Below are 115343 nucleotides of genomic sequence, written 5' to 3'. Positions count from 1 at the left end.
TCAGAAATTGACGGCGAAGACATTCTTGAAAGACTCGGCGGACTGCCCGAGGATAAAACTCATTGCGCCCATCTGGCCTCTTCTGCAATGCAGGAAGCACTGGGAAACTGGCTGCAAAAAAAATAGCCCGCACAAACTACAGACTGTGCCTGAGAATTCCCTTTATCAGGGATATCTTTTTGATGGGCTTGGACAAAAATCCGCTGCATCCTGCCTTGAGACAATTTTTTCGGTCTTCATCTCGAGCATTGGCTGTTAAAGCCAATATCGGGGTAGCCGGATATCCGTTTTCCCATTCGTAGGCTCTGATTTCGCGGGTGGCATCAAGCCCGTCCTTCCCGGGCATCTGTATGTCCATCAAAACCAGATCAAAATTATTTAACCGGTACATGTTCACAGCCTCATCACCGTTGGTGGCAAAGCGTAGTCTGAACGGAGTATCTTTAAGGAAAAAATCCAGCAACATGCGGTTATTTTCCGAATCTTCAACCACAAGAATACGCAAAGGCTTAAGTTCGACTGTCTCTTCCCGATTTTCCTCACCAACGGAAGATTCGCCATAAATATTAAGCATCGCCTTGCGCAGCCCTCCACGTGTAACAGGCCAGTGCACACTGCCCTTAACACCGAAAAGATTATTTATTTCAGGACTGTTACTACTAACTCCGGGAGAAGAAGAAAGAGTACATAATACAGGATTCTCACTGTTCAGCCGGGCTTTGATGGATTCTATTTCGCTCAATCCACCTTCCTCGCCAAGCAGATCGGAAACAATTACCAGTTCGGCATTACTGCGGCAGGACTCACTCTGCACACAGGCAAAATTTAAATCTCCGGCGGCCATGCAAGAGGCTCCCCACTCACTCAGGCACTTGCAGATATAATCCCGAACCTGTCCCCGCTCATCAATAACCAGAACCTGACGGCCCTTTATTGCGTCCCTGATTTTCCGGGTATTTCCGTCAATTTCATCAATACTCCCAACCTCAATATCGGTGCGGAACTCCGCTCCCCCTGACAAAATATTCCGAACATCAATATGCCCGTTCATCAACTCTACAAGGTTGCGGGTAATGGACAAGCCGAGTCCTGTCCCACCGTATTTACGGGTTGTGGACGAATCGGCCTGCACAAAATTTTCAAAGATATCTTTGAATTTCTCTTCAGAAATTCCTATGCCGCTGTCACGCACAACCATATGCAGTACAGTCTTTCCCTGAATGCCGGGGGAGGAAAAAATCTCCAGCACAACTGAACCGGCATCGGTAAACTTTATGGCATTACTGAGCAGGTTAACCAGAATCTGTTTAATTCTTGTCGGATCACCATCAAAATAAGCCGGACAACTGGGGTCAACATGGCAGGCAAAAACCAGATTTTTTTTCCAGGCACTCACAGACATGATGCCGGAGACTTCATCCACAAGATCATCAATATTGAATTTCGTATGCTCAAGGGTAAGTTTACCGGATTCGATCTTGGACAGATCAAGGATATCATCAATTAAATTGAGCAATGCCTTACCGGAATCCCTGAAAATGGACACATAACTTCTTTGTTCGGTGGTCAGACGGGTATCAGAAAGCATGTCGGCCATGCCCAGAATTGAATTCATGGGTGTCCGTATTTCATGGCTCATCTGGGCTAAGAACTCACTTTTAGTGCGGTTGGCAACCTCTGCTCTGGTCATTGCCTCTTCAAGCTTCTTGAGAGTATCCGCCATGTGGGCTGAGTTGCGTTCTTCTATTTCTTTGGCTTTCAGCAATTCAGCGGCATAATGCTGCAGTTCTTCTTCATCACGTTTACGGTCCGTCACATCACGAACAACACTCAAAAGAACATCCTGTCCATGATAGGTAATCCGCCGGGAACGCACATCGGTGTATACAATCTCACCGGACTTGGCCACAGCCGGACACTCGAACTGCAAGGAATCGTTATCCATGAAAAGACTGTTCATGAGACCACGCAGACTTTCCCGCTCATACGGAGGCACAAGCTCAAATACGGTCTTCCTTAAAAATTCATCACGCCCATATCCGAGAAAATCTGCTCCGCCGCTGTTCACCCTTAGAAAAACACCGTCCATATCGGTTATGCAGACCAGATCATCGACATTATCAAAAAAGAACTGATACTGTTCCAAACTACGGGTTCTGCGCAGGTTTTCAAGCATGGAGGAAAGAGCGTTCCCCAGTGCATTAATTTCTGAGATACGACTGTCACGATCAGGGATATCACCCTCTTCGCCTTTGGAAATACCCTCAGCGGAAGCAGTAATTATGCGCAACGGGCGGGTAAGCTTGCTGCTCAAAATGAGAGAAACTATTATGCAAAGCCCTATGACAACACCGAACAGAGGCAATAAAAGCCAGAAAGTATGACTCAAGGCGCTATTAAACTTGGCGTCTGAAACAAAATAAGCCAAACCCGGAACAAGTTCGCTGCGGTATAAAATCCCCCGCTGTTCTTTTCCGATACGGACCTGCATAAGATCTTTGCTTTCCGAGGATTCCCCCATAGACAAAGACAAAACTTCACCGGAAATCAGATCATAAGCTTTACCCTGATCAAACAGTACCATCCTGCTTTCGTGGGAATTCTGGAATGTTGTCACCAGCTCTGACCTTGAAAAATCAACCAAACAAGCGGCACTCCCTACAATCTCAGACCTGCTGCGGATAGGCAGCGAAAATACGGTCATAAAACCTCCCCCCGCAGATCTGCAAAAAGAACAGCGATGAGGAGAACTTTCCAGTGCACTTTGAATATAAGGTTCATCAAACGGTCTGGGCGAGGATATAAAAATTCTGCCGTCATCCTTACGAAGCACAAAGAAGTCTATTCCTAAGGGTGCTTGATCATACTCTGACAGCTTTTCGGAGAGCGGGTAGTCCACCCCCATCATTATGGCAACCCGGATAGAGTTATCCTTACTCAACTCTCCAAGGCGTGCCATTGCACGATGCAGGAAGCTGTACAATTCAAGGCTTACTTCCTGCCCCTCAGCACGCACACGGTCATGATATTCATTTTTCAGTGTACTGAAATAACTGTAAGAAAAGACTCCACCCATAGCGAGGGCGGTAACAATAGCCATCCCGCAAATTGCGGCAGCCACTAGGGTTGAAAGCCTGTAGGAAGATATTTTTCTCATTTCAGCAACGCGAATTTCAACTATTTGTAAACAACATCAGCAGCCATTAAAATATCGGCGGGAATTTCCATCCCCAACTCTTTAGCCCGCTTGAGATTAAAAACAAGGGCATAACGCTCCGCTTCTTCAACCGGAATATCTCCGGGAGATCTCCCGTTCAAAACAGCGGCAACCATTACGCCGGCCTGTCTGCCCATAGCAATAAAATCAACTCCGGCCCCCCCGAGCATTCCCAAACGTGCAAAAGAATAATTGATTGATATTCCAGGAATACGGCAATTAGCTACCGTCCATTTGATAATATCCGCAGTTGCCCGACTCTTGCCGTTTTTATCCTTCAACAAGGTCGCTGCCGGATAGACGGTGCCAATAGTCGAGTCGGAACAGGCCTGCCCCATAATCTCCATGTATTCTTCCCAAGAAGTTGCAATACGGAAATCAAATTCAATACCCAGATCACTTTCACCTTCCGCTATTTCCAGCCCCAACTGTTTGAGTACAGCCTTGCCGGTGGGAGATTCATCTGAAACCACCAACATTTTCTTGAGCCCCGGAAGAATTTTTTTCTGAACCTTGCATGCATCGATGAAATGGAGCTTCTCGTATACCCCAGTTATATTGTGTCCCGGAGCAGAACGTGAATTCATCCACTTTACTTTTCTATCATAATCTTCGGGTTGCCCATTCAAACCGGAAAAAACAATATTAATATCAGTATCCACAAGCTTGAGGCCGACAGTTCTGAAAGCATTATCATCAAGCAGAACAAGGACATCGGGCCGAATTGAACCGACTTTTTCCAGAACTATTTCTACCTGTTTCGCCATAAGTTCTGGGGTATTATTCACCTTTTTAGTTCCCATGGCGTACTGGTGGACATCTAAATTATCTCCAGCAACAAATCCCGCTTTTGCAAGGCTTTCCACAACTCCCTGATGCTGTGGTTCACCACAAATATTATCCAGATCGTAACTATGAACAATCATGATATTCTTTGTCTTTGCTTCTCCGGCTAAAGCCGAACTGCAAAAAAGACAAAATATGACAAACACTAAAAGTATTTTCTTCATCACATCTCCACAGTACAAAATAACTCTTGGACATCACAGTAAATTGATTGCGGAAATACTATATCACTTTTTCAACGATCCAAACAGCTAAACATCTCCCATTTTAAGTTATTCAAACAATCAAAAAGACTGTCTTACAAACAGAAAAGAACCAAAAACAGGATAATGATCAGATGCTGCAATGGCATCGACCACCTGTGCGGACTCTAATAATAAACCCTTGGAGTAAAAAAGAAAGTCGTAACGATGCTTGCGTTCTTCAAAAGTAAAATTTTTATGCAATATATCAGCAGATTGCCCCGGACTACTCAGTATTTCACTGACCCCATCTAATTTTTCACGAAATTTATTGATAAATGGAGGTTTGCTGAGGTCCTCTTCGGGAATAGGGGTTCCTCTGATATAGGCCTGAAAATTAAAATCGCCCCCGATAATATAATCAACATCCCGGCTTTCTCTTTTGATCCATTCGGCAAGGTATTCTGCCTGTGCCACCCGTGCGTCCCTGTTCCATACGCAAAGATGAACATTGTATATATCAACACGCTTTCCGCCGACTTCAACCGCCACGCGCTGCATAGTCGATTTCCAGAGCAGAGGGTAATAAAAAAGGTTCAATATCCGGTTTTCAAAATCAGGTTTACAGGAAGTCTGAGTATAATCATTGGAAACAATGGGAAATTTTGAAATAACAACTGTGGCTTTGGTTATCTTGCGTTCTTTGCGCAGGGGAAAATACATATCCCAATCCACCACCGGAGCGGCATATCCCCACCCCAAACGGTCCATGATATAATTCAATTGATTCATGTACCACGAACGCTTGGAATCAAGATCTACTTCCTGTAAAAGCACGATATTAGCATCTTCTGTTCTGACCAGATTAATAAATTCATCCAGATTAGCAGTGAAAAAATCTTCAGGATGATCATCTGCAAGAGTGTGTTGCATTGGCCCGGCGGCAAATCCCAAATTATAACTCAACACTTTCAATTTGCCGCTATATATTTCTCCGGCTTGAGTCTCACCGCTAAACTTAAGGACTTCCCCATTCTCCAAAGCACCTATCCGGTACACTGGATCAACAAACCACCTGATCAGAAAATAACCCGCGGCAAGGATGGATACAAAGAAGAGTATAGAGAAAAAAAGCTTAAACAGTGCATACATATTATTTACCCATCATCCTGAAATAGAATAAGTTGATCCACACAATGGTTGTTTTTGGTTTCGTCTCTGTTTCGAACACAGCATGACTAAATACTATATATGGAAACGAATGCACAACGGCAAATTTACCCTTTTAAAGTAAGAAAACTCCCCTGCTGAATTTCAGCAGGGGAGTTTTCTTACTGTCCCTCAGGATAATAAAGAGGGCAATTTTTTCCTTCAACACGAACCAGCCTTACCGGTACCGGCTCCGCAATTTTTTTTGGTACAAAACACCGATAGACATCATATCCTGAATTCAAAAGCAGCATGCCGCTGAGCAGGATCAAGCCCAGCGCAAGGGTATTCCTCATACGCAATCCTCCAGCAGGAATAAATTTCACCTTTGCTCTTGCAAGCAAAAATCGATCCTACCGGAGGAAGAGTCCTTAATTTAAGGACAGCTCAGGAGCATAGCCTCAGTCTGAGATTTTTTTGCCCTTTTAAGCTTCTGACCACAGGTATATTCAACGTACAGATACTTACCCTTACCGGGATAAGGGTCACCGCAAATAGTATTCCCCACAATGATCCTGCACTTATTTTTACCGTCACACATCTTTACCAATGCTTCTTTTGCGTCGCAGAAATACTGTTTGTATCCCAGCTCGCCCTCAAGCTCAAAACTGATATTGCCGTATTTTGCACTCTGTACCCTGATAACCTTATCAGGCATGGCACCATCTTGCAGATCTTGAGGATCAACGTACTCAATGGACTTTACATCAACCTCAGAAACCGGAACCTCAATAACCTTTCCATCAGTAAGAGTGATCTTCATTTCAGCCTGAAGATGGGGTACACAAACAAATAAACCTGCACAAAACAACATGACAACAAAAACAATGCGAACCATATACTAATCCTCCACTCACGATTTTATCAACTGCTAGCATAACGCAAAACAACAGTCAGTAAAACCATGGAGTTTCATTATGAAAACATTCATTGCTGTTATAAGCATACTCTTTTTAATGACATCTTTTGCAACTGCTCAGGATATCGATCATCTCAAAGATTTGAAACGTCCGCGTTACGAAGCAATATTTCCTGAAAGAGCTAAAACAGAAGAAGCAACTCAACAGCCAGCCCCGCAAGATAAGGCAGAAATAAATGAGGAGAACAACGCCCGCTTCACCGGAACTTTTAAAGGAAAGGTTACTGTCCACTACAAAGGAAAACTGGTTGCAGCTGAAGCCAAACTCCACATTGAAACAGGAGAAACAGAGCGAATAAGCCATTACGACAGCTATATTATTCCTAAGACAGGTGACTATCTTGAATCAACGTGGATGCTGGATAAAAATGAAGTACGCAGGTCAGTGACTATATCCGGAAACACTGTCTACATTACAGATATTATAGAATACGGAAGAGGCGGAAATTCTCAAATCAGGACACTTGTTTTTTCACCAGATTATTCGGCACTGACTTTCTTGAAAACTGAATTTGATGACTCCCCTTCAAATCCGGCAACAGGTCAGATCATCGGCAGATTCATAAGAATTGAAGACTGAATGCCCCCGGCCTGGGTGTCAGGGATGACCGGGGGCATTGCTGGGAAGAGGCTGGTACATTTTCTTGAAAGATGCATGAAGTGTTGTTGAACTGACAATAGCACAACCAACGCACAAAACATGACATAAAGGTTACAATTAACCGCAATTTAAGTGTTACGATCGGCTTTCAAGCTTTCTTAAATTTAGAATTAGGATGCTCGGTGGATCTTGAAAAACAAATGTTTTTACTCCATAATCAAACTTAATAAACGGAAACTGAAATACGGAGTTTAGAATGTATATTTTGAAAAAAGGTCAAGAGAACAAATTTCAGGATCTTATCCCACTTGGTGAAACAGACTGGCCGGAAGAAGTAAAAAAAGAAATCTGCGATTTTTTCAAAACTGCCGGGGTGGACGACCCCATGACCCAGAAACTGGTAGAACCGGGCCTGCAAGGCTTCCGACATAAAGACCACAACGAAGAAATAGACTGGGATGATGTTGTTGCTTATTTCAAATATGAAGCCCTGAGCGTGCTGATCATGCATGACGATAAATTCAAGGAAAAAGCGGAAGAACTCTACACGGACTTTTTTGCCAACCACAAATTCAAAGTCTGGAACAGAGACTAATCCAACCTGCTATAAAATCCAAAACCCCCGGTAATCCTTTAAAGATTACCGGGGGTTTTCCTAATCCATATACAGACATCTATTCAGGAAGGGAAAAGTCTATTCCGAGTCCCTGATTAAGAACAGACAAGGCTTTCTCGGCTCCTTCCCAGCCTGCAGCACATTCCGGACTGAGACTTATGGTCAGGTTTTTAATGACACCGCCATCTAGAGCCTTACGTAATTCAGTTCCCCAGCCTTCAATATATTCATCGGTGAAAAGCCGATTCATTTTCCCGTCAGCCATGCGCCCGAAGAAATAATCCAGATCAAGGTTAAAAATCCAGTTGCCCTCCAATTCGCCAAGCGCTGCCGGAAACTCCCAAGGTTCGTAGGCAGCATAACGGATTGATTGCGGAGCCGAACCTTTACCATGAGTGGCAAAAGCCCAGTTTGAGATTCTTTCCCCATACTTTTCAATAAAAAGGCCAAGATAATTATCCCAGCGGAACAGTGGGGTCACGGCGAAAAAATCGTTGTCATATCCGCACTCGAGGTATTCATTGATCCCGAAATTCTCAAAATCTGCATGTGGGAAATTAGAATAATCCTGCGCTGAAAATAAAGCATCAAAATGGCGGTCCACATGGAACAGGTTCAGGTTCTCACCCTTCTTCAAACTCTCCATCCAGCACCAGAAGGCAGCACGATGGTTATCCATTATGAATATATTATCTTGCTTCCACAGGAAGTTCAGCTTGATAGCTGTTGAGTGGTTGCGTCCCTGAAAATTTACTAACCATTCACCCATTGTTTACCTCCGAAAATTCAAGCATAAAGCTGAGAAACACAAAGTGTGTACCAGCCTGCCGCCTTCCGGTCCAGCCTGCACTGGATGGCCTTGTGCAGACGTAGAACGACTGTTTTCAGATAAATTTTAAAATTGGGAAAATCGAAAAAAGGGTGCGGCAGATTGCCCCCGACGGACAATCTGCCATGATGAGAGATGGATTAAGTGTGTAGATGAGACGGTGCTGTCTTCCGGCAGGCAACAGGGGAGAAGCCTGCAGAAAAATAAAAATATATCTGTGCAGTCAAAAAGAACTGCAACTGTAGCCCTGACAAGAAAGCATAAAGCTGCCCCTGTCCGGCAATAATTACTTGAGACTATTTATATCGAGAGGAGAACCGCAGACCGGGCAGACACGAATGGTCTTGCCGAAAGTGTTCCCCATAACCCAGAAACGGATAAACCATGCTTCGTCCTTTTTGCTGTGGTACTGGACCATAACCCTGTTACCGCATTTGCAAAATCTTTCCTGCATGACCGACTCCTGTTTCGTGAATTCATCTGGATTGAAATCCGCCTTCCCGGCGTGCCCTTGCCATGTGACGACTTCAATTAATCACAACAAAACACCAGTGTCAACTTAAAATAAACAATACACAACAAAACCTTTACGCTAAGTTAACTTCAACTAAATCAAGGCACAAAAAAAGCCTCCCCAAGGGGAGGCCTGTAAAACAAGATTTGAATAAAACTAATGATATTCGCGGGAAACCCAGACAACCTGCCCAAGAACACGCACATTCTCAAGCTCATCACCACCGAGATAAATAGGAGAATAATCTTTATTGTCACTATGCAGGACAACTTGACCGGGGCGCTTTTCCACCCTTTTAACCATGACAGTATCTTCGACACCTACAGCGTAAATACCACCGGCAAGAATATCTTTACGGGATTGGTCCAACAGAACAATGTCACCTTCCTTTAATTCCGGCTCCATGCTGTTGCCATAAACTTCCATTAAAACCATATCGGAAGGGTTTCCTTTGCCGCCAATCCAATCCTTGCGGAAGGCGTAGAAGCCTTCAATTTCACCGCCTGTTTCAAATGATCCGCCCCCAGCGGAAAGGCGGGCTGCAACCTTTGGAATACGGGAAAATTCATCTGCAAATTCCATAGCATTAACTTCCGGACGCGGAGAACCTAAACCGGACTCAAGCCAAGTGGAATCGAGATTGTAGCGCACGGAAAGCTCAAGAATCCAACGCGGAGGGACTGCACCTTTCTTTTTAACAAGAGAGACTGCCGCCCTGCCGACTCCCAGTTCACGGGCCAGCTGGGCCTGAGTGGAAATATCTGTATGTTCCTTCAGTCTTTCAAAAAATGAATCGAAATCTTTAGCTTGCATCGGCACCTCAAATTAACAACTGTTTAACGCAAAAGTTCATCTATAGTTAACATTCACAATTCGATATTGCAACTATTTTTATAAACAGAGAAAGCTTTCAAAAAAAATTCGTTTGTAGTAACGTATGCAAATAGTTAGGGGATATAGTCCTTGGAGAGCTTGATGAGTAATGACTTGATTGTGAAAAATCTGGCTACTGAATACGTGGAGCACTTTGAATTCGACTTCGGTGATGCCGGGGTTGAATTGTCATTGCTCGATGATGCCCCTATGGAACTGAGAAAAATGATAACTGACCTTTGCGGACGCATCTCACCGGAAACACTGGTCAAGGTTTATGAATCCTTGAACGCGATTGCCGAGGCGGATGACATCTACGCCTGTGAAATTGACGAAAAAGTATGCGAGCTGACCCTGTTCTGCAAAATTGCACGCCGGATTGAACAGATCGCCACCCGTTAAATTTAAGATTACTGCACGACATTAAAAAAGCCCGCTCAATCAGCAATTGGGCGGGCTTTTATTTAGACAAACTTCTTGTAGTCTTCAGCGCCGGAGACCAATGAAAGGTTCGCTTCCAGCAATTCAAGGCTGACTGACTCCAGCCGCACGGTGATCTTCTGTCCCAATCGGAATGCATGTCCGGTGCGCTCACCGACGATCATCTGACGATCAGCCCAGAAGGTGTAGTAGTCATCACCAAGCGATGAAAGGCGGACCATACCTTCGGCCATGACCTCCTGAAATTCCACCCAGAATCCGAATTCAGCAATAGAAGAAATTACTCCGGTAAATTCTTCGCCGACCTTATCCTTAAGGAAAATAATGGTCAGCCGCTTGAGAATTTCGCGCTCTGCTTCCATGGCTGTGCGCTCTGTTCCGCTGATGGAATTACCAATACGTCCCAATTGTTTCTGTCCGGGAATCGCCTGATGCTCATCACCCAACGCAACTTTCAAAAGCCGATGCACCACGAGGTCGGCGTAACGCCTGATCGGTGAAGTAAAATGGCAGTAGCATTCAGATGCCAGTCCGAAGTGTCCTTCATTATCCGGCTCATACTTGGCCTGCTTCATGGAACGCAGCAGCAACCGGTTGACAATATACTCCTGATCCGTGCCTTCGGAATCTTTAATCACTGCCTGCAAGGTCTGCGGAGTTACCGGATCAGGAATCTGCTTGCTGATCCCGATCTTGCGCAGCACTTTGAACAGGTTGGTAAGTTTTTCTTCGTCCGGTCCGGGGTGTACGCGGTACAGACATCCGATTTCCTTTTCAGTCAAAAATTCCGCCACCGCCTCGTTGGCAGCAATCATAAATTCTTCAACTATCTGGTGCGCAAAGTTACGGCAACGCGGACGAATATCCACAGTCCGTCCCTGCAAGTTAAAAAGAATTTCCGGTTCAGGCAGGTCAAACTCAAGACTGCCCCGGGCATTGCGTCGCCTGTTAATTTTACGGGCCAGCTCTTCGCAAAGCTTCAGCATGGGCAGCAAATCGCCGAGGCTTTCCTGCTCTTCTTTTTCACCGAGAATAACGCCCTTGTAGACCTGTTCATAAGTCAAACGGCCCTGACTCCTGATCACCGCCGGGGCAAAAGAAGATTTTACAGGGGCACCATCCTTATCAAACTCAATAGTTGCGGTCATAGCCAGACGGTTTACGTCCGGGTTCAAACTGCACAGCCCGTTACTCAGAGCCTCTGGAAACATCGGCTCCACGGACTTGGGGAAATAATAGGAGTTACCGCGCTTCAAGGCCTCACGATCCAGCGGTGAGTCCATAGCCACATAGTGGCTGACATCCGCAATTGCCACCCGCAAAAAATAACCTCCAGCAGTCTTTTCCACGAAAACAGCATCGTCAAAGTCTTTTGCGGTCACACCGTCGATAGTCACAAAAGAAATATCACGCATATCTTCACGATCAGCAAAATCTTCTTCCACCGGTTCATCAGGCAGGGCATCAGCCAAAGCCAGAACCTTGGACGGAAAAGCAGTCGGAATACCATGGTTAGCCTTAACAATAGCTTCCTGAACAAGGGCATCATCTTCATCGCCCAGCATTTTCAGGATGCGCCCTTCCCAAAGCGAAGGATTTATCTGCTCTCCGGGAGCCACCAGCAGGATGTCGCCTCTTGATACTCGTGTGAAATCCACTTCCGTATCAACTGATTCAGCAGGATAAATCTCTCTTCCGTTATCATCCAGTACAGGCTCATTAACTACGGCTTCATCAGGTTCCACCACAATACCGAAATCCAATCTAGGATCTGTAGGATGGCAAAGAAGCGCAGTTCCGCCCATGGGCCGGATCACACGTACCGGGAAGACCTGCTTGCCACGCTCAAGCACCCGAACCACGCGCCCTTCTTCACGTTTACCGCCCCAGTGCGAGCCGGTAATTGCTACGGTGACCCTGTCGCCATGCCATGCATCGCGCAGGTTCTTGGTGTGGATATAAATATCCTGGCGTTTCTTATCGTCCGGAATCAAAAAGGCAGCACCGGAACGTTGAACCTGCAATTTACCGGTAACCAGATTCATTTTCTCAACAACGCCGTAAGCGCTGCCGATCTTGATGATTTTGCCTTCGCGGACAAGGTCTTTCAGTATATCTTTAACGAATTTACGGTGCCGCTTGGTCAGTCCGAGTCTTTTCTCCAACTCGCCCACAGCCAAAGGCTTGCGGCTTTGCTTGAAAACATTCATTGCCTCATAAGGCTTGATCATACCGGGATTTATCGATTTTCTTTTTTTTCCCATTTTTATATTCCTGAAATATTTGATGCGCTATCGCGCTTTTTTTAATTATTTCGCTTCGCCTCCGGCGGCCCCCGGGGTCCAAATAAACTTTTAATAGTTTTGGGCCGTTTTTAACTTGAATATCTATACGTTTTACACCTTAAACGCATCGGTTAATCTTTGTTTATTCCACCACTTATCGAAGGGAGCTTCTTTTGTATCGTCAAAAAATATGGCTTCTCTAAATTCCACTTCCAAATCAATTACGTAAAAGTCTTCACACCCGAGTTTAGTCAGTTTCACAGCGTCTTTGGGGGTGCAGATAATCCGCTTAACACCCGCTGCCGCCGCTTTCCTACGGATCATTTCCACATCCTGCACAGTGTAAGCATGGTGATCCTTGAAAATTATAAATTCTTCCGGCACGCAGCCCATGTATTTTTCTGCATCCGTGCGCAGGATCTCCGGCTTACCGATCCCCGCAAAGAGCAGATATTTATCGCTACCGAAATCAAACCGCTCCCCTTCGCCAAGGAGTTTGAGGCCTTTGGCTTTAAGCTCAAACTGAAATACGGGATTCCCGAACTTCGCCAGCTTTTCCTGTATCAACCAATGCATCCGCCGGAAAGCTTCCGGGCCGCTCTTCACAAAAAAAACATCCGCCCGTTGCAATGCCTGCTTACTTTCCCGCCATGTGCCCCGAGGAATGACCTTATCCCAGCCTGTTGTAAAATCATCCGGTGTAAGCAGCACGAAATCAAGATCTCGCTCAACAGCCATGTGCTGGAAACCGTCATCAAGCAGCATCAATTGCGGTTTAAATTCCTTCGTAGCCCAATCACCGGAACGTTTACGCACAGGATCAACCACAATCTTCGCCTGCGGATTGCCGTTTGCCAGCATGAACGGCTCATCCCCGGCCTCACCAACCGGACTAAGCCGATTCACCAGATACGGCAAATGCGCAGGCTTGGCCCCATAACCACGGGTCAGCAGCACTGTCAACAAACCTTCCCGCTCCGCCCACTTAAGCAACCAATCCGCCACAGGAGTTTTACCGCTTCCCCCGGACCCAATATTGCCTATGGAAATACACGGGCATTCAGGACGAAAACGCTCATATTCCCCCTGCGCATATTTTTCCGCACGGCGAGCCATAACCGCACCATATCCTTTCGAAAAAGGCGCGAGAACGGGGCTGAGAATTTTCTGAGCCTTAAAGAGCAGGGACACGGCAATCTCCTTGGATTAAACACAAAAAAGGCACGCTCAAACCCTACTGAGTTTGAGCGTGCCTGTAAATCTACAACTTATCTCAACTACTCGCGGTTACCCATAAGACGGAGCAGGAAGATGAACATGTTGATAAAGTCGAGATACAGGGTCAACGCACCGAGGATGGTGCCGCGTCTTACTGCGGTTGCATCGTCAGCAGGAATGTACTCGCCCATATCCTTGAGCTTCTGGGAGTCGTAAGCTGTCAGGCCTGCGAAGATGAATACACCCAGAACAGAAATGGCGAAAGTCAGTGCAGAACTATGCATGAAGAAGTTCACCACCATGGCGATGAGAATACCGAACACACCCATCATCATGAATGCACCCATTCCGGTCAGGTCCTTACGGGTAGTAAGACCGTACAGGGACATGGCTCCGAACATTCCTGCAGTAACGAGGAAGGTCTGGAAAATGGATGCCGCAGTGTAGGCAATCAGGATGGTGGAAAGGGTCAAACCGTTCAGTGCGCTGTAAGCCATAAACAGACCGGTAGCTGCACCGGCAGACAGTTTGGAAATACGCATGGACAAGTAGAACACCAGACCGATTTCACCGATGGCAGCAACCCAGAACAGCATGGTCGGGGCGATCATGCCGGTTTCGGGATTCTGGGCCAGCACGAGGTTCAGCACTGCCGGGGTGGAAAGAGTTACCCATGCCACGGCAGCGGTAGCCAACAGGCCCGCGCTCATCCAGCTGTAAATGCCGCGCATAAATGCATTAAGGACTTCCGGTCTCGCGCTAACGGAACCGGCTGCACCGAATCTACTCATAGTTAATCTCCTTGAATTCTTTTTAAGAGCGAACATTCACGTCCGCATTTTTTATATACTTTCAGAGTATAAATAAACAGCTTAAGGCCCACAGGCAAGGTTTTTCGGTCGATTTTCAATGGGGCAAATACTCCCGGCTAGTCCCGGATATACTTTTTCAGCACCGGAACAAATCCGGCCATAACCAAACCTATAGCTCCGGTGGACACTCCAATCTTCAGAAACAGATCATCATAGATATCAATAGACTGCAAAGCAGTTATACCATGTTCAGGGACACTGGCCATAGTTGCGATTTCTCCGCCTAGAACCATTGCCACAGATTGGAACATGAACCACGCGCCCATCATAAATCCCATGGACCTTTCCGGTGTCAAACGGGCAACCATTGCCAACCCGAGCCCGCTGACCAGCAGTTCTCCGAGGCTCTGGAATCCGTAACTTACAACCAGCCAGTTACCGGACACAAAACCGTTGGCATCAGCCTGATACTTGGCAACAAACCCCAAAGTCATGAACGCAGCGCAACACATGAGCATACCAAGCGCAAATTTTCCGGGCAGGGACAAATCCTTCCCGGCTTTATCCAATCGGGCGTACACAACCGCCAGCACCGGGCTGATAATCATAACCCAGAACGGATTCAAAGCCTGAAAAGAAGCAGCTTCAACCGGAATTCCAAAAATGTGCGGGTCCACATTGCGGGCCGCAAAAAGGTTCAACGAAGTCGGCATCTGCTGATAAAGGGCAAAGAACACAATAGCCTCAGCCATAAGGATCAAACAAACTACCAGATTGGCTTTTTCATGATGCTCAGCGCGCATGATCTCGCGCACATAAAGTACTGCCACCACCACAAGGGCGGCATAAAGCAATTCATGGGCAAGAGTCAGGTGAGTCAGCAATAAAGCCGAAGTTCCGGCAATGGCAACTGTTCCGATCAAGGTGAAGAACAATTTCTTTATGTCCAGCGGTTCAAAATCAGCCTCTGAGCCCACCGGATCAAGAATCGAACGAAAAGCAATGTAGTTCCCGATAGCTATGAGCATACCGATGAAACAGACAAAGAACCCCGCATTCCAGCCATAATGCTTTTGGATAATCGGGCAGAGCGACATGGCTGCAAAGGAACCGATATTGATGGCCATGTAGTAAAGGGTGAATGCCCCGTCCACACGCGAATCTCCCTTTTCATACAGCTTGGAAACCAGCGCCGAGGGGTTGGCCTTGAACAGCCCGTTCCCGGCAATGATTATGCCCAGTGCAGGATAAAGAAATTTCTCGCAGTCATACCCCAGCAGTCCGTAACCGGAAGCAAGAACAATGGCTCCAAGAAACATGGTTCTGCGGTTACCTAAAATCTTGTCCCCGATATATCCGCCCGCGCAGATAAAAGCATAAACAAGGGCCGCAAAAGCACTGAAGGTCTGGTCCGCCAGATTGTCGGAGAACCCCAGTTTCTTGACCATGAACAAAACCAGAAGGGCCTGCATTCCGTAGTAGCCGAACCGTTCCCACATCTCCACGGAGAAGAGCAGATAAAATGGCTTGGGATGGCTGAAAGCACCGCTTGAACTTTGCGACATCACGAACTCCTTATTCTGGACAGCTTGGTATTATCTTTCGCTTTATACGACAGATAAGAATGAAATGCGAGGAATTAGGATCTAAAGTGAAGTAATGAACTCTGCTCACTGCCAAACTGTCCTATTCAGTGAACCCTTTATTAATTGCGGCCATTTGATCAACAAAGAGAGCCATCCCGGTTTTCATCTTGCGGAATTCATGTTTTTGATAAAAGCCCTCTTTTCCCGGTGCAGCATAAAGAATCACATTGCAATCAGGAAGCTGCTTTAAAATTTCACGCATGATCAAGGAACCTATACCCTGCCCCTGACACGCTGATGAAACAGCACAATCATACACAGCGGCTTGGTATTCACCGTCAGAAATAGCTCTACCAAAGCCGACTAACTGCTTTTCTGAATATATAAATACAGTAGTATGACTAGCCTCAAAAGCACGCCTGTGTTTTTCGGGTGAATGAAAAGCCATTCCAACTGATTTCAGCATTTCTACCACATCATTCCAATCAACATTTTTGCAGTCATATACTATTTCCAGCTCCATCCGGCACTCCTATATTTCTCTCTGTTGATTAATCTCGACAGGTTTTACATTACACAAAAAAGCCTCCCGCACCAAACGATGCAGGAGGCTTATAAAATCAGTTTCGGCAGCCTAAAATCTAGCTGGTAAAGTCAAACCACCAGCGTCCGAGACTCAGGCAGACCAGAACGGCACCTTCCCAGCGGGAAACCTTCCACCCAGTGCGGATGAAGAAGAGCACCAGCGCAACCATCCCGACCAGAACAGTAAGTCCGGGCAATGCATCCGGGGAAACTTCCAGCGGACGCAGCAGGCAGGTAAGCCCCAGTACTCCGGCGAAGTTGAAGAAGTCACTACCGATAAGGTTACCAAGCAGCATTTCATTACGTCCCTTAAGGGAAGCGGCAAGACAAGTCACCAGTTCCGGCAGGGAGGTTCCGGCAGCAACGATGGTCATGCCGATTACCCAGTTGGATACACCGAAATGACGGGCAATCTCCGAAGCGGCATCAACCATAAAATCACCGCCAAGTGCGATGCCAATAAATCCGGCCAGCAACTTGACCCAGTCTTTTGTACTGATCTCGCTGCCGTTCTCTTCTTCCACATCCGGTACAATACCGGCCATGGCATTGGCAGCCCTCTTGCTGTGCACTAGCAGATAGGCGATGTAAGCACCAAGAATTGTCAGCAACATGAGACCTGCGGAACGGTCCAGCATATCAAAATAGGCAAGGCCCAGAATGAGTGCAGTGGTGAAAAGCAGCAGCGGAGTATCGCGCATTGCCAACGACCTGTTGGTCGGCAAAGGCTTGATCAAGGCCATCAGGCCCAGAATAAAACCCAAGTTAAAAATGTTTGACCCGACAACATTGGAAAGGGAAATATCAGAAAGTCCCTTGAATGCTGCGGTAGCTGTAACCAGAAATTCAGGAGCAGAAGTACCGAAAGCAACAATGGTCAGTCCGATCACCAGATCGGACACTTTGTATTTCTTCGCAATCTTCGAGGCTGACTCAACAATCCAGTCCGCACCGAACCAAAGCAGGAAGATACTCAGTACAAAGAAAAATATATTGGAAAGCATTTAGAACCCTTTAGTGTTGGTTATTAAATCCTGATCAGGATAGCAGGTCGCTATTAAATGCAAAAGGACTTCCGGCACTCTTAATTGCCTTTTTCTTCTCCGCGTTCTTTTTTCCATTCTTTCAGGCCGTCCAGAGTCGGGTGGATGAAAGATGTTTCGCGGTTGGGCATGACCGTTACAATCATCTCCCCTTCGGGACCGATCACGGCCACATGGATTTCCTCGCCGGATTTGACGGCCTTGGGAGAAAATGATGCGGTCATAGCTGCTGCGTCGAGCACTTCCTGCTGTGTCCATTCTTCATCACAGAAAGCACGGCCGATGCTCAAGGGACCGGGAAAACCGCGAACTTCGAAAAGGTAATCTTCACCTTCATAGAGGTCTTCAATGCGCTCATTGTCGTTGCGGTTACGCCCTACCACAAGCATCTTGTTGCCGGCCCAGAACTGACGTCCGGTAGTTGCCAGTTGGAAGGAATTCACATCCGCTTCATTCAAACGCTGCAAAAGCGGAAAATAGCGGGCTGCATTTTCCTGCTCGGTGAGCTTGCAGCCGCCTGCGGGAGTCGGGACTTCAGAGAATCCGTAATCCTTGGCCATCTGGAGCTGAATCTTGCGGCCTCGCCCGAAAATGTTGGGCAATTTCTCGCGATCAACCAGACCTGATTTTTCCACAGCTGTTTCGGGCTGAGACTGGGCACAGAGCGGACGAAGCAAGATGTCACCAGTATCCGAACTGTTGCGGATAGCGTTTAAGACAGGCGGACGCTGGGACATGGGACGCTGCCCGGTAACTTCACCGGAAATGATAAAATTCGCACCAAACTCTTCCATGAGAGTCTTGGCGTGGCTGATCATCATAATTTTGCAATCCACGCAGGGGTTGACCAGCTTACCCATCCCATGGTCAGGCACATCAAGCATCATCTGAATATATTTTTCGCTGATGTCCACGGGCATGATTTCCACCCCGTAAACTTCCTGCCAATGTTCTATCTTCTCGGGATTACCGAAAAAAGGCGTGACAAAGTGCAGACCGAGAACCTTGAGTCCCTGATCCTGAATGACCTTGCAGGCCAAAATACTGTCGAGGCCCCCGGAAAACAGGGCCAAAGCGTCATATTGTTTGTTCATGGGGCGGCTGTACCTTCATTTTATGGAAACCGCAACAAAATCCGACCAGCATTGTTCGTTGCTTTATCTGAACGGGTTTGATATGGGAATCACTTGCCCGTTGTGTCGAAAATTCGAAACAGTCAGGCAGGAGGACGAAAAAACGCATCCCGGATGCAGGTGTCACAGTATTATATTTAGCTGTCTACGACACCGGCCTTGCGCATGTGACAATAAACAAGAACAGGATACGTTGAACGTCCAACATTATATGGAGATAAAATGAGCAAGAAAAATGAAAATTCCGACGACCTCCGCAAGGCAGCCCTGAGTACAGCCCTGACCACCATCGAACGCAAGTTCGGTAAGGGCTCCATCATGCGCCTTGATTCTGAAGCCTCGCACAATATTCCGGTCATCCCCACCGGTTCCATCAGCCTCGATATGGCTCTGGGCATCGGCGGTATCCCCAAAGGCAGGATAACTGAGGTGTACGGTCCGGAATCTTCCGGTAAAACAACTCTGGCTCTGCATGTCATCGCGGAATGCCAAAAGCTGGGCGGAACTGCTGCATTTGTAGATGCGGAACATGCTCTTGATGTGAAGTACGCCAAAAGACTCGGCGTAAACACTGATGAACTGCTCATCTCCCAGCCTGACTACGGAGAGCAGGCCCTCGAAATCACTGACCTGCTGGTCCGCTCCGGCGCAGTTGATATCGTTATCATCGACTCCGTTGCAGCACTTATCCCACAGGCTGAACTGGAAGGAAACATGGGTGAAACCCAGGTCGGCGGACAGGCACGACTCATGTCACATGCCCTGAGAAAACTGACCGGTACCATCCACAAATCCAAGGCCGTCGTACTGTTCATCAACCAGATCCGTATGAAGATCGGCATGACCGGATACGGCAGTCCTGAAACAACTTCCGGTGGTAACGCGCTTAAATTTTACTCTTCCATTCGTCTGGACATCCGTAAAATCCAGACCCTGAAAGACAAGGAAGAAGTTTACGGTTCACGCACCAGAATCAAGATCATTAAGAACAAGGTTGCGCCGCCGTTCCGTGAAGCTCTGGTCGATATACTTTATGGAACAGGCATGTCCCGCGAAGGTGAGCTTCTCGACCTCGGTGTTGAGCACGGTATCGTGGACAAATCCGGTGCATGGTACGCTTTCGGCTCCGAACGTCTTGGACAGGGTAAAGAAAACGTACGCCAGTTCCTCACAGAAACACCGGAACTACGCCAGCAGATTGAAGACAAACTTCTCATTCACCTCGGCATGAAAGAGGACCCGGACGAGAAGGTTGACGAACAGGTCCCGACAGAGTAAAGCCTGTTGGCCCAGCATAGATTTAGTGAGCCCCGTTTCGGCGGGGTTCTGAAATAAAACCGAGAGGAAATACCTCTTTTCGGTGATATAGCTATTACGGAGACAGCCCATGAAGGCCAGTGAAATCAGAGAAAAATTCCTTAAGTATTTCGAAAAGAACGGTCATACAATCGTAGACAGCTCATCCCTCGTTCCCAAAGACGACCCGACTCTGCTTTTTACCAACGCGGGTATGGTTCAGTTCAAGAACACATTCCTCGGTCAGGAAAAAAGGGATTACGTAAGGGCTACCACTTCACAGAAGTGTCTGCGCGTAGGCGGCAAGCACAACGACCTTGAAAACGTAGGACGTACCGCACGCCACCACACCTTCTTTGAAATGCTGGGTAACTTCTCTTTCGGCGACTATTTTAAAGAAGACGCCATTAAATTTTGCTGGGGCTTCCTTACTGAAGAATTAGGGCTGCCCAAAGATAAACTTTACGTCACCATCTACACAGATGACGACGAAGCTGATGAACTGTGGCAGAAAGTCGTAAACTTCCCGGCTGAGCGCATCTACCGCCTCGGAGAGAAGGACAACTTCTGGTCCATGGGCGACACCGGCCCCTGCGGTCCCTGCTCCGAAGTCCATATTGATCAGGGCGAAGACATGAGCTGCGGCCCTGACTGCGGCATCGGGAAATGCGACTGCGACCGTTTTCTTGAGATCTGGAACCTCGTGTTCATGCAGTACGATCAGGACGAGGAAGGCAACCGAGTCCCCCTGCCCCGCCCCTCCATTGACACCGGAATGGGCCTTGAGCGCATCACCGCGGTTTGTCAGGGTGTACAGTCCAACTTTGAGACCGATATTTTCCAGCCCATGATTCAGGCTGTAGCCAAGAAAGCCGGCGTTAAATACAAGGAAGACGGCGAGATCGACACTGCATTGCAGGTTATTGCCGACCATTCCCGCTCCATTGCTTTCCTGATCACCGACCAGATCCTGCCTTCCAACGAAGGTCGCGGATACGTACTGCGTCGCCTGATCCGCCGTGCATTCCGTTTCGGTCGCCTGCTCGGCCTGACCGACCCCTTCCTGCATGAAACTACCGCTATGGTTGTTGAGCAGATGAGCAGTCAGTTCCCCGAACTGCTGAGCAACAAGGATTTCATGGCCCGCATGGTCAAGGAAGAGGAAGAGCGCTTCAGCCAGACTCTTGATAAGGGCCTGATCATCCTCGAAGAGGAAATGGAAGAGCTGAAAAAAAACGGTAAGGACCTCATCTCCGGTGAGACCGCCTTCAAACTTTACGATACCTACGGCTTCCCGCTGGACATCATCAACGATGTTGCTGAGAAGCAGGAATTCAAAGTTGACGAAGTCGGCTTCAACGCCGCCATGAAAGAGCAGAAGGATCGCGCCAAGGCAGCATGGAAAGGTTCCGGTGAAAAGAACTCCGGTGCCATCTTCCGTCAGGTTCTGGAAGCTGGACTCAAAAACAGCTTCACCGGATACTCTGAACTGACCACTGAATCCCGCATCGTCAACCTGCTTTCCGAAGAAGGCGAACATCTTGAGCGCATCACTCAGGGCAACGGCGGCTGGATCATTACTGCCGCAACTCCCTTCTACGGTGAATCAGGCGGTCAGATGGGCGATACCGGTGCTATAGGCACTCTTACCGGTAATGCAGAAGTGCTGGAAACCGTAAAGGCTTCCGCAGACCTTACCGCATCAAAGGTTTTCGTAAGCGAAGGCGAACTGCTGCTTGAGCAGGAAGCCAAGCTTGAGGTCAGCCCTGAGACCAGAACAGCTACAGAACGTAATCACACAGTTACACACCTGCTCCACGCTGCTCTTAAGAAAGTTCTGGGCGACCACGTTAAGCAGTCCGGGTCACTGGTGGGACCTGATCGGCTGCGTTTTGACTTCACCCACATTGCAGCCATGACTCCCGAAGAAATCGGGGAGGTTGAAAATGAGGTAAACCGTGCTATACTGGGCGACACTCCCGTAGTCGTTCAGGAGATGAGCAATGACGAAGCAGTAGCCAAAGGTGCAACTGCATTGTTCGGCGAAAAGTATGGTGATGTTGTCAGAGTTGTTGAAATTCCGGGCGAATCCATGGAGCTTTGCGGTGGTACCCACCTTAAGGCAACCGGTGAAGCCGGAACCTTCATGATCCAGTCCGAGTCCGGTGTAGCTGCGGGTATCCGCCGCATCGAAGCCGCAACCGGCTGGAATTCACTTAAATTTCTGCAGGAGCAGCGCGCCGAAGTCGTTACATCTTCAGCTATGCTCAAAGCAGCACCCGGACAGCTGGTCGACAAAATTGCGACTCTGCAGTCTCAGGTGAAGGAACTTACCAAAGCCAACGACAAGCTTCAGTCAAAACTGGCTTCCGGTGCAGGTGCGGACCTGATGAGTTCCATAGAAGAGATTGGCGGAGTAAAAGTACTCGCAGCCAAGCTCGAAGTTACAAATGTCAAAGCCCTGCGTGATCAGGCCGATGCACTGAGATCCAAAATGGATTCCGGCATCTTCTGTCTGGTGGCACAGGTTGATGACAACAAAGTTTCCCTGATTATCGCCGTGACCAAGGACTTGCACGATAGATTCCAGGCAGGCGCATTAATCAAACCCGTTGCGGCTGAGGTAGGCGGCGGTGGTGGCGGCAGGCCTGATATGGCGCAGGCCGGTGGTACCAACCCCGCTGGTATTGAAAAAGCATTCGCAACCCTTAAGAAACTGGTTGCAGATTCATAGTCTGAGAAAAAGGGATTTTTAAGCTTGACAGCCAACGGTCAAACTTTGTATACATCCCCTTCCCAGATTTTATGCAAGGAGCATTTCTAATGAAAACATATATTCCTAAAGATGAAGACATCAACCGCGAATGGTTCGTAGTTGATGCTAAAGATATGGTTCTCGGTCGCCTCGCAACCCAGATTGCCAACAAGCTCAGAGGAAAAGACAAAGCAATGTTCACTCCTCATGTTGACACTGGTGATTTCGTTGTCGTTCTGAACGCTGACAAAATCAAGGTTACTGGTAACAAAATGGATCAGAAGACCTACTACAAGCACACCAACCACCCCGGTGGTCTGAAAGAAAGAACTCTCAAGGTTATGCTTGAGAAGAAGCCTGAAGTAGTCATCCAAACTGCAGTTCGCGGCATGCTTCCTAAGAACCGCCTCGGCAAGCAGATGATCAAAAAGCTGAAAGTATACGCTGGCACTGACCATCCGCATACCGCACAGCAGCCCAAAGTACTGGAATTCTAATTAAGGGTGGAGCAATAAAATGAGTAAAGATTTCAATTACGCTACTGGCAGAAGGAAAAACGCTGTTGCCCGTACCCGCCTTTATGAGGGAACCGGTGCAATCACCGTTAACGGTAAACCTTACGAAGATTACTTTCCTCGTAAAACCCTGCAGATGATCGTTCAGCAGCCCCTGAAACTGACCAAGACCCTCGGCAAGTTCGACATCAAAGTCAACGCTGACGGCGGTGGTGTTGCAGGTCAGGCTCAGGCTGTAAGACACGGTATCTCCCGCGCACTTATCGAGATAGATCCTGAACTTCGTTCTATCCTCAAACGTGCCGGTCTCCTGACTCGTGACGCTCGTAAGAAAGAGCGTAAAAAATACGGTCAGCCCGGTGCTCGCGCAAAATTCCAGTACTCCAAACGTTAAGAAGTACTGCGAATACATTCGCAAGACCATTCAGGCGGAACTGCTTTTGCGGTTCCGCCTTTTTTTTATGTCTTTGAAACTAACTGTTCTTTGTTCTTGAACTAATCTATCTTGCTAAGTGCTAAACCGATAGCAAGAAACATTTATTAGACAAGATCAATAATTTAAAAGATTATTAAAAGTTATTTAAGTTTCAAGCAGAATATTTATGATATGATATATATTCTCAAGACACTGAAGCTCTGGATATTCCATAAAAAAGAATATACTCCTAAGCAAAACAGTTAGCAGGAAATACTTAAAATATGTCCCGGAAAAAACCGCTTTACGATAAAACTTTCTTTGCCCGGCAGCCTATCCTTATGCCGGACCAATCCCTATGGGGATATGAGTTGCTTTTCCGCAGCAGCAGCGAAGCCACCAGCGCGGATATTTCCGACAGTTACGAGGCAACACTGCGTGTTGCTGCGGATATTTGCGCGGCTCCCGGTGAAAACCTGCCGGATAACGTAAAACTGGTAGTTAATTTTTCGCACAAAGCCATTATGGACAAGGTGCCCTACTCCTTGCCGGCGACAAAAACAGTTGTTCAAATCCCCGAAACAACTCCTCCCACACCCAACTTAATCAAAGCCATAAAGGAACTCTCTGAAGATGGTTTCTATATCGCTATTGATGACTTTGAAGGACGTCCGCAGGGGGAATTCCTTATTGCTTATGCTGATGCCATCATTGTTGATTTCCTGTCTGCGGATAAAGAAAAGCTGGAGCGTATCTGCAAGCTTTGCAAAGAATACGACACCAAGCTCATAGCCAAACGAGTGGAAAACACAGACCAATTCAACATGGCGCAGAAACTTGGTTTTAATTTTTTCCAGGGATTCTATTTCAAACGTCCCGAAAATGTGAAAGGCCGCAAACTTCGTTCCGGTGAAATTGTAAAACTCAAGCTTCTCAAACTGATAGAAGATGCATCACCTGACTTTGAGGCCATGGCTGAAACTTTACAAAACGATGTTTCCATCAGCTTCAGACTGCTGACTCTGCTGAACTCCCCGACTTTCGGTTTTTCCCAGAAGATCACCTCCATCAAGCAGGCCCTTGTTCTGGCCGGATGGAAAATGGTCAAAAACTGGCTGCGGGTCATTCTGCTCACAGATCTGACTCCCAAAGAAAAAAGCCGGGAACTTCCTCAACTGGCTACCCAAAGGGCAAAATTTCTGCAATTGTTGGCCAAGAATTCAAACAAGGGATTACCTGCTGATTCCATGTTCCTGCTTGGACTTTTTTCCCTGCTGGGTGCTATGTTCGACCTGCCCATGAAGGAACTGACCAGCTATCTGCCGCTTGAAGATGAGATCAATCAGGCCCTGTGCGGTGAAGAAAATTCATATAGCAGATATCTGGACCTGACCACCTTCTTCGAATCCGGTGACTGGGATAACCTTGACTTTCTGCTGGGTGAATTGGAACTTGATCCGGTCATGGTCTCAAAAAGCTATTACGAGTCCACCCGCTGGGCAAACAGCTTTTTCCAGATCCCCGGTACTTCCTGATCAAAACGCTGCCTTAAACAGGAGCCAACATGTCGCACTCATGCCATACTTATGAAAATGCGAAGCTGAACATCCTGATTACCGGAAAAAGTCCGGTAATCCATACACTCATGCCCCTACTGTATGATCAGGGGCATGCGGTTTCCATAACCCGCTCCCCGCGGGAGACCCTTTTCACCTACGCCAGCCAGCAGCCTGATCTAGTCATCATGGCGGAGCAGGATAACACCTGCCAGACATTCTCCAGCATCCGTGAAGTGAATAAAGAAGCAGAGGCTCTTTTTATCATCGACACCTCAAAGCCGGAGTCTTTTGAACCGCTCTTTGATTTCAACAACATCTCTTTTCTGCCTTCCACAGTATCAAAAGAAAAGCTGCTTACTTTCGTAAAAAATTTTCAAGCCAAGCATCTACGTAAGAAAAAGCATGAAGAGGATGCCAAACTTTACGGCCTGATTATGCAGAGCCTGCCCTTTCCTGCCCTTCTGATCAGCACTAAAACCGAGCAAACGATACTTGCCAACAAGGCCGCCCATAATCAGCTTCCTGCCTTTGAATACGAGCAGTCTCCCCCGTTCATGTCCGCACTTTCCGACGAAGTGCGCCATAATATTTTTTCCGACCTGGAATCGTATCACCTACATTACCTGAAATCAGTTAATGCCTACGAGCGTTTTTGGGATCTCACCGTGGATCAGGTTGCCCCTTCAGTTTTCATGCTGCTGGCTGTAGATGTAACCGAACAGCGCCAGCAGATGCAGTTGCGTGAGGAGATGGAACGTATTGCAAGGCACGACCTGCGCTCTCCAACAGCCAATATCGTGGGCATGTCACGTATTCTTGAAACTGAGGCCGGACTTGATGAAGAATTCCAGCCGCTGGCTGAAATCGTACGCAAAACCAGCGAGCGCATGATCCGTCAGATCGACACATCACTGACCCTGATCAGGCTGGAAACAGGTTCACTTAAAGCCGACGCCCACCCCTTTAATCTCTACTCAGCCATCAGTGCAGCCATCGGTGACCTTAGCCAGTTGGTTGAGGAAAAAAATCTGGAGATAGTCAGCCTGCAGGACGGTAACCCCATCACCGAAGAGTGTTTCATCGTCTGCTACGGCGAGGCATCGCTGATAATTACCATGTTTTCCAACCTGCTCAAAAATGCTGCTGAAGCTGCACCGGAGCACTCAACTATCACCATAAATATCACGGAAGACAGCCGCTTCATCACTACAAAAATCCACAATATGGGCGCAATTCCTGTGAGTATCCGTGAAACATTCTTTGACCGCTATGCTACCTACGGTAAGAAAAAAGGAACCGGACTGGGAACTTACAGCGCACGGCTTATTGCCAGCGCCTCAGGTGGAGATATTTCATTCACAACTTCAGAAGAAAAGGGTACGACCCTGATCACAACAATTCCTAAACCACCAATTAAATAATACAGGATCAGATTAATGGCTGCCAAAAAGAAACCACGTCCGTTACTCGTCTTTGCCGACGAAAACGGCCAGATATATGATCATCCCGAACTTGAAATGATGTGTCGCCGTGGCGATGAGCTGTTCCAGCCCAAACCGGAAGAATACATCCCCCTGCCCCCGGACAGCGAATTTTTCCTGCTTCCGGGTAGATTTCCCATCGGCCTTGACCCGGAAACAGGTGAAGTAGTCGAAGTGGAAGGAACTGCGGTTACCGCATTCCCCTGCCCGGGGCACACCCTGACCGGACTTGCCGCATACGGTAATACCGAAGATGCACCGGTACTGCCCATGTTCTCTTACGGTGCAGTAGGCTATGCCAACGGCAAATTCTGGGTTACCGCTAAAAAAGTAGATGAGGACAAGCGTCAGGTTTTCACTAAAATTCCGAACCAGAAAATTGATGCCGGCGCCCACCGCATGTTGAAGGAAATGCCCGACAACAGACTGGTCCGCCATCTGGCAGGATGCGCACTGACATATTGCTGCCCTGCAGCCAAGAACCTTGCTCTGGGACGCTTTGAAGCACCTCTGCCGACTTCACGGACCTGCAATGCCCGCTGCATCGGCTGTATTTCCGAGCAACCCGAAGATTCCGGCTTTCCCTCTCCGCAGGAACGCATCAAATTCACTCCCACTGCCGAAGAAATCACCCAGATAATGCATTTTCACGCCAAGCGTGAACGCAAGCCCGTATTCTCTTTCGGTCAGGGCTGCGAGGGAGAACCGCTTACCGAACATGTATTGCTTACCGAAGCCATCAAGAAATACCGCGACGAAGGCGGTATCGGTACCGTAAACATAAACACCAACGGTTCCATCACTGAAGCAATGGAACCACTGGCCGCAGCAGGGCTCAACTCCATCAGGGTCAGCCTGAACAGCCTGCGCGAACCTGTTTACAATACTTACTACCGGCCCAAGGGCTACAAATTTGAAAACGTGGTAGCAACAATCGCCAAGGCCAAGGAACTCGGCTTACACGTATCCCTGAACTACCTTTATTTCCCCGGTATCAGTGATACTGAATTCGAAGTCGGTGCACTCGTTGAAATTGCCAAGCAGACAAAATTCGATTTCATCCAGCTGCGCAACCTGAACATCGACCCCGACCTGTACATGGAGCTCATGGAGCCCTACGAATTCGGTCCGGGTATGGGATTCATCAACTTCCGCAAACGGATCATGAACGAATGTCCGTGGATTAACTTCGGATACTTCAACCCTTACCTTGGTGACGGGAAGCAGAAATAACGAAGAACATTTATAGTTAACGATACCTATCGTAAATTCTCTTTATGGTGCCGTCATTCAGCAGCTTCTCAATAGCTTTGTTGAATCTCGGCACCATCTTTATTTTGTTCGGATGAAAACGGATCATCATATCACGAACACTGAACGGCTTACCTACTTTAAGTTGCGAACCGAGACGCTTCTTTTTTATCTGATAGTTGGCAAAATCAAGGTTGATCAGAGCCTGATCCAACCGTCCGGCAAGCAAGAGCTGAACTATCTTATTCTCATTTTCTAAGCGGTAATCGATTATACGCTTGGACTCAAAGTATGGATCAAACTTCGGATAACGGTAGCCCCTGACAACTCCAATAGTTTTACCCAATAAATCTTCCGGGGAATCAACAGAAATAAAGTGTCTTGAATTAAAAATGACAACTTCCTCAGACACAGTATACGGAATACTATAAACACCCGGAACCTTGGAATTTTGCCGCCAGACCGGATTAGTCATGGGCTCAATATCTATCTGGCCGGCTTCAAACTTATACAAAGCACGGTTGAATGGGACACGAATATACTCAATTGTGTCCCCGGTCTCATTAGAAAGAGCCGAAAATATATCTTTAATTATTCCGCTTCGACTGTCCCCTTCTTCAAAAAAATATGGGGGAAAAGATCCGGTATGCAGCATAACCCTTAACGTATCAGCCGAAACAGACTCAACCAGCGGGGAAACAATATTCAAAATTGCAAAAACTAAAAAGACAACAAACCTCATAAAATTACGCCCTCACACGCAGAACTATATTAATTTGCGGTAAGAATATTACACAATTTCCGTCCAATGAATAGATACGCTTTAGCTGACTCATTTTTTTCAACAAAAACCATCCCAATATTAAGAACCTTGATAGCAGCAACTTCCCAGCGACCTTTCTGATGTGTATAAAAAACAGATGAACAGACGATCCCTATTTTTCAGCGCATGCATGCTTTTGCTGCTGATCTTCACCACCCCGCAATCCTCTTTTTCAAAAGATGGTGGATTCGGCCTGAACTGGCAATTTTCTGTTGATTTGCCGCAAGCTGGAATAGCCGGGGTTCTGAAGGGATATGTCGAGCATCTGAAAGGTTCACAATTCAGGTTCAATGGGGAATACCTGAACAGAAAAGGACCTATCGAATCCGGCCCGATTAAACTCAGCACAAACTTTGATCTTGATTCCGGATTATTACGCCTGAACTCATTTCAGCTTACAATTAAAAATTTAAAGGCAGATCTGCCCCAGCTTGGATTAAGCAATCCCGACCTGAGCATCACCGGAAAAGGAATTATTGATCCGGTTTCAGGAGCAGCGGACTTCAAAGATTTACTGCTGAAAGCCGGAAATCTGCCGGAACTGACAACCAGATTGAGCTACACCCCGGTTAGAGATGGTAGTTGTCTGCTGGAAATCAGCAATCCCCTGCCACTGCTGGAACGAATCGTGGAAATCAATTTTCCTGACTTTGAGAAATGGGATAAGGAAGGAGAATTTTCACTCAAAATTGCTCTACGTAAAATCAGCAGTTCCCCTGAAGCAAGCCTGCGACTTGATTTCAATGGACTCTCCGCTGCATCAGCCGACGGACTGGCACTCATAGACAGCATGAAAGGAAGCATTGAAGCCGACAGTCTGCTTGATAATCCACAGCCGACCCTGAAAGCTCATTTTCAATCCGGTGAAGCCCTTTATGATACCTTTTATGTAAACATCACAAAACATCCGCTGCATGCTGAAATTGAGTCCACCATTCCTGATAAATCCGGCAGGATTAAGCTTAAAACTCACCTAAATTGGAAAGGAATGGGAGACTTCAAAGCAGACGCACAGCTCAAAAACATCTTTTATAGCCCAACATTCTCCGGCAATGCTGAATATAAAACAGCTGAACTGTCGGCACCATTCAAGACCTTCGCAATTGATCCCTTTTCCTTGGAAGGATTGGGCGGCAACGGTAAATTTGCACTGCGCTGCGCCTTCAACGGCACTAAAGCTAAAACTCATCTGCGTGGGGAGATGAGTTTTGAAAACTGCACAGTCCGCAAAGATGAAACCGTTTTCAGCGATATTAATGCAGACCTGCCATTTGTGCTTTCCCTTAACGAAAGATTCCTGCCGCAAGCGGATCAAACCCTGCCCTATTCCCCGGCTGGCATGATCAGCTTTGATGAAATCAAGTCCGGGCAGCTTGAGATTACAAATTTCGCTTTTCCCATCAGCGTATCCTCAAATTCCATTGAATTCGGAACAATCCCGACGATTTCTCTGGAAGGAGGCACATTTAATCTTTCCGACTTGAAGATGCGTCATCCCTTTAATGACGACTTTGCACTCAACGGCAAAATTGTCGCCAAGGGCATAAATTTGCTGCCCCTTTCTCCAAAATCGTTGCCCATCAATGGACAGATTAGTGGAGACTTAAAATTCTGGCTGCTTAAAGACCATCTTTCCACCAGCGGAAAACTTTACGGTAATGTCTACGGCGGGGAGATGACCATTGATGAAATTTTCGCTGAAAACCCCTTTGAGGATTCCCGGCAGTACGGTGCAGACTTCAACGTAACGCACCTTGATCTTGAACCGCTCAGTAAGGCACTGGATATCGGACGCATCACCGGACGCATGGACCTTGAACTGAACGAACTGGTCATCGCTTACGATCAGCCTGCATCATTCCACCTTGTGGCCCGCACAACTCCCGGTTCCGGCAAGTCCGGTGATATCAGCCTTAAAGCGGTGAACACCCTGTCGGTTATCGGAACCGGTTCCGGTCTTACCGGGGCAGGCGTGGGAGTCTTTTCGCAATTTTTCAAAGAATTCGGCTATGCCGGACTGGGCCTTGAATGCACTCTGAATGACGACATCTTCAAGATTCGAGGCTTGATCAGAGATGATGGAATCGAGTACATTATTAAAAGACCGCCTTTATTCGGCATCAACGTAATAAACAGCAATCCCGAAAACCTGATCAGTTTTTCAGACATGCTCAAAAGACTGAAACGGGTCATCGGCAACTAAAAGCACAGGAGTTTACCATGCTCAAAAAAACCGCACAGGTTTTAACCTTTATCAGCCTTCTATCCTTTGTCGCCTGTGTGACAGTGAACATATATTTCCCGGCCGCCAAGGTTGAACGGGCTGCGGAAGATATTGTGGAGGACGTTTACGGAACCAACCCCAAACAGGAAAATAAAGACGACCAGTCCGCACTTGAAAGCTTCCTTGCTCTGCTCACACCGCAAGCGGCCCACGCTCAGGTCAGCAAAGCTGAAATCGACAAGAAATCCAACGCCGCCATCCGCGGATTGAAACAGTCAATTGCCGCCGACCACAAAAAACTGGTACCTTATTACAACGCCGGAAATATCGGCATCACCAAGGACGGCTACCTGCAAATAATCAACAAGGACGGGCTGAACATCAAGCAGACAGCAGAACTGCGCCGCCTTGTTTCGCAGGATAACGATACCCGCGACCAGCTTTACTCCGAAGTAGCCGCATCCATGAACATCCCCGGCAGTGAACTTGAAAAAGTCAAAGCCATCTTCGCTCAGGAATGGCAGGAACGCGCGCCTTCCGGCTGGTTTATCCAGAACGCAAATGGTAAGTGGATGCGGAAATAATTTCTGTCATGCCCTTTGACAACAGCTACGCACGGCTGGAAAACAAATTCTACCAGCGCATAAATCCCACCCCAGTAAAGCAGCCCCGGATCATTCTCGTGAACCGGGAGCTTGCCGGGGAAATGGAATTCCCCTTGCCGGAAACAGATGCTGAACAGGCAGAATTGTTTTCCGGCAACAAACCGCCTCAGGATTCGGAACCGCTGGCCCAAGTATACGCCGGACACCAGTTCGGTAATTTCGTGCCCCAACTGGGTGACGGCAGGGCTGTCCTGCTCGGTGAATTCGTCAACAGCAGCGGAAAACGCTACGACATTCAGCTCAAAGGTGCCGGACAGACCATGTATTCCCGCAACGGAGACGGCCGTTCGCCTCTTGGTCCGGCCATCCGCGAATACATTGTAAGTGAAGCCATGTTCCGGCTGGGCATTCCCACCACCCGCGCCCTTGCCATGGTCTGCAGTGGAGAAAATGTTTTCCGGGAACAAGCCCTCCCCGGGGCAGTCTTCACCCGTGTTGCATCCAGCCATATTCGGATCGGTACCTTTGAGTATTTTGCATCCCGAAACGATTATGAGGGAGTAAAAACCCTAACGGATTATGCCATTGACCTTCACTATCCGCATCTTAAAGAAGCCGGAAATCCCTATGCGGCATTCCTCGGAAAAGTCTGCTCGGTTCAGGCGCGGCTGGTAGCCAAATGGATGCGGATCGGATTTATTCACGGGGTAATGAACACAGACAACACCACTATTTCCGGTGAGACCATTGATTACGGACCCTGCGCCTTCATGGATGGTTATGATCCGGCAACGGTCTTCAGTTCCATCGACCATTACGGCAGGTATGCATACGGACGCCAGCCTTCCATTGCCCAATGGAACCTTGCCGGACTTGCCGGATGCCTGCTGTCCCTCATCCATACGGATACTGAGCAGGCCAAATCCCGTGCGGAAGAAATTGTACAGGGATTCGGGCCTGAATTCAGGACACATTACTTTGCTGAAATGTGCAGCAAGATCGGTCTGAAGCCGGATGAACCTGCTCAAGAATTGCTGAATGATTTATTGCAGATCATGCATGAATCCAAGGCAGACTTTACCCTCAGCTTCAGGATGCTGAGCAAAACCGTTTTGGGCAATGGAGCCCCCCTACTGAGCCTTTTCAACGGCAAAAACAACATCTCGGAATGGCTTGAAAAATGGAAAGCCGAACGGGAACGGCAAAATATAACTAAAGAAGAAGCGGCCCAAACTATGGACCGCAACAACCCGGCCTTCATCCCCCGCAACCACCGCGTTGAGCAGGCCATCAGTGCTGCTGTTGAAAATGATGATTTCGAACCGACCAAGAAGCTGATCAAAATTCTGCATCATCCATATGATGAGCAACCGGAATACGATGAATACATGCAACCTCCGGAACCGACAGAACGAGTCTACCAGACATTCTGCGGAACTTAAGCAAAAACGACCCGGAGTATATATGAAACGTTTCATACATTTAATATCTTGCGCAGCCATATTACTTATGGGTCTCTCTGCTATTTTTCCAGCCCCCTCAAATGCTGACGACTTTGAAGACGGTTTCGCAGCCTACCAGTAGGGAAACTACGAACTTGCAGGCCGTAAATTTATCAATGCGGCAGAGCAGGGACACGCCAAGGCCATGTATAATCTGGGCATAATGTATGCCCAAGGCATGGGGACAGAGCAGGACTTAAATCAGGCTGCTATATGGTACCGCAAGGCTGCGGAACAAGACAACGCCATGGCTCAGAATAATCTAGGGTCCATGTATGACAACGGGAAGGGAGTTGAACAAAACTACTCCATTGCAGCCCAATGGTACCGACGGGCAGCAGAACTGAATTTTGCAGGGGCCCAGCTTAATCTTGGACGGCTTTACGAAAATGGTCTGGGTCTGCCGCAAGATTACTCTCAGGCTGCGCAATGGTACATGAAGGCGGCTGAACAAGGACTGCCGAAAGCCCAGCACGATCTGGCCCTTATGTACGCAGAAGGTTTGGGAATACCGCAGAATTACTCACATGCGGTTTTTTGGTACTTAACCGCCGCAGAGCAAGGTTATGCGCTGTCCCAGTATAACCTTGGACTTATGTTCGACAACGGACTGGGAGTAAAACAGGACCGCGCCAGAGCGGCACAATGGTATTTAAAGGCTGCGAGGCAGGGAGTCCCCGAAGCCCAGTATAATATTGCAGCAATGTATGAAAGCGGACAGGATATTCCGCAGGACTACGTTCTGGCATACATGAGGTTCAGCCTGTCAGCCGCGCAAGGAATCAGACAAGCCGCAAAGAGCCGAGACATGCTTGAACGCAGAATGACTCACTCAGAAATACAAAAAGCTTTAGAACTGACGAATAATTGGCAACCAGCCCACAGCCGATAAATATATCTTGAATAATGTTAAATAAAAAAGCCCTCAAACCATAAGGTTCGAGGGCTTTTGACTTACCAAAGACAAAAACTAGAAATTAACTTTAACCTGCTCGGAATCTCCGTCACGGGCGGTGATTTCACCGATCTTCCATGAATTGAGCTTCATTCCGGCCAGTCTGCTGAGCACATCTTCTTCACGGTCTTTGGATACAACGAGGATGTAACCGATACCGGTGTTGAAAATCTGCAGCATTTCAGGCCAGCTGAGATTGCCCTGTTCCTTGAGCCAGTTGAACACGGGAGAAACTTCCCATGAGTTAAAATTGATTTCTGCGGTAACCTGCTTGGGCAGGATGCGGGGTACGTTATCGTAGAAACCACCGCCGGTCACATGAACCATACCCTTGATTTCAATATCGCGGGAAAGGTTGTGAACCGCATCAACGTAAATTCTGGTGGGAGCCAGCAGGGCTTCACCGATTTTCTGATCAGTGCCGGGAAGCAGATCGTCAGCTTTCAGGCCGGACTCATCAAAAATCTTACGAACCAGAGAATAACCGTTGGAATGGATGCCGGAAGACTCCAGACCGATGATGGAATCCCCGATTGTAATGGAGGAACCGTCTACGATCTTGGCGTTATCCACCATACCTACACAGAAACCGGAAAGGTCATACTCACCGTCAGCATAAAAGCCGGGCATTTCAGCGGTCTCACCGCCGAGCAGCGCACAACCGGACTGCTTACAGCCTTCCACAACACCTGCGATAACTTCTTCAGCCACGCCGGACTCAAGTTTACCGGTTGCAAAATAGTCGAGGAAGAACAGGGGTTTTGCACCCTGCACGAGAATATCGTTTACGCTCATAGCAACAAGGTCGATACCGATAGTATCGTGCTTGTTTACTGCAAAAGCGAGTTTAAGCTTGGTTCCCACACCGTCGGCACCTGCCACCAGCACGGGCTCTTCCATCTGAGTAAGGTCAAGCTTGAACAGCCCGCCGAACCCGCCAATATCAGTGACCACACCTTTGGTGAAGGTGGAACCCACCATACCTTTAATGCGACCAATAAAATCATTAGCCGCATCGATATCAACACCGGCGGCTTTATATGCATCAGAACGACTTGCCATATTAATTTCTCCTAACAGTCTCTAAGAACGGACTGTATATGCTGAATCCCGCATAAGTTCAAGGAACAACATTACCCATTTCCCGCTACCGGGAAAAGAAAAAGGTCCATTGTTTGCACAGGACCAAATAAGAGTTTATACTATGCCACGGAGAAAAACCATGTACAAGAAAACTTTATTCATCACTTTTATTATTCTGGGACTGTTCCTGTGTGGAAACGCCATAGCAGGAACCAAGTTCATTAACAAGGACACCGCCAAGGACCGCAAACCTATCCGCATGGGAACCGGAGGCGGAAACAAAAGCAGAATTTCAATTCAATCAGATAATAATTCCAACACGATAACAATTTCACCTAAAGACAAGGATGAAGAAAAGGAAGACACTCAAATCGGCCCTATATTAGTTGTACCTGAAGTCAAACCGCAGCAAAATTAAAGAAGGAAAGTCATGCTTCATCCCGCCAGACTCTGGAAACCTCTTAAGGACGGCAAAGTCCAATGCAGGCTATGCAGCCACTTCTGCATAATTGACGAACAGGAACACGGTAAATGCGGGGTACGGCAAAATGTTGACGGCCAGCTCATGACCAAAACCTATGAGATGGTAGCTGCACTTAATGTTGACCCGGTAGAAAAAAAACCGCTCTACCACTTCCTGCCCGGAACCGAAACCTTTTCGCTAGGCACACAGGGCTGCAACTTCGGCTGCTCCTTCTGCCAGAATGCATCTCTTTCCCAGCACCCCAAAACAGGTCGGGAAATCACCGGGCAGAAAGTAACCCCGGAAATTCTGGTGGAAGCGACCATAGCCCACAAATGTGATTCCATATCCTACACCTATTCCGAACCGACCATTTTTTTCGAGCTGATGCAGGACACTGCCCGCCTTGCCCATATTAAAGGATTGAAAAACATCATGGTCTCCAACGGCTTCCAAAGCCCGGACTGTATTGAAGAACTGACCGGACTGATCGATGCCGCCAACATTGACCTCAAAGCCTTCAACGACGATTTTTACCAAAATACATGCGGTGGCCGCCTTAATCCGGTCCTCGACAACCTCAAGCATATGAAGAAAAACGGCTGGTGGATAGAGGTAACCACCCTGCTCATTCCCGGAAAAAACGACTCTCCTGACGAATTAAAGGAACTGGCCGCATTCATCGCCAACGAGCTGGGCAAGGAAGTGCCGTGGCATATTTCCCGCTTCCACCCGGATTACAAAATGCAGGACTGCCCAATCACTCCCATGGAAGCCCTGCAGAGAGCCAGAAAAGACGGAATCAATGCGGGACTGGAGTATGTATACATCGGTAATGTTCCGGGTAACGAAAGCTCATCCACTTTCTGCCCTGATTGCCACAAGGAATTGGTCAAAAGATTCGGATTTGAGATGAATAGTACGGGCCTTTCCGACGGCATGTGCAAGTACTGCGGGTGCAAAATTAACGGGGTATTTTAAGCAGTTAAGAGCATAACCAGTGCAGATAATGAATTAAAATTTAAAAAAATAAATTTAGTTCTTGCCAAGCAAATACAATTAACGTAGTTCCCTTTCTGCACGAAAGAAGTCGGAGCATGGCGCAGTCTGGTAGCGCGCTTGCTTTGGGAGCAAGATGCCGGGGGTTCAAATCCTCCTGCTCCGACCACTGAGAATTCAAAGGCTTAGCTGAAAATTTCAGCTAAGCCTTTTTTCTTTTGATATACATTTAATGAAATTTTTAGGCCTTACATTGGCATGAGGTAAGGCCTTTTTTAATGGTTTGTCCCGTCCTGAAATAGGTTTACACCCAAAGGACCTATTTTATGAAAAAGGAAGAAACTCAAAGAGTAAAGCGTACTCAGCGGGACTACACAATGGGCTTTAAATTGTCCGTTGTGGCATTAGTTGAAAAGGGTGAAATGACCTACAAGCAGGCCCAAAGGGCCTATGGAATCCAAGGTCGCAGCACTGTTTTAAAGTGGCTTCGTAAACATGGCAGCCTTGACTGGAGCAAGCCAATGGTACATCAGAAAAGAATGCCAAAATCCAAAGAGACTCCAGCACAAAAGATTAAGCGTCTTGAAAAAGAGCTTCAGGAAGAGAAGATCAAAACTATGCTTCTCAACGAAATGATTGATATTTCTGACAGAGAACTGGGTACTTCCATAAGAAAAAAACTTACCCCCGAGCTGCACGAGGTCTTCAGGAAACAAAGCAAATAAGTTTATCTGCTTGCTGTAGACAGCTCGGGGTGAGTCGGCAATCGATATATCAGGCTGAAAAACGCCATAAGGTACGGGAAAAACAGTTCCAAGAAGTAAAGAAACTTGTTTTGAGTCTGCGGGCCAGAATGCCTCGGCTGGGAACGCGTAAGCTTTATTTTTTATTGCGTGAGAAATTTGTAGCTCGTGGAATCAAGCTTGGGCGGGATGCTTTTTTCGCATTATTGCGCAGAGAGCATTTACTGATAAAAACAAGAAAAAATTACACAAAAACTACAAATTCAAAGCATTGGCTCAAAAAACATCCTAATTTATTGAAGGAGTTTAAGCCTCAGTATTCAGAAGAAGTCTTTGTTAGTGATATAACTTACGTAAAAACGTTAAATAAAACATACTATCTATCACTAATCACAGACTCTTTTAGCAGAAAAATTGTAGGTCACAATTTGAGTTCTGATCTTAGTGCCGAAGGGACCACTAAAGCTTTAGATATGGCTATCAAAAACCGAAAAACGCGAAACAAAACAATCCACCATTCAGATCGTGGATTGCAGTACGCATCGTCCATTTATCAAAACAAACTCAAGAAAGCCGAAATGGTCCCATCTATGACAGATGGGTATGATTGTTACCAAAATGCGTTAGCTGAACGTATAAATGGAATTTTAAAACAAGAATTTTTGGTGGTTAAATGCACTAGCTTTGATGAGTTAAATTCACTCGTAAAAGAGTCTATTGAAATATATAATTCTGAACGTCCTCATCTTAGTTTGAAAATGAAAACACCGAACCAAATACATAAACAGGGCTGTGGGGGTACCCCCACAGCCCTGTAGTAAACCAATTAACCGTCAATCTATTTTAGGACGGCTCAGTTAAACGTATTGATTACCATTTAAAAACGATAAGGCCATTTTCTTACAACTTCCGACTAATCCTCTTTCTCCTGTAAAACTTGATCCCAATAATATTGTGTCAACTCGGACATATATCGCATAAATTATACTTAGAACCGTTCTTCAACTTACAATTCCCGATAGCTACTAATTAGCGAAACAAGGCAAGGCTGTTGCCTGGCATACGGAGTTGAAGATGGATATGACAATTGGCGATTTAATTAAATTTAATGAATTTCTGGATTCGACAATAGATCCAAAGAATTTGGATGAGAAATTTATTACTTTAAGACAAGCCGAGCTGGAAGGCATATCAAAGAATTCCGATGTTAAACATTTTCCTTTTATTGCCTTAAGCTATGCGAAATTAATGGAACTGACCGTTCTATTATCTGGAAAGTATGCTGACAATTGCCAAATGGTAAATTTTGGGGACCTTGTGGCAAACCCTAGGCACATTGACGTTTGCATCTTAAATGCTGGATTAATAACGGAAAATTACGGAGTTACGGATAGCATTCCTCTTTGGTTCAAGAAACAAGTACGTGATAGTACTGGCAGCCAATACTCTGAAGATCTGGGGAGAATGGTTGTTGAATCATCATTGCTATTTCATTTTGTTAAAAAAGGCATACTGCTGAGAATAGTAAAAAAAGAAAGGCATAGAAGATTAAGCGATCAGTTCCGGTACTGCATTCCAGTTGATGCTCAGTCTGCTTTTTCAAATTATGTTGATAAGGTCAAACCCCTCGCGCATGCTCCGGTAAAAGCGATTGGCTGTGGAGGCGTAAGAGTCGAATGTACCGATGTTGCGTCATGGCTTGCCAGCAACACAGTATTGAATGTTGTTAAAGGCTGCTTAAAAAACGACCTTATGAATATGCTGAGTGGAGCCATGTCAGATGACTACCTGAAATCAATTAATAAACGACTTGAAAAGGCACATAATTCTTTAGCCTATATAAACATGGGAAGGAAAAATTTTGCTAATTTCCCATATGATGAAAAGGTGCCCATAGCAGAATGGGATGAGATCAATCACACCCTGTGCCATTTCTCGCTAGATAGGTATGGTCTGATTCAGTCAGAGTTAGATAAAAGCCTTTCCAATCCTTGTTACAAAAGCCCTTTTCTGAACAATTTGTTGTTCGACGCCTCCAAAACACAAGACACAAACAATCAGAAACATCACGTAATGTTTCAGCATCATCTGACCTGCCCAAACAATCATCGAGAACTAACCGCTTGAATTAATTCTCTTCAGTCAGCGTAGGCATACCTGTTTTTACCTGATTTTTTAACACTGTACATTGCGCTGTCCGCCTTTTTGATCAATTCATCAGCGCAGCTGCTTTTCTCTTGTGGGCACCACAGCGATATACCGATACTTGCCCCGACAAAGACTTCATTGCCCATGTAAGAGAATGGAGCACTGATAGATTTGATCATCTTATCCGCGATAACCCCCGCATCCGATTTGGACCGGAGTTCGTTCAAAACCACAAGAAACTCATCCCCGCCGATACGGGCAACTGTATCCATTTCACGAACACAGGAGTTCAGCCTGCGTGCGGTCTCTCGGAGCAACTCATCCCCGGCATCATGTCCCAGCGTGTCGTTGACATTTTTGAAGCCGTCCAAATCGATAAAAAGAATAGCAGCAAACATGCTTTTTCTCTTGGCAAGAAGTCCGGCTTGTGTGATGCGGTCCCTCGCCAAGCGCAGGGATGGCAACCCTGTTAGTGCATCGTGTGTAGCTAAGTAACGAATTTTTTCTTCAGCATTTTTGCGGGCAGTGATGTCCTGATTCACACCAATGACCTTCAGGGGGGTGCCGAATTCATCATTGACTACAGTAAAGCAGACAACAACGTGTCTTACCTTACCATTTCGGCATATGATACGATGTTCAATCTGTACAGGTGATTCATCATATTCCCGGTTAAGTATTTTTGTAGTTTCTTCACTCACGACAACTATATCGTCCGGGTGGACAAATGATCTGGTGTAGGTTTCAACAGCCATGGTCATACCGCCTTCCTGCTGGCTGGTTGTTCCATAGATCGAGTAGAACTGCTCATTAAAGGTGAATGTCATGGTCTTTATGTCCAACTCCCAATGCCCCATGGATGCCATCTCCAAGGCCATGGTCAGCTTTCCTTCACTTGCCTTGAGTTCACTCTCCATTTTACGCCGGTCCATGATGATAACCACGCTTTCAACAAAAGCACGGAGTTGAGACGCATCGTCTTCGGTATAATCCTTGTCCTTATTTGCTACCGCAGCCAAAGCAACAACCGTGTCCTGAGAGATAACCGGAACAAGGAGCACCTTGTTGATGGGAACGTGGCCTTCAGGAACACCCTTTTGTTTCAGGTGGGCATGGGGGGAGTTAACGATAAGCTCTCGACGGCCCTCAACCGCTTCGGACCAAAAACTGCCCTTGTGAATAGTAATCTGGACAGATTTATCTTTCACAGAGCAATCTGATTGTACCTCGGGGGACCATGACTGAAGAGAAAGTATATTGTCTTTGACGAGACCGAAAAAGGAATACTTGCTTGATGTCATTCTCTTAGCTTCGTTAAGTATCATGTCGCATAGGTCAGCATAATCAGCTTCAACCATTCGTGAAACATGCCAAAGCGCTTCCAGACGTGCTTTAAGGAGGGCCTGCTCTTCTCTGCTACGTTTGATTTCGGTGATATCCCGAAATTCCACCACTCGAACCTGTTTTCCATTGAAAGAAACATTTCGTGCTTCTACTTGGAGAGGGTATTCATTTCCGTTCTTACAAACCCCAACCACTTCGTAGGGCTTTTCATATCCAGTTGACATGTTGTGTAGAACGTCATTTCGAGACTGCTCGCCGATGAGCAGCAGTCCATTCATGCCGATCAATTCATCACGGGTATACCCCGTTATTTCCGACAGTCTAGGGTTACAATCCAGCATAATGCCATTGTCATGAATGCCTATGCCTCCGGATGAGGCCTCGCTGAAAGCCTTAAAGCGTTCTTCACTTTCCTTGAGTGCTTCTTCGGACAACGTTTTTTCCGTTACATCCAAGTGGGTACCGATCATGCGGAGAGCTCTGCCAGCATCATCTTTTTCCACCACCTGACCCTTGGATTTAATCCACAGATACTCCCCTGATTTAGAGCGCATACGAACAGTGATGTTAAAAGGTGCTGCCTTTTCAAGATGCAGGGCAAGTGACTTCTCAGCTTCAGCAAGGTCCTCGGGGTGAACCAGTTTTTGCCATGTTGAAAAATCCTGAGGTAGCTCATTATAGGCATAGCCGAGCATGGTGTACCAGACTGTGTTGAAGTAAACTTCTCCGGTATCAGTACGCCAGTCCCAGACCCCTTCATTTACAATACCCAAGGCCAAAGCCATCCGATCACATTGTTTGGCTAGATCCAATTCTTTCTGCTTATTTTCTGAAATGTCCCGAAAGGAACATAATACTGCTGGGTTACTGTCCCACTCTATGAGTGAGCCGGAGAATTTCACCCAAAGCGGGCTATCTGTTACGGTTTGTCCTTGGAATTCGCATCGGTCCAAGTCCTGTGCTCCAGACTGGCATGCTCTTAGATATTGAGCCACACTAGATCTATGCTCTTCCCGGACCAAACTTTCCAGACCGTCCGTGGTCAGTTCCGCCAATGTCCTTTTGAAGACACGGGATAAGGATATATTTCCTATGACAATAGCTTCATCTTGAATGATGGCTATGCCTTCCTGAGCATTTTCGAAGAACCTATGGAATTGGATTTCATCACTGGACGGGGGCTGCCTGTCCGCATCGTGTATTGACATAGATCTCCTTTTGCATGGAAGCACCCTGTCTTTTGTTATTAGGGTATAAATACTTTTTTAAAATAATTATTACAAAAAAAAAGGTTCATACACAAGAGTTCCCATTTCCCTTAAACCGCCGAACAAATTTCCTATCTATATAATCCTTAATCCGAAAAGCGAGCGGACCGCCGAAGCTCAATCCATTTTTGTGCAATATGCCTTTTCCGTCCCCGCTATTGAATATGAGCAGATAGGAACCACCCGGATCGAATGCTTTCAGACTGCTGCCTTCGAGCTGCGCGCGCACATTGTGTACTAGTACTGAATTCTGACGAACGGCATAGACCCCCACTTTATCCAGAGGTGACGGCTCGAACCAGATGCAATCACCTCCACCGAAAATTTCCGGATAAGCAACACTTTGCAGATAGCGATTAACCCTGAGCCCCCCATCATTTCCGGTAGCCATGCCCGACGCGGCAAAGACTTTTGAAGGCTCCACCCCCAAAGCCAGAAAAATGATATCTTGTCCATAGTGCTGCCCGTTCTGCAATAAGATGTCGCCTGTTGTCACACGTTCCACGTAACTGCCCTGAACAATTTCGATTCCGCGTTTGTTCAGACTTTTGATCGCAAAATTACGAACTCTTTCCGGATGATTGCGCAAAAATTCGCTGCCAGTAAAAATCTGGATTTTTGCACCGAAGCGCCCCTGTTCTTCGGCTGCTGCCCAAGCGTTACCGGCAATTTCAAACGCCGCGGGACCGCCCCCGCATATACCGATACGCACCGGATGTTCAAAGGCTGTTTCCTGAATCCGAATGCGAGCCTGCAAAAGGTTTTGTATGGGTTTTACGGTATAGATATCGGTGCTGCCCTCGTCCATGAGACTACTGGGGACAAAGCTCCCAAGATTGCAGGAAAGCACGTCGTATGGAACTTCCTGACCCGATTCAAGAATGACCATCCGTTTGTGCGGATCTATACGTGCAACCTTGCCGAGTACGAAATTTCCCCCTCGACTTTCCACCATGGACTTCACATGGAAACTTATTTCTTCGGGCAGGTAAGCACCACCGAGCAGCCCCGGCCCCATACCCGAATAGTAATGACGCTCATCCGGACCGATGACCGTGACGTGATGTCCATCCGCAATAATCTCCGGAATGGCTTCCATGAGCTGCATATGCGCGTGTCCGGCACCGGCAATGACAAGTTCACCCATTGTAACTCCAGTCAGCAACTGTTTTGAATACGATGATAAGGGTTTAAACTATCTACATGTAAAACATATAGCTGCAAGGTGTCCATATTCATCACTTGCCGCAAGACAAAAGAAAAGGGCCGCCCTCTTGCAAGACCGACCCGATAATCCAAGTTCAATATGCCTTTAAACAGTGATCAAATGTTCTCCACTTTTGATGATCTCAGTCAAAGGCACACCCCAGAATATAATCTCAATACCTAACTGTTCAAGTTGAGACTTAACGCCCAATTGATCGGCGCAGGCTGCACAGGCACTGAATTCCACACCTTGTTCTTGGGCCTCGGCAACCAGCTTCTGTATATGCACATCTTCGGCAACCAGCTTTGCCGTGGCACCCCATACAATTACACGAACCTCTTCCCACAAGCTTTTTTTCATTGCATTATACGCATACATCATCACCATTAATTCAGAGGCCACCGGATCGGCATTGGTCCACAACAGATTTAATTTTTTATCATTCATATTATCTCCTGACTGTTTAAAACAGCCTACCTCTTAACACACAGAGGAGCCTCAACAATAAGTACGGTTCTGAGAAGATATATGTAGAACGCAGCCGTTAAGATGACGGTAAAATCTTCAACTGATCCAAAAGAGGAGGATACTGATCAGGCAGAGACAGGTAGGCGATATTCTCCTCCTCACCCCAATAATCAGATTTAGTCAGCCTTAAGCTACCTCGCAGTTCTCCGATTATATTCATCAATTTCCAATTTCTATCGTATACTAAACGGCGGTTGGGATTTAACAAAATGTATTCAATGTCTCTCCTTACAGACTTGGAGAGAACATACGGCAACCTTTTTTTGATCTCACTTTCAGATGCCGAAACAGTCAATTTTAGCTCACCATATAAATCACGCATTTCCAGCCCTCAAATAATCATATGAAGCATTAATGCTGATGAACACCTTCTCCGCAGCTTTCACCGCTTCTTGTCCCAAGGCGTAAAACTTATCAGGATGATGTCTTTGGACCATTTTCAGATATGCATTACGGATGTCATCCTGAGTTGCACTTTCACCAAGTCCAAGAAGAGCTAACGCTTTCAAGCGTGCCTCATCCACTTTAGTGGCGGACGGTCTTCCTTTATAACGGTTTTCATTTTTCCGTTGGCCGTACTTGTTTATCCACCAGGAACGTAAACCGAAGTCAGGATATGGCGGCAGATCTTTATGAGTTATGCCACGGTAAATCTTATTCAGCATCCTGGTTCCGACGTGAAACAGATCTGCAATGAGAAATAAAGCCTGCAATTCTGAAAAGCGGAGGCGGCCATCAGCTATAACCATCAAGACAACCAACTCCAAAAGTTTGTAGTGATCGTTCCGGTTGACAAAAGTTTGCGAAAGGAACTCGCAGGCAAGTTGGACATCAATCAGACTGTTCGGCAACCCTTCAATAATTCTATTAACATCATCAAAATTAAGGTTTCGTGAAATTGATCCTAAAAGTTCAAATTCCTTGTCATCGATCTCCCCATCAACAACCATAACCCAGGCAAGAATTGTCGCAACACAATAACCGCCGGGGTTATTCGATTTCATCAAGATGGGCAGCAAGGCTGAATTTCTAAGATCAGGCATTTCTCACCTCATCGGGCATTCCTTTTGACCAACTAGAGATTAATCACCACCTAATATTAATATAAGTAAAATTTAGAGAAAGACAAAATTAAGAATTATTAATTAATATAAAGGCAAAGCGCCTTTAAATAACAAAATCAATTTTATAACCGGTTCCAAATCCAGATGTAGAGCGCTTAATTTTCCTATTTGGACATAGGTATTCCCTATAAGCCCACCCTAAAATCATCCATAAACACAATAACATTACTATTTATTGACTCATTAAAAGCGAGACAAGTAATAATAAATGCTTTGTACTTTTTTAGCACCCTGCGGACTATACTCCAGTCTGCACAACTGAATTTGTGGCCTTTCAAAAGCGTATGGTTCATCCGGGTAAGGGCTGTTTTTATTGTCGACGATAAAGCCAAACTCAGGATTATGTTCTACTACCCTCAAGAACTGGGCAGAAACATGGATGAGATATTGCGGGCCGTAAAAGGTATGCAAATTTCTGAAGCCAATGAAGTTGCTATACCTACAGGCTGGCCGAACAACGAACTTATCAAAGACTCAGTTATTGTTCTTCCGGCCGACAACGTAAAAACAGCTAAGGAACGCACCGGAGCCACAGACTGCTATGATTGGTGGTTCTTTTAATCGAAGATGCGCAAGAGGGCGGTCTGCCCTCTTGCGCATCTTCGATTCCATTAACCCAAAACGTAGTCCCTTATGTTTTTAAACTATCTCGAATTACGCGCACATGACTCAATAATTCCATTGGATATCATTACTTCTCAAGATTAAAATATTTTGCTGTGACCGCTTGGAGCTTACCATTCCGTGCAAGCTCTTTCAGAACACGCCCGACAGCCTTTACCGCCTCCGGATCAGCATGTTTGGAAAAAACCAGATAATGTGAATAGCTATGGAACGATAAAGGTAAAATCCTCACTTTTTCTTCCAAGCCATCCTCCCTGATTGTATGGACCAGACCAAGATTATGAAAAAAAACAAAGCGTCCTCTGCCCCGAGCAAGCTTCACTAAATTCTGAGAAATGGTCATAGCACCAGAATCTACCAAAAGACCGCCTTGTTTTTCCAGAAAAAGGGCTGACGATGTACCAAGATTACTCATGATCTTGCCCTTTTTGCCGAGCCTGCGGATGTCCTCAAAATTCCTAATAACAATGGGATCATCCCGACGAACAGCAATAACATGATCAATAGAGTAAAGAGGAGGATCTACATATATGAATTCTGTCTCCCGATGTGGGGTACGCGTCATACCCAAAAAAACATCAATACGCCCATGCTTCAAAGCATTCTTGATACGACTGAATTTGATTAACTCCGGTGGCGCGACAAACTTTATATTTTGCGAGTTCTTCTCAATAAGCTCCATAATTTCAACACATAATCCCCGGACCACAGTGCAATTTCCAACAGTTTCATTGTAATACTTGGGAAATCCATCCTGATAATATGTCTTTAATGTAAATGCTGACGCCAGCGATGGAACCAAAAGAACCACAATCAGCACAGTAGATAACAGCTTAATTATTCTAAACATCGACACCTCTGAAACAGACAACCTCATTTTCTAAAACTTATCATACTATACCCGCTAAATATACACAGCAAGATAAAACAAAAACAACATCAATACACCTTACGACGCGAAAAACTTGATCCAATCACAGAAAAGGTATTCTCTACTATGAACAAGACCCTATCATCGTGTCTGAAAGCTATCTCTTCCAACTTTTTCAACTGAATGTTGTTAACAACCGTCATCAAGATATTCTTATCTTCACGCAGATAAGCTCCCTGCCCTTTGATAAAGGTCGCACTCTGCTTCATCTCGTGCAGAATATCATGGCTTATCATTTCAATATTATCTGAAATAATGAAAACAACCTTGCGCTGGTTGAACATTGAGAGGGTCTGCTCCACCACAGTTGATGAAATGAACACCAAAATCAACGAAGCTATTATTATATCAAGAGGGAGCTCAAACAGACTCAGACTGAAAAGAGTTGCATTGAAAACAAGATAGACCTTGCCTATCCCGATATTAAAACGCTGGAACAGATACACGGCAAGCACATCAAGACCGCCGTTTGATCCAAGTGACCGTAAAACCGTTCCAGCCCCAAAGCCCATCATTGCTCCGCAGGCGACAGCTGCATAAGTAGTATTTTGAACGGCCATAGGGATTGAAATAAACTCGTATGCGAGAGTGGCCGCAATGGTTGCGTACAGGCTGTACCAAAAGAAACGTCGGCTTACCTTTATCCACGCAAATAAGAATACGGGTACGTTGAGAATGAAGAACAGCACCCCCGGAGAAAGTACCCCGGTTTTATAATAAATAAGCGAAGCAAGGCCGAAAACGCCCCCAGCAAGAAACTCGTTGGGAACGGCTAAACTTTTTATAGCGATCGAACATATTGCCGACCCCAATGTAATCAATAATAAATTCCACCAAACAGAATAGGTAAAGTCAAAATTAACGGAGCTACCTTTGCCGAGTACGGACTTAACTGGTTCTAACATTTTCCTTGTATCTTTATAGGTTAAACAATTAACCAAAAAGACTAACAGCTTTGAAGCTGCAATTCAAGGAGACTAAAAACAAAACCGATCAGGGACAAGTTATCTTGAAACAAAGACAATGAACTGATTTAACAGGAATTAATTCAACTAAAACCCTCATCATCAACATCATAAATACGAATCTTATTGCTGCGCGGAAATTCCTTTTTCAAAAGTTTCTTAAGCAGCCTTTTCACGCCCTTGAAATCTTCTGTAAACCTCTCGGTATCAAATCCATCCTCAATCACTAAGAATGAATCTTCTCCCTTGCGCAAGATAACCACAGAGCGATCCCGCTTGTAAGTACGTAAATCAAGTCCTTTCCCGACCTGAATCTTCTTGAGCTTGCGCATGACACTTTCTATTGCTGAATCCTTATCAATCATGCATGCGATGATATGTCTCCATATAAATTCATGTCAATCAGCTACCATCCATCCGAAATAAATAATACATTAGTATTTCCTTTTATACTCACTATATGCTACGTTTCCAGCATATTATATCTCCACTCTAAAAGAAACCACGAAGAATTGCCCAACATGAAGCATCATTTCAAAACGACATATAGTTGCTTTATCTTTATCTGCCTATTTTCTCTGCTTAATATATTAACCATTTCAACCGCATCCAGTGCCGCAAAAAAAAGAATAGACGGAATAAATCCGGAATCCATCAAGCAGAGAATCAAGCTCAGCGACGCAGAAGCAGCATGGCTGAAGCAGGATAAAACAGTAACTGTGCGAGTTGGAAACTGGCCGCCGTTCATGATTACGGAAAACGAAGTCTCCGGCATATCAATCGACTACCTTGATCTGATCGCATCAATTCATGGGATCAAATTTAAATACGTTACTCAGGACGAAATTTCCTGGCCTGAAGCATTAAAATCAATTCGCAAACATGACGGAATCGACATGGTTCCGGCTATTCAGCAATCCGATGACCGTAAGGATTTCATGTCCTTCAGCATTCCTTACCAAACCCTGCCTTGGGTTATTGTCACCCGCGATGATGCTGAATTCGTAGGAGGACTGAACGACCTTGAAAGCAAAACTGTTTCAGTTCAAGACCGGTTTATCCTGCAAAAGCAAATAGAAAAGCAATACCCAAACCTTAATCTTCGGATAATAAAAACCAGAACCCCTACACTCGATTCACTAAAAGATGTTGCTACGAAAGAGGTCTACGCCACTATCAATGCACTTCCTGTCGTCGTCTACTTTATCAAGCACTATGGACTTTCAAACCTCAAGGTAGCGGCCCCTGCCAAATTCGATGCCCTTGAACTTTCCATGGGCATCCGAAACGACTGGCCGGAACTTGTTTCCATCATCTCAAAAACAATCCAAGCCATGTCTCACAAGGATGTGGCTGCAATCCACAACACTTGGCTCTCTGTTAATTACGAACCGGGCATCAGCACAACTGAAGCAAAAAGATACGCATTTTTCGGTTTATTAACCCTGTTTATAGTAATTGGGCTGTTCGTAACCATAAACCGCACACTCAAAAAGAAAATTGCCCAGCGGACCAAAGCGCTGATAGCGGAATTGGATGAAAGAGAACGCATCCAGAGAAATTTGAAAATAAGTGAAGAACGCTATGACATGGCTTTACGTGCTGTAAGTGACGGACTTTGGGACTGGAACCTGCAGACCAATGAAGTATATTACAGCCCACGCTACTTCGAGATGCTGGGTTATGAGCCGGATGAATTTCCCCACGAATATAAGACATGGCTCCATTTGATGCATCCGGATGACAGGGAACGGGCCTCTGAGGTCGTAACCGCCTATTTGGACAAATTTCCCTCAGATGATCTAAAATCAATATTTTCACAAGAGTTCAGAATGCTTACCAAAGCAGGAGACTGGAAATGGATTTTATCACGCGGAAGAGTTCCTGAATTTGACAAGCAAGGAAAACCGGTCAGACTGATCGGCACACATATGGACATAACGGAGCGCAAGAATACAGAACAACTGATGGTCCAGACAGAAAAAATGATGTCCATCGGCGGGTTGGCTGCGGGTATGGCCCATGAAATTAACAACCCCCTTGCCGGAATTCTCGGTCACAGCCAAAATATTCGTAACAGGCTGTTCAGCAAGACAAAAGCCAACATTCGTACCGCCGAAAAGCACGGTATTGAACTGCAACAGATTCAAGACTACATGGATGACCGGGAAATCCCCAGAATGATTGATGGAATTCGAACTGCAGGCAACCGGGCAGCCAAAATTGTCTCCAACATGCTCAGCTTCAGCCGTCAAAGTGAAAAAGAGTATTCGCTCCATGAGATTACGAATCTTCTGGAAAAGGCCATTGACCTGTCTGCCAGTGACTACAATCTGGAAAAACTATATGACTTCAGACAGATAAACATAATTCGTGAGTATGAGCCCCAGATTCCGCCTATTTATTGCGAAGGCACTGAGATACAGCAGGTATTCATGAATCTCCTGAAAAACGGTGCTGAAGCTATGAGGGAGAAGGACTACGACCAAGATTCTCCCCAATTCATCTGCCGGATACGTAAAACTGCACGGGCTGTAATAGTTGAAATTGAAGACAACGGTCCCGGCATTGACTATGCGACCCGCTCCAGAATCTTTGAACCTTTCTATACAACCAAAGATGTGGGCAAAGGCACCGGACTGGGACTTTCGGTGTCCTATTTCATAATAACCAGTCACCACAACGGAAGCATGAGTGTTGATTCAAGCCCCGGTAACTGGACCCGTTTCACTATCAGAATTCCATTTGAATGCACTTCATAGTGATGAAAGAATAAAGCTCATACGCCAATAGCTGGTGCAACGAAAAAAAACACATATATTTTAATAAATTTAGTTCTACTTTATTAACTGACTGCTCCCCCTTTTTGCACGGGAAGGGTAATGGTAAACCGTGCTCCCTGACCGGGAACAGAACTGACCGTAAAAGTTCCACCATGATTCTGCGTGATTATGAAATATGAGACTGAAAGCCCCAAACCGGTTCCTACACCGGCCGGCTTGGTAGTAAAGAATGGCTCAAAAATTCTTTTCCGAATCTCTCCCTTTATTCCGGGACCATTATCTTCAATTTCAATAACAACAGAGTCTCCGCTGCTGCGCGTGCGCACATAAATCTCTGGTGTTGAACCGTAAAAACCATGTTCACGCATGGCCTGTGCAGAATTCTTAAAAAGATTGAATAAGACCTGCTCAATCTCGGTCTGTGAACAGACTATATTCGAAACATCTGGGGAAAAATCGCGCACTATATTTATATGTGTGAAGTCATATTTACGCTTTAAATCATAATCCTTGGCTGAAAGTTCCAAAGAATCTTCAATCAAATCGTGAACATTAACAGTTGTTATTATATTTTTTCCGGGCTTGCTGAATTTCAACATATTGGAAACAATTCTGGCTGCCCGCATCCCGGAATCCTTAATCCCTCTGATGACAGGGGTGACCTTACGGGATTCAAGATATTCCTGCATAGCCTCCAGCGAACATCCTGCTTCATTTGCGGCATCAACATTGGCTTTTATATCAGGAGAAAACTTACGCTCCAAATTCTGAGCCCCCTGCACTATACCGCCGAGAGGATTATTGATTTCATGGGCCATTCCTGCTGCAAGTCCACCCACAGACATCATTTTTTCAGTCTGAACCATAACTTCTTCCATGCGCACCCGGGCTGTGACATCATCAATCCTGACCACCACCCCTTTGACCTCAAAACCTCGCAATGGAAAAGCCGTAACATCAAATATCTCTGACGAATCTTCTCTGATTACAGACCGCTCAATGGTTTTTGGAAAATTGTATTTCTTTGCTTCGGCAATCGCATTCACAATATCTTCGCGGCCGGAAAAAAAACTTTCCACATTTTCCGGCTCAATCTCAGTTGAATCAAGATTGAACAACTCCAATGCACGGTTATTACACTGGCAGACATCCATATCCTCATTAACCCAGATCAAGGCTGAAGGCATGGAATCAATGACACTCTGGAAATATCTTTTGGAAACAATAAGGTCATGTTCGCGTTCACGAACCTGTTCGGCCATAGAATCAAAGACCCTGCCCAATTCATCCAGCTCGACAAAACCGCTCTCCTGTGAAGCAGATGTGGGATAGTTGCCGTCGGCAACAGCAGAAAGTTTCCTGACATAGCCCACCAACGGAGTCACTACGGCTTCGCGGAACTCTTTTTTCAATGCAAAAAGCAGTACCATGAAGAAAAATACAACCAAGAGACCTATCAACAAACCTAGAGCAATTACGGGTTGAAACAGATAGTAGGCAGTACACCCGACCAGAAGCTTCCAGCCGGTTCCGGTGATATTAACAACACGGCCAAAGAAAAGGCTGTTCTCAGACCGATAGAATTCCACATCACCGGGCTCCAGTCTTTTTTTAAAGATATCCAAGTTGCCGACATTGGCCTGTATTTTAACCAGTTCACGATCAGGATGAACAATCAGGTTACCATATGAGTCTGCGAGGATTATTATCCTGTTAGAAGACAAGAATCCGTAAATAAATTTCTGCAAGGCACCGAGATCCAGCTCAGCCACCAGCTTTCCGCCATCCTGCACCGGTATACTTATATAAACAACCAGCTTTCCGGAATGCGGAGAGAGGATGGGAGAGGTCAGTACCCGCTTGGCTTTATCCGAAGCGCTGAACCGGATTGGAAAATCAACCCCCTTAATTCCATGCGGAGCCACTGCTATGATATTTTCATTTTTATCCAGAAGAATGAGACGGTCAAACTGTCCGAAACGTTCATGAAGTCCACTAAAATAATTCCGGAGATTATCAACATCACCTTCTCCGCTCATGATAGCCACTGAACGCAGGACATCTTCTGCGCCATCAATATAAAATTCCACATTGCGGGACAGGGATCTGGAAAGATGCACGATCTCCCTCTCCAGGATACTGATCTGATTAAATCCCACAATCGAAACCAGAATGACTGTCATTATCAAGCCTGGCACAAGAATCCATTGAACCAGCTTGCTCTGAAAAATTTCAACAACCGAAGCCCTGCTCATTTCTCTCTCTTTGATACTGTGACGAAATTACCGTTTTTAACGGTCACAATATGTCCGGTGTGCTTTACATCACCGAAATCATCAATTTCAAACGATCCTATCAAACTATTCTCAAAGCCGATTCCGGGAATTACAGCAGCCAGACCTTTTGTACGTCCCCCGTTCCTTTTCACTGCCTCAGCAAATACCTGCACTGCCTGATAGCCGAAGACAGCTGCGAAATTCGGAGCCCAACCAAACCGCTTAATAAATCTATCCTTAAAATCTACGTAAAGTTCTTCCGGGTCGTCTTCTGCAAAATGGACTACAAAGATTATCCCTTCGACGCTTTTACCGCCGGTCTGAATCAATTCTTTGGTATAACCCCACATACTGCTCAGAATTGTCCAATTTGTTTTATTCAGGGTGCAGAACTGAGCAAAACCGGCTAAATCACGTGCCGATGTGACCATGACCACTACATCTGGATTAATGCTCTTCAATTCATCGACAATTTTCTGCCAGTCTATGGAACCTTTTTGTTCACCGAACGTTACCTCACCAACAAGTTTACCACCCTTCGCTGCAAATTTTTCAACAAATACATCTTTATAGGTAGCTGAGAATGCCTGATTTGAAATATCCCAGACTACTGCCAATCTTTTCTTACCAAGCCTATCCGCTGAGTACTCCGCCAGACCTTTAGATAAATCTGTAAGAGTCGGGATTACTCTGAAAAAGTTATCCTTAATCCCTTGCAACAAAGGGGTTGAGGTGGTTGGAGAGATATAAACAACCCCAATGTCTTCCATATCACGAACAGCCACCATAGATTGCGAACTGGTCATATGACCGATAATTGCGGAGACTCCTTCGGCAATAAGTTCTTCATCTGCCTTAACTGCCCCTTCAGGAGTATTGTGATCATCACGGACAAGGAACTCAATCCTGCGACCGTCAATACCTCCTGCTTCATTGATGTCCTCAACAGCCAGCAATGCCCCGTTACGGCCCTGAACGCCTAAATCAGAATATTTACCCTTGAGGGTTCCTGAAAAGCCTAGACGGATGGGATCATCCGAACATGCGCTCAATGACAGACAAAGGAACAACAGCCATACAAAGACGCCCTTTTCAGCCGACTGGAAATAATTTCTCAACATTCGCTCCTCCTGCATTAAGGCCACAAGAACTTACACACAGTATAACCTGAAAGGAGACTGAACGCCAAGAATGATAAATAAAAAAGCCTGCCCCAGCATAAGTAGAGGCAGGTTAACACTTACCCCGGTTGACCCATCCCCTGCTTAGACGTATTTTCATCTTATTTAAATCAACTAAAAGGCACATGCGGAGAACATATGGGAATCAAATTCATACGTAAAAACGCAACAAGACCACCGTTGCTATTTGTCAGCGATGTTCGCCGTGAATTTCTTATAGCCGACATTACCCGCAATTCCGTTCCGCGCGGCATGTATTATCTGCTCATGGGCGTAGCTGCCTTCATTGCATCCATAGGTCTTACAGCCGACAGCCCCGCTGTAGTCATCGGAGCTATGCTTGTTTCACCCTTGATGACACCTATTTTCGGGCTTTCACTTGGATTAGTGCGTGGAGAAATGAGCCTCATCCGCGCTTCTGTCTTTTCGGTAACAGCCGGAATTTTGATCGGAATTTTGGGCGGCATACTTATCGGAAGCCTCCCGATCTTCTTTGAACTGACCCATGAAGTAATATCAAGGACAAAACCCAACCTGCTTGATCTTGGAGTTGCCGCTTTTGCCGGAATAGCCGGAACAGTCGCCCTCATTGACGAACGGGTAAGCCCGGTCATGCCCGGAATCGCTATAGCAACCTCCCTTGTCCCGCCGCTATGTGCCAGCGGACTTTGCATTGCCCTTCATCAATATTCTGACGGATGGGGAGCTTTCCTGCTATTTTTCGCAAACTTTCTGGTTATTCTTTCTGTTGCCAGCGTGCTCTTTATTATTACCGGATTTATACCCCATTCCGAAGATGAACCCCTGCCGCGACTGATAAAGCATTTTTCCATTACCACAGTGGGACTGATCATTGTTGCAGCCTTCCTGACTAAATCCCTCGTGGAGGTTGCCATCTCACGCCAGATCGACAACAGCTTGCGTACCGTGGCAACCCAAGCCATTACATCAATCCCTAATACAACCATTGAAAAGGTAAGCCATGAAATAGATGCAGGCGCAGTGAACGGTTTCATTACTCTTAACGGTCCAACGTCACTCAAGGCCAAGGCTATAAAAACAATGGAAGAACACGCATCGCAAGCTCTTCATAAACCGGTGAAAATCATTGTCCGCACCAGCATTACCCAGAGTATTTCATCCTCACCGCAATCTACAAGCGCCCTGCTCAACGCTCATGCCAAAAAACAACATATAAAGCTGGAGCAAAGCGCTATGATTCTGGAACAGGCTGAACTCCTGCTCCGCAGCATCATATCCGAATACCCATGGTACACCCTTTCAGGCATCAACTACACAAAGCTGAAAAGCGGTCCGGGCCTGATTATCGAGATCAGCGGTCCTGAACGCCCGCTACCGGAATCAGTTGAAAAACTGGAGAATGTGCTACGTAAGAATACCGGAGTAAAGAATCTCTCGCTGATCATCCGCTACTACAAAAGTTATGACATAACCCGCAACGGCAGAAATCTTTTCGGAGTCCACTATTCAGGGAAAGAATCACCGCAAGCCAAAACAATTGAGCAACAAGCGGCAAAATTAATCGGTGAACTGAGAAACATATTCCCAATCCATGTTGAGGCCCAGCCAATGGAGAAAGGATGGAAAATCATGGCGGATGTGACCGGGGCACGCCTTGTCCAAAGCAAGGAAATTAAAAAGATAGAAATGAAGCTTAGCGACATGCTTTCGGCACCAGTCAAACTTTATGTGTATTCGAAGACAGAAGGGGTCATTGAAAATGACGGCATCAAACCCCTTGAATTCTTTAACACCACACACCAGATCAAACGCCTTGATTTGCAATAGAGAATCCATTCTGTAAATATCAAAAAGTCTAAGATAACAATTTAAATCCAGATCAGTCTGGATGCCTTTCCCGCTATTTGTTATGATAATTAAGATTATAAACTTAGCAGCGGGACGAACGATTGAAATACTATCAGAAACTACTTCTTTTAGGCCTGATATTTGCGTTGGTTTGGACCGGGTCCATATTTTTCTTTTACAACAGAATTGTTCAGGCTGAAAAAGACAACATATACAGATCTGCCCTGAAAGAAGCAGAGGTGGCCTTTGAAAAAGACCTCACCTACCGCCGCTGGGTAGCTGGGTTGGGAGGTCTTTACGCCGGAGTATCCTCAAAACTTCAGCCTAACGAGTATCTCCATGTGCCGCAGCGCGATGTTCTTACGACTGACGGCGAAGTAATGACCATGATAAACCCTGCTTACATGATGCGCATGGTATACGGGATGATGGATGAAGATGCCGGTTTGCAGGGCCATATAACCAGCCTTACCCCCATACGCCCCGGCAACGGACCGTCTGAATGGGAAGCCAAGGTCTTAAAGACATTTAAAAACAATCCTGCTGATTTTCACGCACTAGCTACAGAAAATGAAAGGCCGGTTCTGCATTTCATGCGGCCCATGATAACGGAAGAAAAATGCCTTAAATGCCATGCACAGCAAGGATACAAAAAAGGCGATATCAGAGGGGGCATTAGCGTAACTGTTCCGATGTCTGGATACCAGCAAACCATGAAAGCGTTTATTGCCGAGACCAATAACTCATTCATAACAATCTGGATTGCCGGGATACTATCCATAATCATCGTCTTCAACACCCTGAGCCGTTATGAACGGGCTCGCTGCAAAGCTGAAGATGAATTGGCCAAGACTAAAAACTATCTGGCCAATATCATCAACTCAATGCCGTCAATTCTTGTCGGAGTGGACCCGGAAGGAAAAATCACCCACTGGAATATGGAAGCCGAAAAAATAAGCCGCATCAGCTCGAGTGAAGCTGTCGGCCTCCCTCTATCTCAAGCCCTTCCGGATATGCATAATGAGTTGGAAAGAATTCTTATGGCAATGAAAAACCGGGTTATCGAAACTGACTCATTACAAACGAAAACCGACTCCGGAACAACCCGCTACGACGACATCACTATTTACCCGTTAATCGCCAACGGGGTTGAAGGCGCAGTCATCCGCATTGATGATGTGACCGAGCGTATGAATCTGGAACAAATGATGATCCAGTCTGAAAAAATGATGTCTGTGGGCGGGCTGGCCGCAGGGATGGCCCATGAAATCAACAATCCTCTGGCCGGTATTTTAGGACATGCGCAAAACATAGAGAAACGCTTGTTCAGTGATATAGAAACGAACAAAAGCGTTGCCACTGAATGCGGAATTTCGCTCGTGAACTTACGCGCGTACATGGACAAGCGCCAAATTCCAAAGATGCTCAGCGGGATTAAGGAATCAGGAAACCGTGCAGCAAAAATAGTTTCCAATATGCTCAGCTTCAGCCGCAAAAGTGATAAGATTAGCAGAAGCTGCCAATTGGACGAACTGCTTGAGAAAACCATTGAACTGGTAGCCAACGACTACAATTTGAAAAAGCATTATGACTTCCGAAAAATTGAAATCATTCGCCAGTACGATGAAAATACTCCTGCTGTTCTTTGCGATGGCAACGAAATACAACAGGTGTTCCTCAACCTGCTTAAGAACGGTGCAGAAGCTATGAGCGAAAAAAACTACGAACATGAGCAACCTAGATTCATCTGCCGTATTAAATCCGAAGACGGAATGGCTATCACAGAAATCGAAGACAATGGACCGGGGATCGTTATAGACCCGGTAAACAGGATTTTTGATCCTTTTTTTACCACCAAAGGTGTGGGCAAGGGTACTGGTTTGGGGCTCTCAGTGTCCTATTTTATTATTTCCGACCAGCATAACGGAATTATGGAAGTGAATTCGGTTCCCGGTGAGTGGACAAAGTTCACAATCAAGCTCCCCCTTAAATAAGCAGCATACATCAAAAGCAGAGGGGGCTCCGTTTGCACAGAGCCCCCTCTTATATACAGTGAGATACAGCGGTTAAGCTGCGTATGTTCTACTATTTGAAAACCATGGTAGCTTCAACAGCTTTCTGCCAGCCTTCGTACAGCTTTGCAGCTTCGGTTTCTTCCATTTTAGGATCGAACTCACGGTCAATGCCGAAGTTCTTTTTGATGTCGTTCTTGTCTGCCCAGAAACCAACTGCCAGACCTGCGAGGTATGCAGCACCGAGAGCGGTGGTTTCAATGCACAGAGGACGCTCAACAGGAACACCGAGGAAATCGGACTGGATCTGGAGCAACAGGTCGTTAGCTACTGCACCGCCGTCAACGCGAAGTCTTGCCAGTTCGATACCGGAGTCAGCTTCCATTGCGGAGAGAACATCTTTGGTCTGGTAGCAGAGGGACTCAAGGGTAGCACGAACAAAATGTTCTTTGGTGGTACCACGGGTCAGACCGAACATTGCACCGCGAACTTCGGAATCCCAGTAAGGAGCACCGAGACCAACAAATGCGGGAACCATGTAAACGCCTTCGGAGCTCTGTACGCGGGTTGCGTAGAGTTCGGAATCTTTAGCGTCGCGGAACATTCTCATACCGTCGCGCAGCCACTGAACAGCGGAACCTGCTACGAAGATGGAACCTTCAAGAGCGTATTCAACTTTACCGTCAACACCCCATGCGATGGTGGTCAGCAGGCCGTTCTTGGAGGGAACTGCTTTTTCACCGGTGTTCATGAGCATGAAGCAACCGGTACCGTAGGTGTTCTTAGCCATACCTTCTTCGAAGCAAGCCTGACCGAACAGAGCTGCCTGCTGGTCACCGGCCATACCGGAGATGGGGATTTCGAGGCCCTGGAACTTATCTTTGTGGGTGTTACCGTATACTTCGGAGGAAGGACGAACTTCGGGAAGCATGGAAGCAGGAACATTAAGAGCTTCGAGGATTTCTTCGTCCCACTTGAGTTCGTGGATGTTGTACATGAGAGTACGGGAAGCGTTGGTGTAGTCAGTTACGTGAACTGCGCCGCCGGTGAGCTTCCAAACCAGCCAAGTGTCAATGGTACCGAAGAGAAGGTCGCCGGCTTCTGCTTTTGCACGGGCGCCTTCAACGTTGTCGAGGATCCATTTTACTTTGGTACCGGAGAAGTATGCGTCGATGAGCAGACCGGTTTTTTCACGAACAACGGGATCAAGACCTTTTGCTTTAAGATCGTTGCAGATGTCCATGGTCTGGCGGGACTGCCATACGATTGCGTTGTATACGGGCTTACCGGTGTTCTTATCCCAAACAACAGTGGTTTCACGCTGGTTGGTGATACCGATAGCTGCGATTTCTGCAGCAGGAACGTCGGAGAGGGCTTCAGCAACTACGGACTGAACGGAAGACCAGATTTCACTAGCGTCGTGCTCAACCCAACCCGGATTGGGAAAAATCTGGGTGAATTCTTTCTGGGTAACTTTTACGATCTGACCAGCTTTGTCGAAAATGATTGCGCGAGAGCTGGTAGTACCCTGGTCAATTGAAAGTACGTATTTCTTTTCCATTTTAAATTTCCCCTTTTGGTAATTAGGGGTGAAGCAAAACTTCACCCCGTATTATCATTTAAGTTCTATCTATCAATCGTGAAATTTAGCCGACAAGAGCTTTGTAAACCAGAGCACCTGCAACACCGCCGCAGAGAGGGGCTACAACAGGAATCCAGGAGTATCCCCAGTCGCTGCTGCCTTTACCCGGGATGGGAAGAACAGCGTGAGCAATACGGGGACCGAGGTCACGAGCAGGGTTGATAGCGTAACCGGTGGGGCCACCAAGAGAGAGGCCGATGGATACGATGAAGAAACCTACGATCAGGGGGTTAAGACCCTGAGTGAATTCGTTGGCACCGATACCAAGGATGATGAATACCAGGAAGAAGGTGCCGATAAATTCGCAGAGGAAGTTTTCCGCGGTGCAGGGAATAGCGGGACCGGTGGAGAATACAGCCAGTTTAAGGCCTGCATCCTGAGTGGGTTCCCAGTGGCATTTGTAAGTAAGGTAGCAGATTACTGCACCGAGGAATGCGCCGAGCATCTGGCCGGCAATGTAGAGGGGAACCTGTGCCCAAGGGAAATATCCACCGGCAGCAAGACCAACGGTAACAGCAGGGTTGATGTGTGCACCGGAATATTTACCGGCTACGTAGATTGCAAATGTTACTGCAAATCCCCAACCCATGGTGATGACAATCCAACCACCGTTCTGACCTTTGGATTTTTCAAGAAGGACGTTGGCAACTACGCCGCAACCGAAAAGGGTAAGAATCAAAGTACCAATTACTTCGCCTAAGAAAGGACTCATAATCACTCCCACATCTCTTAAAGCAGTTAAAACACAAATTCGTTTCTTTTCGGAAACGAATACCACCTCGCGCTCGAATATATCTCACGCTTTTTCCATTTCCTATGAGTTAACACTATTTTGTAACAAACAAAAAATCAACCCCATAATGTTCAAAATCGAAAAGAAATTTTCACTTTAGACTTTCGGTTTAGCAAAAATAGTTTGATATTAAACAGTTGCAACATCTATTTCCGAAATATATTTTCTCTTCTAACACCTCCTTACCCGCCAGTAGCACTGGTTTTATGAAACACAACAACATCTACGTCCCTTTTACCTGAAACGAAAAAGACGCACACATGTTAACACAAACGATCCAATGTAAGCACTTATGCATACTAAATGAACACCTGAGTAAAGAAATTGAGATGGAATATACTCGATTTCCAACATGGACACACTATTTTTTTGCACTTAAATGAAAAAAAAGAAGCCGTCGGCCCAGGCGACCGACGGCAAAGGGAAGTGGTGACGGGGGTAGGGAAGCCCCCCATCGTTCTTTGGAGAATATTGTGCACTAAAAACAGTGCGAAATATGTTCATGCAATAGTCCGGATGGGTGTTGATGCAGTAGGGATACATCAACACCCGAACCGTGAAATCGCAATATATTATGTTAGTCTACAATGTAGTTCTTAGCCAGCTCCTGGAACTGTTCAACCTGCTCTTTGACCCAAGCTTCATCTTTACCAAGCTCTTTAGCCATGATTTCAGCAGCTTTGGGCGCAACTTCATTAGCAGCCTTAGCATCGATGATCAGCGCTCTGGTCCTGCGAGCCAGTGCATCACCAACGTTATGTGCCCATTCGTGACGTGCAGCCCAGACAACTTCGAGCCAGGAGTAAGGCAGTCTTTCATGCATGCGGGCATTGAGCTCGGGGTATTCTTCAGCCAGAGCCATAATTTCAGCAGCTTCGCTACCGTAAACATGCATATGATCGTTGTGATCAAACTCTTCAGTATAGCCATGCAGCTTTACATTCTTGGTCACGCAGGGACGGAAAGGCAGGCCGCCCATCTGGATTGCGTTATCAATGCAGTCTTCAGCCATATGTCTGTAAGTTGTCCATTTACCACCGGCGATAGTCAGCAGTTTATTGGGAGATACAGTCAGGTAATGGTCCCTTGAAAGTGCGGAGGTGGATTCGGAATCACCTGCTGCGATAAGGGGACGGATACCGGTGAAAACACTGCGTACATCAGCGCGGGTAGGAGCCTTTGCAAGATAACGTGCAGAATGCTCAACGAGGAAGTTGATTTCCTCTTCAAGAGGTTTGGGCTCCATGCAAACACCGTCAAGAGCGGTATCGGTGGTACCCACAACAACCTTGCCGTGCCAGGGCACGAAGAAAATTACACGGCCATCATCGGTCTTGGGAACCATGATACCGGTTTCGCCACCGAGGAATTCACGATCGATAACGATATGAATACCCTGGCTGGGTGCGATCAGTTTCTTATGCTCGGGGTTATCCATGTTCATAACGTCATCGGTGAAAATACCGGTGGCGTTGATCACAGCCTTGGCTTTGAGCTCGTAGGTTTTGCCGGAAAGCTTATCTTCAGCCTGAACACCACAGACATAACCGGTGGAGTTCTTAACGAGGCTGGTAACCCTGGTGTGGTTCATGGGGCAACCGCCCATATCAGCCATGGTGCGGGCGAGAGTGAGAGCAAGACGAGCATCGTCGAACTGACCGTCATGGTAGGTCACGCCGCCTTTAAGACCTTTAGCGAGAACACCGGGAACTTCCTGCATTACTTTACCTTTAGTAAAGATCTGGGAAGGACCGAAGCTGTATTTTCTGGCCAGCATGTCATAACATTTCAGACCGATACCGTAGTAAGGAAGACCCCACCATTTATAGTCGGGCACGATGAATTTCTGGTTGTAGCACATGTGCGGAGCGTTCTGTTTGAGAATTCCACGCTCGTACAGGGCTTCCATAACCAGAGAAATATTACCCTGAGCAAGGTATCTGACACCACCGTGAACCATTTTGGTACTACGGCTGGAAGTAGCTTCGGCGAAATCGCCCTGCTCAAGAAGAAGAACGGAATAACCACGGGCAGCAGCATCAAGACCGGAACCGAGACCGGTAGCACCACCACCTATAATAATGAAATCCCAGACTTTTGAGCTATCTTCCATCTGCTGAATATAATCTGAACGTTTCATGCAACACCCACTCTATAAACCGACCGCGAACGGTGGATAAAAATTGTAATGAATATACGAACCCGAAACCGAGGCTAAAAACCTTTCGAAAGTTCGGATTCCTCCCTCACATCATAATTTCAAAACGAAACGCCGAAAATTTCTAAACCACCTCTTTCCGTTTCGCTTTTGAACAAAATGTGACATATTGAAAACAATATGACAAGAATTTATTTTCATTTTGCAAGACTTTTGTATAAAAAGAAAATAAAAACCAGCCTTTACGACCAAAAATAGATTTTCGATCAGCGAATCAAAAAAAGCATTAATTTCCCATTCTCAGCGACCAAAACCTTTTATAATCTTCTAACTTAGCACTTTTTTTCATTTGGAAAAAGAAAATGATCAATAGAGAACTTTACCTAAAATAAAAAGGAAATGGTTTACCTTGCTTGTGAGCGCGACTACTGCTAAAGAAATGTTATTAACGATCAATTTTCATTTTACATGAAATGAATACCTTTGGGTAGAAAAACAACCAAAAAATACCGAAGTCTCTCATTATATAAGCAAAATTGTTCGGTGGTGAAAGGAAGGAGCGGTCGCTTTGACTGAAAGACAAAAAAGAAAACAAAAAGGCATGAAGTTCAACCTCGAATCATTATCCAAAAGACAACGGGAAATCTTTAACATTGTAAATGAAAGAGGCTTCACTCCCATTGAGTCCCTTGCACAGCATTTTGAAGTAACTCCCCAGACAATAAGACGTGACATCAACAAACTCTGTAAAAACAACCTTCTGCAACGCTTTCATGGCGGAGCAGGCAGAGCTTCCAGTGTTGAAAATGTTGATTACAGTGCACGCAGAAATATCCTTCATCAAGAGAAACGGCTCATAGCTGAAATGGTTGCCAAACATATTCCTGAACATGCTTCCATGTTCATTAATATCGGAACAACCACCGAGGAAGTAGCCAAAGCCCTTTCCAACCACAAATCGCTACGCATCATCACCAACAACCTCAACGTTGCTCAAACCATGAGCAACAACGACTGCGAAGTAATCGTGGCCGGAGGTATGGTCCGCCAGCGCGACAAGGGTATCACCGGTGAAGCCACTGTTGAATTCATCAAACAATTCAAAGTGGATTACGGTATTATCGGTGTTTCCGGCATAGATGAAGACGGCACCCTGCTCGACTACGATTACCACGAAGTGCGCGTGGCCCGCGAAATCATCAATAATGCCCGCAACATCTTTCTGGTTACCGACCACACCAAGTTCAACCGTAACGCCATGGTCCGCATTGCCGATCTCGCTGAAATCGACGCCATATTTACCGACAAGCGTCCACCGCAAGTTTTCTGCGACCTTATGAAAAGTAAAGAAGTGGAACTCTACGTAACTGAACGTGATTCCGAAACCGAAGAATAAAAAAAGGCGGCTCGCACGAGCCGCCTTTTTCATTTAATGTTCATTTTCAAAAAAAGCGATCACATCAGGCACTTCAATCCGCCCATGGCCCATGGACAATGTCCGCACGGAACTTCCACTCCCAGACAATCAACCTCAAACTCATTGCTGCGTCCGATAATGTCGTCACATGGCACCATGGGGCAGTTGGAACAGTAAGGATATTCGTATTCAAGGACCTCGGCACGAAAGAGCTTATAAGGTAGAGAACTCCAGATTTCAGCAAGATCAGTGTCAGCAATATTTCCGAATTGTTTCTGACGAAGCAGTTTTTCACTGCCGTCCAGAAAACAGGTACAACTATGCCAGAGAAACTGACAAGGCGAGACTTCACCTTTTGAGGTGATAAACGAAACTCCATCTTCAATAAATGAACATCGTAATTCGTTTTCAGCCATAAGCGGCGGCAAACGCAATTTCACTCCAAGCTCTGCAGCTAACTTTTCCGAACAGGCATATATTTCCCTCAACTTGCGATAATCTTCTGTCTGATTGCGCTGATCCCAATCTGCAAGGCTGCGCAGATTAATCCATACATCACGACTTTCTGCTTCTGCACGCATTTCACGAATCAGATCGAAAAGCTGCTCCCGCTTCATGCTCCGTCCTGGAGTCCAGACGAAATTAAAATAATTCTGCAGATCCTGCCCGCGTTCACGGGCAATGTTTTTCCATTTATCAAAAATTTCAACCGCTGCGGGGGTATTGGGATTGAACAGGGATTGTTCCTGCATAGACTTATGGTAGGCCAAAACATGAGAGCAAAGAATGAACTCCACTCCCTGCCCGGCGGCCCAGCTGATAACATCTGGCAACTGCTTATATGTATCGGCCATAAGCACGAATTCCGCGCCCAGCCTGATCTTTTTCCCGCTTTCCTGTGCGGCCTGATTCAAAAGTGAAAATGTGCGCGCCAGACGGTCTGTACTGGACTGCCCGTGCAACTCCCCTTCTGTTGCCGATGAATCCAGTGAATCAACGGAGACACAGAAAGTGTCCACCCCGGCATCCACCAGCTCCCGGGCCCGTTGTTCAATGAATAGCAGCCCGTTGGTTTGGAAACCGATAGAACCATGCTCCGGCATGCGTTCGCGGGCAAATGAGGCCATTGCCGCCAGATCAGGATGCAGCAAGGGCTCGCCGATGCCGTTCAGGACCAGCTTCGCGCAATGCTCTAAGGCCGGTCCGAGTTTCTTGAAATCTTCAAAACTCAAATCCGTTTCGGAAATATCGCTTTCGGGTGCATATTTTACACACATGGAGCAGTTCATATTGCAACGAGTGGTTACTTCCACCTGAAGCTGTGCAGGATAATTGCGAAAAGATGCAGGAAATAATTCAACGGGACCGTCAGCAATTCTTTTCAACATGCCACCCACCCTCATATATTAAGTTCATTTTAATTTTCTTTTTTTGCCAAACAGCAAAGCTAAGAAATTCCATAATAAGTCGCAAAAGTCAAAATTAAGGCTGCAAGACACGCCCAAAAGCCCCTTGACCTGACCCGTATTTTCATGATGAAAAACCTTCAGCACAATCAATTCAACTTTACCCGCAGCATCCTGCAGCGGATATGACTTTAATCAAATTCAGAGGACGAAATGGAAAACATCTCACTTCAACCGACCATGTTCACTCCCCTAGGCGGAGTTGAAGCACCTGCGGACACCCATGTTTTCACCCCTAAAGGCGTCTGTGCTAAACTGATCCGCTTTAAAGTGGAAGGTGACAAACTTACCTATGTAAATTTCACCGGCGGTTGCGACGGTAACCTCAAGGCTGTATCCGCCCTTGTGGAAGGCATGGAAATTCCCAAGATCATTGAGACTCTTGAAGGTATCACCTGCGGCAAAAAAAACACTTCCTGTGCTGACCAGCTATGCAAGGCCCTGCACGAATATATGGAAAGTTAAGACGATTTTCAGTGTCACGAAAAAAGGCGGTTGTCGATTATCGACAACCGCCTTTTTTATTAAGCTTTATAGCTATAAAACTAGGCCTTCACGATAGCATGAACCTGCTTGCGCAGTGCTTCCTTTCCGTCCTTCTGCAGCAGATGGTAAAGATTCATAATGGTAGCCTGACTGAAAACCGTGTTGCGGAAAGCATGGAACTTAGCTGAGTTGAGATCAGCCTTATTCATACCGTAATCCTGCATGGCGATTTCTTCCATGGCCGGGATAAGCCATTTAGCTGCGGGAACAGTCAGCACCCAGTCGTGGTCTCCGAGATGGGTGACAAATGCTTCCATACTGCGCTGCAAAGGAAGAGTCTTGCCGTCAGCAGCAAGCAGGCCGTACTTGACCGGATCAACATCAGCAATAATCGCTGCGGACTTCAGCCAGCGTACCGGACCTTCTTCGTCCTTGGAAAAACCGGGATGGTTGTGGGCACAGGCCTGCGCAACACAGACTTCCGCTGGAAGCCCGCGCACAATGGATTCTGCAACACCGAGAACATGGTGTTCACCTGTTCCCGCAAGCTTGTTTTCATTACGGCTGGAACCGTCTTTCTGCCACTGGAAAACCCACGGTTTATGCAGATCATGCAGGATCTGGGCTGCTACAATCACATCGCGGTCAAGGTTGAAACCGTATATTTTCTCGTAATTGTCGTAGAGAGCCAAAGACATCTCAACGTTCAGGGCAGTATGGGTGGCAAGACCGCCGGGATAGCTATGGTGACTGGAGTATCCGCTTCCGGGAGCGGTGTAGAATGGCTGGTTGGCTTTGTTTGATGAACCGTTTTCAGGCAGAAAAGCCTCGTATGAAACACCCTCAAGCCAGCCGTTCTTTTCAAGCTCCCGGTAGACTTCCTTCTTGCGGCCTGAAACAGCACCTATGAGCTTAGGCGCAGGATTGGCTATAATTTCCTGCACTGCTTTACGCAGCTTGGGGTTCTTGATGCTCCCGGCCTGTTTCTGAATATACTTCCACGACTCCATGACTGCACCGGAATTCTCAGCCATCTGCTGCGGAGTCAGTTTCATGCATTCATTTATTGTAAACTCAGTGTAGGAAGCCTCAGTCATTACGGGTATGGCGGATGCGGCAACAGCGGCCCCGGCGACAATACCCATTTTCAAAAATTCGCGTCTTTCCATAGTACAACTCCTTGTATACTTGATTAGCCCTCCCCTCGGACATGGAATATATGCGCGATATTCTTGACAGATAAATTACGACAAGGCCCCGTTTTGATTACAACATTGTTTCAATATGAATATACAGGCCAAAAATAGAAGCTAGCGAAAGGTAAATGATGAATTAACAAAATTTAGTTATAAATATTTTGCATACAAAAAAGGGACGTCCCGAAAGACGTCCCTTAAGACATTACTATCTGAACTAAATAAACTACTTCAGACCTTTCTTGTTAGCAAAGTAGGTAACAGTACCGGGCCAGTCGGAGAATACACCGATTACACCTACATCTTCAGCGAGAACGTTCAGCAGAACCAGAGTATCTGCATCCTTTGTAACGATGTCATTTATTGACTGGTAGTACCAACCACCACCATTCTTCAGCAGACCAGAGCGCTCAAACGACCATGCAATAATATCCAATCCTGCAGCCTTGGCCTCCTTGGCATAGACTGAAGGAACCATCTTGCCGTTTTCAACTGTTACCAGCATCCACAGCGGAGGAGCGATAATCCTGACACCATCGGCAACCAGCTCTTTCATGGACGGAGACCATGTTGCGGGGTTCTGGTAATCAAAGCCCTTGTCATCGTAACGGTCATCAAGGAATACAGCCTGCTTACCGAAAGCGGGGGCATTCTTGAGCCAGTACTTAACATCATCAAGACTGAAGGACTGGGCAAATACGTTTTTCGGATCAACCCCGGCGGCCTTGTATTCATCAATCATCTGCTGCGCGTACTGCTGCTGGGTGTAATCGCCCTGAAAAGGCATGGCTACGCTGGGTTCTTTCAGTTCAGGGGTCATCTTCATGCCCAGCTTTTTGAAAAGTTCAATACTTTCGGCGTGGGTCATGACAGTTCCGGTACCGGAATAACGGTCGGTTCTCCAACTGGGAGTAGCATCAAGAAATTCTGCAACTGTACGGGCTTTAGGATTGGAAGCATCCATTTTACCTTGAAGCAGCTTAAACTCGGCAAGGGTTATATCGCTTGTACAGCATTTAGCATAGGCTGGCTTAATCATCTTTCCGTCCGCATCGTACTCAGCGGGCTGAAAAGGCTGGGTACACTTGGCGGCCAGTTCTGGAATAAGCAGAATATTAGTGGTTGTTGCAAGATCACACTGGGAATGACGGCATACCAGTTCACGGTCCTTAGTGAAGGTTACATCACACTCGCAAATCCCTGCTCCCATACGGGCCGCAGCTTCGTATGATTCTTTGGTGTGTTCTGGAAACTGCATACAGGCACCCCGATGGCCAATGGAAAAATCAGTGCGCTGCAATGGTGCATCCTGCTCCTTTTTCAACTCGGTTTTCAATTTACCATCATCCAGATCATTAACAAGATAGTAAGGACGCGGGCCGACCTGAATTCCACTGTTCTTAGCAGCACAACCGGACCCGACAAGCATAAGTCCGGCCATACCGGCCACAAGTGCATAATTAGCTAGTTTACGAAAAGACATTGTTCACTCCTGAATGTATTTCATATTAAAAAAACAAAATCTTCCTCAATCTGGAAATCATACCTAAGCAAGAAAACAATATTAATTCACAAAAGTTACAAACGCGTTAACATTGTTATAACCTTATTTCAACAGTTTTCATTTACGAAAACAAAACTAAACGTGACAATATTTATCGATCCGTAATTTTCATACATGAAAAGAAATTGCCGCCCATGATTAGTAGTGCTATTATGAAGTATGAATTTTCAATTTTCCACCGCACCCAAAATCGTATTCGGCCCGGACGTTGCCCGTTCTATTCCGGAACACGCAGCAGCCAAGGGCAATAATGCCTGCCTTGTAACCGGAAAATCACCGCAAAGGATTCAGTGGCTTATTGATGAATTGCAGAAAAAAGGATTATCCTTGCACATTGTTTCCATTGCCGGAGAACCAGACACGGAACTGATTGCCGGGCATGCAGCAGAAGCCCGCGCAAAGAACTGCGACATTGTTGTGGCTGTTGGAGGTGGAAGCGTACTGGACGCAGGTAAAGCCATCGCAGCACTGATCCCCAACAAACGGGACGTATTCGATTATCTGGAAGTAGTAGGCAAAGGCATGCCCCTGACTGAAAAGCCCCTGCCGCTGATTGCCGCGCCGACTACCTCGGGAACAGGATCGGAAGTAACCAACAACGCGGTACTGCTCTGCGCTGAACAAAAGGTCAAAGTCAGCCTGCGTTCTGCGGATATGATCCCGGACATCGCCGTGGTCGACCCCCTGCTGACCATTTCCGCTCCCCCGGCAGTAACTGCCGCCACAGGTCTGGATGCCCTGACCCAGCTCATGGAATCATTTGTTTCAAAGCACGCCGCCCCATTGACCAATGCACTCTGCCGCGAAGGATTGAAACACGGAGCACATTCAATACTCTCCGCCTATAAAAACGGGCAGGATATAGAAGCCCGCACGGGCATGGCTCTGGCCAGCCTGTTTTCAGGCATCACCCTTGCCAACGCCAAGCTTGGCGCAGTACATGGATTCGCAGCTCCGCTGGGAGGAGAATTCAAGGCCCCGCACGGAGCAGTATGCGCTGCACTTTTGCCTTATGTTATGGAAATGAACATTCGCGCACTCAAGAAACGTGATCCGCAAAATCCGGCTCTGTCAGCCTACACTGAAATTGCGCAAATCCTGACCGGAGACAATGAAGCCCAAGCTGCGGACGGTATTGAATGGGTTAAAAATATCTGTGCTGAAATGCGAATCCCCGGTCTGGGAGAAATCGGAGTTCAGGAAAAAGATTTCAAATCACTTGCAGCCAAGGCCGCACGAGCCAGCAGCATGAAAGGCAATCCCATCGAACTGACCGAAGATGAATTGCTGAAAATTTTAGCTAACGCACTTTAATGGAAAAGGCTTACCTGACTTCAGGTAAGCCTTTTGCTACATCCATGTTCACGACATATGTCCTTACTTTGAATTGATACGTCGGGCCGCAAATCCTTTCACAGCCTTAAGCATGATGCTGAAACCTATGCGCTGACGCCGAGCAGTTCATTGGCGGAAGTTGGTGCACTCTGCTGCTGGTAGGCATTCATTGCCATACGCTGGAGTATAGACTGCCCGGACTGCCCGGACTGCCCATCTTCTTCCGAGCTATTCTGGTTCAATTGGGAATCTTCACCGACGATACCAGCTAACGATGTGTCACCATTAGCAAAAGCCTTTTGCAGTTCATCCAGAGTTACTACGCCGTCCTGATTATAATCATATTCGTCGTATTCTTCTTCGGAATCATCACTGGAAGAACTTCCCGCAGAACTGCTGGAAACAGCATTGCCCATGCCTTCGGAAGGCATCATCTCTTCTGGCGGACGCATGCTTTCGGCGATTTCCTCAGCGGAAAGATTACCGTCACCATCGGTATCAAGGGAGTTAAATAATTCCTCGCTAAGTCCGGATTCTTCAGCACTGATCATGCTGTCTCCATCGCTATCGAGTTCTTCCATCAATGAATCAATCAGATTCTGACCGGGGTTGCCGACCATAGAAACAGACATCTGCACCATCAGAGCTTTCTGCTGTTGTCTGTTTTCAAGGTCGGCAACCATTTCTTCCTGTGAAAGAGAGCCGTCACCGTCAGAATCAATTTCAGTGAATATATCACTCAAAAAACCTGCTTCAGACGAACTTAACTGTCCATCACCGTCACTGTCCTGATCACCAATAATGGAGCTGACAAAATCTTCCGAGGAGTCAAAATCCTCAGAACGCTTCATCTGGTTCATCTGGCCCGAAAACAAACCGCTTACGGATGAACTGCCTATACCGGAAATGCTCATGGCTATCCTCCTGATCATTATTTAGAAAGGCAATATTTGCCTGTTCCACTGTCTGACCGGGAATGCAGCAACAACGGGACCGGATCATATTAAGAAATATTAACTTCTCATATTTTTTTCTTTAGAGACTGACACACTCCATCCAGACACTTCACTTGCATATTTGTTTTCAAAAATAACTGCTCCATGTTATCATCCAATTAGGTCTAAATCCTATTTTCATCCGGAGGGAAACTATGCATATCCAAAAACGTTCATTAATTTTCATTCTGCTGGCAGCGTTCTTCATACTTTGCTATGCTCGGCCCGCTAATGCATATGATGATTACGACTTCTGGATACAAACACCGACCGGCTGGACACACAACACCCAAGGACTGTCAGAAGACCTCAAAAAACAGGTAATATCACCGGACCGCAACGCTTTCATTGAAGTATACGCCGCATCAGGCAACAATCCCGGATTGCAAACTATCGCCGACGGCATGGAACAGGGCATCCTTCAGCGCGGCGGAGCCTATTTCCAGAACCGGATAGCCAGCCGCAATATTATGCAGGACAACCACCCGGCAATTTTCCGGGAGTACAGTTCATATTACAATGGCAACAGGCTGCACGCGTACGCAATATTCACCTATGCCAATGGCGGGGCTGTCGTGGCTATCGGGGTCTTTGTTGAATCACTCGCCCACCAGTACCAGAATCTTGTTTACCAGAGTATTAACAGCCTTCGTTTCTCTCCTCCTAACAGCACAGGCAGCAACACTCCCTATGGCGCATCTCCTTATGGAGGCTCAGGAAACGCATGCGAAAAATTCGCAGGCAAATGGAAGTGGTTTACCGGATCTCAAGCTGAATTCTACGCAGACGGACGTATGCCCGGAACCGACAACCACTGGGAATGCATTGATCCGGTTCAAGGCAGGATTAGAATAGTCTGGAGCAACGGCAAGTGGGTGGATGACCTGACCATATCCGCTGACGGCAGCAGGGTCGACGGCAAGAACCAAATAGGCAACAGGGTCTGGGGGACAAGAATCTCCGGTCCGTCACAACCTGCACCACCTCCTGCGCAACAAGTGGAAACGCCCCAGCAGCCGATCCCCAAAATGAACTTTGCCAGAAGAGTACGTGGCAACCTCGCAGCCAGTTGGCGTCTGGCACACGGCAGCCTCAAGTCTGGAACATCCGACTCTAGAGGTGAATGGGAACTTAGCACAGTATCCGGCACCACCCTGCGCTTTACCGATCCCTACAAGCAGGGCAAACAAAGATATCGCGTAAAAATCTTGACCAAAGACGGACAAGTAGTGGAAGAAAGGGTTGTAGGCATGTCCGAACATATCACTGTCAGCCCCGGCTTTTACAAAATCCAAATGTTCGCAGAGGGGGGCTATGCAGGCTGGCGATGTGAATGGCATTAATCAGATTGACCCTTTAACGGCAGAAATGCAGGATCAACATGTGGGGCATATACTCGAGTATTATGGCGGCCTTTAAACGCAAACGTAAATGCTCGCAATGCGGCAATATCAATATCGTCAGCATCAAGGATAAGGATAAAACCATAAAATGTACTAAATGTGGAAAAGCCCTGCCCCCACAGACACCTTCTGCCTAAAAATTAATCCATGAATTCCAAGAGCGGCGGAGCTTATGCTTCGCCGCTTTTTTTATACTATTCATTTTGCAACGGAACTCCATTATGAAATCTGATCATTTGCAGGTCTCACGCAACAACCATAATAATTTGATTTTTTTTAACAAATTTAACTTTATAGTTTTTTTCAAAAAACCTGTTGACATGTCCGACACATTTCCATAGAACCTCTCTTCGTGACGTCGGGATGTAGCGCAGCCTGGGAGCGCACTTGAATGGGGTTCAAGGGGTCGGAGGTTCAAATCCTCTCATCCCGACCACGTCAAAAAGAGACCCCAAGGGTCGTAGCCTTTACGACTGCGACCCTTTCTTTTGACAACTCAGGATACTTGAAACAGTCACCTAAGGCTTTCAACGAAGCTCCCGCAAAGCGGTTGAGCGTGTCTACAAGACATTATCGCTAAAGAAAGCCAACATATAAAGGTGCTTCCGTGGCTCAGTCGGTAGAGCGCGTCCTTGGTAAGGACGAGGTCAGCAGTTCAATCCTGCTCGGAAGCTCCACAGCAATTAAAAAACCCTGCTTTAGAAATAAAGCAGGGTTTTTTGCGTTTATCCGCACAAAAAGATTTAGCCCTTTCCGATCGCTTCCATCAGGAATTAAACATTTTCCCTTCTCAACCTGCCCATAATTTCAAGACACTTGGAATAATACAAAAATATTCCCCTCTCAGCACCCCAACATGTTGACATGTCCGACACATTTCTATAGAACCTCTCTTCGTGACGTCGGGATGTAGCGCAGCCTGGGAGCGCACTTGAATGGGGTTCAAGGGGTCGGAGGTTCAAATCCTCTCATCCCGACCACGTCAAAAAGAGACCCCAAGGGTCGTAGCCTTTACGACTGCGACCCTTTCTTTTGACAACTCAGGATACTTGAAACAGTCACCTAAGGCTTTCGACGAAGCTCCCGCAAAACGGTTGAGCGTGTCTACAAGACATTATCGCTAAAGAAAGCCAACACATAAGGTGCTTCCGTGGCTCAGTCGGTAGAGCGCGTCCTTGGTAAGGACGAGGTCAGCAGTTCAATCCTGCTCGGAAGCTCCACAGCAATTAAAAAGCCCTGCTTTATTTCTAAAGCAGGGCTTTTTGCGTTTGTATTCCAACTGAAAACTAATCATCCCTCATACCCAGCAGCATAAACACCAAAGCCGTTCCGGCAGTCCCCGCAGCTGCAATCCAGAGAAATCCGCTATAGCCCATTGAATCCACGGCAATCCCGCCGATTAGTGGTCCCAAAAAAGATCCCATATGCACGGTAAACATCATCATGTTTACGTTGAAACTACGGAAACGAGGTTCACTGACCACAAACATCAACGAATTAAGAGCCGGAGCACTTAATCCCATGCCTATTCCAAATACAACAGCTATGGGCAGAAGCATGGTCCCATCGTGCAGCCCGTTAAGCAGTACAAAGCCCCCGGCGGTGAAAACAAAAGCGGTCACAATCAATCCGCGCTTGGAAAAGCGGTCAAATAAGGTCCCGCCGAAAAGGCGTACGGCGATCATCACACCCATCTGTAATGAAAAGAAATACCCGGCCTGATAAATTCCCCTTGAATGGGCGAAATCCTGAAAAAGGAAGAACAGCCCGTTAAAAATCATGAAATAAACGCCATTAACCATCAGCACAGAGACTATCTTCAAACGCAGAAGATTGGCATAGGACTCTCTGGCAGATATTACTTCCCCTTTATTCTGCCCGTGCTTTTCCATCCTTGAAGTACGAAAGCGGAGGAACAAAGTCAGCAAAAATGCCAATGGGATAAGTCCGGCTGTTCCGGCATAAATCCATGCAGGACCGTCCACCAAAGGACCAAACTGCTCCGAAACATGGGGCATAACCGCATATGGCAGCAGCAGTGCCGTGGAATAAAGACTGAACGCCGAGCCGACATTATCCTGACTGACCATGGAAACAAGAATAGCCACACACGGCGCAAGTACCATAAAAAGCCCTACACCCTGCCCGATGCGTAACAGCAAAAGCGGCCAAAAACCTTGGATATATAAATATCCACAGCCGCACATACAAACCATGACCATACCTTTAAACATGAAACTGTACGCGTTCTCGGCAGTGATGCGGTTACTAACTGTTGCATACATGAACATACCGGACAGGGAATAAACACTGATCAACAGGCCGGACAAACTTTTAGTGAATCCAAGTTCCTGTAAATAAACATTCAGACTGTAATATACGGAGTTGTTGCAGACAGCCATGAAGACAAGACTGCACAAAGTAATGAATTCTATAAAAGGAAGAGACTGCTTTTCAGACATGCATTGATTCCGGTTAGGGGTTTGATTCTCTTGTGATAGACGACTATGCCCGTGCTGCCAACGCATTAATTGCTGGACCGCATAAGAAGTGAGGAGTAATCAAAAACAATAATTATGGAGTAAAGCAATGACCGTCACATCTACAATAGCTCTGCTATTCGCAGTTTTAATCTTTGCGATGATTCCCGGACCGGGAGTAATGTCCATCATCGCCCAGTCCGTTTCACGCGGCTTTAAATCCACAGCCATCTTCTGTCTCGGAGTTGTCAGCGGAGACCTCTGTTACCTGCTCATGGCAATTTTCGGCATGGGCTTCGTAGCCCAAAAACTGGGTACCGGATTTATGGTCCTGAAATGGATTGGTGCGGCCTATCTGATATATCTGGGAATCAAAAGCTGGATGGCAACCCCGCCTGCCGCAGACTGCTCCAGTCTGCCCACAGAAAAGGGAGTCGGAAAAACCTACCTTGCCGGACAGTGTGTCTCTCTTGGCAACCCCAAGCTGATCGCCTTCTATTGTGGATTCCTGCCAGGATTCATGGATTTGCAGGCCCTGACAGCAAGTGATGTAATTATCGTAACTTGCGCGGTCATCCCCACAGTACTGGCAGTATTGTTGAGCTACGCATGGCTGGGTGATCGCAGCCGAGCAGCTATCCGCAGCCCGAAAGTATGGAAAATCGCCAACCGCTGTGCCGGATCGGTATTGATCGGGTCCGGGGTGGCTGTTGCTACGGAATAGCACTAAACAGCCTACCTCTATTTGCATAACTCTACATTTATATCCCCCCAACCAACTCAATCAAATCTTTTACTCAGTGCCCCTACACAGCGGCACACAAGTATTAACTAATAATATATTTTTCATAATAGCAAGACATCTAAAACAAAAACAATTTACGCTTGCTTACTCACAAAATAAAGCATAAAACCACCTCTTATTTAACAGTTTTTCACTTTAAACTGCTATCAAACTAAACACAGATAAAAGGGGAGGTTTATTCTTATGTTTAGAGATATCGAGCGTGCTCTCAGTAGAACTTTCAAACAAGCGGCATTACCAATCACCTTTATTCTCATTGCGGTCATAACCACATTTTGTTTTACAGGATGCGGATACAAAAATCTTGCATCTACAGAAAAACAAATACCAATAACAATAGCCATTTCATCTGAACCCAAAATCGAACATAAATCGAATTACGCAAGGCCCAAAAAAAATCCCACAGTTATCGAAAAACCTTTTCTCTTGATCGAATTTTCAAGCAAGCGAATGAAAGAGGATGAACTTTATAAATTTATTAGTGACACATTTTCGGTTTCATTTGACGGCAAAACAGCGGCTCTTGGTAAAGAAATATTTCAAATAAAAAAAGACCAAAGCAAACTTACACTGAATTTAGCTGAAAATATGGTTGTAGGACACAAAATCCATAAAATATGCATTATTTCCAATAGCAACTATAAAATGACTGTAACATGGAATAGCCGAGAATTACCCGAGCAGGAAAGAGGCTTTGAATTTGAATATATTACGGATGTAAATTCACCCCAAAACCCGATTTATTTCTTACCGGGAATATTGGGAAGCATCATATGTGACAAAAACGATAACACGGTATGGGATGCTGATGGGGAGTATTTCACATCAGAAAGACTGCTACAACTTCACAGACACAACGGAGAAGACTCATATCCTTCAGGAAATTTAAAGGCATGTGGAATAATAGGACTAGAGAGCGAAGGGAAAATCGAAAATAGCGCTCACACCTATAAAAACTTCTTGAAGAATTTTCCAAAATTCAGTGAAGACAACAATTTTCCATACCAAAAAGAAAGCACTGAAACTCCCGAGCAAATAGTTGCCAGCAAAGCCTCAGGTAAATACGGATCAATTACTCCATTTGCGTATGACTGGAGACTCTCATTCCCTGAAATAATCAAATCACTACACAATTCACTGACAAAGAAACTAAAGCCTGGAGACAAGAAAATAACACTTATCGGGCACAGCCTTGGAGGATTAATTGCATATTTTTATGCAAATGACTTTGTTGCAGGGTGCAAAGGGAGCGATTACGTAAAACACGTAATTATGATCTCCTCGCCACTTTCTGGTTCTATCCAGGCAGGAATGGCATTACGACAAGGAGTTCCCGCAATAATAAAAGATGATCTTCTGTCATTAATTTTAGGAAAACCAGTCAGTATTATTTTAACAAGATCTTTCCCTTCGCTATATTACCTTCTGCCACACGTCAGATTCAATCCAACAGATCTTAGCAGCCAAATACACGGCAGCAATGCTCACAAAAAATATATTGAGAATTTAATAAATGAAAGTGCTAAGTTCTGGGATATGCCTAAAGAGAGAAGGAAGAACCGCCAAGAATTAACCGTCCCTTCTGCAAATATAATCTCTGTCAATGGTAAGAAAAACACTTTCGCTTACGACTTAAAAATGCTTGAAGGCGAACTTGAAAAAGGGAAAAAGGCTGGGGATGGAACAGTATCAATAGTGTCACTTAGTGGAATGCAAGGAGAATGCACTAAGGCTTCTGACTTAGGACGTGACGAAACATCTCCAGAAGCAGGAACGGTAACAATATACAACATATCAAATCCGAAATTTAGCAATTACGCGCGTAAATCATTTTACGCCGAACACAGCAATATATTAGACAAAAATGGAAGCAACCCACTATACTATTACATTAAAGATCTTCTGTGGAAGAACGCCTATAACAACCTCAAAGAAATACCTACAGTAAAAAAAACAAAAACATCTCAGAACGAAACAACAATACTTAAAGCAGACGAAAATAAAATTGAACCAGCTAAGGACATAACCACAGAAACCCAAAAAAGCATCACAGATAAATATTCACCGCTAAGCGAGTGCTTAACCTGTCTTAAAGACAAGAAATATACTGCAGAAAGAACATCTGAAAAAGAGCTCAAAGTAATATTGAAGCGCAACGGGACACTGGGCAGCGTAGCACAATGCATTCCCTCAATTTCAGATAACTCATGTTGGTCTCAACTGGACATTTTACATAAAAGCTATAACTTAGCTGAATACAACTTAACTGAAAATAACGATAATTTTGCAATTGGCACCTGCACAAACAAATCCAGCAAAGATTGCTTTAAATACGAAAACGCATACTATGATTTAAGCAAGATAGAAGAGAACTCAACAATAATTATCCCTGAAAATTACAATTCACTGTGCAATTAACAACTGCCACATCAACAATCCATAAAACAGTGGCTGGCATAGAATTATGCCAGCCACACGATACAACTCAATCGCACATTATTCTTTACCTACTTAGATGCGACAATGTTTATCTCAAAACATAATCCAGTGCCAACTCCACATGCGCCTCAACCGTATCAATTAAAGGCACGGAAACATCCTCCGGCTTGACCAGCAATCCGATCTCGGTACAGCCTAGTACGATTGCTTCTGCCCCCTGCGCGGACATTTCTTCGATAATCTTTACGTACCCTTCTCTGGTATTATCCATAAACTTTCCGCAACAAAGCTCATTAAAAATTGTGCGATGAACCATGGACCGCCCATCACAATCCGGTACAATTACGTCCAGACCATATTTCTCTTTAAGGGGGCGCGACAGAAAATCCTGTTCCATTGTAAAAGCCGTACCCAGCAGGCCGAGTTTGGAAGCTCCGCACTTTTTCGCTCCTGCGGCAATGGCATCAGCCATATGCAACAACGGAATATTGACTGCCGCCTGAACTTCAGGAGCAGCCTTGTGCATGGTATTGGTAGCAATGATAAGGGCATCGGCTCCGCCAGCCTCAACGCTTTTGGCTCCCTTGACCAAACCGGCAGCGATGCTTTCCCAGTCACTGCGCCCCATCTGCTCAGCAAAAGGTGCAAAATCCACACTGTGCATGACCATTCTACATGAATGAAGACCGCCCAGTTTCCCGCGCACGCCTTCATTGAGCAGCTTGTAATATGATATTGTTGATTCCCAGCTCATACCGCCGAGAATTCCGAGAGTTTTCATAATTTCCTCCTTGGATTCAAACTTCCGGCACCGTATAGCAAAATAATCTGTACCTAAAAACACACAGCAAGCTTAAAATACACCAGCACAGATCTCTAAAAATGGACTTTATCCCGGAACCTGATAACATTGCCGAACTAAACGCAACTCAATCAACAATTTTATTGCAGGAACCATATGGAACTCATCAATTTCATCGTTAATTTCGTCTCAGCCATGAGCCTCGGAGAACAACTCTCCATCGCTACCGGACTTATCTATATCTTATTGAGTGTACGCCAGAATCCGCTCTGCTGGCCTTTCGGCATTGTCAGCGTGGGTATCTGGATGTTCATTGTTTTCCAAGGCAAACTTTATTCCGATGCCTTCCTGCAATTCGTTTATGTGGTTCTCGGTTTCTACGGCTGGTACCAATGGCTGCGCGGCGGCACGGACAACACCCCCCTCAAGGTCCAAAGCGTGGACCGCAAGCTCGCCATCCGCCTGACTCTTATCGGACTGGTTACGTTCATCCCCACCGGATACCTCATGGAAAACTATCTTGAGGCATCCTTCCCGTGGTGGGACGCATTAACAACCGTGCTTTCACTCATCGCCCAATATCTACTCGCCAAAAAGTACATGGAAAACTGGCTGCTCTGGATCACCGCCGATGTTATGTATATCGGCATTTACTACGCCAAGGGCTGGGTCGGATACAGCGGGCTCATGGGAGTCTATACTGCCATGGCCGTGCTCGGATTTCTCAGCTGGCTCAAATCCTACCGTGCAGACCGGGAGTGTGAATGCTCCGCGTAGTACTTACAGGTTCCGAATGCACTGGAAAGTCAACTCTGGCCGCCAAGCTGGCCGAACATTACAAAGTGGAATTCGTTCCTGAATATTTGCGCGAATACTTTGCAATGAAAAACGGCATCCTGACCGCAGACGATGTTATTCCTATCGCCCAAGGACAATTGCAGTATGAGAACGAAGCCGCAGCCAAGGGATACAATCCGCTTGTCTGCGACACGGACATCATTTCTTCCATTGTCTATGCCAAGCACTATTTCAGTGGATGCCCCGACTGGCTTAACGATAAGCTTAACACGCTCGGATCCAGTCTCTATCTGCTTTGCGATATTGATGTTCAGTGGCAGGCAGACGGGCAGAGGGATATGCCTGAAGAGCGGGAATACATGCAGAATCTGTTCATAAGCGAACTGAACTCCCGCAATATCCCTTTCCAAACAATAAGTGGACCGTTGACGCAACGAACAGTTGAATCCATAAAACTTATTGATGAAATCCTTGCTGCACCAATAAAATAATGTTGTTCAGTTCACTTTACAGTCTTAAAGAGACTAATACTAAATGCATCTTTCAAATGATAAATAGATTCATAAGAAGCAAACACCCAACAGCGTAAACAATCACAACTTGCCTATTATGCTAAACAAAACACCCAATATTGATTGAATGATCAAAAGCAATCCCGGCACATAACAAAACCATTAATTTCCAACACTCATATTTACGCATTCATCAATCCTACAATAAGCAAAACCTTGATCTTGAGCGAAATTTATGTAAGGTAAGTCAGGTTTTATAAGAATGAGAAACAAGGAGTAATGAATGCGCCAGAAACTATTGATTGTTCTTGCTATCGTGGCTTGCTTTGCCTTTGGAGCAACCATGGCCCACGCAGAAACACTGACCCTCGGCCTGAAAGGTGAACCCACCTCTCTTGATCCCCATTTCCACAACGTTAACGCCAACAACGAGCAGGCCTTGTATGTTTTTGACAAACTGATCCGTCAGGACAACAGACAGAAACTTGAGCCGGGTCTGGCTACATCCTGGAACCCCGTTTCCGACAACGTATGGGAATTCAAACTCCGCAAAGGCGTCAAATTTCACGACGGGTCCCCGTTCACTGCTGAAGACGTAAAATTCACCATTGAACGCATTCCCAACGTACCCAACAGTCCTTCTTCCTTCACCGGATTTGTTTCCAACATCCAGAAGATGGACATAGTTGATCCCTACACCATCCGTTTCATCACCGAAGCACCTGCTCCGCTTCTTCCTCGTCAGATGGCGGCTTTCCCCATCATCTCCAAGAAGAATGCTGAAGGTGCTACCACCGAAGATTTCAACTCCGGTAAAGCCTGCATCGGTACCGGCCCCTACTCTCTGGTCAAATGGGAACGCGGTGACAAAATCATCTACAAACGCAATGATAACTACTGGGGCGAAAAAATGCCTTGGGAAGAAATCATCGTTCGCCCCATCACCAACGACGGAACCCGTGTTGCAGCTTTGAAATCCGGCGATGTTGACCTGATCAACTTCGCACCCCCGGCAGATGTTGACGGTCTGGGCGAGAACAAAAAGATAACTCTTTCTGAATCTCCTTCCACCCGTCTGATCTACCTGCACCTTGATACCGACCGTGACGATTCCCCCACTGTTTCCGGTAACAACGGTGAAAAGATCAAAAACCCCCTGAAAGACTTCCGTGTTCGTAAGGCTATCTCCAAAGCCATCAACCGCCGCGCAATCGCAGGTCGCATCATGGACGGTCTTGCAGTACCCGCAAGCCAGATGGTTCCCGATGGATACGAAGGCACCAGCAAACGCCTCAAGCCTGAAGAATACGATCCTAAAGGTGCCAAGGCCATGCTCGCAGAAGCTGGTTATCCTGAAGGTTTCAAACTGGTTATCCACGGTCCCAACGACCGTTACGTAAACGATGCTGACATCGCTCAGGCCATAGCTCAGATGCTGACCAAAATCGGCATCAAAACCGAAGTTAACACCATGCCTAAGAGTGTATACTTTGGCCGCGCTTCCGCCCTTGAGTTCAGCTTCATGCTCGTAGGCTGGGCAACTGACACCGGCGAACAGTCCAACTGCGTCGGTGCTCTGCTGCACACCTATGACAAGGAAAAAGGCTTTGGTTCTTCCAACCGCGGTCGCTACTCCAACCCCGAACTCGATGCCACCCTCGAAAAAGCTCTGGTCACCGTTGATCCTGCAAAGCACAACGAATTGATCATCAAGGCCACCGAAATGGGTATCGGCGATCTGGGTATCATCCCTATCCATTATCAGGTTAACGTCTGGGCATCCAAGAAGGGTATTGAGTACAATGGTCGCACTGACGGCTATACCCTGCCCCGAGATATTAAAGTTACCAAGTAGTACGTTCACCTATTAGATTAATCAAAAGGGGCGTACATAGTGCGCCCCTTTTTTAACTGGAGCAAAATTTCATGCTCGCATTTTTGATAAGAAGAATTTCGCAATCCATCGTCGTACTACTGGTAATGTCCGTACTGGTTTTCGGCGGTGTATTCTGTATCGGTAACCCGATCGATATCCTCATCGCTCCCGACGCCACTCCGGCGGAAAGGGACCGCGCTATCAAGGAACTTGGCTTGGATAAGCCACTGCCCGAGCAATACATGCGCTTTCTCACAGATGCTGTGCAAGGCGACCTCGGGAACTCTTTTGTATACAACGAACCCGCGCTGAAACTGATCATGCAGCGCATGCCCGCAACCATGGAGCTGGCCGTAACAGCCATGCTCATGGCCGTATTTTTCGGCATCCCGCTGGGTATGATCGCCGGTATTAAATCGGATACGCTACTCGGGCGAAGTATCATGCGTTTCTCCATACTGGGCTTCAGTCTGCCAACCTTCTGGGTCGGGCTGATGTTCATTATTATCTTCTCGGTTTATCTGGGCTGGCTGCCTTCGGGAGGACGCGGGGAAACGGTAGACTTACTCGGTGTTCCGGTCAGTTTTCTTACTTGGGACGGTATCCGCCACCTGATCCTTCCGGCCATGAACCTCGCACTATTCAAGACCTCGCTGGCCATCAGGCTCAGCCGCGCCGGAGTACAGGAAAATATCCAGATGGATTACGTTAAGTTCGCCCGCGCCAAAGGGCTGAGCAATACCCGCATTATCGGGTTGCACGTCATGAAAAACATCATGATCCCTGTAGTCACTGTTCTGGGTATGGAGTTCGGCGGACTGATCGCTTTTGCGGTTGTTACTGAGACTATTTTCTCTTGGCCCGGTATGGGTAAGCTGGTTATCGACTCCATCGGAGTTCTCGACCGTCCGGTTATTGTTGCTTACCTGCTCATCACCGTGACCATGTTTATCATCATCAACCTCATCGTTGATATCATCTACTCCATTCTGGACCCCCGAGTCCGCTTGGGCGACCAGAATTAGGAGATTTCACTATGGCAGAAACACAACAGACGCAGCAGCCGGAAATGTCCGCAGCCGACAACATGCCGGAAAAAGAAGAATCCCTGCTCCTGCAATCACTGAAAGAATACTTTGAGAGCAAGACCGCAACCATCGGGCTGATCATTCTGACCCTGATGGTGGTTGTCGCGCTCATGGCTCCGTACTTTTCCCCGCAGAACCCGTACGACCTGATGACCATCGACATCATGGATTCCAAGCTCGAACCGGGCGCAAAATCCATGGACGAATCCGTGACTTACTATTTGGGAACAGACAGTCAGGGCCGCGACATGCTCAGCGCCATCCTCTATGGTCTGCGCATCAGCCTCGGCGTCGGTGTAGTAAGTACCATAATCGCGCTGGTCATCGGTTCCGTCATCGGTCTCTGGGCATCATTTATCGGCGGACGCACGGACTCATTCATCATGCGTGTAGTCGACCTGCAGCTAAGCTTCCCGGCGATTCTGGTAGCCCTGATCCTATTGGCAATCCTAGGCAAAGGTGTGGATAAGATAATCCTCTCGCTGGTCGTTTGCCAGTGGGCCTACTACGCCCGCGCCATCCGCAGTAACGTGCTGGTGGAACGCAGAAAGGAATACGTGGAAGCTGCCAAGTGCCTCGCCCTGCCCCAGAACAGGATCATGTTCGGGCACGTGCTGCCCAACTGTACACCGGAGCTGATCGTTATCTCTACCGTTAAGGTAGCAGGCGCAATCGCACTTGAGGCAACCCTCTCCTTCCTCGGACTGGGTATGCCTATCACCCAGCCTTCGCTGGGTCTGCTCATTGCCAACGGTTTCAAGTACCTGCAGTCAGGGTACTACTGGATCAGCTTCTACCCCGGTGTAGCCCTGCTTATCCTCATCGTATCCATCAACCTTGTTGGTGACCGCTTGCGTGACGTTCTGAATCCGAGGTTGAAAAAATGAGTGAAAACATTCTCAGCATACAAAATCTTAAGACCTACTTTTACACCCGTGCCGGAATCGCCAAGGCTGTCGATGACATCAGTCTCGACATCGGCAAGGGCGAAATTGTCGGTATTGTCGGTGAATCCGGTTCCGGTAAGTCCGTAACAGGTTTCTCGATTATGGGGCTTGTGGACCCTCCGGGTGAAATTGCCGGCGGTTCCATCAAATACAAAGGACAGGAAATCATCGGTCAGTCCGAAGATGAATGGCGTAAATTCAGGGGTGCCAAGGTCTCCATGATCTTTCAGGACCCCATGATGACTCTCAATCCTGTCCTGCGCATCGACACCCAGATGATGGAAGCCATTACCGCCCACGAAAAGGTGTCCAAAGATGAAGCACGCCGCCGTTCCATTGAGGCCCTTGCCATGGTAGGTATCCCTTCCCCAGAGGAACGGATTAAGGCTTACCCGCACCAGTTCTCCGGCGGTATGCGCCAGCGCGTTGCCATTGCCATCGGACTGCTTAACAAGCCGGACCTGATCATTGCCGATGAACCGACCACCGCACTGGACGTAACCATCCAGAGCCAGATTCTTTCCGAAATGCAGACACTCTGCCGCAAGACCGGAATGGCCCTGATCTGGATCACCCACGACCTGACCGTAGTAGCTGGTCTGGCCCACAAGGTGGCGGTAATGTATGCCGGGCGGATCATCGAACAGGGTAATGTTGAGGAAATCCTCGACCATCCCATGCATCCGTACACTCACGGTCTGATCGGATCAGTACCCAGTCGCAACAAACGCGGCGAGCCGCTGTTCCAGATTCCGGGCATGACTCCTTCGCTGATCAACATCCCCGAAGGCTGTTCCTTCAGGATGCGCTGCCCCTATGCCGACGACCAGTGTATGGTCGCCCCGGAGCGGACCGAGCAGGAAAACGGACGCGTTGTACGCTGCCATCATCCTTTGTAAGGGATACGCTACGCGTTTTTGATGAAATGATTTCGCCTCCGGCGGCCAAAGGAGCTAAGCCCCTTTGGAATCCCTATTAGTTTAAAATAGGATTTTATATATGAATGAAGCCAACACACCTTTCTTGAGCTGTAGAGACCTGAGCCGGGTGTTTGTTAAAAAACTCGACTTCGCAGGTAAGATTGCCCAGAAGCTGGGCTCAAAGCTGCGCGAAGAGCGCGTTCAGGCTGTGGACAGCGTCAACCTCGACATCATGCCCGGTGAAGTGCTGGGCTTGGTGGGTGAATCCGGTTGCGGTAAATCCACGCTGGGCCGTATGCTTTGCGAAATTCTTGATCAGTCCGGCGGAGACATTTTCTACAAGGGCCGGAACGTAAAGGACATGAGCTCCAAGGAACACATGGACTACGCACGCAACGTGCAGATGATCTTTCAGGACCCCTTTGCCTCATTGAACCCGCGCAAAAGGGTTAAGCAGATCATAGGCGAAGCACCGCTCTACCACGGACTGACCGACAAGGCCGGATTCGACAAGTATCTCTCCTATGTTATGCTCCGCTGCGGTCTGGACCCCAGCTACAAAAACCGCTACCCGCACCAGTTCTCCGGCGGTCAGCGCCAGAGAATCGGCATTGCAAGGGCCATGGCCATGCAACCGGAATGTCTGATCTGCGATGAATCAGTAGCCGCACTGGACGTATCCATTCAGGCCCAGATTCTGAACCTGTTCATGAAACTGCGCAAAGACCTGAACCTGACCTGCCTGTTCATCAGCCACGACTTAGGCGTGGTCGAACACATATCAGACAGGATCGCGGTCATGTACCTCGGTCGCGTTGTTGAGGTCGGAACAGTTGAAAAATTATTCAGCGATCCGTTCCACCCCTACACTCAGGCTCTCTTGAACGAGGTTCCCAGACTGGACAAACGCGATGTGGACTTCGCCCCGCTCAAAGGCGAAATCCCCTCCCCGCTCGATCCGCCAAAAGGCTGCCACTTCCACCCCCGTTGCGCCCATGCCATGGCTATCTGCCGTGAAAAGGCCCCGCAGGACAAAGAAATCGCCCCCGGACACCGCACCTGCTGCCATCTTGCTGATTTGAAGCAGGAGACTCCGAAACAGGACGAGTGGATTAGTATGTAGGGTTTGATTTGATAGATATGAAATGAAGAACTCCCCCGTAACCTTGGGTTGCGGGGGAGTTCTTTATCTTAACCTTGAAGAATAACAGCCTTCGATAGCTCCAAAAATCGCCTAAGCGGAGGCGAACACCACTTATCAACATGGGTGATCACCATGATCATCGTTTCCGTAGGGGCTGGGCTCCACTCAAGCCGGACAAGAGTGCCTTTCTCAAAGTCTCGGTCCAGCACCCGTTCAGGACACAGGGCAATCCCCATTCCTCTCCGCAAGCAATTCAGCTGCGCCCTGCCGCTGGAAAAGATTATTGATTTTGTCTCTACATCATTGGTTTCAAGCGACCGCTTGAAGTCACGCCGATAACTTCAATCCACTCGCAATTGCAGTAACGTCTGCCCCTGCATATCTGCATCAGACAAAACCCTTTTCCCGGCCAGCGGGTGCCCGGAAGCAGCAGCAAGCGTCAAAGGTTCGGGCCGAAGAGCCTCCACCGTTACGCTGCTGACGCTCAATGAGCTGCTCATTAAGAAAGCAGCATCAATACGACCGGAATTCAATTCTTCCTTCAAACACTCATCATCACAGTTGTTAAAGACAATCTGCGTATTGGGATATTCTGATGAAAAACTCGCTATAACTTCCGGCATGTACTCTGAGCCGATTGTCTCAGGCATTCGGATTGTAAGCGTGCCTGAAAAATTACGCCCACCGGAAAGACCGTCACGCACCTCTTCACTCATCTGGAGCATGCGACGAGCATAATTACGCAACATTTCCCCGGCCTCTGTAAGCACAATTCCCCGGCCGATCCGGTCAAAAAGCCGGACGCCAAGATCTTCTTCCAACAATTTGATCTGGGCGGAAACAGAAGACTGAGCCAGATAAAGATCTTTTGCCGCCCGGGTAAAGTTCAGACGCTCAGCCACTGTCAGGAAAGTTTTCAGCTGTCGTATTTCCATTCAACACTCCATCGTTTTTCACGATTACTGCAATCGCAAACAATCGTTGGACGCGATCACTTTAAGTGGACAATAGTTAATAGCGATCAAAATAACAACAGGAGGAACAAATGAATTGTTGCAACAGAAACACATGCGGAGCAGCTGACAAAGCCGGGAATTACTTTCTGGGAGGTTACCATTGTGCAGAGGCTGTAGTCAGAGGCACTCTTGAGCATGCGGGAATGGAACCGGATAACATTGTCCGCTACGCCACCCCTTTTGGTGGAGGCTATGGCAAAACATTTCAGGAAGCATGCGGAGCACTAAGCGGGGCATTAATTGTGATCGGGCACCTTCATGGTCGCAATGAGGCAGGACAGAGTTGGGACTATCCGGCTGCCCTTGCCGAAATGATCAGAGATAAATTTTTAGAAAAATACGGCACAACAAAATGCATTAACCTAAGAGGAAAATTCGGCCCTGAAGCACAGCTACAAAAATGCTCTGAAATCGTCAGCTGGATAAGCCGCGAAATACTGAATGAGCTGGAACTGGAGAATTAGGTTGGTACCATCACCTACCATAAAGCCAGACCGGATCTTCAATCAAAAAAACGTCCTCCAACGTAAGTACGATGGAGGACGTTTTGCTTAATCGCGTCAATATGAACTAATTAAACTCAACTCTGACCGGGCAGACAATCTTCAAAACAGAGTCCTGCTTGAACTCATCCTTGTAGGCTTTTGCGATTTCATCCACGCGCTGCTCGGCATCCTTGTCTTCTGAGACGATCATGATCACTTTGCTTCTTTCGGAGTAGGTAAACATCTTGCCAGCCCAGAATCCATTTACGTCATAGACAGTATAGCCGTCCTTAAATTTGGGAGTAACTTCAGATTTCAGAAAACCCTGCCATTGTTTAGCTGTAACCCACTGCTTACCTTCACCATAGCTCTGGCCCATATAAAGCTCATAGCGGTTCCATTTGCTCGTTGCACAGCCGGACAAACCAAAAAAAGCCAACAACAGGACGACACCTGCCAGAATTCGCACAGAATTACGCATAAGAAATCACTCCTCCAAGTCTACGACAATACTTCAACAAAAAAACTCTCACACCAACTAGGGAGTGCAGAGGGGCTTAGCCCTTCTGCCCGCCGGAGGCGAAATGCGATCAACACTAAGCGCGATAGCGCATCAAAACAAAGCGTCGCAGACCCGCCGGAGGCAAAATCATTTAATTCTTAAAAGCGCGCAGCGCACCTATATAAAAACTTCAGGTTCACGGCGCTCACTGAAATTATCAGCCAGCCACTGGGAAACTTCCAGCAGGCGGGGCACTTCCAGCTTACGCGCTTCGAAAGTACAGACCTTAACGCAAGCACAGCAGAAAATACACTTATCCGGGTCATTTTCCACCAATGAACCAACGGAAATTGCCGCTGTGGGACAGACTCTCTCGCAGGCTCCGCAAAGCTGGCAGTCATTGTTGGAGATAGGAGCAGCTGAAGCCTTGGGCGAGCGTTCCTTGTAAGGACGATTACCGGGAATATCTACATCTTCAGCGAAAAGAGAACCGTCAGCAAGCTTTGCAACGAGGGACTTACCGAACTCGCGGGCTTTGCCCAAATCATCTTCATCAGGACGGCTGACTGCGATGGGAGTCTTATCATTGGAAAAAGAATGTTCACCAATGAATGCAGCTCCGGCAAGGGTCTTGAATCCGGCTTCTGTGGCAATATCGGCAAGCTCAATGAGCGCATCCTCATAAGCCCGGTTACCGTAAACCACCACGGGAACAACAGAACTGCCACAGGACTTCAATGCCTTAAAACGTTCCACGGCAGTAAGCGGAATGCGGCCGCCGTAGACCGGAGCACCGATTATCACCAGATCATTATCAGCACAGTCGCAAGTTTCTGGCACGCGGTCCGCACGGGTAACATCGACTACCTCTAAATGCTCGGCGCCAACGCCTTCGGCAATGGCATCCAGAATACGGCGGGTGGTCCGGGTGGGGGAAAAACAAATCATCTTTAATTTCTTGCAGGACATAAAAAACTCCATATCAAATTAATAAGTAAGACATCCGCCAAGTGACTTTACTTTCAGAAAATTTAAGTACAGGGGCAAAGGGGATTTTGTAAACAGTTTTAATATAGCGGGTATCAACTCATCAGGCTTTTTTCAGCATAATAAAAAGGTTATGGCTTACTGGAATCTTTTATGCGATATAAAAACAATGAGCGGAAATACAGATAGATTAAACTTGAGCGCAGCCATTCTAGCCGGTGGCGAGGGACGACGCATGGGCAGGACGGATAAATCCTGCCTTGAAATTTCCGGAGAGAAACTGGTCAGCAGGATCATCCGCAGTCTTGAAGGTCTTTTTGCGGAAACATTTGTCATTACCCGCACCCCGGAAAACCACCCGGACCTTGATGTACGGTTGGTTTGCGATCTGTTTGAATCGCGCAGTTCACTGACTGGGATACACTCCGCCCTCTATCATTCCCGCACTGATCATGTGTTCATCACCGCCTGTGATTCCCCTTTCCTTAACCGGGAACTTATCAGCGAGCTGCTAAGCCGGGTTGAACCGGATGACGATGTGGTTATTCCCATACACCCGGACGGATTCTACGAGCCTCTCTGCGCTGTTTATTCAAAACGCTGCCTGCCCTTCATCGAGCAAAACCTTAAAAAGAATATCTTTCAGATCATCCGCTTTTTTCCGCAGGTAAAGGTAAAGACCGTGGACACGGATTTGCTGGCAAAAAAAGATCAGGACCTGACAACTTTCATTAACATTAATACGCCGGACGAATTAAGCCGGGTCCGCGAAGACCTGAACAATCCTACAGATCGATCCGGGAGCGGACAAAACTCTTTTCCTAACTCCATTCCGCGCAGTGCGGCGCTTAAGCTTATCCGTAAAAGCATTGCCCTGCCAAAATGCAAATACGTTCCGGTAACGGACTGTTCTGGGCTGGTTGCTGCAGAAACCCTGCAATCAGGCATATCCCTGCCTGAGCATGACCGCTCGGCCATGGACGGATTTGCCGTACCCAGCGCGTGTACTTCTGCTGCGTCGACGAATCTCCCGGTTGAGGTGGGCTTTTCCGGGGAAATTCGCCCGTCCTGCCCGGTACCGGACAAATGCGAAGGACAGGCAGTTCGTGTGCTGACCGGAGGGATCATACCCGAAGGCACCGACGCGGTCATACCCTTTGAAAACGTACAGGTTGGCGAATGTTCCATCAGCATCAGTACCCCGGTGCGCAAGGGAGATTTCATCCGCAATACCGGATCGGACATCATGAAGGATGAGACTATCGTCAATTCAGGGACTGTTATTTCGCCCTGTGATGCCGCTCTGCTGGCTTATGCCGGTATCCGCTCCGTTCCGATCTATCCAATGCCCAAAGTCGCTGTACTGGCTGTCGGCAATGAGCTGTGCGATCCGGCGCAGAAAACTCAATGCGGGCTGATCCCTGCTGACAACCTCATTCTCATGAAATCTCTATGCTGCCGCTACGGAATCCATGACGTGCACATTGCACCTTGCGCCAATTCTCCGGAAGCAATATCCGAAGCTGTGCAGGCTAACAGAGATTGCGGACTGATCGTCACAACCGGCGGAACCGGCCCCGGCAACCGCGACTTTGTATTCAATTCCATCCGGCAGGCTGGAGGGAGACCAATTTTCAAAGGTTTGGCCATGCACCCTGCCAAATCAGTTTTTGCGTTCAGCATGGACAACTCAATTGTCATCGGGCTGCCCGGCCCGCCCAATGCAGTGAATCTGGCCTTCCACACCATCATCAATCCGGTAATCAACATGCTGCAGGCAAAAGCGGAAACTTCCGCCACGACCCCGGCAATTACTACCGATGCGCTGAAAGGTGGACGTGACCGGGAAAAACTGCGCCCCTGCCGTATTTTTGAAGATAACGGCAAAATATTCGCTGACCCCCTGCTTGATAAGTCCCTTTCTCCACGCAAGGTTATGAGCCTGTGTAACGGCATAATTATTCTTCCCGCAGACTGCGGAGAACTTCCTCCCCAAAGCATAGTCCAAGTAATCCGGCTCTAGATTATTATTGCAGGCATGGTTGCTGCATCAATTCGGCTCAGGAAAAAAATGCCCTAAATCCATGGAGCCGAGCATGATCAATTCCGTTCAATCTGCATATGCAACACAATCAGTTAACGAAGTTCAACAATCCCGTGCCAGAACGCAATCAACCCTGCAGGATCAGCAGTCCGGGGATAAAGTAACTATATCCGATTCCGCAAAGATGCTTGCTTCCGTCGGCAGCTTTTTCTCTGATATGAATATCCCCTACACACCGGGCCAATCCATCTCCCTTGACGATCTTAAAACAGGTCTGGAAACCAGCACGAAAAAATTTCAGGATGATGTAAATGTCCTTTTCTTACAGAACGGCATCAACACTGATCCCCCGGTGGAACTGACCACTGACGGTTCCGGAAACGTACGGGTAAAGGGAGACCATCCCCAAAAAGATAAAATTGAACAGCTCTTTCAGGACAACCCAGAACTCGCCAATGATTTCCGTGGTATCAGCGGGCTGAACAGCCTTGTTGAAGCAGGTGAAGAATATCTCGAATTTGCCAAGGCCTACGAGAAAAACCCTTATGAAGCCGTGGCAAAATACAGCCACATCTTCAGCGGGATGAATATTGATGAATTCAGTATGACCATAGGCGGGGATGATTCTGTCGCAGAAACTTAACTCAAACGGAATACATTTGGCTTCCCCTATACCTCATGATGTTGTATATTGAAATCATGAGGAAAACCAAGCAGGGCAGCCTGCAGACTCTAAAGAGCATCACGAATGCATCGTTCAAAATAAGGCGGCCCTTCTCGGGTCGCCTTTTCTCTTTTGGACCACTTTAAAAGAGGAGGCTTTATGGGACAGAAGAATTTCGTTCTCGACACCAACGTACTTATTGAAAACCCCAAATGCATCACTGCTCTGCGCAACGGAGTGGAAAACAACGTTCACCTCCCCTACACAGTTATTACCGAGCTGGACAAGCTCAAGCGTGACCCACGCATCGGACATATTGTTTCCCAGGCAGTAAGGTCCATTTTAAAAGACGACAAAATCTCTATTCTCTCCCCTGAGTTTGCGGAAAAGCTAGGCAGCCTCAGCCCGGATGACCGCATCCTCAAGGAAACACTCAACGCGTCCATTGATGATCCAATTCTGGTGACCAATGACCGCATCCTGCAGATCAAGGCCGGAATCCACAATCTCACATGGGAAGAATACAAGGATTCTGACCCGTTCCGCTCTGACTCACAAATGTACACCGGATTTGTGGATGAAGGCGAAACTCCCTATGTGAACAGCTTCCGCTGGGAAAACGGAGCCCCGGTCTTTTACGGAAGCAAGGAAAACAAGACCATCTCCTATACCCATGAAGTATGGGGCGTGAAACCGCGCAACATCTACCAGAACCTTGCCCTTGAGCTTATGCTCAACAATGAAATTAACCTTGTCTCCATCCAGTCCGAAGCCGGATATGGAAAGACATTTCTCGCTCTGGCTTCCGCTCTCTATCTGGCCTTGGAAAAAAAGGACAATCCTTTTGATAAAGTATACCTGGTCAAACCTATCTGGGAAATCGGAGCCAAGATGGGCTTCCTGCCCGGATCGGTAGAAGAAAAGATGCAGCCTTATGTGCGTTACGTCCGTGACCTGACAGTAAAGCTGCACGAACAGCGCCCGGCCAACCGTATTTTCATGGATACGGATTCCGAAAAATTCCGCTTCAACCAGAAGAAATTTGAAATCCTGCCCATCGCCTATATCCGGGGCATGAACCTTGAAAACTGCGTAGTCATAATTGATGAAATGCAGAACATGTCCCGCTCCGAAGTGCGCTCGCTGCTGACCCGCATGGGCGAAGGCGTCAAATGCATTTGTCTCGGCGACACACGGCAGGTGGATAACCCCTACCTCAACGAAAGCAACAACGGACTCAACTGGGTGGTCAAGAAGCTGCGCAATAATAAGGAATACGCGCACATGGTCCTTAAGGGCGAACGTTCCCGCGGGCCCATAACAGACTTGGTTTTAAAGACAGGTTTATAAACACAAAAGCCCGGCTGTTCTGCGAACAGCCGGGCCTTGAATCCTATTAATTCAGAAAATTTTTACTACTTTTGGAAGATCCTCAGGAGGAGTTCGTCGAGGTCTTCGCCGTTGTCAATGGCTTCGGAAATTTCGCCTTCCAGAACCTGCGCACCTTTGCGCACTTCTGAAACCGTGCAATCCATGTTCAAGGCCACTTCCTCGGCAGGGATACCGTAACGGAAGCAAAGATAGTACAGAGCCCGGCGAGCAAGCACAGCATGCTCATTGCTCTGCATCATCAGGTCACGAAATGAAACCGCAAAAGCTTCAAGCACTGCATCGAGGATGGAATCGAAGGTCTGCACCTCCAGTTCGGGCATAACCTTGGTGGCTTCAGCCTCAAAATCATCCTCATCAAAATCCACAGGCCTGCTGCTGCGTAGAATTCCGGTCATCCTGTTAATGCTGGCCAGAATTTCATCTGCGGCATAATAAGCAGTCACATCGGAAATGAATTCCCGAGGGGTGTCCCCTTTTCCACTTTCCAAATCAATGGTTACCCCGACCGTGGTCTCGAGAACTTCCTGTGCAGCATCCTTGATGCGATCCAGCAAATGTTCCTGCACCCAGTTCATGACAAACTCATTAGGTGCGGTCAGCTGAACCACTCCGTCTTTATAATGTGCAGACAAAGGTTCCACCCAAACCCTGACCAACACAGGATTAATACGCACAAGAAGCTTTTTCTTTATGGAGCTCCATACATTGGAATTCATTTCCCACCTCTGCAATTTAGGCCCTTAAAAAAGGACCGCCAAAAGACATTTACAAACCGGTTGCAATGAATATCCCCAAACCCGAAAAAGAGCAAACAGCATTATGCTGTCACTCTTTTTCGGAAAAAACGCTGAAAAACAAAAACAACAGAAAAAACTTCCCAAAGGGAATCATAAAAATCTGTTGTCCCAAAAAACCGATCTTACGGATTAAGACGGTCTATAGTGTCCTGCAACTGCCTTCCAAGGGGAGTCTGCAGGGAAATTTCACGTTCAATATTGGTGATGCCTTTGATTACGGTAGAATGTCTGCGGCCCAGTCTGGTTCCGATATCCTTCAGAGAAAGTTCGGTATGCTTGCGGGCGAGGAAGAAAGCGGTGTTTCTTGCCAGTACAATCTGGCGTTTACGGCTTTTCGAACGCAACTGATCAGCGGTAAGTTCATAAGAACGGCAGATATGATCCACGATGGAATCATAGCTGGGTGTAGCTTTGGCAATGGAATAGTTTTCCAATACCTGCCATGCCAGTTCCTGTGAAACATCACGGTTGAGCAGTCTTGCTTTAAGCACAAGGTTCTGCAAGCAGCTTTCCAGCTGTCTTACGTCTGTGGTAATACGGTCCGCCAGAAGTTCGGAAATTGAATTCGGAACCTGAGTTCCCAGTCGCATGGCCTTGCTTTCAACGATTCGTTTTCTGGTCTCAAAATCAGGAGTGGAAATAAGCGCCAGCAGCCCTGAACTGAAACGGGAAACCAACTGCGGGTCCACCTTTTCCAATTCACGGGGCAGGAACGAACTCGTCATAACAACTTTGGAACCGCGCAACTGCAGGCTCTTGAGTGTTTCCAGAATTTCGTCCTGCATTTTCTGCTTGCCCTGAAAGAAATGAATATCTTCCAGCAGCAGACAATCCACATTGTCCCTGAATTCGGATTTGAAACGGGAAATTTCGCCGGCTTTAAGAGCCAGAACCATTCTGTTCGCAAACTCTTCCGCTGTAAGGCAGGCAATTGAAATGTGCTTCTTATTGCTGGAAGCGCATAGATTCTTGCCGATGGAATGCAGCAGATGTGTTTTACCCAAACCGGGGGCGGAGCTCAAAAAGAGCTGGTCACCGGGCAGGGAGTTATCACAGAGACTTCTGGACGCGGCGCAGGCAAGTCTGTTGGACTCGCCGATTACGAAATCGTCAAAGGAAAAACGCCAACGGGGAATACGAGTATTGACCACCGCGGAAGACATCATGGGAAGGCCCATGCTTGCCTGTACTGGACGGGCTACCGCAGGTCTTGGTCTATCAACCTTGACCGCGGGCTTTTCTACGGACTTCCTAACCCCAATCTCCACCTTGGGGCTGGTGCCGAGAACCTGCTCGCCAGCTTCTTTGATGTTGTCCATGAGACGGTCCCTAACCCAGGCTGCCACAAAGTCATTAGGAGCATACAATTTAATTGTATTGCTGCTGACTTCTGCCTTCAGGGGCTTGATCCATACTTTGTACAGACCAGGGTTCAGTCCCTTCTCAAGAAATTTTAGAATTTTATTCCAGCTGTCTCTCATCATGAGGGGTTTACTAATTCAAAGTGAGCATAACCATCAACTCGTGATTAAGCGGTAGACGTCCAATGATTGCAGGAGGGTTATCTACAACCTAACCAGCTGTTTTTATGTAACTTTCATTTAAAGCTAGCAATTCGGTCAGTAATTCCGAAAAGCTCTTAAAGGGCGTAATTGCAAGCTTGAACAACTTTTCAAAACTTTTTCTCAACACCTGTGGAAAACTTTTTCCACAGAATGAAAATCAAATATCTCAATATTACGCAAAATTTCGTCTTTTCTCTCATTGTTACATTTCTTCTTACTCATTATTTTAAAGATGAATCCCGTAATCATTCTGTAACATTTAACACTTAACACACTGATTTAAAACACATAATTATAAATTACATAAAAAACATCAAGTGTTTATAAATTTCAATCCAAAGACTATGACCATCAAAAGCCCGTAAACTAAAGGGTTCTAGCACTCTCCATTTTAGAACAATACACATCTAATTAATATATTTGAATTTTTATTTTCTTGACACTACGCAGTGCCCGCAGACAAAGGATTTCCATACACTCCAGTTACTGACAGCCATGCATGGAAAAATGCAATCATTGATCAAATAATCAATTTTTGTCGCTCAATCTCTCTACAATAATAAAGTTACTGAGAATATAAGTATCTATGCGACCTCATATGGTTCATGTCGTGAAATATCGAACTTGATTTTGACGCGATAATAAGTCCGCCCAACTTATTTCCATCCCTCAAAAATCTACCCGACACCAATTAACCTTCTTCAAAAACAATTTCCGGCAAATTTCTACGGCTAATTTCCTGTTTCAGCCAATTTCACCCGATTTCAGACAAATTCAGAACAAAAAAAGCCTGCCCAAAAAAAATGGACAGGCATATAAAAAAAATCACTTAATATAAATATTGAAAACTACGCAGAACAAGTGCTCTACGCGGACATATTATATAATGTAGGGAATCACTCGCCCTTGGTCAGTTGTTTCAGGGTCGGGTAGCGCCCACAGGCAAACCTGTCTGCTTCAGGACAATACCCAAGTTGCTCACAACTGGCTCCGCCATGCTCAAAAATAGCCGGAAATTCTTCCTTGCATATTTTGAGCATTTTGTCGGCCATCTTCCGGACTTCCCACTGCGCACGCTGGCAGCAACGCAGATTGAAAAAGTGCATCAGGGAACGGCAGTTCATGGTGATAACGATCTTGGTTTCTGCAGCCTGAGGCAGAACGAAACGGGCATCTTCATTCGCCTTATCCTCGCGCCCGGCATCGACCAGAATCTGACGCAGATCTTTGTAGGCACTGCCGACTTCCTCCATGAACTTTTCAAAACGCTCACGGGCTTCGGGAATCTTGGCAATGGCCGGAGGAATGATATAATCCATATCATTTTCAGCTACATAGCGCTGGCTCTGCTGCGAATAAGAAGCAATGCGATGACGCACTATCTGGTGCGAGCAGGCGCGTGAGATACCTTCAATGGCAAAAGTAAAGCTGACGTGCTCAATGGGACTGTCATGTCCGGATTCAAGGACTTTGGAAACAAACGTGGCCTGCTTTTCCTTTTCAATCTCACCGTTCAGGAGCCGGGGCCACATGTCAGCCACAAACCCGGCATGATAACATTGCCGAAAAGAAGCATAAAGAAGCTCCAGGGCATTGGGGGTCATGGACAACAGTTCCACTCGTAAATCTTTCTCAGGCATATGCGCTCCTTAAATTTATGCCCCCTTCATAAAGTAATTCATACAGGGGCGCAACTTGATATAGGGAGTCCCCTTGAAAAGCAAGCTTTAGGGTGCAGCAGAAAATTATTCGCATGAATGTCACCGAAAAGCCCATTTTTTCTCTTGCCAGCCGTCATAATATACCCTAACTAACGTCTCCTTATCTCTACTTTAACCAGCCGCTGAGAATTTTGCCCCTATTTTGTACTGTACACTCCGTACAGGGGATTTTTTTTGGCAAATCTCCGGCGCCGGAGGAATCCGTGACTAAACTTATCCAAAACGAAAAAATTAGAAATATAGCTATCATAGCCCACGTTGACCATGGTAAAACAACATTGGTTGACGGTATGTTCAAACAGAGCGGCCTTTTCCGTGAAGGCCAGGAAGTTGACGACCGTCTCATGGACAGCATGGACCTTGAACGCGAACGCGGCATCACCATTGCGGCTAAAAACTGCGCTGTTGACTGGAAAGGCGTAAAAATCAACATCATCGACACCCCCGGTCACGCCGACTTCGGTGGCGAGGTTGAACGTTCCCTGTCCATGGCTGACGGCGCCATACTGCTGGTTGACGCTTCCGAAGGCCCCCTGCCGCAGACCCGCTTCGTACTCAAAAAAGCACTTGAAGCCGGCCTCAAGATTATCGTTGTCATCAACAAAATTGACCGTGGCGATGCCCGCCCGGACGAAGTTCTCGACGAAGTGTACGACCTCTTCATCGACCTTGACGCCAACGAAGAACAGCTCGAATTTCCCCTGCTCTATGCAATCGGCCGTGACGGTATTGCGCAGGAAACCCTAGAAGAAAAAGGTGAAAACCTGCATCCGCTCATGGACCTCGTTCTGGATCAGGTTCCCGGTCCTTCTTATAATGAATCCGAACCTTTTCAGATGCTGGTATCCGACCTCGGTTACTCCGACTACCTCGGACGCCTTGCAATCGGTAAGGTCATCCACGGCAGTGCCAAACAGAACGAACCTTTGCTCTGCATCAATGAAAAAGAAGAGCACGTTTCCCTGCGTCTGACCAAAATCCAGACTTACGACGGCGTGTCCTTTGCTGAGACAAAATCAGCCCAGCCCGGTGACATCGTAGTTGTTTCCGGTATTGAAGACATCACCATCGGTGATACCATCTGCACCAAGGAAGCACCCAAGGCCCTGCCGCGCATCACTGTTGACGAACCTACCGTTTCCATGCGCTTCACCATCAACACCTCGCCCATGGCCGGTCTTGAAGGCAAGCTGGTTCAATCTTCCAAAATCCGCGAAAGACTGCACAAAGAAACACTGCTCAACGTGGCTGTTAAAGTTGAGGAAAGCGATGAAAAAGACAGCTTCATCGTTAAAGGCCGTGGTGAATTCCAGCTGGCAATCCTCATCGAAACCATGCGCCGTGAAGGTTTTGAGCTTTCCGTAGGCCGTCCCGAAGTTATTTACAAACACGAAGGCGGACGCAAGCTGGAGCCTGTAGAACAGGTCTTCATCGACTGCGAAGAAGCTTTCCTCGGCGTAGTTACTGAAAAACTTTCCACCCGCAAGGGTAAAATGACCAACCTGGTCAACAACGGTAAGGGCCGAGTCCGCATGGAATTCTCTGCTCCTTCCCGCGCCCTTATCGGCTACCGCGACGAGTTCCTGACCGACACCAAAGGTACCGGTATCATGAACTCCCTTTTTGCCGGATATGAAGATTACCGTGGAGATTTCCCCTCCCGCTACACCGGTTCCCTCGTGTCCGACCGTGCGGGTAAAGGCGTTCCCTACGCTATCTTCAACCTTGAGCCCCGCGGTGAAATGTTCATCGAACCCGGTGATCCGGTTTACGAAGGCATGATCGTAGGTGAGCACAATAGGGACAATGATATCAACATCAACCCCACCAAAGAGAAGAAGCTCACTAACATGCGTGCTTCCGGTAAGGATGAGGCGGTAATCCTGACCCCCATCCGTCCCATGACCCTTGAGCGGGCCATGCACTTCATCCGCGACGACGAGCTGATCGAAGTAACCCCGGAATCCATCCGCCTGCGTAAAGTTGAACTTTCCGCTTCCAAACGCCACATGGCGCGCGGCAAGCAGCTCAAGGATAAAGGCCAGAAATAAGCACAAACTGCCATACTTAAAAATATAAGCCGGGGGAATCGTTAACGATTCCCCCGGCTTTCCCTTATTTGCCAACTTCCCTTTGGCGTCATCTTTCCCGAAGGACTTAAACCAATCCTTGGGAAAATATATCCGATACCGGCCCGCGCGGCAGCTGAATGGTAAATTTGGTACCCTTGCCCGGTTCGGAATCAATCCTGATGGTCCCGCCGTGGTTACGAGTAATTATGAAATAAGCCACGGACAATCCAAGTCCGCTGCCGCCGTCTGAACGGGTGCTGAAAAACGGTTCAAAGGCCTTCTTGCTGGTAAATTTATCCATACCCGGCCCATTATCCACCACCTCTATAGTCAGATAAGCGTTATTGCAATATCCACGCACAACTATTTCCGGGCTAATCCCGGAGCAACCTTCATCAATGATCGATTGAGCTGAATTTCGCATCAAGTTGAATAGAACCTGTTCCAGTTCAGATGAATAACAGAGCACATGCGGCAACTCTTCCTGAAAATCCTTCACAAAATTAATCTTGCGAAAATCACACCCTTCCTCGTTGCATAAATCAGCATCAGCAGCTTCAATAGCCCGCTCAACAATATTGGGGATGGAGCAGAAATCTTTCTTGTCCCCTGATTTACGGCTGAAATTGAGCATATTAACAACTACTTTTGCCGCCCGTGTCCCGGCCTCCTTGATTTCTTCAACCATGGTCAGAATTTTACGCTCCTTCAGATAACTGCGCACAGAATCCAGTGAAACGCCTAATTTCTTCGCAGTTTCAATATTTCCGGGTAAATCCGGGGAAAGCCTGCGTTCAATATTCTGTGCAGACTGGGTTATGACCCCCAACGGATTATTGATTTCATGAGCCATACCTGCGGAAAGACTGGCCACAGTGGTCATCTTTTCGGTCTGGATCATCAATTCCTGAACTTTCATCTTATGGGAATAGTCACGCAAAACGCCTACCATACGCACGGGAGTTCCGTTGACATCGAACAGGAAACTGCCTTCATCCTCAACATAAAGGTAACTGCCGTTCTTGCGCCTGAACCTGTATACGGAAACGAAGGGTGTTCCTGCACGGATACACGCTTCAAGCTCATCAATAACCTCTTTACGGTCATCGGAATGAATTCTTTCTTCCCAGCCTTTAAGGTCCACAGACTGGAATTCCCGTTCCTCCACCCCGGTAATTTCCATTACGGCACCGGACCAGACGATTTCATCAGTCTCAAGGTTCAGGTCATAGACCATCTGCCCCGTCTTTTCGGCCATAAGCCGATAACGCTCTTCACTCTGGTGCAAGGCCTGTTCGGTCAACATGAGCGGTGTAACATCGGTAATAAAACCTTCAAGAAAACCGCCGTCATCTTCATTCGGGACATCAACGCCCTTTTCCCAAACCCATTTTTCCTCACCGGAAGCTGTCCTGATCTTATATATCATTTCAAAAGGCTCCCGATCCTGAACTGCTTCCTGCACACATTCCCAGACATGAGCCTGAAACTGAGGAAGAATTATGTCTGCATAAGAAATATCACGGTTTCTCAACATGGCTTCAGGCTTATACCCGGTCAGCTCAAAACAACCTTCACTGATAAACTCCATTGTCCAGTTTACATCATTTTTACAGCGGTAAGCCATACCCGGAAGATTCGCCAGCAAAGTGGCAAGAATATGCTCCTGCCCGTACGGTCCTTTTTCTACTTCAGCACTGCCCCCATGCACCCGTCCCTTAAGGACTATGATGCCTGAGTCATCATGGAACAAACCTTTCCAGAGAATCCTCCCCGATTCAGTTACCGATTCAAAACTACCTGCGGGCAATGGGTCTGCCTCAACAATGCGGTCAGCAAACCTGCCCAGACCCTTTACCAATAGAATAGGTGCAGCCGAGTCCAGATACTGCCCCGCAGTCAACTGACCTGAAATAACCGCAGCTTCTTCACCGCCGATAAATACTATACGTTTATTCTCATCAAGGCCGACAATAACACCGGGATAGTCCTGAGCCAGAAACTCGATCCCCTGCATGATATATCCTTCTAAAGCCACCACGTTTGAAGCACCCTCCAAAGCAGTAAAAATGGAATTCTGGCTTCATTATAGCACACCCGGCATATAAGGACAGCGAAAACTTAAAGATTATAAAACACCACTCACGCCCGGAGCTGTTGCCATTCAAGTCTTCCTGCGGTACCAGAATCCAATAAGACTATATTGTTTACGGAGATTAAAATGGGTTCAAATAATATCTCAGGAGAGGTCATCCTCATCTTCACCGGCGGTACCATCGGCATGAGCGAGAAACCTGATGCCGGCGGGGTTGTCCCGGACGACAACTTTACCAAACTGCTTAATGAAGTCACCCCGGACGGACACGATATCAAGATTAGGCCTGTTCTCTGGTCGGACATTCCCAGCCCGCATATGTCCCCGGACAAAATGCTTAATCTGGCCCACGATGTGGAAAATTTCCTGAAAGAAGAGCAGGTGCTTGGCGCAGTAATCCTGCACGGAACCGACCTGATGGCCGAGACCGCCTATGTTTTGGACCTGACCGTGCGTTCACCGAAGCCGGTCATTCTCACCGGAGCCATGCGCTATTTCAATGAATCCGGCTATGACGGCATCCGCAACCTTGTGGACGCAGTGCGAACGTGCCTGCTGCCCCCGCCGGAAGGAACCGATGTCATCATCCAGATGGCCGACAAACTTTTTGCCGCCAAGAACGCCATCAAATCAAGTTCCCTGAATGTGGACCCGTTTATCGGCCAAAACACCGGGAGAATAGGTTTTATCGCCGGAGAATCAGTAATCCTGACCCGGGCCAAACCGGGACGCAGACCACGCCTGCCCTTTCCGGTCACAGGAATGGCCGACAAGGTCCATCTGGTAGGCTGTCATCCGGGCATGGACTCAACTGTGCTGGAAATGCTGATTGAGAGAGGAGCCAAGGGTATAGTGCTCGAAGGATTCGGCGCGGGAAACACCCCGCCCGGTGCAGTTCCCGGAATCGACAAATGCATTGAAGCCGGAATTCCGGTAGTGCTCTGCACCCGCTGTGTTGAAGGTGGAGTCTGGCCCATCTACGCCTATCCCGGCGGGGCCGCCAACCTGAAGCAGAAAGGGGTAATCATCGCCGGAGGACTTTCCGCCCTCAAAGCAACCCTGCTCCTGCAAATGCTGCTTGGATCAGGTTGCCCCTGTGAAAGGATTGAAGAGATATTTGCTGAAGAGAGTGTGTAATTTAAAAAGCAGAAAGCCCCGACTTAGTGGTATGCCCCCCATTGGGTGGACAAGGTAAGATAGCCCCTTTAGGCTACTAACCTTTCACCTGATGGGGGTTTTGTATGAGTAAAAGGAAAAACAATACTTATAGTCAAGAATTCAAAGAGAAGGCAGCTCGATTATATCTTGAAGGCGGCGAGAGTTATCAAAGCCTATGTGACAAATTAGGGATACGAGATAAAAGGCAGCTTAGAAATTGGGTAACAAAAGTCCAACAAGGAGAGAGCCTTGATGATATGCGTGGAAAGCATACCGGGACTCGTAAAGGCCGTCCCCGGACAAAATTCGATTCAATTGAAGAAGAATTAGCCTATGTTAAGGCTGAGCGAGATTATTTAAAAAAGTTGTATCGCTCCCGATTCGGCAAAGAGTGGGGAGCGGGCGATTAAAATCTCATTTGTTTCAGATCGTTCATTCTCTTATAAGCAAGCATTCGATAACACTGCTATTACAAGTGGCTGAGCTAACACGTTCTAGCTACTATAAGTGGCGAAAAGGGCTGAAAAAGAATCGTTCATTTTCAGACGACAAACTCAAAGAGCAAATCCGTCAAATTCATTCAAAATACACTATTTACGGTTACCGTAGGATCACTACAGCTCTTCACAAAATGGGACAACGAGTAAATCATAAACGAGTCTACCGTTTAATGGGAGAGTTAGGAATTCAATCAATAATCCGCAAAAAACGTAAATATTTTGGCAAGCGTGGCAGTTCAGTCTTTCCAAATATCCTTCGAAGGGATTTTGTTAGCACCAAAAGACATCACAAACTAGCAACAGACATTACCTATCTCCCGACAAAAACTGGTTTTTTATATTTGTCTGCAATTCAGGATTTGTACAATAACGAAATCATTAGTTATCAGTTGAGCAAAAGAAATAATCTAAATCTGGTGATTAAAACTGTTAAACAATTGAAGTTGCCGTCTCAAAACAAGACGATTCTACATTCAGACCAAGGTTTCCAATACACCTCTAAATATTACAAGCAAGCACTTGATGAGGCAGGAATACAAGGTAGCCATTCTCGGCGTGGAAACTGTCTTGATAACGCTTGTATAGAATCTTTCTTTTCTCATTTGAAAGCGGAAGGACTATCTGCCAAAGAACTCCTAAGCGAGCAAGAAATGATCTGTAAAATTCATAGTTACATCGACTTCTATAACCATGAACGTTTCCAAAAAAGACTCGGCCAGCTTTCCCCGGTGGAGTTCCGGGAAAAACTGGCCGCATAAATTCACCCTTCATGGGGCCTTTTAAACCTGTCTACTTGACGGGGGGCATACCATTAGTCGGGGCTTTCTTATTCTCACGGTGAAGAGTTGTTTAGTCTTCGCGGCTATCGATGATCAGCAAGTGGTAACCGAACTGAGTTTTTACCGGACCGTGAACTTCGCCAACTGCTTCATTGAACACAACAGTGTCAAATTCCGGAACCATCTGGCCGGGGCGGAACTCACCGAGATCTCCGCCGCGCTGTCCAGAGGGGCAGCTGGAGTGTTTTTTTGCCAGTTCACCAAAGTCTGCACCGTCCTGAATTTGTTTTTTCAGGTCCAGACAGGTCTGTTCATCACTAACCAAAAGATGGCGGGCAGATGCTTTTGCCATGTGAGTGCTCCTATAAGCTTGAATACAATAATTTTAATAAACCATATGGTCTTGCCGTTGCGATTTTATGCACCGCAAAAAATGACCTTGCATGAATACGCGTGGACTGCAAGGGTAAATACTGCGCTAAAATTATCTACATGTCTTCCAGATCAATGCGCTCTGCTAACTCAACTAAAGTACGTACGCCGAATCCGGTGCCTCCGGCTGCTCCGGCAGGCGACTTTTTCTTGCGCCATGCGGGACCGGCAATATCGAGATGTGCCCACGGGGTGTTTTCAGGAACGAATTCCTTGAGAAACATTCCGGCATGGATGGTCATGCCCTCACGGGAACCGACATTCTTAAGATCAGCGACCTCACTCTTGAGCTCTTCCTTGTAGATATCCCAAAGCGGCATGGGCCAGAAACGTTCCCCTACCCGCTTGCCGGACTCCATGACCAAGTCCTGCATCAGGGGGGAATTATCCATCACCGCCGCCACGTTCCAGCCGAAAGCAACAATGCAGCCCCCGGTCAGGGTTGCGATATCGATGATAGCCGCAGGCTCATACTGAGCGGAATATGCAAGGGCATCGCAAAGCAGCAGACGGCCCTCGGCATCGGTATTCAAAATTTCAATGGTCTTACCGGAAAAGGAAGTTACCACCTCGCCCGGACGGGTGGAGCTGGCATCAGGCATATTGTCGGCGCAAGGCAGGATACCAACAATGGGCAGATCCGGCTTGATCTCGCCGATGGCCTGAAAAAATCCGAGTATTGCCGCAGCTCCAGCCATGTCGCACTTCATATCTTCAATGAATCCGGTGGGCTTGAGGGAAATACCCCCGGTATCAAAGGTTACACCTTTACCAACCAGCACCAGCGGTTTCTCGCCTTCACGGTCTTTGGGGCAATATTCAAGTATGATCATGCGAGGCTCGTCATTGGAGCCACGAAATACGGAAGCATACGCTCCCATACCCTTGTCGATGATTTCCTTGCGCTTCATGGCCTTGAACTTAAAACCGTACTTCTTGGCCATTTTTTTGGCCTCATCAGCAAGGTAAACCGGAGTAGCCACATTGGGCGGCAGGTTGACCAGATCGCGGGCATAGCCCATGCCCAGCCCAACAGCCTGTCCTTTAGCGAGCATTTCGGCCAGATGTGCAGGAGGTTCTTCTTCACTCAAAAAACGTACTGCTTCCGGCAACGCCTTCTTTTCATCCTTCTTGCTTTTGAATTCATCAAAGGAATACAGACCCTCAATAGCCGCAACCACAAAATGCTCCAGTTTATCTTCGAGGACGATTCCCTCAAATGCGACAAGAGGAACGCCAACTGTACGAAATTTCAATTCCCGGCATCTCTGGAAAGCGCCGCTTACGGCCTGCAGAAATTTATCAACACCGAAATCTTTTTCATCGCCAAGACCGACAAGCAGAACCCTCTGCACAGAGGAACCGGAACCGTAGATGACAGTAGAACTGCCAAGCTCACCGGAAAAATCCCCCAAAGCAGGAGATACGGCAACCCAGTCGGCATCAGATGCCATCCACGAAGAGAAGCCGCTGAGATGCTCTTCTGAATCTTTAAAAGCAAAAAAAATAACCGCGTCCGCGGACCATGCGGAAGCCGGTTCGGTAACAATATTGAATTCCATAAACTGCTCCATATTGCTGCGCAGAAAATGCGGCGTTATTTAGGTGAAACCTGTTCCACAAAGGAAAAAGTTCCATTCTGATATTTCACTATATCCACACTCTTCATGGGAACCCTGATCCCTTCGGGATAGTAGAATTCACCGGTAACACCTTTAAACCCGGCTGTTTTCGACAAAGCCTCACGCACTTCTTCCGGCTTGGCTACCCCAGCCTTTTCTATGGCCTGAGCAAGAAGCATAACCGTATCGTACCCTAAAGCGGCAAATCCTGATTCAGGGCGAGCGCCGAACATTCGCTCGTAACTATCCACAAATTCCTGAACCTGCGGATCAGGATTATCCAGAGCCACATGGGTGGCAAAATAGATTGAATGGGCATATTCCTGCGGAATACCAAGCAGTCCCGGCGTATCAAATCCATCACCGGAAACAATAGGCTGATTAAATCCGGCCTTACGGATTTCGGTAACATACTTTGGAGCATCCGGAGGAATGGAGGAAATGAATATCAAATCGGGATTCTTCTCATCTCCCTTGGGCAGGGGATATTTACCATCACCGGAACTGTACCAGACCTCATCAACAACGGTCCCGCCGTACTTGCGATAACGACGCTTGAAATATTTGGAAAGAGTCTTGGTGAACTCATTGGAAATGTCCGTACCCACAAAGCAGCGCGAAGTTTCCAGCCTGCGTTTGGCAAACTTAGCAACAGCGCGGGACTGCATATTATCCCCGAAAGCAGTCATGAAGAAATTCTTCCCGTACATATAGGGCAGATTCTGCATGGTCGCCCCGGCAGTGATGAAAATGATATCTTTTGCAGTTATGGCCGGGGCCGCAGCCATGACGTAATCAGTGTCATTCAATCCGATAACAGCAACCATATCATCCTGACCGGCCAAGGCTTCTGAGGCCATTGCCGCGGAATCAAGATTTGAACGGCAATCGGAGACCACAAGGCTCAGCTTGCGGCCCATAATTCCGCCCCCGGAATTGATGATTTCCTTGGCCAGCTCCATGCCGTGCAATCCGGGACGGTCAATGGCGGCCATTCCCCCGGTAAGGTTATACAGCACCCCGACCTTGATGATTTTATCTCCGGCAAAAACGGGTGTGCACAAAAGTATCACGGCAAGCAGGCTGCCCAACAAACGAAACCACATATATCCTCCTTAAAATTCATAACAATATTTCTATTTAATCTTTTCTGATGTTTACCCGCAACCGGAAGGCACAGGCAACCTGAATTTTACTTCAAGAGCCAAGATTATCAATCCTTATTACCAAGCTTGGCCTGCTGGGCCTCCAGAAAACGCTGAAATTTGTTTAATTCCGCCTCACGCTTTTGCGGCACCAAAGGAAATTCGGCTTCCTCACGGTAACGCTTCTCGGCAATAGACCGGCTGACCGGAATCTCAGCGGTCCCCTGCCAACCGGAATCATCGCGGGCCAGTTTACCAATATAACTCACCCCCAGAAAGGCCCGGGTCACACGACTGTTATCACGAAGTTTGCGCATATCCTTGAACTCGGCCCTTGCAGAGACATCGCGGACAACCTTATCGAGACAGACCATTTTTTCCGGCATATGCATCTGCTCAAATACCGCAGCATGATTGTTAAGTATATGACCGCGCTCCCCTGCTGTAGCCGGATCAATATAAAATGCATTGTAAAGGCCGGACTGGTCATAAACCGAAAGATCACAGGAAAGATCAATACCCACTCCGCAAGTCAGGCAGGAGACATTCCTGTGCCGGGGCAGCACATCGCGCTTGAACCATTCATCACTGTTGACCGGATCGGTAATGGCTTTCTTGTTCTCAGGGGCAAATTCACGAACCGGGGAACGCATCATGGTCCCGGCCATAAGTTCACTGACCTGCATCCATGCAGCCACCCCGAGCACTCCCTTGAAATCCCTGCGCCTGCGCCGGGCAAGCAGAAACAGACCTCGGTAAAGGCGGTCCAATGTGGTTCCGCCCTCCTCTGTGGATTCAAACATTATGTATTCATTGAATCCGCCGGAAAGGGTCAGGTTAAAAGGGGTTCGGATCATCACAGATCCGGTATCGTTACGGGGAATAAGAAAATCAGCAAGGTCATGCCCGTCTGTCGGAAGCCATGCCATTGTCCCGCCGATTGTGATCATGGAGCCGAGCACTTTCATATAATCATCCGGGGTATCCCCAAGACCGCCCACACCTATGGAATATTCAGTCTGAGAGAAACCACGCGAGAAAATTCGCGACTCATCAATGCGGGAATGAAAAATATCTGCGATTGACCCGATAACCTTCAGTTCGGAAGGAGAATTCTCACCGGGAACAAACCTAAACTTCCCGATAGGAGAATCTGCTGTTTCCATGCTCTCCCAATTATCAAGGGCCTGCCGCTCCCACTGGACTGACTGCAGAAAAGTCATTGCTTCGCTGCGGGAGGGAAAAATATTCAGGGAACTGAGCATTCCGGCAGTATCGAGCACATTGCGGCAGTACGAGCAAAGGGCGCAAATAGCCAGAGCACCGTTACGGCGATGCAAAATCTTCATTGTCCGTACGATGGAACGGATACCGGCACTGCTCAGATAACGCACATCGGTCATGTCGAAAGCCATGCAGGCCAGTTCTTCATCAGTAAGGATATTTTTAAGGGTCCTCTCCAGTTCACCGGCCCCGAAAGCGTCTATTCTTCCGCCCATGCCGACAACAACTGTATCCCCGTGTCTGTGCACTGTTATTTCCATTCACAACTCCTGTTCAACTCCTTCAGGAATATGTTATCAGATTCAGAATCAACATAGACATAAGCATAGTGGATTGTGAAGTTGCTTCTGGAAAAACTGTACTATTTTTTGCGGCTCTGATAATTATGTCTATAAGAGGGAGAACCATGAAACGAATCCTGAACAAGTTCATACCTGACACTGAAACCGGTGAGTTCCTTAAGCAGGCACTTGAAGACCGGAACCTGACCATGAAGGATGTTCTTCACGGATACATGTACATTCGCTGGCCCAAAGCATATATCGGAGCCGCATTGGGCGAGAACAATCTGGCCCCTATCGCGGATTTTTTTACCAGTCTGGTCGCATCTCCCAACGATAAGGAAAAACGTCAAAAACTAAAGGACGATTTTGCGCAAAGTTATCACGGCAAAGTTATCACCACTGCGGAAGCCGTAAAGCTCATCAAAATAAAAAAAGAAGTACGCACCACCTTGCCTGAACGGGTTCTTCCGTATGAAAAAGCCCGCGATATTATATTGCAGCACCCTGATCATATAGTGCTTTTTGAATGCCCCTGCCGGGCATCGCGGGAAAACCCGTGTTACCCGCTTGATGTGTGTATGATTGTTGGTGAACCTTTTGCTTCCTTTGTAGCCAAAAACCATCCGGAAAAATCACGCAGAATCACCGAGGACGAAGCTGAACGCATTCTGGAAGCGGAAAATGCACGGGGACATGTGCACCATGTTTTTTTCAAGGATGTTATGCTGGGCAGATTTTACGCTATCTGCAACTGCTGCTCCTGCTGCTGCGGAGCCATGGAAGCCATGCGCAACGGAATCCCAATGCTGGCCCCTTCCGGTTATATTTCCGTGGTGGACCCGCAAAAGTGCATCGGCTGCGGTCAATGTATGGAATACTGCCCCTTCGGAGCCATGCACCTGCGAAACAAGCGTATGCGCATAGACCCCAAAAAATGCATGGGCTGTGGTGTGTGCACCAACAAATGCCGTAAGGATGCCCTGCGTCTGGTACGCAATAAGAAACACCCCGAACCTTTGCTGGTCGATAAGCTTTAATGTAGAATTCAGCCTGAACTAACCGTCAGGGAAAGAACGTCTGAGCTCCAAAATATCGTCCAGATTCTCAAAGAACAGATCAGTCAGGTGCGGATCAAATTGTTTGCCCTTGCCCTCTTCAAAATAATCTTTGATCTTTTCGATGGGCCAGGCTTTCTTGTAGACACGTTCACTGCCCAAGGCATCGAAAACATCCACAATACCGGTAATTCTTCCGTAAACATGAATATCCTCTCCGGCAAGCTTGCGGGGATACCCTTCGCCGTTCCACCACTCATGATGCTCAAAAGCCACAATCGCTGCAGCTTTGAAGATGGGGCGTTCGGAATGCTTTAAAATTTCATGGCCGATGGTGGTGTGGGTCTTAATCAGTTCGAATTCTTCGGGAGTAAGCCGTCCGGGTTTATTGAGCACGGTATCGGGAATGCCGATCTTGCCTACATCGTGCATTGGTGAGGCAAGACGCAGCAGATCAGCCTCTTCCTCGCTCAAACCGTAACGGCGGGCAAGAATATAAGAAAGCTCGGCAACCCTGCGCACATGGTTGGCGGTCTCATTGGAACGGTTCTCCACGACTTCGCCAAGGGTCAGGATGACTTCTTTCTGAGTTTCAATGACCTCGTCCTGAATCGCCATCAACGCATCCTGAGCCTCACGGCGGACCTTAATCTCATTGCGCAGATCTTCAGTCCTTTTTTCCACCTCAGCTTCAAGATGTTCCTTGTAACGACGGTTTTCCTTGATCAGGGTAGCCCGTTCAAGACCCTGCCCCAGAGCATGCTCCAGAATATTCAGGTCCACGATGGGTTTAGTGACAAAATCCCAAGCTCCCAATCGTACAGCTTTGATAGCATCCTGAATCAACCCGGCCCCGGAAACCACTATAATCGGGGTATCCGGACTTTCCGCTGAAACTTTTTCAAGAACCTCAAAACCGTCAACCTTAGGCATATTCAGGTCAACCAGAACAGCATCAGGTTTTTCAAGCCTGAAAACTTCCAATCCTTGCTCACCGTCTCCGGCATCGATAATGTTGAAACCGGAATCACTCAGGTAGTCACTGATTGTTTCCCTTACAAAATCTTCATCATCAATAACGAGGATAGTTAATTCTGAATTATCCAATGCTTACCCCTGCTCATTTTTACTCTGCAATTACAAATTCCACCATTAATTTAAGACATAGCAAAAAAACAATACATTTAAAACTGTTATTCTATGAGCACCACACACTGATCAAATACAAAAAAAACACCGAAAAGCAGCTACTTTCCGGTGTTTTTACTATCATTCATCTACATTTTGAGCAATTAATCTTCAAAACGCTTCATAGAAATGATGCTGATGGGATCAACCGGAACATCATCCATGGGACCGTAGGAACCGGTCTTTACTTTCTTGATTTTCTCAACAGCTTCCATGCCGTCAATTACCTTACCGAATACGCAATAACCCCAGCCCTGCGGGTTCTTTGCAGTGTGGTCGAGGAAACCGTTATCCTTCACGTTGATGAAGAACTGTGCGGTTGCGGAATGAGGATCCATGGTGCGGGCCATGGCGAGAGTGCCGAGTTCGTTTTTAAGGCCGTTGTCAGCTTCGTTCTCTACAGGCTCGTGGGTGTCTTTCTGCTTCATGGAGAAGTCGAAACCGCCGCCCTGAATCATAAAGTTATTGATAACCCTGTGAAAGAGAGTTCCTTCGTAAAAGCCTTCGTCTACATAACGCAGGAAGTTCTCTACGGTTTTAGGGGCTTCTTTCGCGAAAAGTTCAATCAGGACTTCACCTTCAGGTGTTTCCATCAGTACCAAGGGATTGGACATATTTAGTTCCTCCAATTTTTTATCTTACCCGCTAAGGGGATTTTTCATCTACAATAAAACGTAAAAGTACGCTACTCCGAGCAACATAAGCATCAAACTTGGAATGACAACCTTTTTCCATGCATCAACCATGTCCACCTTGAAATATTCGCAGGTCAAAAGGAAACAAATGTGTAATGGAGAAGCCATAATCCCGGAAAAACCTGAAAACATGCACAACACCGCCCAAGCCGGCAACTGGTCCTGCAATCCGGAAGCATGTACCAGACCGACCACCAACGGCATAGCAGCCCCCACAAAAGCCAAAGTAATCCCGGCAATAAAGCCGACCAGAAACGGGACAAACACAGCTGCGGCAATAAGTGCGGCCTCCCCTCCGGCGAGACGGGCCAATTCATCTACAACCCCGCAGGCTCCAAGAATATCCTTGAACACGAACACGCAGACAATCATAAAGATCATGTTCAGAAACCGCTTCTCAAACAGCAGACCACGGATAATGGGCATAGACCCGGGATTGGCAAACAATGAACAGGAAACAGCCGCCAGCAAAGCCAGAATAATTCCGATTTCAAAAGGAATGCCCGGTAAAACAAGATTCAGCAGCGTCTCAAAAATGAAAGCACCGCCAATAGCAACGATAAGCGGCAACCCTTCTTTAAGCACAATCCTGGAATCCCGTCCGTTGGCAGAGACATCCGCTTCATTGCCGTTATTTTTCATGGGCAGGACAGAGGGACGCAGATAAAAGAAACACCCCAGCCCGATACAGGCAAAGGCTCCGGGGAATGTGTAGCCGATATATTCGAAAATACCCATGCCGCACAGTGAAGCAGCCAGAATCATCCCCGGATAAAGAGGCCATGTGAGTTCCCAGACATGACGGAACCAATAGTTGATGACCACCTTATCCCGGCCGGATACATCAAGACCATTGGCAGCTTCCTGAATCATGGGTGCCGAAAAGATAGCTCCTCCGGGCATGGGCAGGAGACCGATAAGTGCCGGAAAAAACACAAGCCTCAAACGGGGGCTCTTCAGGTATCCGGTCAGGGAATTCATAATCCGGCCCGCCTGCCCTGTTTTCTCCAGCAAACCGGACAGAATCATGATCAGGGCTACAATCAAAGCCAGAAAGATTGTTTTATCGTCCGCCAGAGCTTCGCCACTGACCCTTATGACCTCACCGAACTTCATGGATGTAAGCAGGGCCAGAACCCCGCCCCCGGCCAGAATGGACGGACCGACACCAAGCCTGAACCTGATTCCGGCCAGCATGCACATAAAAACAAATATAATTTTAAACAAAGGAAGAAGATTTTGCAAAAAATCCATGGATCACCCCGAAAAAAAGAGAATTAGCGGCCCGCAATACGCTAGAAAAGACATCAGCGCAGGACACAGGTGGGGGAAGATATTATTCTTCCTAAAATGGAAATACGTCAAAAAGCCTGATTACTCAATCAGGGAATCAACGCCAGATTCTGACGGGCAAGATTGTTGCCGGGATCAATCTGCAGAGCCCTTCGCAACCATTCTTTAGCAGCAGCATTATTGCCGCGCATGTAATAAAGAAGCCCCATATTGATCATATGGTTGGGCTGCTGCGGTTCCAGTTGCTGAGCCTTACGGATATCGGCCATTGCAGATTCAAACTTGCCCTGTTTCATGTAAACAATTCCACGGTTTCCGAGAGCCGTGGCGTAATCCGGGTTAATCTGCAAAGCACGCTGATAAAGCTCCAGAGCAGTATAGGGATCACCTTTCCTGCTCATAATGGAAGCAAGGCTGGTCATGGCCTTGTAATGGGATGGGTCAGCCTCGAACGCGTCTTTAAAGTGTTTTGCTGCCTCGGTATAATTCTTTTCCCGCTCCAACAGGTTACCTAAATTGTAATGCATGTGGTGGTTATTCTCGGTCACCGCCAAAGCACGGGTGTAGAGGGCTTTACTGTCCTTCCAGTGTCCAGCCTGAGTGAAGGCCCCTGCCAGCAGCACCACAACCACAGCTGAACCCACTGCAATAACCGGCTTTCCGGGAATACGCCCTTCACGCACCAGCCGCGCCACGCCGAAAGCAATGAACATGTAAATCCCAATAAAGGGAATGTATGCGTAGCGATCAGCCATGGACTGGTCGCCGACCTGTACCAGCCCGATCACCGGAACGAGGGTGCCCAGATACCAGAACCAGCTCACTGCACCAAGAGGAAATTTTTTGATAAAACGGAGCGCAACTGCCGACACTGCAAGAATTAATAAAGCTGCCAGCGCAGTTTTCCAGACAGGAATATCATGCGGGTAAGGATAAAAAACCGCCAGATTAACCGGAGCCACAAGTTCACCCAGATAGGCCACATATGAAACAAGCGCGTTTGAAATACGCAGGCTCAAAGGGAAAGATTCCACGGTTTGCATGGCTCCACCGCCCTGCTGAGCCATAACAGTCAAAACAGAAGAAAGAATTGAAAGCCCGAAGAGAGGCAGTTTCTCAACAATCAGCCTAGCTAGCTGCGCCAGCGGATTCTTTGCAAAATCCACCCGATTCAGGGGCCAGATATCCAGCAGGACAAGAGCTGCAGGCAGGGTCACCACCATAGGCTTGGCCAGAATACCCAGTCCGGTAAAGAAAAAAGTCAGCCCATAGGCACCCATGTTTTTGTCTTTGCCCCACCCCAGCCAGCTGTGCATAGCGCTGAGCCAGAAAAAAGTAGAAAGCACATCCTTGCGCTCTGCAACCCAAGCCACAGATTCCACATGGACCGGATGTACGGCGAAAAGAGCGGCCACAAAAAATGAAGGAACCAGTCCATCTTTATCAAATCCACGCGTTGCCTTGAGTAAAAAGAAAAAAAGCAGCAACACATTGCACAGATGCAAAAAGACGTTAACCAGATGACGCGCCCCTGCGGAATCACCAAACAGGGAAGTGTCGAGCATGTGCGAAACCACGGTCAGTGGATGATAGTTGGCAAGCTGAAAGGTACTGAAAGCCCAACCGATATTCTCGGCTGAAACTCCCTGCATAACCCGCTGATTGTTGGTCACATAGCTGGCATCGTCATAGGTAACCAGCTCAAAACCGCCGCATTGCCCATAAACAATAAGCACCAGCGAGGAAAGGATCGCCGCAGCAATCAGGGCTTTCTTCATTTCATTTCCAACTTTCGCACCGCTCATAATTAATTCGCCTGTCCTTTTTTAGGAACATTTTTCAAAAAATCACTTTTCACCCAGCCCAGCCTGTAACCCAGGGTTTCACAGGAACAGCGCAGTACGCCCAGACCGTATTTAACTGAACGGGCAAAGCTGATCGAAGAGGAATCATCCATGTAACGGGTCGGACAGGTCACTTCCCCGATGTCATAGCCGGAATAAATAATCTGGCAGAGCATCTGGTTATCAAAAACAAAATCGTCGCTGTTATCTTCAAAGGGAATGTTTTCCAGCAATTCGCGGGAAAAAGCCCGGTAACCGGTATGGTATTCCGAAAGGTGATAGCCCACCAGCAGGTTCTGGAAAAACGTCAAAGCCCGGTTGGAAATATATTTATAGAGGGGCATGCCGCCTTTACGCGCCCCGGTCCCCAGAATCCTTGATCCGAGCATGCAGTCAAAAACCCCGTTGGCTATAGGCGAAACCATGGCTGAAATAATCAGCGGGGTGTACTGGTAGTCCGGATGGACCATGACCACCACATCGGCACCCATTTCAAGAGCTGTGCGGTAACAGGTTTTCTGGTTTCCACCGTAACCGGTATTACAGGTATGAACCACGGTCTTGATACCGAGGCTTTCAGCCTGCGAAACGGTATCGTCACGACTGCAATCATCAACCAGCAGTATTTCGTCAACCACATCTGCAGGCAGTTCGTCCAG

Annotated in this window: 96 protein-coding genes, 5 tRNA genes and 1 pseudogene (2 of these 102 only partly in view); 50 read left to right on the top strand and 52 right to left on the bottom strand. The window is 47.1% G+C overall.

Annotated features, from left to right (window positions below; all coding sequences use genetic code 11):
* Window positions 1-126, top strand: partial view of an iron-sulfur cluster assembly scaffold protein gene (locus ACKU40_RS19625; protein WP_320174462.1) — the end only. It extends 300 nt beyond the left edge of the window; the window shows 126 of its 426 coding nt (coding positions 301-426); its start codon lies off the left edge, out of view; its stop codon occupies window positions 124-126.
* Between the two features lie 10 nt (window positions 127-136).
* On the opposite strand, the gene ACKU40_RS19620 is transcribed toward ACKU40_RS19625, so the two are convergent.
* The 5 genes from ACKU40_RS19620 to ACKU40_RS19600 form a co-directional block, all read right to left on the bottom strand.
* Window positions 137-3157, bottom strand: a complete 3021-nt coding sequence (locus ACKU40_RS19620) for a response regulator (RefSeq protein WP_320174461.1) — start codon at window positions 3155-3157, stop codon at window positions 137-139.
* Window positions 3158-3177: 20 nt separating this feature from the next.
* A complete protein-coding gene (locus ACKU40_RS19615; protein ID WP_320174460.1) occupies window positions 3178-4227 on the bottom strand; it encodes an ABC transporter substrate binding protein in 1050 nt (349 codons plus the stop codon).
* A gap of 120 nt (window positions 4228-4347) precedes the next feature.
* The gene (locus ACKU40_RS19610) at window positions 4348-5397 is read right to left on the bottom strand and encodes an endonuclease/exonuclease/phosphatase family protein (RefSeq protein WP_320174459.1); all 1050 of its coding nucleotides are present in this window, start codon (window positions 5395-5397) and stop codon (window positions 4348-4350) included.
* 179 nt (window positions 5398-5576) lie between these two features.
* Window positions 5577-5750, bottom strand: a complete 174-nt coding sequence (locus ACKU40_RS19605; RefSeq protein ID WP_320174458.1) for a hypothetical protein — start codon at window positions 5748-5750, stop codon at window positions 5577-5579.
* A gap of 80 nt (window positions 5751-5830) precedes the next feature.
* On the bottom strand, window positions 5831-6292 hold the full coding sequence (locus ACKU40_RS19600; RefSeq protein ID WP_320174457.1) for a hypothetical protein: 462 nt from the start codon (window positions 6290-6292) through the stop codon (window positions 5831-5833).
* 79 nt (window positions 6293-6371) lie between these two features.
* Here ACKU40_RS19600 and ACKU40_RS19595 point away from each other — a divergent pair, with 79 nt between their 5' ends.
* Entirely contained in the window at window positions 6372-6953 is a 582-nt protein-coding gene (locus ACKU40_RS19595; RefSeq protein WP_320174456.1) for a hypothetical protein, read from the top strand.
* Between the two features lie 277 nt (window positions 6954-7230).
* A complete protein-coding gene (locus ACKU40_RS19590) occupies window positions 7231-7569 on the top strand; it encodes a hypothetical protein (RefSeq protein ID WP_320174455.1) in 339 nt (112 codons plus the stop codon).
* Window positions 7570-7648: 79 nt separating this feature from the next.
* On the opposite strand, the gene ACKU40_RS19585 is transcribed toward ACKU40_RS19590, so the two are convergent.
* From ACKU40_RS19585 to ACKU40_RS19575, 3 genes are all read right to left on the bottom strand, one after another.
* Window positions 7649-8359, bottom strand: coding sequence for a UPF0489 family protein (locus ACKU40_RS19585; protein WP_320174454.1), 711 nt, complete (start codon window positions 8357-8359; stop codon window positions 7649-7651).
* A gap of 346 nt (window positions 8360-8705) precedes the next feature.
* Window positions 8706-8873: a hypothetical protein gene (locus ACKU40_RS19580; RefSeq protein WP_320174453.1), complete on the bottom strand. Its 168-nt coding sequence runs from the start codon at window positions 8871-8873 to the stop codon at window positions 8706-8708.
* Between the two features lie 216 nt (window positions 8874-9089).
* Window positions 9090-9746, bottom strand: coding sequence for a helix-turn-helix transcriptional regulator (locus tag ACKU40_RS19575; protein ID WP_320174452.1), 657 nt, complete (start codon window positions 9744-9746; stop codon window positions 9090-9092).
* A 162-nt stretch (window positions 9747-9908) separates the two neighbouring features.
* Between ACKU40_RS19575 and ACKU40_RS19570 the strand changes: the two genes are divergently transcribed.
* Entirely contained in the window at window positions 9909-10208 is a 300-nt protein-coding gene (locus ACKU40_RS19570; RefSeq protein ID WP_320174451.1) for a hypothetical protein, read from the top strand.
* A 62-nt stretch (window positions 10209-10270) separates the two neighbouring features.
* Here ACKU40_RS19570 and rnr read toward each other — a convergent pair whose 3' ends face one another.
* The 7 genes from rnr to ACKU40_RS19535 form a co-directional block, all read right to left on the bottom strand.
* Entirely contained in the window at window positions 10271-12511 is a 2241-nt protein-coding gene (gene rnr, locus ACKU40_RS19565) for a ribonuclease R (protein ID WP_320174450.1), read from the bottom strand.
* Window positions 12512-12643: 132 nt separating this feature from the next.
* Window positions 12644-13723, bottom strand: a complete 1080-nt coding sequence (gene lpxK / locus ACKU40_RS19560) for a tetraacyldisaccharide 4'-kinase (protein WP_320174449.1) — start codon at window positions 13721-13723, stop codon at window positions 12644-12646.
* An 86-nt stretch (window positions 13724-13809) separates the two neighbouring features.
* Entirely contained in the window at window positions 13810-14541 is a 732-nt protein-coding gene (locus ACKU40_RS19555) for a Bax inhibitor-1/YccA family protein (protein WP_320174448.1), read from the bottom strand.
* 137 nt (window positions 14542-14678) lie between these two features.
* Window positions 14679-16127: an oligopeptide:H+ symporter gene (locus tag ACKU40_RS19550; RefSeq protein ID WP_320174447.1), complete on the bottom strand. Its 1449-nt coding sequence runs from the start codon at window positions 16125-16127 to the stop codon at window positions 14679-14681.
* A 121-nt stretch (window positions 16128-16248) separates the two neighbouring features.
* Complete coding sequence (locus tag ACKU40_RS19545) at window positions 16249-16671, bottom strand: GNAT family N-acetyltransferase (protein WP_320174446.1); 423 nt, start codon at window positions 16669-16671, stop codon at window positions 16249-16251.
* 118 nt (window positions 16672-16789) lie between these two features.
* A complete protein-coding gene (locus ACKU40_RS19540; RefSeq protein ID WP_320174445.1) occupies window positions 16790-17737 on the bottom strand; it encodes a calcium/sodium antiporter in 948 nt (315 codons plus the stop codon).
* Window positions 17738-17817: 80 nt separating this feature from the next.
* Entirely contained in the window at window positions 17818-18870 is a 1053-nt protein-coding gene (locus ACKU40_RS19535; protein WP_320174444.1) for a tRNA(5-methylaminomethyl-2-thiouridylate) methyltransferase, read from the bottom strand.
* Between the two features lie 261 nt (window positions 18871-19131).
* Here ACKU40_RS19535 and recA point away from each other — a divergent pair, with 261 nt between their 5' ends.
* The 7 genes from recA (at window position 19132) to ACKU40_RS19500 (ending at window position 28163) form a co-directional block, all read left to right on the top strand.
* The gene (recA, locus tag ACKU40_RS19530; protein ID WP_320174443.1) at window positions 19132-20187 is read left to right on the top strand and encodes a recombinase RecA; all 1056 of its coding nucleotides are present in this window, start codon (window positions 19132-19134) and stop codon (window positions 20185-20187) included.
* Between the two features lie 109 nt (window positions 20188-20296).
* Window positions 20297-22939 (top strand): alanine--tRNA ligase, encoded by a 2643-nt coding sequence (gene alaS / locus ACKU40_RS19525; protein WP_320174442.1) that lies wholly within the window; start codon window positions 20297-20299, stop codon window positions 22937-22939.
* A gap of 89 nt (window positions 22940-23028) precedes the next feature.
* Window positions 23029-23457: a 50S ribosomal protein L13 gene (rplM, locus tag ACKU40_RS19520; protein ID WP_320174441.1), complete on the top strand. Its 429-nt coding sequence runs from the start codon at window positions 23029-23031 to the stop codon at window positions 23455-23457.
* A gap of 19 nt (window positions 23458-23476) precedes the next feature.
* Window positions 23477-23869 (top strand): 30S ribosomal protein S9, encoded by a 393-nt coding sequence (rpsI, locus tag ACKU40_RS19515; protein ID WP_015852991.1) that lies wholly within the window; start codon window positions 23477-23479, stop codon window positions 23867-23869.
* Between the two features lie 305 nt (window positions 23870-24174).
* Window positions 24175-25425, top strand: coding sequence for an HDOD domain-containing protein (locus tag ACKU40_RS19510; RefSeq protein WP_320174440.1), 1251 nt, complete (start codon window positions 24175-24177; stop codon window positions 25423-25425).
* A 29-nt stretch (window positions 25426-25454) separates the two neighbouring features.
* Complete coding sequence (locus ACKU40_RS19505) at window positions 25455-26870, top strand: ATP-binding protein (RefSeq protein WP_320174439.1); 1416 nt, start codon at window positions 25455-25457, stop codon at window positions 26868-26870.
* 15 nt (window positions 26871-26885) lie between these two features.
* Window positions 26886-28163 carry a radical SAM protein gene (locus ACKU40_RS19500; RefSeq protein WP_320174438.1) on the top strand — a complete coding sequence of 426 codons (1278 nt, stop codon included), beginning with the start codon at window positions 26886-26888 and terminating at the stop codon, window positions 28161-28163.
* A gap of 16 nt (window positions 28164-28179) precedes the next feature.
* Here ACKU40_RS19500 and ACKU40_RS19495 read toward each other — a convergent pair whose 3' ends face one another.
* The gene (locus ACKU40_RS19495; protein ID WP_320174437.1) at window positions 28180-28923 is read right to left on the bottom strand and encodes a transporter substrate-binding domain-containing protein; all 744 of its coding nucleotides are present in this window, start codon (window positions 28921-28923) and stop codon (window positions 28180-28182) included.
* A gap of 178 nt (window positions 28924-29101) precedes the next feature.
* Here ACKU40_RS19495 and ACKU40_RS19490 point away from each other — a divergent pair, with 178 nt between their 5' ends.
* The 4 genes from ACKU40_RS19490 to ACKU40_RS19475 all read left to right on the top strand — a co-directional run bounded on the left by ACKU40_RS19490 (window position 29102) and on the right by ACKU40_RS19475 (window position 34227).
* Entirely contained in the window at window positions 29102-31207 is a 2106-nt protein-coding gene (locus tag ACKU40_RS19490; RefSeq protein ID WP_320174436.1) for a hypothetical protein, read from the top strand.
* A gap of 17 nt (window positions 31208-31224) precedes the next feature.
* Window positions 31225-31812 (top strand): DUF1318 domain-containing protein, encoded by a 588-nt coding sequence (locus ACKU40_RS19485; protein ID WP_320174435.1) that lies wholly within the window; start codon window positions 31225-31227, stop codon window positions 31810-31812.
* A gap of 8 nt (window positions 31813-31820) precedes the next feature.
* Window positions 31821-33275, top strand: a complete 1455-nt coding sequence (locus ACKU40_RS19480) for a protein adenylyltransferase SelO family protein (protein WP_320174434.1) — start codon at window positions 31821-31823, stop codon at window positions 33273-33275.
* A gap of 205 nt (window positions 33276-33480) precedes the next feature.
* Complete coding sequence (locus ACKU40_RS19475) at window positions 33481-34227, top strand: tetratricopeptide repeat protein (RefSeq protein ID WP_320174433.1); 747 nt, start codon at window positions 33481-33483, stop codon at window positions 34225-34227.
* 78 nt (window positions 34228-34305) lie between these two features.
* On the opposite strand, the gene purM is transcribed toward ACKU40_RS19475, so the two are convergent.
* A complete protein-coding gene (gene purM, locus ACKU40_RS19470; protein ID WP_320174432.1) occupies window positions 34306-35352 on the bottom strand; it encodes a phosphoribosylformylglycinamidine cyclo-ligase in 1047 nt (348 codons plus the stop codon).
* Window positions 35353-35512: 160 nt separating this feature from the next.
* Between purM and ACKU40_RS19465 the strand changes: the two genes are divergently transcribed.
* From ACKU40_RS19465 to ACKU40_RS19445, 5 genes are all read left to right on the top strand, one after another.
* The gene (locus ACKU40_RS19465; protein ID WP_320174431.1) at window positions 35513-35791 is read left to right on the top strand and encodes a hypothetical protein; all 279 of its coding nucleotides are present in this window, start codon (window positions 35513-35515) and stop codon (window positions 35789-35791) included.
* Between the two features lie 12 nt (window positions 35792-35803).
* A complete protein-coding gene (gene amrS / locus ACKU40_RS19460; RefSeq protein WP_320174430.1) occupies window positions 35804-36817 on the top strand; it encodes an AmmeMemoRadiSam system radical SAM enzyme in 1014 nt (337 codons plus the stop codon).
* Window positions 36818-36927: 110 nt separating this feature from the next.
* Window positions 36928-37004: transfer RNA gene (locus tag ACKU40_RS19455), tRNA-Pro, on the top strand.
* A gap of 157 nt (window positions 37005-37161) precedes the next feature.
* Window positions 37162-38396 (top strand): IS3 family transposase gene (locus ACKU40_RS19450; protein ID WP_320173021.1). Its coding sequence is split into 2 segments (ribosomal slippage): window positions 37162-37516 and window positions 37516-38396, totalling 1236 coding nucleotides; the frame shifts between segments, so codons are not numbered across the junction.
* A gap of 256 nt (window positions 38397-38652) precedes the next feature.
* Window positions 38653-39705 (top strand): hypothetical protein, encoded by a 1053-nt coding sequence (locus tag ACKU40_RS19445; RefSeq protein WP_320174429.1) that lies wholly within the window; start codon window positions 38653-38655, stop codon window positions 39703-39705.
* A gap of 11 nt (window positions 39706-39716) precedes the next feature.
* Here ACKU40_RS19445 and ACKU40_RS19440 read toward each other — a convergent pair whose 3' ends face one another.
* The 5 genes from ACKU40_RS19440 to ACKU40_RS19420 all read right to left on the bottom strand — a co-directional run bounded on the left by ACKU40_RS19440 (window position 39717) and on the right by ACKU40_RS19420 (window position 45116).
* Window positions 39717-42278, bottom strand: coding sequence for a PAS domain S-box protein (locus tag ACKU40_RS19440; RefSeq protein WP_320174428.1), 2562 nt, complete (start codon window positions 42276-42278; stop codon window positions 39717-39719).
* Between the two features lie 85 nt (window positions 42279-42363).
* Window positions 42364-43485, bottom strand: a complete 1122-nt coding sequence (locus ACKU40_RS19435) for an FAD-dependent oxidoreductase (RefSeq protein ID WP_320174427.1) — start codon at window positions 43483-43485, stop codon at window positions 42364-42366.
* A gap of 165 nt (window positions 43486-43650) precedes the next feature.
* Window positions 43651-43992: a DsrE family protein gene (locus ACKU40_RS19430; RefSeq protein WP_320174426.1), complete on the bottom strand. Its 342-nt coding sequence runs from the start codon at window positions 43990-43992 to the stop codon at window positions 43651-43653.
* A 97-nt stretch (window positions 43993-44089) separates the two neighbouring features.
* A complete protein-coding gene (locus ACKU40_RS19425; RefSeq protein WP_320174425.1) occupies window positions 44090-44395 on the bottom strand; it encodes a hypothetical protein in 306 nt (101 codons plus the stop codon).
* Complete coding sequence (locus ACKU40_RS19420) at window positions 44388-45116, bottom strand: DnaJ domain-containing protein (protein ID WP_320174424.1); 729 nt, start codon at window positions 45114-45116, stop codon at window positions 44388-44390. The genes ACKU40_RS19425 and ACKU40_RS19420 overlap by 8 nt, the downstream gene beginning before the upstream one ends.
* Window positions 45117-45461: 345 nt before the next feature.
* On the opposite strand from ACKU40_RS19420, the gene ACKU40_RS19415 reads away from it, so the two are divergent.
* Window positions 45462-45758, top strand: a complete 297-nt coding sequence (locus tag ACKU40_RS19415) for a hypothetical protein (RefSeq protein WP_320174423.1) — start codon at window positions 45462-45464, stop codon at window positions 45756-45758.
* A gap of 130 nt (window positions 45759-45888) precedes the next feature.
* Here the strand turns inward: ACKU40_RS19415 and ACKU40_RS19410 are convergent, their stop codons facing one another.
* The 3 genes from ACKU40_RS19410 to ACKU40_RS19400 form a co-directional block, all read right to left on the bottom strand.
* Window positions 45889-46671 carry an ABC transporter substrate-binding protein gene (locus ACKU40_RS19410; RefSeq protein ID WP_320174422.1) on the bottom strand — a complete coding sequence of 261 codons (783 nt, stop codon included), beginning with the start codon at window positions 46669-46671 and terminating at the stop codon, window positions 45889-45891.
* An 89-nt stretch (window positions 46672-46760) separates the two neighbouring features.
* Entirely contained in the window at window positions 46761-47657 is an 897-nt protein-coding gene (locus ACKU40_RS19405; RefSeq protein WP_320174421.1) for a YitT family protein, read from the bottom strand.
* Between the two features lie 143 nt (window positions 47658-47800).
* Complete coding sequence (locus ACKU40_RS19400) at window positions 47801-48082, bottom strand: hypothetical protein (RefSeq protein WP_320174420.1); 282 nt, start codon at window positions 48080-48082, stop codon at window positions 47801-47803.
* 156 nt (window positions 48083-48238) lie between these two features.
* Between ACKU40_RS19400 and ACKU40_RS19395 the strand changes: the two genes are divergently transcribed.
* Window positions 48239-50479, top strand: coding sequence for a PAS domain-containing protein (locus tag ACKU40_RS19395; RefSeq protein ID WP_320174419.1), 2241 nt, complete (start codon window positions 48239-48241; stop codon window positions 50477-50479).
* A gap of 83 nt (window positions 50480-50562) precedes the next feature.
* On the opposite strand, the gene ACKU40_RS19390 is transcribed toward ACKU40_RS19395, so the two are convergent.
* Both ACKU40_RS19390 and ACKU40_RS19385 read right to left on the bottom strand, forming a co-directional pair.
* A complete protein-coding gene (locus ACKU40_RS19390) occupies window positions 50563-52755 on the bottom strand; it encodes an ATP-binding protein (protein WP_320174418.1) in 2193 nt (730 codons plus the stop codon).
* On the bottom strand, window positions 52752-53897 hold the full coding sequence (locus ACKU40_RS19385) for an ABC transporter substrate-binding protein (RefSeq protein WP_320174417.1): 1146 nt from the start codon (window positions 53895-53897) through the stop codon (window positions 52752-52754). The genes ACKU40_RS19390 and ACKU40_RS19385 overlap by 4 nt, the downstream gene beginning before the upstream one ends.
* A gap of 198 nt (window positions 53898-54095) precedes the next feature.
* Here ACKU40_RS19385 and ACKU40_RS19380 point away from each other — a divergent pair, with 198 nt between their 5' ends.
* Both ACKU40_RS19380 and ACKU40_RS19375 read left to right on the top strand, forming a co-directional pair.
* On the top strand, window positions 54096-55766 hold the full coding sequence (locus tag ACKU40_RS19380; RefSeq protein WP_320174416.1) for a DUF389 domain-containing protein: 1671 nt from the start codon (window positions 54096-54098) through the stop codon (window positions 55764-55766).
* A gap of 122 nt (window positions 55767-55888) precedes the next feature.
* Window positions 55889-57781 carry a DUF3365 domain-containing protein gene (locus tag ACKU40_RS19375; RefSeq protein ID WP_320174415.1) on the top strand — a complete coding sequence of 631 codons (1893 nt, stop codon included), beginning with the start codon at window positions 55889-55891 and terminating at the stop codon, window positions 57779-57781.
* Window positions 57782-57872: 91 nt separating this feature from the next.
* Here the strand turns inward: ACKU40_RS19375 and glpK are convergent, their stop codons facing one another.
* From glpK to ACKU40_RS19360, 3 genes are all read right to left on the bottom strand, one after another.
* Window positions 57873-59360 (bottom strand): glycerol kinase GlpK, encoded by a 1488-nt coding sequence (gene glpK, locus ACKU40_RS19370; RefSeq protein ID WP_320174414.1) that lies wholly within the window; start codon window positions 59358-59360, stop codon window positions 57873-57875.
* A gap of 85 nt (window positions 59361-59445) precedes the next feature.
* Window positions 59446-60153 carry an MIP/aquaporin family protein gene (locus ACKU40_RS19365; RefSeq protein ID WP_320174413.1) on the bottom strand — a complete coding sequence of 236 codons (708 nt, stop codon included), beginning with the start codon at window positions 60151-60153 and terminating at the stop codon, window positions 59446-59448.
* A 658-nt stretch (window positions 60154-60811) separates the two neighbouring features.
* Window positions 60812-62374: a glycerol-3-phosphate dehydrogenase/oxidase gene (locus tag ACKU40_RS19360; protein WP_320174412.1), complete on the bottom strand. Its 1563-nt coding sequence runs from the start codon at window positions 62372-62374 to the stop codon at window positions 60812-60814.
* Between the two features lie 619 nt (window positions 62375-62993).
* Here ACKU40_RS19360 and ACKU40_RS19355 point away from each other — a divergent pair.
* A complete protein-coding gene (locus tag ACKU40_RS19355; protein ID WP_407944342.1) occupies window positions 62994-63788 on the top strand; it encodes a DeoR/GlpR family DNA-binding transcription regulator in 795 nt (264 codons plus the stop codon).
* 59 nt (window positions 63789-63847) lie between these two features.
* Here the strand turns inward: ACKU40_RS19355 and ACKU40_RS19350 are convergent, their stop codons facing one another.
* Window positions 63848-65197 carry a radical SAM/SPASM domain-containing protein gene (locus tag ACKU40_RS19350; RefSeq protein ID WP_320174410.1) on the bottom strand — a complete coding sequence of 450 codons (1350 nt, stop codon included), beginning with the start codon at window positions 65195-65197 and terminating at the stop codon, window positions 63848-63850.
* Between the two features lie 231 nt (window positions 65198-65428).
* Here ACKU40_RS19350 and ACKU40_RS19345 point away from each other — a divergent pair, with 231 nt between their 5' ends.
* On the top strand, window positions 65429-65740 hold the full coding sequence (locus ACKU40_RS19345) for a TIGR03905 family TSCPD domain-containing protein (RefSeq protein ID WP_320174409.1): 312 nt from the start codon (window positions 65429-65431) through the stop codon (window positions 65738-65740).
* A gap of 80 nt (window positions 65741-65820) precedes the next feature.
* On the opposite strand, the gene ACKU40_RS19340 is transcribed toward ACKU40_RS19345, so the two are convergent.
* Both ACKU40_RS19340 and ACKU40_RS19335 read right to left on the bottom strand, forming a co-directional pair.
* The gene (locus tag ACKU40_RS19340) at window positions 65821-66930 is read right to left on the bottom strand and encodes a metal-dependent phosphohydrolase (protein ID WP_320174408.1); all 1110 of its coding nucleotides are present in this window, start codon (window positions 66928-66930) and stop codon (window positions 65821-65823) included.
* A gap of 253 nt (window positions 66931-67183) precedes the next feature.
* Window positions 67184-68440 carry a glycerophosphodiester phosphodiesterase family protein gene (locus tag ACKU40_RS19335; RefSeq protein WP_320174407.1) on the bottom strand — a complete coding sequence of 419 codons (1257 nt, stop codon included), beginning with the start codon at window positions 68438-68440 and terminating at the stop codon, window positions 67184-67186.
* 240 nt (window positions 68441-68680) lie between these two features.
* On the opposite strand from ACKU40_RS19335, the gene ACKU40_RS19330 reads away from it, so the two are divergent.
* Window positions 68681-69835, top strand: a complete 1155-nt coding sequence (locus ACKU40_RS19330; protein ID WP_320174406.1) for an iron-containing alcohol dehydrogenase — start codon at window positions 68681-68683, stop codon at window positions 69833-69835.
* A 125-nt stretch (window positions 69836-69960) separates the two neighbouring features.
* Here the strand turns inward: ACKU40_RS19330 and ACKU40_RS19325 are convergent, their stop codons facing one another.
* The gene (locus tag ACKU40_RS19325) at window positions 69961-70770 is read right to left on the bottom strand and encodes an EF-hand domain-containing protein (protein ID WP_320174405.1); all 810 of its coding nucleotides are present in this window, start codon (window positions 70768-70770) and stop codon (window positions 69961-69963) included.
* Between the two features lie 236 nt (window positions 70771-71006).
* Here ACKU40_RS19325 and ACKU40_RS19320 point away from each other — a divergent pair, with 236 nt between their 5' ends.
* The 5 genes from ACKU40_RS19320 (at window position 71007) to ACKU40_RS19300 (ending at window position 73474) form a co-directional block, all read left to right on the top strand.
* Window positions 71007-72194 (top strand): hypothetical protein, encoded by a 1188-nt coding sequence (locus ACKU40_RS19320; protein WP_320174404.1) that lies wholly within the window; start codon window positions 71007-71009, stop codon window positions 72192-72194.
* Window positions 72195-72613: 419 nt separating this feature from the next.
* Window positions 72614-72690 (top strand) — tRNA-Pro (locus ACKU40_RS19315).
* A gap of 165 nt (window positions 72691-72855) precedes the next feature.
* A tRNA-Thr gene (locus ACKU40_RS19310) sits at window positions 72856-72931 on the top strand.
* 226 nt (window positions 72932-73157) lie between these two features.
* Window positions 73158-73234: transfer RNA gene (locus tag ACKU40_RS19305), tRNA-Pro, on the top strand.
* Window positions 73235-73398: 164 nt separating this feature from the next.
* Window positions 73399-73474: transfer RNA gene (locus ACKU40_RS19300), tRNA-Thr, on the top strand.
* 66 nt (window positions 73475-73540) lie between these two features.
* Here the strand turns inward: ACKU40_RS19300 and ACKU40_RS19295 are convergent.
* Window positions 73541-74716, bottom strand: coding sequence for an MFS transporter (locus ACKU40_RS19295; RefSeq protein WP_320174403.1), 1176 nt, complete (start codon window positions 74714-74716; stop codon window positions 73541-73543).
* Between the two features lie 127 nt (window positions 74717-74843).
* Between ACKU40_RS19295 and ACKU40_RS19290 the strand changes: the two genes are divergently transcribed.
* Together ACKU40_RS19290 and ACKU40_RS19285 are read left to right on the top strand one after the other, a co-directional pair.
* Window positions 74844-75458 carry a LysE family translocator gene (locus ACKU40_RS19290; RefSeq protein WP_320174402.1) on the top strand — a complete coding sequence of 205 codons (615 nt, stop codon included), beginning with the start codon at window positions 74844-74846 and terminating at the stop codon, window positions 75456-75458.
* Between the two features lie 264 nt (window positions 75459-75722).
* Window positions 75723-77957: a lipase/acyltransferase domain-containing protein gene (locus tag ACKU40_RS19285; protein ID WP_320174401.1), complete on the top strand. Its 2235-nt coding sequence runs from the start codon at window positions 75723-75725 to the stop codon at window positions 77955-77957.
* A 109-nt stretch (window positions 77958-78066) separates the two neighbouring features.
* On the opposite strand, the gene ACKU40_RS19280 is transcribed toward ACKU40_RS19285, so the two are convergent.
* On the bottom strand, window positions 78067-78759 hold the full coding sequence (locus ACKU40_RS19280) for an aspartate/glutamate racemase family protein (RefSeq protein ID WP_320174400.1): 693 nt from the start codon (window positions 78757-78759) through the stop codon (window positions 78067-78069).
* Window positions 78760-78936: 177 nt separating this feature from the next.
* Here ACKU40_RS19280 and pnuC point away from each other — a divergent pair, with 177 nt between their 5' ends.
* The 7 genes from pnuC to ACKU40_RS19245 all read left to right on the top strand — a co-directional run bounded on the left by pnuC (window position 78937) and on the right by ACKU40_RS19245 (window position 86044).
* Window positions 78937-79557: a nicotinamide riboside transporter PnuC gene (pnuC, locus tag ACKU40_RS19275; protein WP_320174399.1), complete on the top strand. Its 621-nt coding sequence runs from the start codon at window positions 78937-78939 to the stop codon at window positions 79555-79557.
* Entirely contained in the window at window positions 79545-80069 is a 525-nt protein-coding gene (locus tag ACKU40_RS19270) for an ATP-binding protein (protein WP_320174398.1), read from the top strand. The genes pnuC and ACKU40_RS19270 overlap by 13 nt, the downstream gene beginning before the upstream one ends.
* A gap of 304 nt (window positions 80070-80373) precedes the next feature.
* Window positions 80374-81945, top strand: a complete 1572-nt coding sequence (locus ACKU40_RS19265; protein WP_320174397.1) for an ABC transporter substrate-binding protein — start codon at window positions 80374-80376, stop codon at window positions 81943-81945.
* Between the two features lie 71 nt (window positions 81946-82016).
* On the top strand, window positions 82017-82991 hold the full coding sequence (locus ACKU40_RS19260; protein WP_320174396.1) for an ABC transporter permease: 975 nt from the start codon (window positions 82017-82019) through the stop codon (window positions 82989-82991).
* A gap of 11 nt (window positions 82992-83002) precedes the next feature.
* Window positions 83003-83941 (top strand): ABC transporter permease, encoded by a 939-nt coding sequence (locus tag ACKU40_RS19255; RefSeq protein ID WP_320174395.1) that lies wholly within the window; start codon window positions 83003-83005, stop codon window positions 83939-83941.
* Window positions 83938-84900: an ABC transporter ATP-binding protein gene (locus ACKU40_RS19250; protein ID WP_320174394.1), complete on the top strand. Its 963-nt coding sequence runs from the start codon at window positions 83938-83940 to the stop codon at window positions 84898-84900. Before ACKU40_RS19255 ends, ACKU40_RS19250 begins: the two co-directional genes overlap by 4 nt.
* Before the next feature lie 100 nt (window positions 84901-85000).
* Entirely contained in the window at window positions 85001-86044 is a 1044-nt protein-coding gene (locus tag ACKU40_RS19245) for an oligopeptide/dipeptide ABC transporter ATP-binding protein (protein WP_320174393.1), read from the top strand.
* A 68-nt stretch (window positions 86045-86112) separates the two neighbouring features.
* On the opposite strand, the pseudogene ACKU40_RS19240 reads toward ACKU40_RS19245, so the two are convergent.
* Window positions 86113-87000: pseudogene (locus ACKU40_RS19240) on the bottom strand (LysR family transcriptional regulator).
* A gap of 110 nt (window positions 87001-87110) precedes the next feature.
* Between ACKU40_RS19240 and ACKU40_RS19235 the strand changes: the two are divergent.
* Window positions 87111-87545 carry a C-GCAxxG-C-C family protein gene (locus ACKU40_RS19235; protein WP_320174392.1) on the top strand — a complete coding sequence of 145 codons (435 nt, stop codon included), beginning with the start codon at window positions 87111-87113 and terminating at the stop codon, window positions 87543-87545.
* Window positions 87546-87651: 106 nt separating this feature from the next.
* On the opposite strand, the gene ACKU40_RS19230 is transcribed toward ACKU40_RS19235, so the two are convergent.
* The gene (locus ACKU40_RS19230) at window positions 87652-88047 is read right to left on the bottom strand and encodes a DUF3574 domain-containing protein (RefSeq protein WP_320174391.1); all 396 of its coding nucleotides are present in this window, start codon (window positions 88045-88047) and stop codon (window positions 87652-87654) included.
* 198 nt (window positions 88048-88245) lie between these two features.
* The gene (locus tag ACKU40_RS19225; RefSeq protein WP_320174390.1) at window positions 88246-89037 is read right to left on the bottom strand and encodes a 4Fe-4S binding protein; all 792 of its coding nucleotides are present in this window, start codon (window positions 89035-89037) and stop codon (window positions 88246-88248) included.
* 187 nt (window positions 89038-89224) lie between these two features.
* Here ACKU40_RS19225 and ACKU40_RS19220 point away from each other — a divergent pair, with 187 nt between their 5' ends.
* From ACKU40_RS19220 to ACKU40_RS19210, 3 genes are all read left to right on the top strand, one after another.
* A complete protein-coding gene (locus ACKU40_RS19220; RefSeq protein ID WP_320174389.1) occupies window positions 89225-91078 on the top strand; it encodes an NTP transferase domain-containing protein in 1854 nt (617 codons plus the stop codon).
* Between the two features lie 73 nt (window positions 91079-91151).
* On the top strand, window positions 91152-91742 hold the full coding sequence (locus tag ACKU40_RS19215) for a hypothetical protein (RefSeq protein ID WP_320174388.1): 591 nt from the start codon (window positions 91152-91154) through the stop codon (window positions 91740-91742).
* Between the two features lie 180 nt (window positions 91743-91922).
* Window positions 91923-93113 (top strand): PhoH family protein, encoded by a 1191-nt coding sequence (locus ACKU40_RS19210; RefSeq protein ID WP_320174387.1) that lies wholly within the window; start codon window positions 91923-91925, stop codon window positions 93111-93113.
* A gap of 65 nt (window positions 93114-93178) precedes the next feature.
* Here the strand turns inward: ACKU40_RS19210 and ACKU40_RS19205 are convergent, their stop codons facing one another.
* The 3 genes from ACKU40_RS19205 to thyX all read right to left on the bottom strand — a co-directional run bounded on the left by ACKU40_RS19205 (window position 93179) and on the right by thyX (window position 97157).
* Window positions 93179-93871 (bottom strand): DnaA N-terminal domain-containing protein, encoded by a 693-nt coding sequence (locus ACKU40_RS19205; protein ID WP_320174386.1) that lies wholly within the window; start codon window positions 93869-93871, stop codon window positions 93179-93181.
* A 203-nt stretch (window positions 93872-94074) separates the two neighbouring features.
* On the bottom strand, window positions 94075-95436 hold the full coding sequence (locus ACKU40_RS19200; protein WP_320174385.1) for a chromosomal replication initiator protein DnaA: 1362 nt from the start codon (window positions 95434-95436) through the stop codon (window positions 94075-94077).
* A 977-nt stretch (window positions 95437-96413) separates the two neighbouring features.
* Window positions 96414-97157 carry an FAD-dependent thymidylate synthase gene (gene thyX, locus ACKU40_RS19195; RefSeq protein WP_320174384.1) on the bottom strand — a complete coding sequence of 248 codons (744 nt, stop codon included), beginning with the start codon at window positions 97155-97157 and terminating at the stop codon, window positions 96414-96416.
* Window positions 97158-97441: 284 nt separating this feature from the next.
* On the opposite strand from thyX, the gene typA reads away from it, so the two are divergent.
* Window positions 97442-99289, top strand: a complete 1848-nt coding sequence (typA, locus tag ACKU40_RS19190) for a translational GTPase TypA (RefSeq protein ID WP_320174383.1) — start codon at window positions 97442-97444, stop codon at window positions 99287-99289.
* A 106-nt stretch (window positions 99290-99395) separates the two neighbouring features.
* On the opposite strand, the gene ACKU40_RS19185 is transcribed toward typA, so the two are convergent.
* Window positions 99396-101348 carry a PAS domain-containing protein gene (locus ACKU40_RS19185; protein ID WP_320174382.1) on the bottom strand — a complete coding sequence of 651 codons (1953 nt, stop codon included), beginning with the start codon at window positions 101346-101348 and terminating at the stop codon, window positions 99396-99398.
* Between the two features lie 183 nt (window positions 101349-101531).
* Here ACKU40_RS19185 and ACKU40_RS19180 point away from each other — a divergent pair, with 183 nt between their 5' ends.
* The 3 genes from ACKU40_RS19180 to ACKU40_RS19170 all read left to right on the top strand — a co-directional run bounded on the left by ACKU40_RS19180 (window position 101532) and on the right by ACKU40_RS19170 (window position 103821).
* A complete protein-coding gene (locus ACKU40_RS19180) occupies window positions 101532-102542 on the top strand; it encodes an asparaginase (protein WP_320174381.1) in 1011 nt (336 codons plus the stop codon).
* A 104-nt stretch (window positions 102543-102646) separates the two neighbouring features.
* Window positions 102647-102973, top strand: a complete 327-nt coding sequence (locus ACKU40_RS19175) for a transposase (protein WP_407944302.1) — start codon at window positions 102647-102649, stop codon at window positions 102971-102973.
* The gene (locus tag ACKU40_RS19170) at window positions 102955-103821 is read left to right on the top strand and encodes an IS3 family transposase (protein ID WP_407944301.1); all 867 of its coding nucleotides are present in this window, start codon (window positions 102955-102957) and stop codon (window positions 103819-103821) included. The genes ACKU40_RS19175 and ACKU40_RS19170 overlap by 19 nt, the downstream gene beginning before the upstream one ends.
* 91 nt (window positions 103822-103912) lie before the next feature.
* Here the strand turns inward: ACKU40_RS19170 and ACKU40_RS19165 are convergent, their stop codons facing one another.
* The 4 genes from ACKU40_RS19165 to ACKU40_RS19150 form a co-directional block, all read right to left on the bottom strand.
* The gene (locus ACKU40_RS19165; protein WP_320174380.1) at window positions 103913-104194 is read right to left on the bottom strand and encodes a peptidylprolyl isomerase; all 282 of its coding nucleotides are present in this window, start codon (window positions 104192-104194) and stop codon (window positions 103913-103915) included.
* Window positions 104195-104330: 136 nt separating this feature from the next.
* Window positions 104331-105836, bottom strand: coding sequence for a leucyl aminopeptidase (locus ACKU40_RS19160; RefSeq protein ID WP_320174379.1), 1506 nt, complete (start codon window positions 105834-105836; stop codon window positions 104331-104333).
* Window positions 105837-105871: 35 nt separating this feature from the next.
* On the bottom strand, window positions 105872-107002 hold the full coding sequence (locus ACKU40_RS19155; protein WP_320174378.1) for an ABC transporter substrate-binding protein: 1131 nt from the start codon (window positions 107000-107002) through the stop codon (window positions 105872-105874).
* A gap of 107 nt (window positions 107003-107109) precedes the next feature.
* Window positions 107110-108585, bottom strand: coding sequence for an STAS domain-containing protein (locus tag ACKU40_RS19150; RefSeq protein ID WP_320174377.1), 1476 nt, complete (start codon window positions 108583-108585; stop codon window positions 107110-107112).
* Between the two features lie 146 nt (window positions 108586-108731).
* On the opposite strand from ACKU40_RS19150, the gene ACKU40_RS19145 reads away from it, so the two are divergent.
* A complete protein-coding gene (locus ACKU40_RS19145) occupies window positions 108732-109646 on the top strand; it encodes a 4Fe-4S binding protein (protein WP_320174376.1) in 915 nt (304 codons plus the stop codon).
* Between the two features lie 18 nt (window positions 109647-109664).
* Here the strand turns inward: ACKU40_RS19145 and ACKU40_RS19140 are convergent, their stop codons facing one another.
* From ACKU40_RS19140 to ACKU40_RS19120, 5 genes are all read right to left on the bottom strand, one after another.
* Complete coding sequence (locus ACKU40_RS19140) at window positions 109665-110771, bottom strand: HD domain-containing phosphohydrolase (protein WP_320174375.1); 1107 nt, start codon at window positions 110769-110771, stop codon at window positions 109665-109667.
* Between the two features lie 185 nt (window positions 110772-110956).
* Complete coding sequence (locus ACKU40_RS19135) at window positions 110957-111466, bottom strand: peptidylprolyl isomerase (protein WP_320174374.1); 510 nt, start codon at window positions 111464-111466, stop codon at window positions 110957-110959.
* A 48-nt stretch (window positions 111467-111514) separates the two neighbouring features.
* On the bottom strand, window positions 111515-112801 hold the full coding sequence (locus tag ACKU40_RS19130) for a DUF401 family protein (protein ID WP_320174373.1): 1287 nt from the start codon (window positions 112799-112801) through the stop codon (window positions 111515-111517).
* A 128-nt stretch (window positions 112802-112929) separates the two neighbouring features.
* Window positions 112930-114645 (bottom strand): tetratricopeptide repeat protein, encoded by a 1716-nt coding sequence (locus tag ACKU40_RS19125; RefSeq protein WP_320174372.1) that lies wholly within the window; start codon window positions 114643-114645, stop codon window positions 112930-112932.
* Between the two features lie 2 nt (window positions 114646-114647).
* Window positions 114648-115343: the 3' portion of a glycosyltransferase family 2 protein gene (locus ACKU40_RS19120; protein ID WP_320174371.1), read on the bottom strand. The gene runs 69 nt beyond the window's last position; 696 of the gene's 765 nt are visible here — the last part of the coding sequence; the start codon falls outside the window, past its right edge — the gene reads right to left on this strand; the stop codon is at window positions 114648-114650.

Source organism: Maridesulfovibrio sp. (genome assembly GCF_963666665.1).
In the GTDB taxonomy this organism is placed as follows: domain Bacteria; phylum Desulfobacterota; class Desulfovibrionia; order Desulfovibrionales; family Desulfovibrionaceae; genus Maridesulfovibrio.
This window is presented reverse-complemented; position numbering and strand designations above follow the sequence as displayed.

Bases quoted from the DNA above. Each gene is read 5' to 3' on its own strand.
- ACKU40_RS19175 (WP_407944302.1), top strand. From the start codon at position 102,647: ATGAGTAAAAGGAAAAACAATACTTATAGTCAAGAATTCAAAGAGAAG.
- ACKU40_RS19230 (WP_320174391.1), bottom strand. From the start codon at position 88,047: ATGCGTAATTCTGTGCGAATTCTGGCAGGTGTCGTCCTGTTGTTGGCT.
- ACKU40_RS19425 (WP_320174425.1), bottom strand. From the start codon at position 44,395: ATGCGTGATTTATATGGTGAGCTAAAATTGACTGTTTCGGCATCTGAA.
- ACKU40_RS19545 (WP_320174446.1), bottom strand. From the start codon at position 16,671: ATGGAGCTGGAAATAGTATATGACTGCAAAAATGTTGATTGGAATGAT.
- ACKU40_RS19405 (WP_320174421.1), bottom strand. From the start codon at position 47,657: ATGTTAGAACCAGTTAAGTCCGTACTCGGCAAAGGTAGCTCCGTTAAT.
- ACKU40_RS19590 (WP_320174455.1), top strand. From the start codon at position 7,231: ATGTATATTTTGAAAAAAGGTCAAGAGAACAAATTTCAGGATCTTATC.
- ACKU40_RS19135 (WP_320174374.1), bottom strand. From the start codon at position 111,466: ATGTCCAATCCCTTGGTACTGATGGAAACACCTGAAGGTGAAGTCCTG.
- ACKU40_RS19440 (WP_320174428.1), bottom strand. From the start codon at position 42,278: ATGTCAATACACGATGCGGACAGGCAGCCCCCGTCCAGTGATGAAATC.
- ACKU40_RS19350 (WP_320174410.1), bottom strand. From the start codon at position 65,197: ATGTTGAAAAGAATTGCTGACGGTCCCGTTGAATTATTTCCTGCATCT.
- ACKU40_RS19330 (WP_320174406.1), top strand. From the start codon at position 68,681: ATGAATTTTCAATTTTCCACCGCACCCAAAATCGTATTCGGCCCGGAC.
- ACKU40_RS19355 (WP_407944342.1), top strand. From the start codon at position 62,994: ATGAAGTTCAACCTCGAATCATTATCCAAAAGACAACGGGAAATCTTT.
- ACKU40_RS19550 (WP_320174447.1), bottom strand. From the start codon at position 16,127: ATGTCGCAAAGTTCAAGCGGTGCTTTCAGCCATCCCAAGCCATTTTAT.
- ACKU40_RS19265 (WP_320174397.1), top strand. From the start codon at position 80,374: ATGCGCCAGAAACTATTGATTGTTCTTGCTATCGTGGCTTGCTTTGCC.
- ACKU40_RS19180 (WP_320174381.1), top strand. From the start codon at position 101,532: ATGGGTTCAAATAATATCTCAGGAGAGGTCATCCTCATCTTCACCGGC.
- ACKU40_RS19480 (WP_320174434.1), top strand. From the start codon at position 31,821: ATGCCCTTTGACAACAGCTACGCACGGCTGGAAAACAAATTCTACCAG.
- ACKU40_RS19610 (WP_320174459.1), bottom strand. From the start codon at position 5,397: ATGTATGCACTGTTTAAGCTTTTTTTCTCTATACTCTTCTTTGTATCC.
- rplM (WP_320174441.1), top strand. From the start codon at position 23,029: ATGAAAACATATATTCCTAAAGATGAAGACATCAACCGCGAATGGTTC.
- ACKU40_RS19430 (WP_320174426.1), bottom strand. From the start codon at position 43,992: ATGAATGATAAAAAATTAAATCTGTTGTGGACCAATGCCGATCCGGTG.
- ACKU40_RS19270 (WP_320174398.1), top strand. From the start codon at position 79,545: ATGCTCCGCGTAGTACTTACAGGTTCCGAATGCACTGGAAAGTCAACT.
- alaS (WP_320174442.1), top strand. From the start codon at position 20,297: ATGAAGGCCAGTGAAATCAGAGAAAAATTCCTTAAGTATTTCGAAAAG.
- ACKU40_RS19125 (WP_320174372.1), bottom strand. From the start codon at position 114,645: ATGAGCGGTGCGAAAGTTGGAAATGAAATGAAGAAAGCCCTGATTGCT.
- rnr (WP_320174450.1), bottom strand. From the start codon at position 12,511: ATGGGAAAAAAAAGAAAATCGATAAATCCCGGTATGATCAAGCCTTAT.
- ACKU40_RS19155 (WP_320174378.1), bottom strand. From the start codon at position 107,002: ATGTGGTTTCGTTTGTTGGGCAGCCTGCTTGCCGTGATACTTTTGTGC.
- ACKU40_RS19360 (WP_320174412.1), bottom strand. From the start codon at position 62,374: ATGAAACGTTCAGATTATATTCAGCAGATGGAAGATAGCTCAAAAGTC.
- ACKU40_RS19605 (WP_320174458.1), bottom strand. From the start codon at position 5,750: ATGAGGAATACCCTTGCGCTGGGCTTGATCCTGCTCAGCGGCATGCTG.
- ACKU40_RS19165 (WP_320174380.1), bottom strand. From the start codon at position 104,194: ATGGCAAAAGCATCTGCCCGCCATCTTTTGGTTAGTGATGAACAGACC.
- ACKU40_RS19475 (WP_320174433.1), top strand. From the start codon at position 33,481: ATGTATAATCTGGGCATAATGTATGCCCAAGGCATGGGGACAGAGCAG.
- pnuC (WP_320174399.1), top strand. From the start codon at position 78,937: ATGGAACTCATCAATTTCATCGTTAATTTCGTCTCAGCCATGAGCCTC.
- ACKU40_RS19290 (WP_320174402.1), top strand. From the start codon at position 74,844: ATGACCGTCACATCTACAATAGCTCTGCTATTCGCAGTTTTAATCTTT.
- ACKU40_RS19490 (WP_320174436.1), top strand. From the start codon at position 29,102: ATGAACAGACGATCCCTATTTTTCAGCGCATGCATGCTTTTGCTGCTG.
- ACKU40_RS19540 (WP_320174445.1), bottom strand. From the start codon at position 17,737: ATGCTTTCCAATATATTTTTCTTTGTACTGAGTATCTTCCTGCTTTGG.
- ACKU40_RS19145 (WP_320174376.1), top strand. From the start codon at position 108,732: ATGAAACGAATCCTGAACAAGTTCATACCTGACACTGAAACCGGTGAG.
- ACKU40_RS19320 (WP_320174404.1), top strand. From the start codon at position 71,007: ATGCATATCCAAAAACGTTCATTAATTTTCATTCTGCTGGCAGCGTTC.
- ACKU40_RS19615 (WP_320174460.1), bottom strand. From the start codon at position 4,227: ATGAAGAAAATACTTTTAGTGTTTGTCATATTTTGTCTTTTTTGCAGT.
- ACKU40_RS19410 (WP_320174422.1), bottom strand. From the start codon at position 46,671: ATGTTTAGAATAATTAAGCTGTTATCTACTGTGCTGATTGTGGTTCTT.
- ACKU40_RS19500 (WP_320174438.1), top strand. From the start codon at position 26,886: ATGGCTGCCAAAAAGAAACCACGTCCGTTACTCGTCTTTGCCGACGAA.
- ACKU40_RS19150 (WP_320174377.1), bottom strand. From the start codon at position 108,585: ATGGAAATAACAGTGCACAGACACGGGGATACAGTTGTTGTCGGCATG.
- ACKU40_RS19510 (WP_320174440.1), top strand. From the start codon at position 24,175: ATGTCCCGGAAAAAACCGCTTTACGATAAAACTTTCTTTGCCCGGCAG.
- ACKU40_RS19505 (WP_320174439.1), top strand. From the start codon at position 25,455: ATGTCGCACTCATGCCATACTTATGAAAATGCGAAGCTGAACATCCTG.
- rpsI (WP_015852991.1), top strand. From the start codon at position 23,477: ATGAGTAAAGATTTCAATTACGCTACTGGCAGAAGGAAAAACGCTGTT.
- ACKU40_RS19280 (WP_320174400.1), bottom strand. From the start codon at position 78,759: ATGAAAACTCTCGGAATTCTCGGCGGTATGAGCTGGGAATCAACAATA.
- ACKU40_RS19585 (WP_320174454.1), bottom strand. From the start codon at position 8,359: ATGGGTGAATGGTTAGTAAATTTTCAGGGACGCAACCACTCAACAGCT.
- ACKU40_RS19340 (WP_320174408.1), bottom strand. From the start codon at position 66,930: ATGGAAAGACGCGAATTTTTGAAAATGGGTATTGTCGCCGGGGCCGCT.
- ACKU40_RS19250 (WP_320174394.1), top strand. From the start codon at position 83,938: ATGAGTGAAAACATTCTCAGCATACAAAATCTTAAGACCTACTTTTAC.
- ACKU40_RS19575 (WP_320174452.1), bottom strand. From the start codon at position 9,746: ATGCAAGCTAAAGATTTCGATTCATTTTTTGAAAGACTGAAGGAACAT.
- ACKU40_RS19345 (WP_320174409.1), top strand. From the start codon at position 65,429: ATGGAAAACATCTCACTTCAACCGACCATGTTCACTCCCCTAGGCGGA.
- ACKU40_RS19295 (WP_320174403.1), bottom strand. From the start codon at position 74,716: ATGTCTGAAAAGCAGTCTCTTCCTTTTATAGAATTCATTACTTTGTGC.
- ACKU40_RS19420 (WP_320174424.1), bottom strand. From the start codon at position 45,116: ATGCCTGATCTTAGAAATTCAGCCTTGCTGCCCATCTTGATGAAATCG.
- purM (WP_320174432.1), bottom strand. From the start codon at position 35,352: ATGGCAAGTCGTTCTGATGCATATAAAGCCGCCGGTGTTGATATCGAT.
- ACKU40_RS19245 (WP_320174393.1), top strand. From the start codon at position 85,001: ATGAATGAAGCCAACACACCTTTCTTGAGCTGTAGAGACCTGAGCCGG.
- ACKU40_RS19465 (WP_320174431.1), top strand. From the start codon at position 35,513: ATGTACAAGAAAACTTTATTCATCACTTTTATTATTCTGGGACTGTTC.
- amrS (WP_320174430.1), top strand. From the start codon at position 35,804: ATGCTTCATCCCGCCAGACTCTGGAAACCTCTTAAGGACGGCAAAGTC.
- thyX (WP_320174384.1), bottom strand. From the start codon at position 97,157: ATGCCTGAGAAAGATTTACGAGTGGAACTGTTGTCCATGACCCCCAAT.
- ACKU40_RS19285 (WP_320174401.1), top strand. From the start codon at position 75,723: ATGTTTAGAGATATCGAGCGTGCTCTCAGTAGAACTTTCAAACAAGCG.
- ACKU40_RS19220 (WP_320174389.1), top strand. From the start codon at position 89,225: ATGAGCGGAAATACAGATAGATTAAACTTGAGCGCAGCCATTCTAGCC.
- ACKU40_RS19365 (WP_320174413.1), bottom strand. From the start codon at position 60,153: ATGAGTCCTTTCTTAGGCGAAGTAATTGGTACTTTGATTCTTACCCTT.
- ACKU40_RS19325 (WP_320174405.1), bottom strand. From the start codon at position 70,770: ATGAGCATTTCCGGTATAGGCAGTTCATCCGTAAGCGGTTTGTTTTCG.
- ACKU40_RS19210 (WP_320174387.1), top strand. From the start codon at position 91,923: ATGGGACAGAAGAATTTCGTTCTCGACACCAACGTACTTATTGAAAAC.
- ACKU40_RS19255 (WP_320174395.1), top strand. From the start codon at position 83,003: ATGGCAGAAACACAACAGACGCAGCAGCCGGAAATGTCCGCAGCCGAC.
- ACKU40_RS19260 (WP_320174396.1), top strand. From the start codon at position 82,017: ATGCTCGCATTTTTGATAAGAAGAATTTCGCAATCCATCGTCGTACTA.
- recA (WP_320174443.1), top strand. From the start codon at position 19,132: ATGAGCAAGAAAAATGAAAATTCCGACGACCTCCGCAAGGCAGCCCTG.
- ACKU40_RS19580 (WP_320174453.1), bottom strand. From the start codon at position 8,873: ATGCAGGAAAGATTTTGCAAATGCGGTAACAGGGTTATGGTCCAGTAC.
- ACKU40_RS19435 (WP_320174427.1), bottom strand. From the start codon at position 43,485: ATGGGTGAACTTGTCATTGCCGGTGCCGGACACGCGCATATGCAGCTC.
- ACKU40_RS19385 (WP_320174417.1), bottom strand. From the start codon at position 53,897: ATGTTGAGAAATTATTTCCAGTCGGCTGAAAAGGGCGTCTTTGTATGG.
- ACKU40_RS19160 (WP_320174379.1), bottom strand. From the start codon at position 105,836: ATGGAATTCAATATTGTTACCGAACCGGCTTCCGCATGGTCCGCGGAC.
- ACKU40_RS19200 (WP_320174385.1), bottom strand. From the start codon at position 95,436: ATGATGAGAGACAGCTGGAATAAAATTCTAAAATTTCTTGAGAAGGGA.
- ACKU40_RS19235 (WP_320174392.1), top strand. From the start codon at position 87,111: ATGAATTGTTGCAACAGAAACACATGCGGAGCAGCTGACAAAGCCGGG.
- ACKU40_RS19570 (WP_320174451.1), top strand. From the start codon at position 9,909: ATGAGTAATGACTTGATTGTGAAAAATCTGGCTACTGAATACGTGGAG.
- ACKU40_RS19495 (WP_320174437.1), bottom strand. From the start codon at position 28,923: ATGAGGTTTGTTGTCTTTTTAGTTTTTGCAATTTTGAATATTGTTTCC.
- ACKU40_RS19445 (WP_320174429.1), top strand. From the start codon at position 38,653: ATGGATATGACAATTGGCGATTTAATTAAATTTAATGAATTTCTGGAT.
- ACKU40_RS19130 (WP_320174373.1), bottom strand. From the start codon at position 112,801: ATGGATTTTTTGCAAAATCTTCTTCCTTTGTTTAAAATTATATTTGTT.
- ACKU40_RS19215 (WP_320174388.1), top strand. From the start codon at position 91,152: ATGATCAATTCCGTTCAATCTGCATATGCAACACAATCAGTTAACGAA.
- ACKU40_RS19595 (WP_320174456.1), top strand. From the start codon at position 6,372: ATGAAAACATTCATTGCTGTTATAAGCATACTCTTTTTAATGACATCT.
- ACKU40_RS19485 (WP_320174435.1), top strand. From the start codon at position 31,225: ATGCTCAAAAAAACCGCACAGGTTTTAACCTTTATCAGCCTTCTATCC.
- ACKU40_RS19395 (WP_320174419.1), top strand. From the start codon at position 48,239: ATGAAGCATCATTTCAAAACGACATATAGTTGCTTTATCTTTATCTGC.
- ACKU40_RS19555 (WP_320174448.1), bottom strand. From the start codon at position 14,541: ATGAGTAGATTCGGTGCAGCCGGTTCCGTTAGCGCGAGACCGGAAGTC.
- ACKU40_RS19600 (WP_320174457.1), bottom strand. From the start codon at position 6,292: ATGGTTCGCATTGTTTTTGTTGTCATGTTGTTTTGTGCAGGTTTATTT.
- ACKU40_RS19400 (WP_320174420.1), bottom strand. From the start codon at position 48,082: ATGATTGATAAGGATTCAGCAATAGAAAGTGTCATGCGCAAGCTCAAG.
- ACKU40_RS19620 (WP_320174461.1), bottom strand. From the start codon at position 3,157: ATGAGAAAAATATCTTCCTACAGGCTTTCAACCCTAGTGGCTGCCGCA.
- ACKU40_RS19390 (WP_320174418.1), bottom strand. From the start codon at position 52,755: ATGAGCAGGGCTTCGGTTGTTGAAATTTTTCAGAGCAAGCTGGTTCAA.
- glpK (WP_320174414.1), bottom strand. From the start codon at position 59,360: ATGGAAAAGAAATACGTACTTTCAATTGACCAGGGTACTACCAGCTCT.
- ACKU40_RS19205 (WP_320174386.1), bottom strand. From the start codon at position 93,871: ATGAATTCCAATGTATGGAGCTCCATAAAGAAAAAGCTTCTTGTGCGT.
- ACKU40_RS19335 (WP_320174407.1), bottom strand. From the start codon at position 68,440: ATGTCTTTTCGTAAACTAGCTAATTATGCACTTGTGGCCGGTATGGCC.
- ACKU40_RS19225 (WP_320174390.1), bottom strand. From the start codon at position 89,037: ATGTCCTGCAAGAAATTAAAGATGATTTGTTTTTCCCCCACCCGGACC.
- ACKU40_RS19380 (WP_320174416.1), top strand. From the start codon at position 54,096: ATGGGAATCAAATTCATACGTAAAAACGCAACAAGACCACCGTTGCTA.
- ACKU40_RS19535 (WP_320174444.1), bottom strand. From the start codon at position 18,870: ATGAACAAACAATATGACGCTTTGGCCCTGTTTTCCGGGGGCCTCGAC.